92 protein-coding genes, 3 tRNA genes, 3 rRNA genes and 2 riboswitches (2 of these 100 running past the window's edge) are annotated in these 115,343 nt (G+C 70.8%); of the genes, 63 read left to right on the plus strand and 35 right to left on the minus strand.

Translation table 11 applies throughout. The features are described from left to right. Positions 1–333, plus strand: the 3' end of a protein-coding gene (locus tag AC0VXQ_RS01980; protein WP_061225410.1) for a helix-turn-helix domain-containing protein. It extends 384 nt beyond the left edge of the window; 333 of the gene's 717 nt are visible here — the last part of the coding sequence; its start codon lies beyond the left edge, outside the window; it ends in the stop codon at positions 331–333. After that, positions 330–1,064 carry a hypothetical protein gene (locus tag AC0VXQ_RS01985; RefSeq protein WP_061225411.1) on the plus strand — a complete coding sequence of 245 codons (735 nt, stop codon included), beginning with the start codon at positions 330–332 and terminating at the stop codon, positions 1,062–1,064. The genes AC0VXQ_RS01980 and AC0VXQ_RS01985 overlap by 4 nt, the downstream gene beginning before the upstream one ends. Before the next feature lie 8 nt (positions 1,065–1,072). Here AC0VXQ_RS01985 and AC0VXQ_RS01990 read toward each other — a convergent pair whose 3' ends face one another. The 4 genes from AC0VXQ_RS01990 to AC0VXQ_RS02005 all read right to left on the minus strand — a co-directional run bounded on the left by AC0VXQ_RS01990 (position 1,073) and on the right by AC0VXQ_RS02005 (position 5,089). After that, complete coding sequence (locus AC0VXQ_RS01990) at positions 1,073–1,618, minus strand: NUDIX hydrolase family protein (protein ID WP_058731748.1); 546 nt, start codon at positions 1,616–1,618, stop codon at positions 1,073–1,075. A gap of 86 nt (positions 1,619–1,704) precedes the next feature. Beyond that, the gene (locus AC0VXQ_RS01995; RefSeq protein WP_244884107.1) at positions 1,705–3,051 is read right to left on the minus strand and encodes a glycoside hydrolase family 76 protein; all 1,347 of its coding nucleotides are present in this window, start codon (positions 3,049–3,051) and stop codon (positions 1,705–1,707) included. An 11-nt stretch (positions 3,052–3,062) separates the two neighbouring features. Next, on the minus strand, positions 3,063–4,049 hold the full coding sequence (locus AC0VXQ_RS02000) for a pseudouridine synthase (RefSeq protein WP_061225412.1): 987 nt from the start codon (positions 4,047–4,049) through the stop codon (positions 3,063–3,065). After that, positions 4,049–5,089: a hypothetical protein gene (locus AC0VXQ_RS02005; RefSeq protein WP_061225413.1), complete on the minus strand. Its 1,041-nt coding sequence runs from the start codon at positions 5,087–5,089 to the stop codon at positions 4,049–4,051. Before AC0VXQ_RS02005 ends, AC0VXQ_RS02000 begins: the two co-directional genes overlap by 1 nt. A 251-nt stretch (positions 5,090–5,340) precedes the next feature. On the opposite strand from AC0VXQ_RS02005, the gene AC0VXQ_RS02010 reads away from it, so the two are divergent. Beyond that, entirely contained in the window at positions 5,341–8,505 is a 3,165-nt protein-coding gene (locus AC0VXQ_RS02010; RefSeq protein ID WP_475528923.1) for a DEAD/DEAH box helicase, read from the plus strand. 122 nt (positions 8,506–8,627) lie between these two features. On the opposite strand, the gene AC0VXQ_RS02015 is transcribed toward AC0VXQ_RS02010, so the two are convergent. Then, a complete protein-coding gene (locus tag AC0VXQ_RS02015; RefSeq protein WP_475528925.1) occupies positions 8,628–14,141 on the minus strand; it encodes an Lhr family ATP-dependent helicase in 5,514 nt (1,837 codons plus the stop codon). Positions 14,142–14,292: 151 nt separating this feature from the next. On the opposite strand from AC0VXQ_RS02015, the gene AC0VXQ_RS02020 reads away from it, so the two are divergent. Further along, a complete protein-coding gene (locus tag AC0VXQ_RS02020; RefSeq protein ID WP_061225415.1) occupies positions 14,293–14,895 on the plus strand; it encodes a malonic semialdehyde reductase in 603 nt (200 codons plus the stop codon). Between the two features lie 31 nt (positions 14,896–14,926). Here the strand turns inward: AC0VXQ_RS02020 and AC0VXQ_RS02025 are convergent, their stop codons facing one another. After that, positions 14,927–15,715 (minus strand): DUF4232 domain-containing protein, encoded by a 789-nt coding sequence (locus AC0VXQ_RS02025; RefSeq protein WP_061225416.1) that lies wholly within the window; start codon positions 15,713–15,715, stop codon positions 14,927–14,929. A 26-nt stretch (positions 15,716–15,741) separates the two neighbouring features. Continuing rightward, on the minus strand, positions 15,742–16,062 hold the full coding sequence (locus AC0VXQ_RS02030) for a 2Fe-2S iron-sulfur cluster-binding protein (RefSeq protein ID WP_061225417.1): 321 nt from the start codon (positions 16,060–16,062) through the stop codon (positions 15,742–15,744). A 287-nt stretch (positions 16,063–16,349) separates the two neighbouring features. Between AC0VXQ_RS02030 and AC0VXQ_RS02035 the strand changes: the two genes are divergently transcribed. Continuing rightward, a complete protein-coding gene (locus tag AC0VXQ_RS02035) occupies positions 16,350–17,564 on the plus strand; it encodes an NgoMIV family type II restriction endonuclease (RefSeq protein ID WP_061225418.1) in 1,215 nt (404 codons plus the stop codon). 153 nt (positions 17,565–17,717) lie between these two features. On the opposite strand, the gene AC0VXQ_RS02040 is transcribed toward AC0VXQ_RS02035, so the two are convergent. Next, a tRNA-Arg gene (locus AC0VXQ_RS02040) sits at positions 17,718–17,793 on the minus strand. Positions 17,794–18,244: 451 nt separating this feature from the next. On the opposite strand from AC0VXQ_RS02040, the gene AC0VXQ_RS02045 reads away from it, so the two are divergent. From AC0VXQ_RS02045 to AC0VXQ_RS02065, 5 genes are all read left to right on the plus strand, one after another. Continuing rightward, positions 18,245–20,101: a phosphoenolpyruvate carboxykinase (GTP) gene (locus AC0VXQ_RS02045; protein WP_061225419.1), complete on the plus strand. Its 1,857-nt coding sequence runs from the start codon at positions 18,245–18,247 to the stop codon at positions 20,099–20,101. A 146-nt stretch (positions 20,102–20,247) separates the two neighbouring features. Further along, on the plus strand, positions 20,248–20,709 hold the full coding sequence (locus AC0VXQ_RS02050) for an RrF2 family transcriptional regulator (protein ID WP_058730290.1): 462 nt from the start codon (positions 20,248–20,250) through the stop codon (positions 20,707–20,709). 265 nt (positions 20,710–20,974) lie between these two features. Then, positions 20,975–22,177 (plus strand): globin domain-containing protein, encoded by a 1,203-nt coding sequence (locus AC0VXQ_RS02055; RefSeq protein WP_058730278.1) that lies wholly within the window; start codon positions 20,975–20,977, stop codon positions 22,175–22,177. A 216-nt stretch (positions 22,178–22,393) separates the two neighbouring features. After that, positions 22,394–22,579, plus strand: a complete 186-nt coding sequence (locus tag AC0VXQ_RS02060) for a type I restriction-modification system subunit M N-terminal domain-containing protein (protein ID WP_475528932.1) — start codon at positions 22,394–22,396, stop codon at positions 22,577–22,579. Between the two features lie 74 nt (positions 22,580–22,653). After that, positions 22,654–23,235: a hypothetical protein gene (locus AC0VXQ_RS02065; RefSeq protein WP_475528934.1), complete on the plus strand. Its 582-nt coding sequence runs from the start codon at positions 22,654–22,656 to the stop codon at positions 23,233–23,235. A gap of 576 nt (positions 23,236–23,811) precedes the next feature. On the opposite strand, the gene AC0VXQ_RS02070 is transcribed toward AC0VXQ_RS02065, so the two are convergent. After that, positions 23,812–24,381, minus strand: coding sequence for a Fic family protein (locus AC0VXQ_RS02070; protein ID WP_475528937.1), 570 nt, complete (start codon positions 24,379–24,381; stop codon positions 23,812–23,814). Further along, the gene (locus tag AC0VXQ_RS02075) at positions 24,303–24,635 is read right to left on the minus strand and encodes a Fic/DOC family N-terminal domain-containing protein (protein ID WP_475528940.1); all 333 of its coding nucleotides are present in this window, start codon (positions 24,633–24,635) and stop codon (positions 24,303–24,305) included. The genes AC0VXQ_RS02070 and AC0VXQ_RS02075 overlap by 79 nt, the downstream gene beginning before the upstream one ends. 383 nt (positions 24,636–25,018) lie before the next feature. Between AC0VXQ_RS02075 and AC0VXQ_RS02080 the strand changes: the two genes are divergently transcribed. Next, positions 25,019–25,300: a type II toxin-antitoxin system Phd/YefM family antitoxin gene (locus tag AC0VXQ_RS02080; RefSeq protein WP_061225422.1), complete on the plus strand. Its 282-nt coding sequence runs from the start codon at positions 25,019–25,021 to the stop codon at positions 25,298–25,300. Next, positions 25,297–25,698 carry a type II toxin-antitoxin system VapC family toxin gene (locus AC0VXQ_RS02085; protein ID WP_244884109.1) on the plus strand — a complete coding sequence of 134 codons (402 nt, stop codon included), beginning with the start codon at positions 25,297–25,299 and terminating at the stop codon, positions 25,696–25,698. The genes AC0VXQ_RS02080 and AC0VXQ_RS02085 overlap by 4 nt, the downstream gene beginning before the upstream one ends. A gap of 167 nt (positions 25,699–25,865) precedes the next feature. On the opposite strand, the gene AC0VXQ_RS02090 is transcribed toward AC0VXQ_RS02085, so the two are convergent. Beyond that, the gene (locus AC0VXQ_RS02090) at positions 25,866–27,269 is read right to left on the minus strand and encodes a phosphomannomutase/phosphoglucomutase (protein ID WP_061225915.1); all 1,404 of its coding nucleotides are present in this window, start codon (positions 27,267–27,269) and stop codon (positions 25,866–25,868) included. A gap of 115 nt (positions 27,270–27,384) precedes the next feature. On the opposite strand from AC0VXQ_RS02090, the gene manA reads away from it, so the two are divergent. The 4 genes from manA to AC0VXQ_RS02110 are packed head-to-tail and all read left to right on the plus strand — an operon-like array spanning position 27,385 to position 31,557. Continuing rightward, positions 27,385–28,581 (plus strand): mannose-6-phosphate isomerase, class I, encoded by a 1,197-nt coding sequence (gene manA, locus AC0VXQ_RS02095; RefSeq protein ID WP_061225916.1) that lies wholly within the window; start codon positions 27,385–27,387, stop codon positions 28,579–28,581. Then, the gene (locus tag AC0VXQ_RS02100; RefSeq protein ID WP_061225917.1) at positions 28,574–29,920 is read left to right on the plus strand and encodes an AI-2E family transporter; all 1,347 of its coding nucleotides are present in this window, start codon (positions 28,574–28,576) and stop codon (positions 29,918–29,920) included. The genes manA and AC0VXQ_RS02100 overlap by 8 nt, the downstream gene beginning before the upstream one ends. Beyond that, positions 29,917–30,186 carry an ACT domain-containing protein gene (locus AC0VXQ_RS02105; RefSeq protein ID WP_061225918.1) on the plus strand — a complete coding sequence of 90 codons (270 nt, stop codon included), beginning with the start codon at positions 29,917–29,919 and terminating at the stop codon, positions 30,184–30,186. Before AC0VXQ_RS02100 ends, AC0VXQ_RS02105 begins: the two co-directional genes overlap by 4 nt. 9 nt (positions 30,187–30,195) lie before the next feature. Further along, positions 30,196–31,557: a PFL family protein gene (locus tag AC0VXQ_RS02110; protein ID WP_081101703.1), complete on the plus strand. Its 1,362-nt coding sequence runs from the start codon at positions 30,196–30,198 to the stop codon at positions 31,555–31,557. An 82-nt stretch (positions 31,558–31,639) separates the two neighbouring features. Here the strand turns inward: AC0VXQ_RS02110 and AC0VXQ_RS02115 are convergent, their stop codons facing one another. Further along, complete coding sequence (locus tag AC0VXQ_RS02115) at positions 31,640–32,788, minus strand: DNA polymerase III subunit delta' (RefSeq protein ID WP_061225919.1); 1,149 nt, start codon at positions 32,786–32,788, stop codon at positions 31,640–31,642. Continuing rightward, a complete protein-coding gene (gene tmk, locus AC0VXQ_RS02120; protein ID WP_081101704.1) occupies positions 32,785–33,507 on the minus strand; it encodes a dTMP kinase in 723 nt (240 codons plus the stop codon). The genes AC0VXQ_RS02115 and tmk overlap by 4 nt, the downstream gene beginning before the upstream one ends. A gap of 87 nt (positions 33,508–33,594) precedes the next feature. Between tmk and AC0VXQ_RS02125 the strand changes: the two genes are divergently transcribed. Beyond that, positions 33,595–33,912: a DUF2516 family protein gene (locus AC0VXQ_RS02125; RefSeq protein ID WP_099049771.1), complete on the plus strand. Its 318-nt coding sequence runs from the start codon at positions 33,595–33,597 to the stop codon at positions 33,910–33,912. An 82-nt stretch (positions 33,913–33,994) separates the two neighbouring features. Next, positions 33,995–34,735: a phosphoglyceromutase gene (locus tag AC0VXQ_RS02130; protein WP_061225920.1), complete on the plus strand. Its 741-nt coding sequence runs from the start codon at positions 33,995–33,997 to the stop codon at positions 34,733–34,735. A 146-nt stretch (positions 34,736–34,881) separates the two neighbouring features. On the opposite strand, the gene phoU is transcribed toward AC0VXQ_RS02130, so the two are convergent. Beyond that, on the minus strand, positions 34,882–35,544 hold the full coding sequence (gene phoU, locus AC0VXQ_RS02135; RefSeq protein WP_058730284.1) for a phosphate signaling complex protein PhoU: 663 nt from the start codon (positions 35,542–35,544) through the stop codon (positions 34,882–34,884). Between the two features lie 243 nt (positions 35,545–35,787). Here phoU and AC0VXQ_RS02140 point away from each other — a divergent pair, with 243 nt between their 5' ends. Further along, entirely contained in the window at positions 35,788–37,101 is a 1,314-nt protein-coding gene (locus AC0VXQ_RS02140; RefSeq protein ID WP_081046161.1) for a sensor histidine kinase, read from the plus strand. After that, positions 37,098–37,778: a response regulator transcription factor gene (locus AC0VXQ_RS02145; protein WP_058730285.1), complete on the plus strand. Its 681-nt coding sequence runs from the start codon at positions 37,098–37,100 to the stop codon at positions 37,776–37,778. The genes AC0VXQ_RS02140 and AC0VXQ_RS02145 overlap by 4 nt, the downstream gene beginning before the upstream one ends. Before the next feature lie 117 nt (positions 37,779–37,895). On the opposite strand, the gene AC0VXQ_RS02150 is transcribed toward AC0VXQ_RS02145, so the two are convergent. Next, positions 37,896–38,417, minus strand: coding sequence for a hypothetical protein (locus AC0VXQ_RS02150; protein WP_058730286.1), 522 nt, complete (start codon positions 38,415–38,417; stop codon positions 37,896–37,898). 259 nt (positions 38,418–38,676) lie between these two features. Between AC0VXQ_RS02150 and AC0VXQ_RS02155 the strand changes: the two genes are divergently transcribed. The 6 genes from AC0VXQ_RS02155 to rrf all read left to right on the plus strand — a co-directional run bounded on the left by AC0VXQ_RS02155 (position 38,677) and on the right by rrf (position 47,709). Continuing rightward, positions 38,677–39,198 (plus strand): CarD family transcriptional regulator, encoded by a 522-nt coding sequence (locus AC0VXQ_RS02155; RefSeq protein WP_058730287.1) that lies wholly within the window; start codon positions 38,677–38,679, stop codon positions 39,196–39,198. A 140-nt stretch (positions 39,199–39,338) separates the two neighbouring features. After that, entirely contained in the window at positions 39,339–40,760 is a 1,422-nt protein-coding gene (gene cysS / locus AC0VXQ_RS02160) for a cysteine--tRNA ligase (protein WP_100463839.1), read from the plus strand. A gap of 94 nt (positions 40,761–40,854) precedes the next feature. Then, positions 40,855–41,841: a 23S rRNA (guanosine(2251)-2'-O)-methyltransferase RlmB gene (rlmB, locus tag AC0VXQ_RS02165; protein WP_058730289.1), complete on the plus strand. Its 987-nt coding sequence runs from the start codon at positions 40,855–40,857 to the stop codon at positions 41,839–41,841. 527 nt (positions 41,842–42,368) lie between these two features. Next, a 16S ribosomal RNA gene (locus tag AC0VXQ_RS02170) occupies positions 42,369–43,899 on the plus strand. Positions 43,900–44,322: 423 nt separating this feature from the next. Beyond that, positions 44,323–47,416 (plus strand): 23S ribosomal RNA (locus AC0VXQ_RS02175). Positions 47,417–47,591: 175 nt separating this feature from the next. Further along, a 5S ribosomal RNA gene (rrf, locus tag AC0VXQ_RS02180) occupies positions 47,592–47,709 on the plus strand. The 16S, 23S and 5S rRNA genes sit together here, the layout of an rRNA operon. Positions 47,710–48,095: 386 nt before the next feature. On the opposite strand, the gene otsB is transcribed toward rrf, so the two are convergent. Further along, positions 48,096–50,552 carry a trehalose-phosphatase gene (gene otsB, locus AC0VXQ_RS02185; RefSeq protein WP_064724926.1) on the minus strand — a complete coding sequence of 819 codons (2,457 nt, stop codon included), beginning with the start codon at positions 50,550–50,552 and terminating at the stop codon, positions 48,096–48,098. Between the two features lie 149 nt (positions 50,553–50,701). On the opposite strand from otsB, the gene AC0VXQ_RS02190 reads away from it, so the two are divergent. The 10 genes from AC0VXQ_RS02190 (at position 50,702) to AC0VXQ_RS02235 (ending at position 62,763) form a co-directional block, all read left to right on the plus strand. Continuing rightward, the gene (locus AC0VXQ_RS02190) at positions 50,702–51,583 is read left to right on the plus strand and encodes a DsbA family protein (protein ID WP_058730431.1); all 882 of its coding nucleotides are present in this window, start codon (positions 50,702–50,704) and stop codon (positions 51,581–51,583) included. 114 nt (positions 51,584–51,697) lie between these two features. Continuing rightward, positions 51,698–51,771 (plus strand) — tRNA-Thr (locus AC0VXQ_RS02195). Positions 51,772–51,901: 130 nt separating this feature from the next. Beyond that, complete coding sequence (locus AC0VXQ_RS02200; protein WP_055684243.1) at positions 51,902–52,522, plus strand: histidine phosphatase family protein; 621 nt, start codon at positions 51,902–51,904, stop codon at positions 52,520–52,522. Between the two features lie 182 nt (positions 52,523–52,704). Continuing rightward, positions 52,705–53,496 (plus strand): DeoR/GlpR family DNA-binding transcription regulator, encoded by a 792-nt coding sequence (locus tag AC0VXQ_RS02205; RefSeq protein ID WP_055684244.1) that lies wholly within the window; start codon positions 52,705–52,707, stop codon positions 53,494–53,496. Beyond that, positions 53,493–54,455: a 1-phosphofructokinase family hexose kinase gene (locus AC0VXQ_RS02210; RefSeq protein WP_055684245.1), complete on the plus strand. Its 963-nt coding sequence runs from the start codon at positions 53,493–53,495 to the stop codon at positions 54,453–54,455. The genes AC0VXQ_RS02205 and AC0VXQ_RS02210 overlap by 4 nt, the downstream gene beginning before the upstream one ends. Before the next feature lie 76 nt (positions 54,456–54,531). Beyond that, complete coding sequence (locus tag AC0VXQ_RS02215) at positions 54,532–57,138, plus strand: PTS fructose transporter subunit IIABC (RefSeq protein WP_081046049.1); 2,607 nt, start codon at positions 54,532–54,534, stop codon at positions 57,136–57,138. A gap of 71 nt (positions 57,139–57,209) precedes the next feature. Then, positions 57,210–58,907 carry a phosphoenolpyruvate--protein phosphotransferase gene (ptsP, locus tag AC0VXQ_RS02220; protein ID WP_055684246.1) on the plus strand — a complete coding sequence of 566 codons (1,698 nt, stop codon included), beginning with the start codon at positions 57,210–57,212 and terminating at the stop codon, positions 58,905–58,907. A gap of 78 nt (positions 58,908–58,985) precedes the next feature. Beyond that, positions 58,986–59,264 carry an HPr family phosphocarrier protein gene (locus AC0VXQ_RS02225; protein ID WP_055684247.1) on the plus strand — a complete coding sequence of 93 codons (279 nt, stop codon included), beginning with the start codon at positions 58,986–58,988 and terminating at the stop codon, positions 59,262–59,264. Positions 59,265–59,475: 211 nt separating this feature from the next. After that, positions 59,476–60,591, plus strand: a complete 1,116-nt coding sequence (locus AC0VXQ_RS02230; protein WP_055684248.1) for a lipid II:glycine glycyltransferase FemX — start codon at positions 59,476–59,478, stop codon at positions 60,589–60,591. A gap of 72 nt (positions 60,592–60,663) precedes the next feature. Then, positions 60,664–62,763 carry a threonine/serine exporter family protein gene (locus AC0VXQ_RS02235; RefSeq protein WP_129357802.1) on the plus strand — a complete coding sequence of 700 codons (2,100 nt, stop codon included), beginning with the start codon at positions 60,664–60,666 and terminating at the stop codon, positions 62,761–62,763. A 62-nt stretch (positions 62,764–62,825) separates the two neighbouring features. On the opposite strand, the gene AC0VXQ_RS02240 is transcribed toward AC0VXQ_RS02235, so the two are convergent. After that, complete coding sequence (locus AC0VXQ_RS02240; RefSeq protein ID WP_129357803.1) at positions 62,826–63,509, minus strand: uracil-DNA glycosylase; 684 nt, start codon at positions 63,507–63,509, stop codon at positions 62,826–62,828. Between the two features lie 96 nt (positions 63,510–63,605). Between AC0VXQ_RS02240 and AC0VXQ_RS02245 the strand changes: the two genes are divergently transcribed. From AC0VXQ_RS02245 to AC0VXQ_RS02280, 8 genes are all read left to right on the plus strand, one after another. Next, complete coding sequence (locus AC0VXQ_RS02245) at positions 63,606–63,836, plus strand: DUF3263 domain-containing protein (RefSeq protein ID WP_055684413.1); 231 nt, start codon at positions 63,606–63,608, stop codon at positions 63,834–63,836. Beyond that, entirely contained in the window at positions 63,833–64,285 is a 453-nt protein-coding gene (locus AC0VXQ_RS02250) for a hypothetical protein (RefSeq protein WP_475528966.1), read from the plus strand. Before AC0VXQ_RS02245 ends, AC0VXQ_RS02250 begins: the two co-directional genes overlap by 4 nt. A gap of 341 nt (positions 64,286–64,626) precedes the next feature. After that, positions 64,627–66,264, plus strand: a complete 1,638-nt coding sequence (gene groL / locus AC0VXQ_RS02255; protein ID WP_055684251.1) for a chaperonin GroEL — start codon at positions 64,627–64,629, stop codon at positions 66,262–66,264. A 118-nt stretch (positions 66,265–66,382) separates the two neighbouring features. Further along, the gene (gene rlmC, locus AC0VXQ_RS02260; RefSeq protein ID WP_196825926.1) at positions 66,383–67,528 is read left to right on the plus strand and encodes a 23S rRNA (uracil(747)-C(5))-methyltransferase RlmC; all 1,146 of its coding nucleotides are present in this window, start codon (positions 66,383–66,385) and stop codon (positions 67,526–67,528) included. 79 nt (positions 67,529–67,607) lie between these two features. After that, positions 67,608–68,333 carry an isochorismatase family protein gene (locus AC0VXQ_RS02265; protein WP_100465051.1) on the plus strand — a complete coding sequence of 242 codons (726 nt, stop codon included), beginning with the start codon at positions 67,608–67,610 and terminating at the stop codon, positions 68,331–68,333. Further along, the gene (locus tag AC0VXQ_RS02270; protein WP_196825927.1) at positions 68,330–69,091 is read left to right on the plus strand and encodes an SDR family oxidoreductase; all 762 of its coding nucleotides are present in this window, start codon (positions 68,330–68,332) and stop codon (positions 69,089–69,091) included. The genes AC0VXQ_RS02265 and AC0VXQ_RS02270 overlap by 4 nt, the downstream gene beginning before the upstream one ends. Before the next feature lie 50 nt (positions 69,092–69,141). Beyond that, the gene (locus AC0VXQ_RS02275) at positions 69,142–70,281 is read left to right on the plus strand and encodes an isochorismate synthase (RefSeq protein WP_055684414.1); all 1,140 of its coding nucleotides are present in this window, start codon (positions 69,142–69,144) and stop codon (positions 70,279–70,281) included. A gap of 21 nt (positions 70,282–70,302) precedes the next feature. Continuing rightward, complete coding sequence (locus AC0VXQ_RS02280) at positions 70,303–71,397, plus strand: ribonuclease HI family protein (RefSeq protein WP_081275347.1); 1,095 nt, start codon at positions 70,303–70,305, stop codon at positions 71,395–71,397. Positions 71,398–71,523: 126 nt separating this feature from the next. Here AC0VXQ_RS02280 and AC0VXQ_RS02285 read toward each other — a convergent pair whose 3' ends face one another. The 4 genes from AC0VXQ_RS02285 to AC0VXQ_RS02300 all read right to left on the minus strand — a co-directional run bounded on the left by AC0VXQ_RS02285 (position 71,524) and on the right by AC0VXQ_RS02300 (position 74,543). Beyond that, a complete protein-coding gene (locus tag AC0VXQ_RS02285; RefSeq protein ID WP_055684255.1) occupies positions 71,524–71,814 on the minus strand; it encodes a WXG100 family type VII secretion target in 291 nt (96 codons plus the stop codon). Between the two features lie 154 nt (positions 71,815–71,968). Further along, complete coding sequence (locus tag AC0VXQ_RS02290) at positions 71,969–73,399, minus strand: sensor histidine kinase (RefSeq protein WP_196825952.1); 1,431 nt, start codon at positions 73,397–73,399, stop codon at positions 71,969–71,971. A 75-nt stretch (positions 73,400–73,474) separates the two neighbouring features. Beyond that, positions 73,475–74,182, minus strand: coding sequence for a response regulator transcription factor (locus AC0VXQ_RS02295; protein ID WP_055684257.1), 708 nt, complete (start codon positions 74,180–74,182; stop codon positions 73,475–73,477). An 88-nt stretch (positions 74,183–74,270) separates the two neighbouring features. After that, positions 74,271–74,543, minus strand: a complete 273-nt coding sequence (locus tag AC0VXQ_RS02300; RefSeq protein WP_081046051.1) for a hypothetical protein — start codon at positions 74,541–74,543, stop codon at positions 74,271–74,273. Positions 74,544–74,824: 281 nt separating this feature from the next. Between AC0VXQ_RS02300 and AC0VXQ_RS02305 the strand changes: the two genes are divergently transcribed. The 3 genes from AC0VXQ_RS02305 to AC0VXQ_RS02315 all read left to right on the plus strand — a co-directional run bounded on the left by AC0VXQ_RS02305 (position 74,825) and on the right by AC0VXQ_RS02315 (position 77,222). After that, a complete protein-coding gene (locus AC0VXQ_RS02305) occupies positions 74,825–75,205 on the plus strand; it encodes a cold-shock protein (RefSeq protein WP_058730420.1) in 381 nt (126 codons plus the stop codon). Positions 75,206–75,210: 5 nt separating this feature from the next. Next, positions 75,211–75,822 carry a DUF3027 domain-containing protein gene (locus AC0VXQ_RS02310; RefSeq protein WP_081101674.1) on the plus strand — a complete coding sequence of 204 codons (612 nt, stop codon included), beginning with the start codon at positions 75,211–75,213 and terminating at the stop codon, positions 75,820–75,822. Positions 75,823–75,923: 101 nt separating this feature from the next. Continuing rightward, a complete protein-coding gene (locus AC0VXQ_RS02315) occupies positions 75,924–77,222 on the plus strand; it encodes an MFS transporter (RefSeq protein ID WP_064724910.1) in 1,299 nt (432 codons plus the stop codon). A gap of 24 nt (positions 77,223–77,246) precedes the next feature. Here the strand turns inward: AC0VXQ_RS02315 and serC are convergent, their stop codons facing one another. Beyond that, entirely contained in the window at positions 77,247–78,371 is a 1,125-nt protein-coding gene (gene serC / locus AC0VXQ_RS02320; protein ID WP_279752046.1) for a phosphoserine transaminase, read from the minus strand. A 218-nt stretch (positions 78,372–78,589) separates the two neighbouring features. Here serC and AC0VXQ_RS02325 point away from each other — a divergent pair, with 218 nt between their 5' ends. The 5 genes from AC0VXQ_RS02325 (at position 78,590) to AC0VXQ_RS02345 (ending at position 82,667) form a co-directional block, all read left to right on the plus strand. Next, entirely contained in the window at positions 78,590–79,285 is a 696-nt protein-coding gene (locus AC0VXQ_RS02325) for an iron-dependent transcriptional repressor DtxR (RefSeq protein WP_055684261.1), read from the plus strand. 10 nt (positions 79,286–79,295) lie between these two features. Beyond that, the gene (locus AC0VXQ_RS02330; RefSeq protein WP_055684262.1) at positions 79,296–79,919 is read left to right on the plus strand and encodes a thymidine kinase; all 624 of its coding nucleotides are present in this window, start codon (positions 79,296–79,298) and stop codon (positions 79,917–79,919) included. A gap of 446 nt (positions 79,920–80,365) precedes the next feature. Beyond that, a riboswitch (cyclic di-AMP (ydaO/yuaA leader) is annotated at positions 80,366–80,517 on the plus strand. 7 nt (positions 80,518–80,524) lie between these two features. Beyond that, positions 80,525–81,106, plus strand: coding sequence for a C40 family peptidase (locus AC0VXQ_RS02335; protein ID WP_061225813.1), 582 nt, complete (start codon positions 80,525–80,527; stop codon positions 81,104–81,106). Positions 81,107–81,306: 200 nt separating this feature from the next. Continuing rightward, a complete protein-coding gene (locus AC0VXQ_RS02340; RefSeq protein ID WP_231377047.1) occupies positions 81,307–82,236 on the plus strand; it encodes a C40 family peptidase in 930 nt (309 codons plus the stop codon). A gap of 212 nt (positions 82,237–82,448) precedes the next feature. Then, positions 82,449–82,667: a hypothetical protein gene (locus tag AC0VXQ_RS02345; protein ID WP_055684265.1), complete on the plus strand. Its 219-nt coding sequence runs from the start codon at positions 82,449–82,451 to the stop codon at positions 82,665–82,667. On the opposite strand, the gene AC0VXQ_RS02350 is transcribed toward AC0VXQ_RS02345, so the two are convergent. After that, positions 82,615–83,586: a DUF4031 domain-containing protein gene (locus AC0VXQ_RS02350; RefSeq protein WP_196825928.1), complete on the minus strand. Its 972-nt coding sequence runs from the start codon at positions 83,584–83,586 to the stop codon at positions 82,615–82,617. The two genes, AC0VXQ_RS02345 and AC0VXQ_RS02350, sit on opposite strands and share 53 nt — an antisense overlap. 74 nt (positions 83,587–83,660) lie before the next feature. On the opposite strand from AC0VXQ_RS02350, the gene AC0VXQ_RS02355 reads away from it, so the two are divergent. Both AC0VXQ_RS02355 and AC0VXQ_RS02360 read left to right on the plus strand, forming a co-directional pair. Continuing rightward, positions 83,661–83,733 (plus strand) — tRNA-Arg (locus AC0VXQ_RS02355). Between the two features lie 88 nt (positions 83,734–83,821). Continuing rightward, the gene (locus AC0VXQ_RS02360; RefSeq protein WP_475528987.1) at positions 83,822–85,375 is read left to right on the plus strand and encodes a DHA2 family efflux MFS transporter permease subunit; all 1,554 of its coding nucleotides are present in this window, start codon (positions 83,822–83,824) and stop codon (positions 85,373–85,375) included. 15 nt (positions 85,376–85,390) lie between these two features. Here AC0VXQ_RS02360 and AC0VXQ_RS02365 read toward each other — a convergent pair whose 3' ends face one another. Further along, positions 85,391–85,984 (minus strand): hypothetical protein, encoded by a 594-nt coding sequence (locus tag AC0VXQ_RS02365; protein WP_475528990.1) that lies wholly within the window; start codon positions 85,982–85,984, stop codon positions 85,391–85,393. Positions 85,985–86,306: 322 nt separating this feature from the next. Between AC0VXQ_RS02365 and AC0VXQ_RS02370 the strand changes: the two genes are divergently transcribed. From AC0VXQ_RS02370 to sucD, 3 genes are all read left to right on the plus strand, one after another. After that, positions 86,307–88,922 (plus strand): UvrD-helicase domain-containing protein, encoded by a 2,616-nt coding sequence (locus AC0VXQ_RS02370; protein ID WP_279752044.1) that lies wholly within the window; start codon positions 86,307–86,309, stop codon positions 88,920–88,922. A gap of 380 nt (positions 88,923–89,302) precedes the next feature. After that, positions 89,303–90,469, plus strand: coding sequence for an ADP-forming succinate--CoA ligase subunit beta (gene sucC / locus AC0VXQ_RS02375; protein ID WP_058731405.1), 1,167 nt, complete (start codon positions 89,303–89,305; stop codon positions 90,467–90,469). A gap of 39 nt (positions 90,470–90,508) precedes the next feature. Continuing rightward, on the plus strand, positions 90,509–91,426 hold the full coding sequence (gene sucD / locus AC0VXQ_RS02380; RefSeq protein ID WP_055684271.1) for a succinate--CoA ligase subunit alpha: 918 nt from the start codon (positions 90,509–90,511) through the stop codon (positions 91,424–91,426). 583 nt (positions 91,427–92,009) lie between these two features. Here the strand turns inward: sucD and AC0VXQ_RS02385 are convergent. The 5 genes from AC0VXQ_RS02385 to AC0VXQ_RS02405 all read right to left on the minus strand — a co-directional run bounded on the left by AC0VXQ_RS02385 (position 92,010) and on the right by AC0VXQ_RS02405 (position 97,732). Continuing rightward, the gene (locus tag AC0VXQ_RS02385; protein ID WP_133143341.1) at positions 92,010–92,489 is read right to left on the minus strand and encodes a hypothetical protein; all 480 of its coding nucleotides are present in this window, start codon (positions 92,487–92,489) and stop codon (positions 92,010–92,012) included. Between the two features lie 92 nt (positions 92,490–92,581). Beyond that, the gene (locus AC0VXQ_RS02390) at positions 92,582–93,790 is read right to left on the minus strand and encodes a VIT1/CCC1 transporter family protein (protein ID WP_081046054.1); all 1,209 of its coding nucleotides are present in this window, start codon (positions 93,788–93,790) and stop codon (positions 92,582–92,584) included. Positions 93,791–94,089: 299 nt separating this feature from the next. Further along, entirely contained in the window at positions 94,090–95,331 is a 1,242-nt protein-coding gene (locus tag AC0VXQ_RS02395; RefSeq protein ID WP_242650362.1) for an MFS transporter, read from the minus strand. Positions 95,332–95,335: 4 nt separating this feature from the next. After that, positions 95,336–96,769 (minus strand): TY-Chap domain-containing protein, encoded by a 1,434-nt coding sequence (locus AC0VXQ_RS02400; protein WP_055684273.1) that lies wholly within the window; start codon positions 96,767–96,769, stop codon positions 95,336–95,338. Positions 96,770–96,898: 129 nt separating this feature from the next. Continuing rightward, entirely contained in the window at positions 96,899–97,732 is an 834-nt protein-coding gene (locus tag AC0VXQ_RS02405; protein ID WP_279752042.1) for an aldo/keto reductase, read from the minus strand. 113 nt (positions 97,733–97,845) lie between these two features. Here AC0VXQ_RS02405 and AC0VXQ_RS02410 point away from each other — a divergent pair, with 113 nt between their 5' ends. Continuing rightward, positions 97,846–99,258 (plus strand): MFS transporter, encoded by a 1,413-nt coding sequence (locus AC0VXQ_RS02410; RefSeq protein ID WP_279752040.1) that lies wholly within the window; start codon positions 97,846–97,848, stop codon positions 99,256–99,258. A 117-nt stretch (positions 99,259–99,375) separates the two neighbouring features. Here the strand turns inward: AC0VXQ_RS02410 and AC0VXQ_RS02415 are convergent, their stop codons facing one another. The 3 genes from AC0VXQ_RS02415 to betT all read right to left on the minus strand — a co-directional run bounded on the left by AC0VXQ_RS02415 (position 99,376) and on the right by betT (position 104,911). Continuing rightward, on the minus strand, positions 99,376–100,968 hold the full coding sequence (locus tag AC0VXQ_RS02415; RefSeq protein ID WP_058731406.1) for a GMC family oxidoreductase: 1,593 nt from the start codon (positions 100,966–100,968) through the stop codon (positions 99,376–99,378). A 124-nt stretch (positions 100,969–101,092) separates the two neighbouring features. Further along, on the minus strand, positions 101,093–102,568 hold the full coding sequence (locus AC0VXQ_RS02420; RefSeq protein ID WP_244884134.1) for an aldehyde dehydrogenase family protein: 1,476 nt from the start codon (positions 102,566–102,568) through the stop codon (positions 101,093–101,095). Between the two features lie 72 nt (positions 102,569–102,640). Further along, entirely contained in the window at positions 102,641–104,911 is a 2,271-nt protein-coding gene (betT, locus tag AC0VXQ_RS02425) for a choline BCCT transporter BetT (RefSeq protein WP_081047748.1), read from the minus strand. 565 nt (positions 104,912–105,476) lie between these two features. On the opposite strand from betT, the gene AC0VXQ_RS02430 reads away from it, so the two are divergent. Next, positions 105,477–106,436 (plus strand): hypothetical protein, encoded by a 960-nt coding sequence (locus tag AC0VXQ_RS02430; RefSeq protein ID WP_061225803.1) that lies wholly within the window; start codon positions 105,477–105,479, stop codon positions 106,434–106,436. A 153-nt stretch (positions 106,437–106,589) separates the two neighbouring features. On the opposite strand, the gene AC0VXQ_RS02435 is transcribed toward AC0VXQ_RS02430, so the two are convergent. Continuing rightward, a complete protein-coding gene (locus tag AC0VXQ_RS02435) occupies positions 106,590–110,507 on the minus strand; it encodes a DEAD/DEAH box helicase (protein WP_224799917.1) in 3,918 nt (1,305 codons plus the stop codon). A 101-nt stretch (positions 110,508–110,608) separates the two neighbouring features. Continuing rightward, a riboswitch (SAM riboswitch) is annotated at positions 110,609–110,740 on the plus strand. 20 nt (positions 110,741–110,760) lie between these two features. Between AC0VXQ_RS02435 and AC0VXQ_RS02440 the strand changes: the two genes are divergently transcribed. Together AC0VXQ_RS02440 and AC0VXQ_RS02445 are read left to right on the plus strand one after the other, a co-directional pair. Further along, positions 110,761–110,946 carry a hypothetical protein gene (locus AC0VXQ_RS02440; RefSeq protein ID WP_055684280.1) on the plus strand — a complete coding sequence of 62 codons (186 nt, stop codon included), beginning with the start codon at positions 110,761–110,763 and terminating at the stop codon, positions 110,944–110,946. After that, complete coding sequence (locus tag AC0VXQ_RS02445) at positions 110,943–111,410, plus strand: PIN domain-containing protein (protein ID WP_055684281.1); 468 nt, start codon at positions 110,943–110,945, stop codon at positions 111,408–111,410. Before AC0VXQ_RS02440 ends, AC0VXQ_RS02445 begins: the two co-directional genes overlap by 4 nt. Here the strand turns inward: AC0VXQ_RS02445 and AC0VXQ_RS02450 are convergent. Further along, complete coding sequence (locus AC0VXQ_RS02450; RefSeq protein WP_061225801.1) at positions 111,365–112,567, minus strand: glycosyltransferase family 4 protein; 1,203 nt, start codon at positions 112,565–112,567, stop codon at positions 111,365–111,367. The genes AC0VXQ_RS02445 and AC0VXQ_RS02450 overlap by 46 nt on opposite strands. A 157-nt stretch (positions 112,568–112,724) precedes the next feature. Here AC0VXQ_RS02450 and AC0VXQ_RS02455 point away from each other — a divergent pair, with 157 nt between their 5' ends. Then, positions 112,725–114,686, plus strand: a complete 1,962-nt coding sequence (locus AC0VXQ_RS02455; RefSeq protein WP_133143468.1) for a cell division protein PerM — start codon at positions 112,725–112,727, stop codon at positions 114,684–114,686. On the opposite strand, the gene AC0VXQ_RS02460 is transcribed toward AC0VXQ_RS02455, so the two are convergent. Beyond that, entirely contained in the window at positions 114,673–115,149 is a 477-nt protein-coding gene (locus AC0VXQ_RS02460; protein WP_055684283.1) for a hypothetical protein, read from the minus strand. The genes AC0VXQ_RS02455 and AC0VXQ_RS02460 overlap by 14 nt on opposite strands. Before the next feature lie 58 nt (positions 115,150–115,207). On the opposite strand from AC0VXQ_RS02460, the gene purN reads away from it, so the two are divergent. Further along, positions 115,208–115,343 carry the 5' end (the start) of a phosphoribosylglycinamide formyltransferase gene (purN, locus tag AC0VXQ_RS02465; protein ID WP_081046391.1) on the plus strand. It continues 428 nt past the right edge of the window, so the window shows 136 of its 564 coding nt (coding positions 1–136); it begins with the start codon at positions 115,208–115,210; its stop codon lies off the right edge, out of view.

Raw genomic sequence — 115,343 nt, forward strand, 5'->3', positions numbered from 1 at the left:
GCCCGATTGCTTCGCGCCTGGTCCCGCGGCCTGTGGCCGAAACCGGAGATCCGGTGGGTTGCCCCGGATCCGGACCTGTTGGACCGGCTCCCGTTGACCGGGGTGAGCCACCCCGGTATCCGCATGTCCGTGCCCGGTGAACTGGAAGTGCAGATGCGGAAGATTCCCACCGAATGGTCGAGGGAGCGCATGGCGGAAACCCCGGTGAAGCTGGTGATCCATCGCCGGGACGCTGCTCCTGACCTGATGACCGCTCTGGTGGATCTGGCGCATCGACCCGGCGTCCGTGAGGACCGGAGGGTCGCAGAAGTGGTGCGGAACGGGGCATCATGACCCCGAACATCGTGGTGAACGCGCCGTACCTGGTCGAACGCCAGCGCCGGGGCTGGTCCACGCTCTTCGCCCTGTACCGGGAGATGCCCTCCGGATGGACCGTCATCGGCGGGCAGATGGCCCAGCTGCATGCCTGGGAGCGTGGTGTCGCGCCCGCGCGGACCACGGAAGACATCGATGCCGGTCTGGGCTATCGGGAGGTCCCGGAGATCGGAGTGACCGCCAGCCGGTTTCTGCAGGACGCAGGGTACCGTCCGGTGCTCACCAACCCGGACGGGCCGCAGGTCCGGTGGCGCAGAGACGATACGGAGATCGATCTGCTGATCCCCGTCAATGCCGGCAGATCCAAGCACGATGTCCTCGGCCGGCGCCTGCTGGAGGGGCACGGCATCCAGCAGGCCCTCGACCGGAGCGAAGCGATCACCTTGAGAATGGTGGACGGTGAGGAGGGGATGGTGCTGCGCCCTACGCTGTACAGCAGCCTGGTCGCCAAGTGCGCGGCTCTGTCCAACACCAGCGACAGCGAATGGGACAGGCACGTGGACGACATCCTGTTCCTGGCGCAGATGCTGGATCGGAAAGAAGTGGAGGTCGGGCAGATCCGTCCTCGAGACCGGCAGCACTTCCTGCGAGCGAAGAATCGCCTGGAGAGCCAGCTTCGGGCGGGCTCACTGCACGACCCGGATGCGGTGAGGCGGATCAGCGCCCTCGCAGAAGGCGCCGTCCCTTAGCTTCCGGATCAGCACCGACCCCAGCCCATGTGCGCCAGGGCCCGGTGCACCAGGTCTCCGCCGCCGCCCTCGAACTCGGCCTGCACCTGCGCGTCCATCGCCTCCTCGGGCGTGAACCAGGTCAGTTGCAGCGCGTCCTGACGGGGCTCGCAGTCGCCCTGCACCGGGATCACGTAGCACAGGGCCACGCTGTGCTGGCGCTCATCGGTCAGCCCGGACTGTGAGGGGCTCGGGAAGTACTCCGCGACCGTGAACGGGGTCAGGGAGGCCGGCAGCTGCGGCATCGCCAGCGGCCCCAGGTCCTTCTCCAGGTGGCGCAGCAGGGCCGCGCGGATCGTCTCCCGGTAGTGCACCCGCCCGGAGACGAAGGAGCGCACCATCTCCCCGTCCTCGTTGGGCCGCAGCAGCAGCCCGACCTCCACGACGTTGCCCAACGGGTCCAGGACCACCGGGATCGCCTGGACGTAGACCATCGGCAGCTTCCGACGGGCGGCGGCCAGCTCCTCCTCGGTCAGCCAGCCGGGGACGGGATCCGGGGTGCGCACAGTGCTCATGCCTCGGTTCTATCGCACCGGGAGGGCCCGGGCCACCCCCGTCAGGCCCGGACCGGGAGGTTCGGCTACCCGCTGAACGCCGGATCTCAGCTCAGCCGGGCGGCGGCCTCCAGGATCGTCCAGGCCTGCACCTGCGAGGACAGCTGCACGGGAGCCCCGGCGGGCAGGGTCTGCGACGTCGGCCGGGAGGCGTCCGGGGAGAACACGGCCACCGGCGTGCCCCGCACCTCGGTCACATCCACCCCGTCCTCGTTCAGCGGCAGGTCCGGGTCGAACTCCCGGCGCCCGGCCCACAGCAGCTCCGCGGTGGCCAGCACCAGATCCCGGGCGGTGGCCCGCGCGGTGGAGGCCAACCGGGTGTCCCGGGCCGCCTGGGTGAGGTACCGGGCGAGGATCCCCGCGAACAGCCCCGCATCCCCGGAGCCCCGCGTGTTGAGGATCCGCACCGGGGTGCCCTCCACCTCGAGGCTCGTGGTCATCTTCTCCGCGATCAGACCGATCAGCTCCTCCGCGTGCTCCAGGTCCGCCCCCGGGGTCTCCAGCAGGGCGCCGAGCACCGTGCCCTGGTTGTAGGAGTACAGGTTGCGCTCCACCCGGTGCTCCACGGTGCCGTCCTGCTGCGCCACCAGCTTGATGCCGTCCCAGTAGCCCTGGCCCTCGGCGAACAGCCGCTCGCGCAGCCAGTCCAGCAGCCGCTGGGAGGTCTGGGCCTGCCCCGCGTGGGCCAGGGCGATCGGCGCGGTGGCCGGGGTGTTCTTGAAGTCCAGCTTCTTGGACCAGAACGCGCCCCCGCCGGTCTCGGCCGTGATGGCCCGGCGCAGCTGCGGGTACAGCGTCCGGGCGGCGTCCTGGGCCGGGGCGCTGCCCTCGCCATCGACCTTCCGGCTCAGCGCATCCAGGCGGCGCACGGCCAGGGTCAGCCAGGCCATGTCGTCGAAGAACGAGTTCACGTAGGTGCCGCCGTTGTGCCAGCGGATGCCGCGCAGCAGCCGACGCCCCCGCTGCAGCCACTCGCGGGCCAGCTCGGAGCGGTGCTCGCGGTGCGCGCGCAGCCCGGCGTCGACGATCGCGTCCAGCAGGTGCGTCTGCCACCAGTAGTTCCAGCCCAGCACCTTCGTCTTCAGCTCCTTCGGCGCGGGCGCTGCGGGCTCGCCGATCAGGGTCCCGGGGACCCCCAGCAGGCGGTGGGTGAACAGCTCGAGGACGGAGTGCGCGGCAAGCTCCGCCCGCTGGGAGGCCTCCTCGCGGGCAGAGGCGACGGAGCGCTCGCGGTGCCGGGCCGAGCGCGGGCCCTCCGACGCCGCTGATTCCCCGTCGGCTGCGGGGCCCCTGTGGGGTGCCGGTTCCCTGCCGGTCGCAGTGCGCGCGGCCCGGTCCTGCGGGGCGCCGGCGCTTCGGTTCTGCGGCGCGCGGGGGTCGGAGTTCTCGGCCACGGCGGCCTCCTTCACGGGTCGGGTGCCTCCAGCCTACGGCGGGAGCGCAGGGTCAGGGGCGCGCCGGTCACCGGATGCCGCACCCGCAGCTGACGGGCCAGCAGTGCCAGCGGGACCTCCGGGGTTCCGGCGACGTCGGTCGGTGCGGGTCCGTAGAGGGGGTCGCCGAGGATCGGGCGCCCGAGCCCGGCCAGGTGCACCCGGATCTGGTGGGTGCGTCCGGTCAGCGGCCGCGCCTCGTAGAGCCCGAGGTCGCCGTCGCGGGCGGCGAGCAGGCGCACCTCCGTCACGGAGTTGGCGGCACCGGGAATGCTGAGCACCCGCAGGGAGCCCTCCGGCTTGACCAGCCGGGAGCGCACCCGCAGGGGCGGATCGGGGGCAGCCGGCATCGCCACCGGGTCCTCCGACATGCCCTCCGCCGGCTGGGGCCTGAGCGGAGCCAGCAGCTCGTAGACCTTCTGCGCCTCCCGGGCCTCGAACTGGCGCTGCAGGGGCCCACGGGCCTCCCGGGTCTTGGCCAGCAGCAGCACCCCCGCGGTGAGCCGATCCAGCCGATGCACCGGGGAGATCAGCGCGGCCGCGGGGTCACCGTCGCGTTCCCCTTGGGCCCGCAGCAGGGTGACGACGGTCTGGCGCACGAAGCCGCCGCGTGGGGTCACGGCCAGCCCGTGGGGCTTGTCCACCGCCAGCACGTGCTCGTCCTCGTAGAGCACCGGCAGATCCGTGGGCACCGGAGGCTCGGAGGGTAGCGGACGGAAGACCCACACGTGCCCGCCGGGACGGTAGGAGGCGTCGGCGCCCAGGGGCTCGCCGTCGGGCCCGAAGACGGCCCCGCGGGCGAACAGAGCGGCGGTGTGCTCGACGTCGTGCGGCGGGAACCGGTGCGTGAGGTACGCGGCGACGGTGTCGTGGTGCTCATCGTTGGGCAGCCGGATGCGGGTGGGGGAGACGCCCGCTCGTGGTGGAACCGGGCAGACGGGACGGGATCGGCGGGCCATCACCGGGTACCGCGGGGCCGCAGCCCGGCGTCGTCCAGGGTGGCCCGCAGGATCCCGGGCAGGTCATAGTCGGTGTGCTTGACCTCCGGCAGCTCATGCCGGACGATCCCACGCCATCCGGCCCGGCGGTAGGCGCGGATCCCCTCGGCGGCTGCGGCCTGCGCGGACCACAGCGGTCCGGAGCCGTCGGGGGAGCCGTCGGCCTGCCCGATCCACCAGTGCAGGGGCAGGTGGGCGGCGGCCTCGGGCGGAGGCTGCGGGGTGGCGCGGGTGCCGCCCCCGGCGACCATGATGGCCCCGCCGCGCAGCCAGGCCGGGGCCCGGTGGGCGAGCAGGTCGAAGGTCAGGAACTCGGCGCCCCCGGAGTAGCCCATGACCCAGGTGCGGGCGGGATCGACCGGGAGGCGACGTCGGGCCAGGCGCGCGGCGACCCGCAGCACCCGTCCGTTGGCCCGGGCCCGCACCCACCAGGTGAAGCCCTCCTTGGAGTAGCGGCGGTCCGGGGTGTCCACCGCGATCAGCACCAGGTTGCGGGCGTTGGTGATGGCCCCCAGGCGCAGCATGGTCGCGCCGGTGGGCTGATGCACCCGGGATTGGGCGGGCACCCAGTAGTCCCCGTCCAGGTAGACGACGACGCCGACCGGCCGATCCCAGCGGATGCCCCGGGCGTACACGTGGTAGCGCAGGGTGCGGCCCAGCGGCAGCCGGAAGGCGTGGTGCAGGTAAAGGCCGCGGGTGGGGCGGCGGGGATCGGCTGTGGTCTGCGGCGTGGCGATGCCCGTCGGGCCGGATGCCGGACTGCCCGACGGGCGGTCGCCTGACCCGCTGGAGGCCAGGGTGGCGCCGGTTGGATCGGCCGCGGATGCGTGATCGGCGGGGCTCGTGGGACCGGGTGCGGGCGCGGCGTTGGCCGGTGTGGGGCGCCGTCGGTCGATGTGCCGGGTCAGCGCGGCGCCGACGACGCGGGAGACCGCAGGGGCGAGGCGCTCGCGCAGGACGCGCGCCGTCTCCCGGTGGATGCGCCGCAGCTGGTGGTCCACGTCGGCCCCTTCCGCGCTCGCCGATTCCGGTCGGCATCAGCCTAGCCCGCCCCGTCGGCCCCGGCTCACGGGCGGGATGCGCACGGCTCGCGGACCGGATCGTGCGAGATGCACCGGATCATCCGGCCCACGATGCACGATCCGGTCCGCGCCCGCCGGCCACGGCACCCTCGTTTCCTGACACATGCGGATAGGCTGCGGGAAGATGCCGCCCGTCGATGCGGGAGCCACCTCCGAGGAAAGCGAGGACCATGACCGAGGCGACGCCGACCACCCCCGGCCCTCTGGGACGCATGGAACTGGCCGTGGGTCTGTACGAACGGCTGATCGATCGGGATCTCGACGCCGCTCTCACGGCCGCGCCCCACCTGATACCGGTCCGCGAGCGCATCGATCCCGCTGATCTGCCCCACATCCTGGCTCGTCACCTGGGACGTCAGATCAGCGATGCTCTGCAGCAGCTGCCGGCGGATCAGCGCCGCGAATTCGCCAATCGACTTCTGCGAGTCGTTCCCGATGACACCGGGGGCGCCCAGCTGCCGCCCGAGGCGCAGCTGCTGACCCAGGTCCTCGAGGAGGATGCGCAGCCGCTGCGTCGTCCCGCGACTCCGCTGTCCGACGTCGCCCTGCTCACCAACGCCCCGGCGGATCCTTCGCTGCACGCGGAGCTTCGCACGGAGATGCTGAGCTCCGAACGGGTGGATCTGCTGTGCGCCTTCATCAAGCGCAGCGGAACGCGTCTGCTGCGCGACGGGTTTGAGGACCTGCGACGGCGCGGGGTGCCGCTGCGGGTGCTGACCACTACGTACATCGGTGCGACGGATCGACGGGCCCTGGATGAGCTGGTGCGGGAGTACGGGGCGCAGGTGAAGATCAGCTACAACGCCCGGTCCACCCGGCTGCACGCGAAGGCATGGCTGTTCCACCGCGGGACAGGCTTCCACACCGGGTACGTGGGCAGCTCCAATCTCAGCCGCGATGCCCTGCTGGACGGACTGGAGTGGAATGTCCGCATCTCGCAGACCGCGACCCCGGCCCTGATGGAGAAGTTCTCGGCCACATTCGACACCTACTGGAATGACCCGGCCTTCGAGGACTATGACCCGGACCGGGACGGCGACCGCCTGGACGCGGAGCTGATGCTGGCCTCCGGTCGAGGAAGAGCCGACGGTGCGAGCCCGCGACTGTCCGGTTTGGAAGTCCGACCGTACGGTTTCCAGCGGACCATGTTGGAGGAGCTGCGCAGCGAGAGGACGGTCCACGGCCGGCACCGCAATCTGCTGGTCGCTGCCACGGGGACGGGCAAGACCGTCATGGCCGCACTGGATTACCGGGAGCTGTCGGGTGAGGCCCGGCCTCGGCCCACGCTGCTGTTCCTCGCTCACCGGCGCGAGATCCTGGAGCAGGCGCTGAGCACGTACCGGGATGTTCTCGGCGAAGGCGCCTTCGGTGAGTTGATGGTGGATGGCCACCAACCGGTCTTCGGGGAGCACGTCTTCGCCTCGGTGCAGTCGATGGGCCGTCCGGAGCAGCTGCGGCGGTGGAACCCGGACCACTTCGACATCGTCGTGGTGGACGAGTTCCACCATGCGGAGGCCGCCACCTATCGGAGGATCCTCGATCATCTGACGCCCCGAGAGCTGCTGGGGCTCACCGCGACGCCGGAGCGCACCGATGGGGTGAACGTCGCGCAGGAGCACTTCGGCGGGCGCATCGCCAGCCAGATGCGGCTGTGGGATGCGCTGGAGCGGGACCTTCTGGTCCCCTTCCACTACTTCGGGATCTGGGATGACGTGGACCTGTCCCGTCTCTCCTTCCGGCGCGGCGAGTATGAGACCCGACAGCTGGCTTCGGTGCTGGATCACCATGATGCTCGCGCCCGGAAGGTCATCAACGCGGTCCGGGACCAGGTGACGGATCCGCGCAGGATGCGTGCGCTGGGTTTCTGCGTGTCGGTGGAGCACGCCCGCTTCATGGCCCAGTGCTTCCGCCGGGCCGGTCTGCCGGCTGTGGCGCTGTCCGGGACCTCTTCCACCTCCGAGCGCGACGACGGGTTGGCGGCTCTGCGCGCCGGGGAGATCACCTGCATCTTCGCGGTGGATCTGTTCAACGAGGGGCTGGACATCCCGGAGATCGACACGGTGCTGATGCTTCGCCCCACCCAGTCCGCGACGATCTTCCTGCAGCAGCTCGGGCGGGGGCTGCGTCGGGCGCCGGGCAAGTCGGTGCTCACGGTGCTGGATTTCGTGGGCCATCAATCGGCGCAGTTCCGCTTCGACCTGAAGCTGCGGGCGCTGACCGGGCTGTCCCGCAGCCGCCTCGTGGCAGGCATCGAGCAGGGCTTCCCGTTCCTGCCGTCCGGCAGCCAGATCATCCTGGATCGGGTGGCGCAGCAGGAGGTCCTGGCCAACGTCAGGTCGCAGCTGTCCCTGAGCACCCGCGAGCTCGTCGCCGATATCCGCCAGCACACCGATCAGACCGGTGCGGAGAGCTCCCTGCGGGCCTATCTGGAGGGATCGGGACGGACGCTGGCCGATATCTACGGCGCTTCCAGCCGCAGCATGCGCGGGGAGCAGCGACCCGCCTGCTGGTCTGCGCTGGAGGTGTGGGCTCGGCCGGATGACGCTCTCCCACCGCTGTCCGCAGAATACGATCTGCTCCGGAGGATCCGGGGGCTGACGCATGTGGATGACCCGGAGCGGATCCGCGCCTACAGACGCCTGCTGGACCCCGCTCTGGATCCCCGGGTGCGGGCGGAGGATCCCTTCGCGCCGATGCTGTACTTCTCCTTCTGGCCTCAGGGCGCCCCGGAGGGCATGACTGAGGCGCTGCAGCGGCTGGCGAGATCCGTCCACGTGAGGCGTGAGCTGCTCCAGCTGCTGGACGTGTGCGAGACCGAGACGCGCGCGCTGCCGGAGAGGCTCAACGGGCCGCTGGAGAGCAGTCCGCTGCGCAGCCATGCCCGATATTCGAGGGATGAGCTCGCCGCCGCGCTGGGATTGGGCACGCGGACGAAGGGGACCCCGGGGTCACTGGTCTCCGGAGTCCGATGGTTTCCCGAGGCGCGGGTGGACCTGCTGCTGGTGACCCTGCGCAAATCGGAGGCGCAGTTCTCCCCGAGCACCCTCTATAGGGACTATGCGGTGGATGAGTCGCTGTTCCACTGGGAGTCCCAGAGCTCCACCGCCGCGGGCAGTCCCACCGGACTCAGGTATCGGACGCATGAGCAGAGAGGGTCCCAGGTGCTGCTGTGCGTGCGGGAGGCCACCGCCGGGGATATCGGCACGGAGCCGTTCACCTGCCTGGGGACGGTGCGGTATCGGGAGCATCAGGGGGAGAAGCCCATGCGGATTCTGTGGGAGCTGGACCGTCCGATGCCCCCGGAGCTCTTGGCCCACGCCCGGGCCGTCGCCTGAGATGGGACGTGGACCGGATCGTGCATCGGGGGCCGGATCATCCGGTCCGGGGAGCACGATCCGGTCCGCGGGCGGGGTGGGCACACGATCCGGTCCGGGAGTGGCGGATCGGCCCCGCCGTCTCACCGCCGGATCCGCAGGCCCTTCGGTGTCGAGTCGAAGCCCGCGGCCATCAGGGCCTCGCGCAGCGCGGTGATGGGGTCGGGGGAGCCGTCCTCGGCCGGGGCGCCGCGCTCCAGCACGGAGACGCCGTTGACCTTCTCCACCACCAGCTTCTGCGCGGCCCCGGCCCGCACGGCGTCGGCCACCGCGGGTGCGGCCAGCTCCAGGTCGAGTACGCGAGTGGTGAAGGCCAGCAGGGTCTTGCCGCCGCGCTCCACGTACAGCACCGGGCGGCCGTCCACCAGCACCACCAGGGCCCCGGCCTTCCGGCCCGGGCGCGCCTGGGACGTCTTCGCCCCCGCCGACGCCGCGCCGTCCGGCCCCGAGACCGCGCCGTCCCGCCCCGACGCCGCGCCGCCCCCGGCAAAGGCGCCCTCAGGACCCGACCCCCGGCTCCCGCCGCTCACCCCGCGCAGCAGCGGCTCCCCGGGGATCGGATCCGGCCAGGACAGCGCCGCACCGTACGGCTGGGCGGGATCCGTGGCGGCCAGCACCAGCACCTGCGGAGTGCGCTCGGAGGCGCCGGAGGCCTCCAGCTGCTCGTCGATCTCCGCCGCGCGCAGCAGATCCACGGTGGCCGGGGCGGCGAACTGCGCGCCGCCCAGCCCCTCGATGAAGTAGCCGCGGCGGGCCTCGCCCTGATCCTCCTGGGCCGTGAGGATCTGGTACACCGCCGCGAAGCCGCCCGGGGAATCCTCCTGCTGCACCGCGCCTCGGGTCAGCACCCCGTACCGGTCCAGCATCAGCTGCGCCAGGGCGACGGCGCGCACCGTCGGCTCCAGGGGCTCCTCGGACAGGTACGAGCTCACCCGGGACCACCGCCCGGACAGCTCCCGCTCCCGCTGCGGACTCAGCGCGGACATCTCAGCCGCGCCGCCGCCGGGACCACCGCCAGCCACGCCGAGACCCCAGCCGCCGACGCCGCCGTCGGACCCGGCACCTGACCCGTCGGCCCCCAGCCCATCAGAACCCAGCCCACCGGAGCTGAGACCGGCACCGGCCCGACCGGGAGCCGCCAGCCCCGCATACCGCCCAGGACGCGCCCCCTGTGCCCGCGAGATCCGCCCGGCCCCGCGTCGACCCAGGGACCGGGAGCGGGCCGAGCCCCGGGGTCGGGCGTGCGCCGTCTTTCCGCCATCGAGGAAAGCTCGCAGCGCGGCCATCCCGTCGTTGGTCACCAGCCCGGCCCACACCAGCTCCCACAGCCCATCCCCGGCGGTCCCGAGGGACAGCCCCGCGCGGGCGGCGATGCGCGGCAGGAAATCTGCGCCCTCGCCCATCGCCGCGTACACGGTGCGGGCATCGGCGCTCAGCCGATCCAGCGGGATCGCGGGCCGCTCCGGCACGGTCAGATCCGCGGATTCGGCCAGGTGCAGACTCACCCAGCCGTCCTGCCCGGGCACGGTCCCGGCCCCGGTCCACAGCACCTGCCCCGAGGCCAGCAGCTCATCCAGCATCCGCGGGGCGTAGCCGCGCACCCGGGCCGGCAGCACCAGGGTCTCCAGGGCGGAGGCGGGCACCGCGGTCCCGGCCAGCTGGTCGATCACCGTGAGCAGCCCGTCCTCATCCGCGACCCGCGGATCCTGCTCGGCACCCCGAGCCCACACGTGCTGCCAGGCGGGCAGGAAGCGGGCGTAGGTCGCGGCGTCCACCGGCTCGATCTGCGCGCGCAGTGCGGCCAGGGAGCGGCGTCGCAGCGTGCGCAGCACCCCGGCGTCGCACCATTCCTCGCCCGGATCCCGCGGGTCCAGGCCGCGGGCCGACAGCAGCTCGGCGGGCAGGAAGCGCCCGGTCGCCACCCGCCGGTCCGCGGCCAGGCGCCGCAGCACCGTCTCGACGACGGCCCGCCCCAGCCCCAGGGCCGCCGCGGCCTGCCCGGTGGTGAAGGGGCCGTGGGTGCGGGCGTACCGGGAGACCAGATCCCCCAGCGGGTCCGTGACCGGTTCGATGAAGGCCGCCGGCACCCCCATCGGCAGGGGCACCCCCAGCCCGTCGCGCAGGCGGGCGGCGTCCTCCACGGCCGCGATCCGCTCGATCCCGCCGGTGCGCACCCGGAAGGCCCGGTGGGCCCGCACCAGCCGATCCGCCCACTCCGCGACGACGCCGAGGTCGGCCGTCTCGTTCTCCGCGGCGTCGTCCGCGCCCGCAGCGTCCTCCGCGGCACCGTCCGCGCCCAGACCGCGGCCCGACGCCGAGCCGGGTCCCGCGGCGACGGCCCCCGCGGCCTCCTCCGGGCGCAGCCGGGCCGCGGCCTCCTCGGGGCTGAGCGGGCCCAACAGGCGCAGCAGGTCCGCCAATCCCTCCGCCCCGCGCAGGCGCCGGTCCGGGGCCAGGCGCTGCAGCTGGGCCTCGGTGCGCTCGATGATCTGCGCGTCCAGCAGCTCCCGCAGCTCCTCCTGCCCCAGCAGCTGGGCCAGCAGGGAGGGGTCCAGGGACAGGGCCGCGGCCCGCCGCTCGGCCAGGGGCGCGTCCGTGTTGTAGAGGAACTGCCCGACGTACCCGAACAGCAGGGTCTTGGCGAAGGGGGAGGGCTCCGGGGTCTCCAGCTCCCGGACCGTGATCCGCCGGGCCGCGATGTGCTCGTGCAGCCGGCGCAGGGCGGGCAGGTCATAGACGTCCTGGAGGCATTCGCGCACGGTCTCCAGGATGATCGGGAAGTCCGGGTGCTTCCGGGCGACGTCCAGCAGCTGCGCGGAGCGCTGCCGCTGCTGCCACAGGGGGGTGCGCCGCCCCGGGTCCCGGCGGGGCAGCAGCAGGGCCCGCGCGGCGCACTCGCGGAAGCGGGCGGCGAACAGCGCGGAGGAGCCCACCTGCTCGGTCACGATCCGCTCGATCTCCTCCGCGTCGAAGGCGAACAGCTCCGCCCCCGGCGGGGTGTCCTCCATCGCGGGGATGCGCAGCACGATGCCGTCGTCGGCGGCCATCGCGGAGCCGTCCAGGCCCCAGCGCTGCTCGATGCGCGCCCCCACGGCCAGGGCCCACGGCCCGTGCACGGGCATCCCGTAGGGCGAGTGCAGGATCACCCGCCAGTCCCCGAGCTCGTCCCGGAACCGCTCCACCACCAGGGTCTTCTCGCTGGGCACCTGCCCCGTCGCCTCGGTCTGCTCCCGCACGTAGGCCAGGAGGTTGTCCGCCGCCCACTCGTCCAGCCCGGCCTCGCGCAGGCGCGTGCGGGCGGCGTCGTCCTGCCCCGTCTCCAGGCGGGAGGCCAGCTCCCGGGTGAATCCGCCCACGGCCTCGCCGAGGTCCACCGGGCGCCCGGGCCCGTCTCCGTGCCAGAACGGCAGCTTGCCGACCTGCCCCGGGGCGGGGGTGACGCTGACCCGGTCGTGCGTGATCTCCTCGATCCGCCAGCTCGTGGCCCCCAGGGCGATGACGTCCCCGGCGCGGGACTCATAGACCATCTCCTCGTCCAGCTCGCCCACCCGCTTGGGCCCGGTCTGCTCGTCCCCGCCGACGATGAACACCGGGTACAGGCCGCGGTCCGGGATGGTGCCGCCGGAGGTCACCGCGATCCGCTGGGCCCCGGGGCGCGGTTCCAGGACCCCGCCGTCGCGATCCCAGATCAGGCGCGGACGCAGCTCGGCGAACTCATCCGAGGGGTACTTCCCGGCCAGCAGGTCCAGTACGGCGTCGAAGGCGGAGCGGGGCAGAGCCGCGAAGGGCGCGGTGCGCCGCAGCGCCTCGAACCAGGCCTCGACGTCGATGGGCCCCAGCGCCGCGGCGGCCACCGTCTGCTGGGCGAGCACGTCCAGGGGGTTGGCGGGCACATGCAGCTTCTCGATGGCCCCGGCGCGCATCCGCTCCACGGTCACGGCGGCGTCGCGCAGGTCCCCGCGGTGCTTGGGGTAGAGCACGGCCCGGGAGGTCTCGCCCACCTGGTGCCCGGCCCGGCCCACCCGCTGCAGCCCGGAGGCCACGCTCGGCGGGGACTCCACCTGGATCACCAGGTCCACCGCGCCCATGTCGATGCCCAGCTCCAGGGAGGAGGTCGCGACGACGCAGCGCAGCGCCCCGGTCTTCAGGGCGTCCTCGATCAGCGCGCGCTGGTCCTTGGACACGGAGCCGTGGTGGGCGCGGGCCAGCTCGGGCGCCGCGGTGCCGCTGGTCAGGTGGTTCACGGCCGGCGGCGCGTAGGGCATCTCGGCTGCGGCATCGGCATCGGGTACGGGCCCGCCCGACGCCGCGGCCGAAACTGTGCCCGACGCCCCGCCCGACGACGCGGCGGCGCGGGCCTCCCCGGCGCCCATCCGCTGCTCCCGGATCCCGGCCCCGGCCGATCCGCGTCGGCCGGGGGTCTGCTCCGGGTCCAGCAGCCCGCGCTGGACCTGCCGGAAGGCGTGGACCTCGTTCAGCCGCGAGGTCAGGCGCTCGGCCAGGCCGCGGGAGTTGGCGAAGACGATGGTGGAGCGGTGCGCCTCCACGAGGTCCACGATCCGCTCCTCCACGTGCGGCCAGATGGAGGCGACCACCTCGTGCACCGGCTCCGGCGGCAGGGGCTTCGGAGCGGCGTCGTCGTGCGGCGGCCCGGCCAGCGGGGAGGCGAGGTCCAGGCCGAGGGCGTCCTCCAGTGTCGCGGTGCCGCTGGCGGCGGAGCCCCGGTCGATGCCGGTGCGCACGCGCGGCTGCTCCCGCGGCACCGGCACCGTCAGGTTGGACATGTCCGGCACGGGCACGGAGACGGTGAGGTCCCAGGTCTTGGCGGCCTCGGGGCGCACCACGGTGACGGGGGTCGTGCCGCCGAGGAAGCGGGCGACCGTCTCCACGGGCTCCACGGTGGCGGACAGGCCGATCCGCTGGGCGGGGTGGGGCAGGATCTGGTTCAGGCGCTCCAGGGTCACGGCCAGGTGGGCGCCGCGCTTGGTCCCGGCCACCGCGTGCACCTCGTCCACGATCACGGTGTGCACCAGGGTGAGGCTGGACCGCGCCTTCGAGGTGAGCATGAGATAGAGGGATTCCGGGGTGGTGATGAGGATGTCCGGCGGGTTCGACAGCAGGGCCCGACGCTCGGCGGCGGGGGTGTCCCCGGAGCGCACCCCCACCGAGATCTCCCGCAGCTCGGTGCCCTGGAAGCGCGCGGTCTGGGTGATGCCGACCAGCGGGGCGCGCAGGTTGCGCTCCACGTCCACCCCGAGGGCCTTCAGGGGCGAGATGTAGAGGACCTGGGTGGCGTTCGTCCGGCGCTTCCCGGTGCGCCCGGCATCCCCGCCGTGACGTGCGGGCGTCGCGGCTTCGGCGTCGTCCGCGCCCCCGCCCGAGGCGCCGCCCCCGCCCAGCAGCAGCCGATCCAGGGCCCAGAGGAAGGCCGCGAGGGTCTTGCCGGAGCCAGTGGGGGCGACGACGAGCGCGTGCCGACCCTGCGCGATGGCCTCCCAGGCGCCCTCCTGCGCGGCGGTGGGCGCCCCGAAGGCCCCGGCGAACCAGTCGCGGGTCGCGGGCGTGAAGCGGTCCAGGGCGTGCGGCATGGTCCCCATTGTGCCGCCCCCGACTGACAGGCCGAACGGCCATGCTGTCTGAGCAACCCCGTCGCACCCCGGAATAGCCCGGCGAAGCATAAGGTTTACACGTGAAGTGAATCCGGTGCGCGGTGATCGCCGCGCCGCCCCCCCAGCCTCAGGAGCCCCCATGACCGATGTCGCCGCCGTCGCCCAGCTGTCCGAGGAGGACCTGCACCGTCTGTTCGAGGCCCGCACCGTCAGCGCCTTCGAGGACGCCGAGGTCACCGAAGACCAGCGTCGGGCCATCTATGAGCTGACGAAGATGGGTCCCACCGCCTTCAACTCCCAGCCCCTGCGCATCGTCTGGGTGTCTCAGGGTGAGGCCCGCGACCGTCTGGTCTCCCACATGATGCCCGGCAACCAGCCCAAGACCGCGGCCGCGCCGATGACCGCGATCCTCGCCGTGGACGAGACCTGGCACCACAAATTCGATCGCTTCCTGCCGGCCCGCCCCCAGATGGGGCAGATGTACCGGGAGGATGAGGAGCTGGCGCAGGAGACCGGACGCTCCAACGCCTTCATACAGGTCGGGTACTTCGTGATGGCCGTGCGGGCCGTCGGCCTGGCCGCGGGTCCCATGACTGGGTTCGATGCCGCCGGTCTGGACGCGGATCTGCTCGCGGGTACCGGGCTGAAGTCGCTGGTGGTCGTCAACATCGGCCGCGGCAAGGACCCTGAGTACGGCAGGGGACCCCGGTACTCCTATGACGATGCCACGCTGACCCTGTGACCCTGTGACCCGCGGGTGCCGCGCGCCGCGCTCAGCCGCGGGCGTCGATGGGCCCGATGGACAGCTGCTGGACCTGCGCATCGGCGCAGGCCGGCAGGGACAGGGCGACGTCGAGGCTGCCTTCCGAGTCCGGGGCGTGCACCCGCAGCCCGGCGGCGCTGGTGCGGGAGCACTGCTGCCCGTACAGCTCCGGCTGGGTGCTGCGCAGGATCGCCTGCGCGCTGCGGCCCGGTCGCAGGCGCGTGGCCTCCCCGGTCTGCTCGCTGGCCGGGATCGCCGGCGCGCCCAGCATCGCCCCGGAGTCGTCGATGAAGGAGACCTCGGGGTATCCGGACAGCGTGCAGTCCCGGTCGGAGCTGTTGGTGAAGCGCACGGCGTAGGTCGCGGATCCGGCGGCCCCGCCGGTGGAGCTGACCTGCACGTTCAGGTCCCCGGTGGCGCACCGGCCGGAGGCTTCGGCGGTCTCCGGGGCGGCGGAGACGCTCGGCGCGGGGGCCGCGCTCAGGTGGGCGGACGCCGTCGGAGAGGCCGCCGGGGCGGGGGTCGCGCTCGCCGTCGGGGCGGACGGGGCCGCCGTCGGGGCCTGCGCGGCGGTGGTGGGGGACCCGCTCGATGACGGGGCGGCGGCCTGGGAACCGGATCCGGTGGGGGCCGCCGCGACGGTGCCGGTGGGGTGCGCGGAGGCCGTCGGTGCGGAGGCGGCGGCGGAGGATCCGGCGGAGCCGCCCGTCGCGTCCTCGGCCGAGCAGCCGCCGAGCAGCAGGCCCGCCGCGATCAGGGCGACGGCCGCGCGCCGCCGGGAGGTGAAGGGTGCGTTCATGCGGGGGAGGGGTCGGGGACGGGGGATCACATACCCGGTTTCAGGGTCACGGTCGCCCCGTCCAGGCCCTCGTGGTATTCGGTCTGGCAGGACAGCCGGGAGTACTCGGTGGCGACGTCGTCGATCATCTCCAGCAGGTCCTCCTCCTCCTCGGTGCGCTCCCCGCCGGCCGGGTAGTGCTGCGGGTCCAGGAAAGCGTGGCAGGTGGCGCAGGAGGCGTTGCCGCCGCAGGTGGCCAGCACCGGGTACTGGTTCTTGTGCAGGCACTCCAGGAGGGTCTGGTTCTCGGTCCACTCGACGTCGCGGGCCTCGCCGGCTTCGTCCACCACGGTGATGTTGATGCTCACTTGCTCTCCAGGGTCGATGCGTTCAGGCCGCGCCCGGTGCGCGTCGGTGCCTCGGGCGGGGCAGTCCGCGACGTCGGGCGTGCGGCCCGGGCCTTCCGGGCCAGTGTAGTGCGGGCCCGCGTCGCCGGAGAATCGGCTGGGTCACGGGAGAGGGCTGCCCGAGCCCGAGCGGCAGCCGGGGCTGTCTCCGGCTGAGGGCTGTGCGCCGGTACTCCGTCGGGGCACCGGGTACTGTGTGCATGGCCCCGGGAGAACACCGGGAGCCGACGGTAAGAGGAGGAGCCACCATGGCCGGCAGGCGCCGCAGGTCCACCGAGCAGACCGAGGGGCAGGAGCAGTTCCTGTTCTCCCTGGACCTCGCCGAGTTCGCCGAACCCGCCGGCGGGAACGCCGACGCACAGACCGCCGTCCAACAGCCCTCGGCCCCGCAGCGGCCGGCCGACGTCGCCCCTTCCGTGATGCCCGCGCAGGCCCCTGGTTCGGGCGTTTCGGGTCCGGAGACTTCGGGTCCGGAGGCCCCGCGCCCGGCCGACGTCGTCGGAACGGCAGCGGAGGCCGAACCCCACGAGGAGGCCATGACCCGCGCGGAGCGGGCCGCCTCTCGACGTCAGGGCCCCGAGTATCTGCTGGATAGGGCCCGGCGGGTCTTCCACCGCGCCCTGATCGACGAGCGGGTCCTGGTGACCCGTCCGGGCTCCGGGGTGCCCTCCAACGCGGACACCGGCTCGGGCTCGAGCCTGCGCTACGCCCGGGCGATCGCGGAGGGCATCGGGGCGGTGGAGGCCCACCCACGCTCCCCGGGGCATTCCGCGGGCCGCAGCTTCGAGCGGGCCGTGGCCGCGTACCTGCAGGCGGTGCTGCAGGCCCTGGACGGGATCCGGCCCGGGGAGTGGACGGTGCGCCGGCTGGGCGATCGCGGGGCCGATGGCACCATCCGGGACGCCTCGGAGATCTTCGAGCAGTACGAGCACCTGGCCGCGCTGCGCGAGATCGTGGAGGGCAGCCGGGACCTGCGGGCCGTCCTGGGGGCGGAGGCGGAGCTGCTGGCCCCCGACGTCGTCGTGATGCGCTCGCCGCTGTCCGATCGGGACCTCAACGCCGTGACCCGCCTGGTGGATCCGCTGGGCCCATTGGCCTCGGCCAGCCCCCTGCGCTCCGCGGTGCAGCCCAAGCCGCTGCTGCACGCGGTGGTCTCCTGCCGGTGGACGCTGCGCAGCGATCGGGCCCAGCAGGCCAAGGCGGAGGCGCAGCAGCTGATCCGCAACCGCCGCGGCCGGGCCCCGCACCTGGTGATGGTCACGGGCGAGCCGATGCCCTCGCGCCTGGCGGCTGTCGCCCTGGGCACGGGGGAGCTGGACTGCGTCTACCACTTCGCGCTGCACGAGCTGATGGACGCCATCGACCCCGCGGTGGATCCGGCCGGTGCGGAGCTGATGCACACGATGGTGCAGGGCCGCCGCCTGCGCGACATCTCCGACCTGCCCCTGGACCTGGCGATCTGAGCGCCCGACGTCGTCCGCCCGTCTCTGACCCGCCCTCGCCCAGAACGTGCGGTCTCGCGCCGTCGTGAGGGCCCCGCGCGGAGTGGACTGCGGCGGAATCCGCCCCGGAACGCGAAGAAGCCCCGTCACCAGGTGGTGACGGGGCTTCCGATGTGGTGCGCCCGAAGGGATTCGAACCCCCAACCTTCTGATCCGTAGTCAGATGCTCTATCCGTTGAGCTACAGGCGCCTGGTCCGCGATCACGAGCGCCGAAGCGCTCGCTCGAACCAGATACCAGCGTACACGCGCCCCCGGGTTCGCGCCAATCGCCGGGCTGTGACCTCGGTTGCAGAGCGCGATCAGAGTGCGAGCAGCTCCCACGCAGACCACCCGGGGAACCGGCCCGCTCCCACTCGCACCCCCGCGCCGGTCGTCAGGCTGACCCCGCGTGCAGAGCGTGAGAGGCCCGCACGTCCAGTGGCGTCAGGACCCACCCAGAGCCTCGACGTCGTCGCCGTGTCACGTGTGCCGCAGCCCCGGGCGTTCCGGGTTACGCTGGTCCCATCACACGGGCTCCCACCCGCGTGGCTGCGTCGTCCCCTCTCTCCGATGGATCGCTGCCGTGGCCACACCGGGAGAGCGCCGAACACAACGAAGTGCGTGATGGCCCGACGTGCGGGCCGGACCTGAAGGGAATCTCATGACTGACAACGTCGTCGGAACCAGCGGCCTGGAGCCGGCCGTGCGCGAGGCGCTGGAGAACGCGCCCACCACGCACCGGCACCTGCTGGAGTGGGTGCGGGAGGTCGCCGAGCTCACCCAGCCGCGGCAGCTGCACTGGGTGGACGGTTCCCGGCAGGAGTGGGATCGGCTGACCACCGAGCTGGTCGACGCCGGGACGTTTGTGCGCCTGGCCGAGGAGAAGTTCCCCAACTCCTTCGCCGCGTTCTCCGATCCGGAGGATGTGGCCCGGGTGGAGGAGCGCACCTACATCTGCACCGAGACCGAGGAAGGCGCGGGCCCCACCAACAACTGGATGGATCCGCAGCAGATGCGCGGGATCCTCACGGAGAAGTTCCGCGGGGCGATGCGCGGGCGGACCATGTACGTGATCCCCTTCGTCATGGGGCACCTGGATGCGGCCGAGCCCCGCTACGGGGTGGAGATCACCGATTCCGCGTACGTGGTGTGCTCGATGCGCATCATGGCGACCATCGGCTCGGAGGTCCTGGAGAAGATGACCCGGCAGGACGCGTTCTTCGTGGAGTGCCTGCACTCCGTCGGCGCGCCCCTGGCCGACGGCGAGCAGGACGTGCCGTGGCCGTGCAACCCGGAGAAGTACATCGTGCAGTTCCCGGAGAAGCGGGCCATCTGGTCCTTCGGGTCCGGGTACGGCGGCAACGCGCTGCTGGGCAAGAAGTGCTACGCCCTGCGCATCGCCTCCGCGATTGCCCACGACGAGGCGTGGCTGGCCGAGCACATGCTGATCCTGAAGGTCACGGACCCGCAGGGGGAGGTCCACTACATCTCCGGTGCCTTCCCGTCGGCCTGCGGGAAGACGAACTTCGCGATGATCCACCCGACGGTGGAGGGCTGGTCCGCGGAGATGGTCGGGGATGACATCTCCTGGATCACCTTCGATGCCGAGGGGCGCCCGCGCGTGATCAACCCGGAGGCCGGGCTGTTCGGCGTCGCCCCCGGCACCGGCTGGTCCACCAACCCCAATGCGATGCGCGCGGTGGCCGCGGGCAACACGATCTTCACCAACGTGGCGCTGACCGACGACGGCGGGGTCTGGTGGGAGGGCATGACCGACGAGGTCCCGGAGCACCTGACGGACTGGACCGGTCAGGACTGGACCCCGGATTCCGGTCGGCCGGCCGCGCACCCGAACTCCCGGTTCTGCACGCCCATCGACCAGGTGGACATGCTCGCCCCGGAGTACCACGACCCGGAGGGCGTGCCGCTGTCCGCGATCATCTTCGGCGGGCGCCGCAAGACCACGGTGCCGCTGGTCTCGGAGTCCTTCGACTGGGAGCACGGGGTGTTCCAGGGGGCGACGCTGTCCTCGGAGACCACGGCCGCGGCCAAGGGCCAGGTGGGCGTGGTGCGCCGGGATCCGATGGCGATGCTGCCGTTCATCGGCTACAACGCCGGGGACTACCTGCACCACTGGCTGGACATCGCGCAGCAGCACGGCGAGCAGAACATGCCGCGGATCTTCTACGTCAACTGGTTCCGCCGCACCCCCGACGGCGGGTTCGCGTGGCCGGGCTTCGGGGAGAACTCCCGGGTGATCCAGTGGATCGTGCAGCGGCTCAACGGCACCGGCGGCGGCCAGGAGACGCCGGTGGGCGTGGTCCCGACCCCGGAGGATCTGGACCTGGACGGGCTGGATGCCGACCCGGAGGACGTGGCCGCGGCCCTGCGGGTGGATGCCGAGGAGTGGAGGAAGGAGCTGCCCGGGATCGACGAGTGGCTGGAGAAGCTCGGGGACCACGTGCCGCCGCAGATCCGCGAGCAGCGCGAGGCCCTGGCCCGGCGCCTGGGCGCCTGAGCCGCGGCCCGACGACGGCGGCTGGCCGCTGCCGCTAGGATGGACCGCATGCCGATGACGGGGTCCGGGAATCGAGGAGTCGGTTTCCGGGCCCCGTCGTCGTGTCCGGTGCGGCGGATCAGGACCAGGGGGAGGAGGCCGCGCAGATGAAGCTGACCGCGTTCTCCGACGTCGGGCTGCGGGTGATGATGCTGCTGTCCGGGGTGCCGGAGGGCTCCAAGCTGACCACCCACGAGCTGGCCGACGGGGTGGCCACCCCCTATAACCACGTGGCCAAAGCCGTGGCGCGCCTGAGCGGGCTGGGGCTGGTGCAGGCCACCCGCGGGCGCTTCGGCGGGGTGCGGATCACCGAGGCCGGACGCCGGGAGTCCGTGGGCCACCTGCTGCGGGAGCTGGAGGGGGACCAGCCGATGGTCGAGTGTGAGGCGCCCGACGGCGAGTGCCCCCTGAACCACCTGTGCTCCCTGCGCGGGGTTCTCAACCGGGCGCGCGAGGCCTTCTACGCGGAGCTGGACGCCGTGATCATCTCCGAGCTGCCGCATTCCCGACAGATGGGCCCGGTCATGGTGCAGCTGGGCCTGCGCCCCCCGCAGGACGCCCTCGCCTGACCCTTCCCGGGGCGCGCGCGGGTTCGGGACCCTCCCGCCTCACCGCGACCCGGCGCTCTCGTTCCCACCCTTGCGCGAGACGGCGCTTTCGTTCCCAGAAAAGCCAGATTCGGGAACCGGAGCGCCGGCTCGGTGAAGCCGGTGCACCGGAGCGCCGTCTCGGTGCGCGCCGTCGGCCCCGCCCCGCAAGGGCGCCATCCCCGACATATTCAGCATCTCCCGTGCTAGTTTTGAAGGGCATCCCATCACCGGAGGAAGGAGCCCCATGCTCTCCGAGAAGTCCCGCCCCGTCGTCGAGGCGACCCTGCCCGTCATCGCCGAGCGGATCCCGCACATCACGCCGGTGTTCTACCGGGACATGTTCGCCGCCCGTCCGGACCTGATGGACGGCATGTTCTCCCGCTCCTCGCAGCTGGAGGGCACCCAGCCGCGGGCGCTGGCCGGGTCCATCGCGGTGTTCGCGCAGTGGATCGTGCAGCACCCGGATTCGTACCCGGAGGAGGTGCTCTCCCGGGTGGCCCACAAGCACGCCTCGCTGGGGCTGCGCCCGGAGGAGTACCCGACCGTGTACCGGTACCTGTTCGGGGCGATCGCGAAGGATCTGGGGGAGGCAGCCACCGAGGAGGTCGTGGCGGCGTGGACCGAGGTGTACTGGCTGATGGCCGACGCCCTGATCGCCCTGGAGAAGGGGCTCTACGCCGTGCAGGCCAATGACGTGATGCGCGCGCCGTTCCGCTTGGTGCGCCGGGTGCGGGCCGCCGACGACGTCGCGGACCTGACCTTCGAGCCGGCCGACGACACCCCTATGACCCCGGCTCAGGCCGGGCAGTACGTCTCGATCTTCTGCCGCGCCGAGGACGGTCTGCTGCAGCCGCGCCAGTTCACCCTGCTGCCCAGTGAGCCGGGGCAGCGGCGCATCGCGGTCAAGCTGGACCCGGCGGGGGAGATGACCCCGATCATCCTGGACAAGCTGACCGAGGGGGACGTCATCGAGATCTCCAACCCGTACGGGGATGTGACGCTGGGCGGTTTCGGGGACGACGGCGACGGTCCGCTGTGGCTGTTCTCGGCCGGGATCGGCGTGACCCCGATGATCGCGTTCGTCTCCGAGCTGGTGCGCCAGGGCTCCCAGCGGGAGGTGACGGTGGTGCACACCGCGCGGGATTTCGCCTCCTGGCCGCTGCGCGAGGAGCTGGCGGAGCTGGTGGCCCGCCTGCCGCACGGCCGGCTGATCTCCTGCACGACGGCGTCGGCGGAGGGAGACCACGCCGGGCGCGTGCGGGTGCCCGAGCTGGACGTGCCGGCCGACGCCGTGGCGTACCTGTGCGGGCCGCTGCCGTTCATGAAGGACGTGCGCTCGCAGCTGGTCGACGCCGGCGTGCCGGGCCAGCGCATCCGCTACGAGATCTTCGGCCCGGACCAGTGGATGCTGCACGACCAGGCCCGCGAGGAGCCGGCCGCGGCCTGAGCGGACGCCCGTCGTCCTTCTCCCTCCCGCACCGACCCGGCGCTCCCGTACCCACCCGGGCAGCGACCCGGCGTTCTCGTTCCCAGAAGCGCGATTTTCGGGAACGAGAGCGCCGGGTCGGCGAAGAGCCTGCAGGGGAGCGCCGGGGTCGGCGCGGCGGAGCCTCTACACTGGGGGAGTCCCCATGATCCCCGCCACCACCGTCGAGGTCTCATCTTGTTTAACCACGCCTCCTTCATCCGAGGTGCCGCGGACATCCTCCGCGGTACGTACAAGCAGCACGAGTACGGGGATGTGATCCTGCCGTTCACGGTGCTCTTCCGCCTCGATGCGGTGCTGGAGGCCATCCCTGATGTCCTACATCATAAGCAGACGCACGTCGGTTTGATGATGGATCTGTAATTTCTTATATTACTTCTATGTCCAGAAAGTAACCGAGCTCAAGTTGCATTTAATACGATCGGGGAGTGTTATTAGTGATTAACTGGGAAATCTTATTATCGGGATCTAACGAAAGATTTAAAAATGTTGTGAAACTTCTGATTTCAGGATATATTCTAGCGACTGTCTTGTCAGTTGTGGGTATTGGTAATTCTGGGGTTACAAACATGGCAAGCGCTGTGCAGTTTTTTAAACTTTTTGCATTAAGCGATTGGATAAGGGATACATATGAAACTCTCGGTTCCGGGTATCCAAACCTTGCTCTTTTTCTAATTCTCTTGGTTTGGGCCATCCTGTCATGCCTAACTCTCTTCGGAACGTATCGACAACAGACCCCGACGACTCTCATGTCTAATGCGGATATTTCAGCAGCTTTAGTTTTGTCCCTATGGATAGACCTCGCCTCGTCGGGAAAAATTTTGAACCTCGGATTCGTTTTAATAATTGGGACTCTTGTGTGCATTTTATTTAAGTGTGGGAAGGAGAGTTTTTTTGTGGCAATATTAGGATTCCTGGTGTCACCATTATACTTCTTGATCGCACCGTTGCTATGGTTTGCCAGTCCCGATAACCCAGATCGTGTAGACGGAGCTGTTGCGCAGCGTCCTGACGCCTGATCCGGTTGTCTACTGGACGACCTGGTCCGATGGACTCAAGGTCTAAAATCTAAAATCAAAATCTACGCGCAGGTGGCTCACGTGTGGCCTGGAGTGATAATGATGGTGTTACTATTGCACAGATTGCGAAGACTTATATAGTACATGGATGCCTTTTGTAATCAACTCTTTGCACTTGGGGTGTTCCCATGTTCCCTTTGATTCCTTCCCTTCGAGCCCTCTCTCCGTCAGCGTGAGCTAGGGTTGCAAATAATCGAGATTTTCAAATAAGCCTATCTTGAAACACTTTAAAACCCAGGCTGTCTGATTATGTTTGAAAGTATCACTTTCATGGGTCTGGATGGCCGCTTCCTGAGGATCGCTGATCAGCATTATATCGCCAAAGCCAACATGGAGCGCTCTCTGTTCAAATCTGATCCTTTGTGTCGGATTCGGGAATAAATTATTCAGTGAACTTTTCCCGTATTTTTCGCCCGGCCCGCTCCGCGAAGGCGTCGATGGCGGCCAGCACCTCGTCGCTGCGCCAGAAGGGCCCCAGCCGGTGTTCGCTCTTGGACCGCAGGATCCCGGCCTCGGTCAGCGCGCGCAGCGGCGGATACCGTCCGGCTGGCGCACTCCCAGCTCCTCGGCCGCGGTAGTGCTGGTCAGCACCGGCCTGCGGGGTAGCATGTCCAGCAGCCGCCACGCATTGGAGTTCTTCCGCGGCGTCAGCCGTTCATCCCAGCGGGCCCGGGTATCGTCGATCTCCTCCACCAGCCGCCGTCCGTTGGCAACGGCCCGCGGCGCCGCCAGGTTGAACTGGCCCACGATGGGGTCCAGATCCCCCGCCCGGTAGACATCCACCGCGGCGTGGTACCCTTCCACATCCGCGAGCAGCCCCGCGGAGACTGGTGCCGCCACGTTGCGCGTCACGTCGCGGTGGCGCGGCATCGCCTGCGCCAGGGCCCGGCCCGTGAGTCCGTTGCCGTCGGTGAACGGGTGGATCGTATCGAACTGGGCTTGGGCCAGCGCGGTTCTCACCAGCGGCGGCAGATCAGTGCGCGCGATGAACCGCACCAGATCCTCCATCAGCTCGGGGACGCTCCCGTGGTCCGGGGCCACGTAGGTGGCGCCGATGGGGGAGTCCGAGCGGGTGCCGATCCACACCGGCTCATCCCGCCATCGCCCCGGGGGGGGGTGCCGCGGCGGCACTCCATCAGCACGGCGTGCATCCGCAGGATGGTCGGCGCGGTCAGCTTCTCGGAGAGTGTCAGTGCGGCGCGCAGCGCCCTGGTGTTCGCGGCGATCTCCTCGGCGTTGCGGCTGCGCTTCACACCCAGCGCCGCGCTGAAGATCGCGCGGGCCGAGGCTGTCAGGTTCTCGATCTGCGAGGAGGAGGCCGCCTCGGAGCGCAGCAGCACCGGGGCGAAGGAGGCTTACCCGCTGTCCCAGCTCGGCGTCGAAGCGCCTCAGCTCCTGGGCCGCCTGCTCCGCCAGCTGCTGGATCGGTGCCGCCAGCACGGGGGCGCGGTCCCGGATCAGCGGCGCCACGGTCGCCCGGTACATCGAGCTGCGCGCGCCCAGGGCGCCATCCACGCCCCAGCTCGCCTGCCTGCTGGGCGTCCAACGCCGCTCCTCGAAGCCGATGCCGGGCCACCCGTCTCTGCTCATAACGCCACCTCCCGTTTTTATGAGTAACCGCAGTTACTCATAAAAACCACTGGAGTTGCCCCCCGCTCGCCCCCACTCGCCGCGCCTGCTTCGCCCCTTCCCTGGCCTGTAGCACCGGTGCTACATTCAGGGCATGGCGATCCAGGCACACGATGAGCAGAGTCTCTCACAGCGTGAGCTGCGCAACGAGTCGGCGCGCGTGCTGAGGGAGGTGGCTGAGGGGCGATCGTTCGTCATCACCAACCGTTCGACGCCGGTGGCGCGTCTGGTGCCGGTGGACGTGGAGGAGCCGCGGCTGCGCGTCAGCCGCCCGGCGCGACGCCGGGGCGGCTGGACTCTGCCAGACCGGACGCAGGGCGGCAGTGGCCGCAGCGTCGAGGAGATCCTCGATGAGCTGCGGGAGGACCGCGTGTGAGTCGGCGGCTGACGGTCTACGTGGACACCTCAGCGATGGCGACGCTTCTGCTCGGACAGGCGCGGGCTCCAGCGCTTCTGGAATGGCTCAACACCAGCGAGGTGGATCTGGTCTCCTCCGATCTTCTGGAGACGGAGCTGCGACGGGTGGGCTTCCGCGAGGACCTGCCGCAGTCTGAGGTGAGCGCGGTCCTGGACGGGGTGACCCTCTTCGGCCTCGATCGGACCGTCTTCGTGGGGGCGGGGCTGCTGCCGATGCCCTATCTTCGATCTCTGGATGCGCTGCATCTTGAGTCAGCGCTCATGCTGTCCGCAGATGCCCTGCTGACCTACGACCACCGCTTGGCTGATGCAGCGCATGCGGTCGGTCTCCGAACGGTGGCACCCGGGGAGGACTGAGCGACCCGGCGCTCCCGCACCCACCCATGCACCGACCCGGCGCGCTCGTTCCCGAAAACGCGATTTCCGGGAACGAGAGCGCCGGGTCGGTGAGGAGCCTGCACGAAAGCGCCGGGTCGGTGAAGGCGCGGAGCGGCGCGCAGGCGAAGGCGCAGGGGAGGAAAGCCCTACCCCTCCTGCCGCACCAGGCCCAGCACCCGGTCGCGCACCCGCTCCATGGTCGCGGTGTCCGGGGCCTCCACGTTCAGGCGCAGGAAGGGCTCGGTGTTGGACGGGCGCAGGTTGAACCACCAGCCCTCGGTGCGGTGGGTGAAGGTGGTCCCGTCGGAATCCTCCACCTCCACGTCCTCCCCGGCCAGGGCCGCGCGCACCCGATCCACCGCGGCGGCCTTGTCCTCGATGGTCGAGTTGATCTCCCCGGAGGCCGCGTACGGGCTGTAGGCCGCGGCCAGCTCGGACAGGGGCTTGTCCTGCCCGCCCAGGGCGGCCAGCACGTGCATCGCGGCGAGCATGCCGGTGTCCGCGTTGAAGAAGTCCTTGAAGTAGTAGTGCGCGGAGTGCTCCCCGCCGAACACCCCGTGCTCGGCGGCCATCACGGCCTTGATGAAGGAGTGGCCCACGCGGGTCTTCACCGGGCGCCCGCCCTTGGCCTCCACCAGCTCCGGCACGGCCTTGGAGGTGATCAGGTTGAAGATGATCACCGGCTGCTCGTTCCCGTCGGCCTGCGCGCGGGCGATCTCCCGCTCGGCCACCAGCGCGGCGATCGCGGAGGGGGTCACCGGCTCGCCCTTCTCGTCGATCACGAAGCAGCGGTCCGCGTCCCCGTCGAAGGCCAGGCCGATGTACGCCCCGTGCTCCACGACGGCGGCCTGCAGGTCCCGCAGGTTGGCCGGCTCCAGCGGGTTGGCCGGGTGGTTGGGGAAGGTGCCGTCCAGCTCGAAGTACAGGGGCACGATCTCCAGGGGCAGGGCCTCCAGCTTCGCATCGCCCAGCACGGCCGGGGTGGTCATCCCGCCCATGCCGTTGCCGGCGTCCACCACGACCTTCAGCTTCCGGATCCCGGACAGGTCCACCAGGTCGCGCAGGTACCGGGCGTAGTCGGCCAGGATGTCCCGCTCCTCCACGGTCCCGGTGCGCTCACCGGCGGGGACGCCGTCGTCCAGGTAGCGCTGGGCCAGGTCCCGGATCTCGTACAGCCCGGTCTCGGAGGAGACGGGCACCGCACCGGCCTTGGCCATCTTCATCCCGTTGTACTGCGCCGGGTTGTGGGAGGCGGTGAAGGTGACCCCGGGGGCGTCGAACACGCCGCAGGCGAAGTACAGCTCGTCCGTGGAGATCAGCCCGATCTTCACGACGTCGGCCCCGCGTGCGGTGGCCCCGCGGGCGAAGGCGTCCATGAACTCCGGGGAGCTGGGGCGCATGTCCCCGCCCACCAGCACGGTGGTCCCGGCCAGGTCCTGCACGTCCACGAACGCGGCGGCGGTGGCCTCCACGGTCTCGGCGGTGATGGTCTCGCCCACGATGCCGCGGACATCGTAGGCCTTGAAGGATTCGGAAAGATCAATGCTCACGGCGCCCACTCTAGCCGGTGAGCCCCCGCCCGGCCTGGAGATGCACCGGCGCGGGTGACGCCCGATGCTCCCGCCCGGTGTGGTTTCATGGGGGACCATGGGCCACCTTCATGCCATGCGCAATCCGATCCAGCACTACGCCTGGGGCACCCGGGACACGCTCGCGCAGATGCGGGGCGCCCCCGTGCCCGCCCCGGAGCCGGAGGCCGAGCTGTGGGTCGGCGCGCATCCCAAGTCCCCGTCCGTCCTGGTGCAGGACGGAGTCGAGCGCTCCCTGGCCGAGGCGGTGGAGGCCGAGCCGGATCGGTTCCTGCCCGAGGGTGCGGAGCGCTTCCCCTTCCTGTTCAAGATCCTGGCGATCGCCGCCCCGCTGTCCCTGCAGGTGCACCCCTCCCGGGAGCAGGCCGAGGCCGGCTTCGCCGCGGAGGAGGCCGCCGGGGTCCCGGTGGATGCCCCGCATCGCAATTACAGGGATCGCGGCGCCAAGCCGGAGACCGTCATCGCCGTCTCCCCGGTGCGCATCCTCACCGGCATCCGCCCGGCCGAGCAGCTGCGCGAGATCGCCGAGGCCCTGGATCTGCGGTGGCTGGCGGAGAAGGCGCAGCTGGACGCCGCCGCCCTGATCCGCGCCATCTTCGACGCCGACGACGCCGCCGCGGCCCGGGACCTGCAGGTCACGGTGGCCGCGGCCCGGGACTGGGCGGCCGAGCACCCCTTCGACCCGCACCACACCCCCGCCCACCAGGAGGCCGCCGGGGAGCGGATCACCGCCCTGGCGGACCTGGTGCTGCTGCTGGATGAGGCCTACCCGGGGGACCGGGGCATCCTCGTGGCCACGGCCATGAACCAGCTGTTCCTGGAGCCGGGCCAGTCCGCGCACACCCCCGCCGGGCAGGTGCACGCCTACGTCTCCGGCACGGCCGTGGAGATCATGGAGGCCTCCGACAACGTCATGCGCGCGGGCCTGACGCCCAAGCACGTGGACGTGGAGCAGATGCTCACCGTGCTGGTTCCGGATCAGCCGGCCCCGCCGCTGCGCGGACCCGAGGAGGCGGCCCCGGGCGTGCACCGCTACGCCACCTGGGACCCCGCGCTGAGCGTGACCCGGCTGGATCTGGACGGCCAGGAGCCGCTGAGCTTCCGCTGCGAGGGGCTTTCCGCCCTGCTGTGCACCGACGGCGAGGTCGAGGTGACCGGCCCGGACGGCGTCGTCCACCGGCTGCGCGGCACCGACTCCCTGCTGCACACCGGCACCCCGGATGACCTGGTCCTGACCGGGGCCGGCCGACTGTACTGCGCCAGCCATGTCTGAGCCGCGCCCGGCCGAGCCCGCCCAGGGCTCCACGGCGTCCGCCCAGGATCCGGAGGCAGCCGCCCAGGACCCCGAACGGACCGACTCCGCCCGCCCCATCACGCCGCACCGCAGCGACCTGGCCCCCTGGCAGGACGAGCCGCAGGCGGTGGAGGCGGACCCGGCGGCAACCCCCCGCCCGGGAGCGCCCCTGGGCGCGGTCTCCGTGCTGACCCTGGCCGGGCTCGTCGTGCTCATGGTGGGACTGCAGTACGTCGCGGACGTCTTCGGTCCGGCCTTCCTCGCCTTCTCCCTGGTCATCGCGGTGCGTCCCCTGCGGCTGTGGCTGACGGACCGGAAGGTGCCGGGCTGGATCGCCGGCGCGGGTGTGGCGGTGCTGCTGTACGCCATCCTGTTGGCCATCGTCGGGTCCATGGCCTACTCCGTGATGGCCCTGGTGGAGAAGGCCCCGGACTACGCCGGGAAGTTCCAGACCCTCTACGTGCAGCTGCGGGATCTGCTGACCCAGTGGGGCATCAACGAGACGGACCTCGGCAACTCGGTGCTGGAATACGCCCAGCCCAGCCGCATCATCACCGCCCTGACCACCGTGCTGACCGGGCTGTCCTCGGTCGGCTCGCAGCTGTTCGTGCTCGTAATGGTCGTGGCCTTCCTCATGATCGACTCCACGATCATCCAGGGCCGCCGGGGCCAGCTGCTGGCCGCCCAGCAGGGGCTGGGCCAGGCCTTCGAGGACTTCTCCCGCCGCACCTCCAAGTACTGGATCGTCAACACCGTGTTCGGTGCGATCGTCGCGGCCCTGGACTGGCTGGTGCTGCTGTGGCTGGGGGTGCCCCTGGCTTTCACGTGGGGCGTGTTCGCCTTCGTCACCAACTACATCCCCAACATCGGCTTCGTCATCGGGGTGATCCCCCCGGCGCTGCTGGGCCTGCTCGACGGCGGCCCGGCCACCGCGCTGTGGGTCATCGTCTGGTTCTCCATGATCAACTTCGTCGCCCAGGCGGTGATCCAGCCGAAGATCACCGGCGACGCCGTCGGGCTGAACACCACGGTCACGTTCCTGTCCCTGATGTTCTGGTCCGCCGTCATCGGGCCGCTCGGCGCGATCCTCGCGGTGCCGCTGACCCTGTTCTTCAAGGCCGTGCTCATCGATTCGGATCCGCGCTCGCGGTGGGTGGGCATCGCCTTCGACTCCCGCGGCCGTCCCATCGACCTGCGCGGCACGGCCCGCATGATCAACGACGACGGGCGGATCTCCCTGCGCCGGGCCTACGGCCGGGAGGCCCCGCACCCCACCGAGACCCCATCCACCCGGCAGCACACCGAGGAGCAGCCATGAAGATCATCCTGACCGTCACCGGCCCGGACCGCGTGGGCATCATCGCCGCGGTCGCCACCCGCCTGGCCGCGCTGGAGGTGAACATCCTCAACGTCTCCCAGACCCTCATGGACGGGTACTTCACCATGATCATGCAGGGCTCCTTCGACGACGCCGCCGGCTCCATCGAGGCGATCCAGGAGGACATGGCCGCGGTGCAGGAGCAGACGGGCGTGATCGTGCGCATCCAGTCCGAGGCCATCTTCGACGCGATGCACCAGCTCTAGGGGGCCCGCATGATCGACACCAACGCGAACATCCTCGAGACCATCCAGATGATCGAGGAGGACCGCCTCGACATCCGCACGGTCACGATGGGCATCTCCCTGCTGGACTGCATCGACGGGGATGGGGACACCGCCCGGCGTCGGATCTACGAGAAGATCACCACGCGCGCGGCCCGGCTGGTGCAGGTGTGCCAGGGGATCGAACGGGAGCTGGGCATCCCGATCATCAACAAGCGGGTCGCGGTCACCCCGATCGCGCTGGTGGCCGCCGCCAGCGGGGAGCAGGACCTCACCGAGTACGCCCGCACCCTGGACGCCGCGGCCAAGGCCGTGGGGGTGGACTTCATCGGCGGGTTCTCCGCCCTGGCGGACAAGGGCGCGACGCCGGCGGACCGGGCCCTGATGGCCTCGATCCCCCAGGCCCTGGCCGAGACCGACGTCGTGTGCTCCTCCGTGGACATCGGCTCCTCCCGCGCCGGGATCAACATGAACGCGGTGCGCACCATGGGCGAGGTGATCCGCGAGACCGCGGAGCTGACGGCCGATGCCCACGGCTTCGGGTGCGCCAAGCTGGTGGTCTTCGCCAACGCGGTCTCGGACAACCCGTTCATGGCCGGCGCCTTCCACGGGGTGCAGGAGGCGGACACCGTGGTCTCGGTGGGCGTGTCCGGGCCGGGGGTGGTCAAGCGGGCCCTGGAGAAGGTGCCCGGCGCCCCGCTGGATGTGGCCGCGGAGACCATCAAGAAGGCCGCGTTCAAGATCACCCGGGTGGGGCAGCTGGTCGGGTCCCTGGCCTCCCAGCGCCTGGACACGGAGTTCGGGATCGTGGACCTGTCCCTGGCGCCCACCGCGGAGGTCGGGGATTCGGTGGCCCGGGTCCTGGAGGAGCTGGGCCTGGAGACGGTCGGCACCCACGGGACGACGGCGGCTCTGGCGCTGCTCAACGACGCGATGAAGAAGGGCGGGCTGATGGCCTGCTCCCGGGTGGGCGGGCTGTCCGGGTCCTTCATCCCCGTCTCGGAGGACATCGGGATGATCGAGGCCGCCGCGGCCGGGGCGATCACCTTGGACAAGCTCGAGGCGATGACGGCGATCTGCTCGGTGGGCTTGGACATGGTGGCCGTGCCGGGGCAGACCTCCGCGGCCACGCTGTCCGCGATGATCGCCGATGAGGCTGCGATCGGGGTGATGAACCACAAGACCACCGCGGTGCGCCTGATCCCGGCGATCGGGCTGGGGGTCGGGGAGATGGTGGAGTTCGGCGGCCTGCTGGGCCGGGCCCCGGTGATGCCGGTGCACGAGGCGTCCCCGGAGGTCTTCGTCGCCCGCTCCGGGACCATCCCCTCCCCGGTGCACGGCTTCCGCAACTGAGGCCTTTCGGGGCGGGCCCGGGCCCCGCCGGCTCGGCGCCCGGCCCGCCCGCGGCGTCGGCGCTCCGACGGCCCCCGCGCCGTCAGTGCCGCAGCATCAGGGCCGCGGCCATCGCCTCGAAGGCCAGGCGCGGGTTGGCGTTGGTGGAGATCCGCCGGCGGGTCAGGGCGATGGTGTCCAGCTGCTCCAGCGTCCGCTCGGGGGAGGAGTTCAGCGCGTAGTCGGCCAGCTCCCGCTGCAGGTGCCGGTTGACCAGGGTGGAGCCGGACTCCAGCTGCAGGGTCAGCACGTCCCGGTAGAAGGTGGACAGGTCGATGAGGAAGCGATCCAGGGTGTCCACCTGGATGCGCCGGGAGCGGCGCTTCTGGTCCTCCTCCAGTCGGCGCACCGCCGCCTGGATGTTCGGCGGCAGCCGCCCAGACTCCGGGGCGCCCAGGCTGACCAGCAGCTGCGCCCGCTCGGCTTCGTTGCGCTCCTCGGCATCCGCGGCGGCCTCCGCCTCCGCGGTGGCGATCAGCCGATCCGCCGCGGCCACGGCCGCCCCGATCCCGTCCAGACCCAGCGGCAGGCGCACCACGTCCTCCCGGCGCTGGCGGGCCTGCGGATCCAGGGCCAGACGCCGGGCGATGCCCACGTGCCCCTGGGCCAGGCGGGCCGCCTGCAGCGCGGTGGTCTCCTCGACGCCGTCGCGCCGGCTGAGCAGTCGAGCCACCTCCTCGGGGGCGGGGACCTTCAGGCGCACGGGCCGGCACCGGGAGCGGATGGTCACCAGCACGTCCACCGGGCTGGGCGCGCACAGCAGCCACACGGTGTGCGGCGGCGGCTCCTCGATGGCCTTGAGCAGCACGTTGGAGGTGCGCTCGGGCATCCGGTCCGCGTCCTCCACGATGATGATCCGCCAGCGCCCGACGGCGGGCCGGTCCTGGGCGCGCACCACCAGGTCCCGGGCCTCCTCGATCTTGATCGTGAGGTTCTCGGTGGCGAAGTCCGTGACGTCGGCGTGGGAGCCGGCCATCGTGGTGCGGCAGGAGCGGCACCGCCCGCAGCCGCGCTCGCCCGGATCCTCCTGGTCGCACAGCAGGGCCGCGGCCAGGGCGCGGGCGGCGGTGGAGCGCCCGGAGCCGGGCGGGCCGGTGAACAGCCAGGCGTGGGCCGGGGCGCTCTGGGCGGCCGCCCGACGCAGCTGGGCCACGGCCGCCTCCTGGCCCACCAGCTGATCCCAGACGCTCACGCCCGAGCCTCCGGCGCAGCGGTACCGGTGAGCAGCGCACCCAGGTACGGCAGGTGCTCGCCGATCACGGCGTCGATGCGCGCGGCCACCTCGGCCACCTCGCCCCGCCCGTCCACGGCCTGACGGTTCCCGCCGCGGGCGGCCAGGGCCCGGAAAGCGTCCGCGGTGCGGGCGCGGAAGGCGTCCGGTTCGGCCTCCAGCCGGTCCGGGGCCGCACCGCGGGCGGCCAGGCGGGCCCGGGCGTCGTCGTCGGGCACCTGGAGGAACAGGGTCATATCCGGCAGCAGCTCGCGGGTGGCCCAGCGGGACAGGTCCGCGATCGTCTGCTCGCCGAGGCCGCGTCCGGCGCCCTGGTAGGCCGCGGAGGAGTCCAGGTAGCGGTCGCAGATCACCACGGCCCCGCGGGCCAGGGCCGGGCGGATGGTCTGCTGTGCGTGGGCGGCGCGGGCCGCGGCGTAGAGCAGGGCCTCCGCGCGGGCGTCCATCTCGCCGTGGTCGGGGTCCAGGAGCAGCTTGCGGACGCGCTCGCCGAGGGGGGTGCCGCCGGGTTCGCGGGTCAGCACGACGTCGGCCCCGGCGGCCTCCAGGCGCTGGGCCAGCAGCCGGGCCTGGGTGGACTTGCCGCCGCCGTCCCCGCCCTCCAGGGCCAGGAACGTCCCGGGCAGGGCCTGGTCGGCGGTGCCCGGGGCCTCAGGGTGGTAGCTCAGCGCGTCAGTCACCTGCCCAGGGTATCCGAACCCCGCCCCGCGGCCGCGGGGCGGCTGGGGACAGCCCGTGCGGCGGGGGTCTCGGCTAGGCTGTGGCACATGTTCGTGCTGCGCATCGTGATGGCCCTGGAATTCGGCATCAACCTCGCCCTGGCCCTGCTGCTGGTCGTGCTGGCGATCTACGCCTTCGTCACCGCGGTCTCCGCCCAGCCCAGCGCCTTCGAGGTCATGGGCAAGCGGACCAAGGGCTTCTGGCTGGCGCTGACCGGCGGCAGCCTGCTGGTCGCGCTGCTCTCGGCGTGGACCTCCTTCGGCGGCGGCAGCTCCTCCCTGTTCCTGCAGCTGGTAGCGGCCGTGATCGTCGGGGTGTACCTGGCGGATGTGAAGCCGGAGGTGGCCCCGCGGCGTCGGCGCTGAGAGCCGCGTCCCCACCCGGTGCGAGGCGGCGCACCCCGTGCCGGTCCTTCCCTGACCCCGCCGTCGGTGCGAGAATGGGGGCATGGCTGAGACATACAAGCTCGTGCTGCTGCGGCACGGACAGAGCGAATGGAACAAGGAGAACCTGTTCACGGGATGGGTGGATGTCCCCCTGTCCGAGCAGGGACGCGCGGAGGCGAAGAAGGGCGGCGCGCTGCTGAAGGAGCGCGACATCCTGCCCGAGGTCGTGCACACCTCGCTGCTGCGCCGGGCGATGAACACCGCGAACATCGCCCTGGATGAGGCGGACCGCCTGTGGATCCCCGTCAAGCGCAGCTGGCGCCTGAACGAGCGGCACTACGGCGCGCTGCAGGGCAAGAACAAGTCCGAGATCCGCGAGAAGTACGGCGAGGACCAGTTCATGCAGTGGCGCCGCTCCTACGACGTGCCGCCGCCGGCCATCGAGGACGACGACGAGTTCTCCCAGGCCCATGACCCCCGCTACGCGGACGTGGCCGACGCCCCCCGCACCGAGTGCCTCAAGGACGTGCTCGAGCGGATGTTGCCGTACTGGAAGGACGGCATCGTCCCGGACCTGAAGACCGGCAAGACCGTGCTGGTCGCCGCGCACGGGAACTCCCTGCGCGCGCTGGTCAAGCACCTGGACGGCATCTCGGATGAGGACATCTCCGGGCTGAACATCCCGACCGGCATCCCGCTGTACTACGAGCTGGACGAGGACCTGAAGCCCGTCAAGCCCGGCGAGTACCTGGATCCCAACGCCGAGGAGGCCATCAAGGCCGTGGCGAACCAGGGCAAGTAGCCCGTCCGCCGCACCCGGCGCCCACGGGGGAAGGGGCCCGCACCGAGTCGCTCGGTGCGGGCCCCTTCCTCCGTCTCTGCGGGGATGCTCGGTGCCCGGCCCCATCCTGAGCCGGGTCGTGCCTCCGGCCGATCGGCCGGCCGGGCTCAGGGGGCGGAGGGCAGGTCCCGCCCGGCGTCCCACTCCCCGGTGACCAGGTAGGCCACCTTCCGGGCCACCGCGACGCCGTGGTCCCCGAAGCGCTCCAGGTACCGGGAGACCAGGGCGATGTCCACGGTCGTCTCCGGGGACCAGCCGCCCTCGGCCACCGACCCGAACACGGAGGCGTGCAGCTCGTTCAGCCGGGCCTTCGCGGTGTGGATCGCGTCGGCGTCGGCCAGGTCCTGGCTCGTGAGCAGCCGGGTCACCGCCTCCACGATGCGCAGGTCCAGGTCCGCCATCTCCCGGAAGGTCCCCAGCAGGGGCTCCGGGATGACGGACTCGGGGTAGCGCAGCCGCGCGGTCTGGGACAGGTGCCGGGCCAGATCCCCCATGCGCTCCAGGGACGCGCTCATCCGCAGGGCCGCGACGATGCGGCGCAGATCCGAGGCCACCGGGGCCTGCAGGGCCAGCAGGTCGATCGCGCGCTCATCCAGCTGGGTCTGGCGCAGGTCGATCCGGGCATCATCGGAGATGACCTCCTCGGCCAGCTCGACGTCGGCCTCGAACAGGGATTCGGAGGCCCGGATCAGTGCGGCGCGCACCAGATCGGAGATCTCCACGAGGTCCTCGCCGATCTGCTGGAGCTCGGCCTGGAAGACGGTGCGCACGGTGCTCGGTCCTTTCCTGCGCCCGGGCTCTCGGTCTGCGGGGCGCTCATGGTGGGTGGGGCCGCCCCGCGGGTGCCCGACGCCGCGATGGTGCGGCGAGGGACGCGGCGGGGCGCATCGGTCTCCCATGGTGCCGGGCCGGGATGAACGGGCGGGGCGCGCGGGGATGAACGGCAGGTGAACCTCCGGTGCCGGGCGTCGTCGGAGGCCGATGGGCGCAGGCGCCCCGCTAAGCTGGTGCCCGTGAGTCCCGTAGCCATCGCCGTGCTGTGCGGTCTGATCGGCGCTGGGCTGGGCCTGCTCAGCCACGTCGCCATGCGTCGCAGCGACCGCCAGCGCTCGGATTGGGCCCTGGTGGAGGAGCCGGTCATCAGCGACGGCGCCGCGCAGGTGCTGGCCGTCGTGGGCCGGGCCTACGTGGTGGTGGACGCGGTGGACGGCGTCGTGCGCGCCTCGCAGGCCTCCTACGCCTACGGCCTGGTGCGCGGGCACGAGATCGTGCAGGAGGAGCTGGTGGAGCTGATCCGCCAGGTCCGGCGCAGCGGCGTCATCGTGGAGCGCACCGTGGAGATCTCCCGCGGCGCCTCGGGCCGCTCGGTGCTCATCCTCAACGTGCGCATCGCGCCGGTGGCCGATGAGTACATCCTGCTGCTGGCCGATGACCGCACGGAGATCACCCGGGCCCAGGCGATCCGCACGGACTTCGTCGCCAACGTCTCCCACGAGCTGAAGACGCCGGTGGGCGCGGTGCGTCTGCTCGCCGAGGCCATCGACTCCGCGGCCGGGGACGAGGAGGCCGTGCGCCACTTCACCCGCCGCCTGCACAAGGAGTCCGAGCGGCTCACGGCCCTGGTGCACGACGTCATCGAGCTCTCCCGCCTGCAGGGCACGGACGTGGTCCAGGAGGGCCGGGTGGTGGATGTGAACCGGACGGTGCGCGAGGCCGTGGACCGCAACCGGCTGCCGGCCGAGGCCAAGTCCATCTCCCTGCGCATCGGCGGCACGGCGCCGCGCCCGGTGCACGGGGACCCGGAGATGCTCATGACGGCGCTGCGCAACCTCATCGACAACGCGATCCGCTACTCCCCGGAGAACACCCGGATCGGGGTGGGGATCCGCTCCAAGGACGGCACGGTGCGCATCTCGGTCAAGGATCAGGGCCCGGGCATCCCCGAGGCGGAGCAGGATCGGATCTTCGAGCGGTTCTACCGGGTCGACGCCGCCCGCTCCCGGCAGACCGGCGGGACGGGCCTGGGACTGTCGATCGTCAAGCACGTGACGGCCCAGCACGGCGGGGAGATCAGCGTCTGGTCCACCCCCGGGCAGGGCTCCACGTTCACCATGAGCCTGCCGGAGGTGGATGAGCAGGCCCAGCGCGAGCTGGCCGAGGGCGACGGCATCCCCGCGGGTTCCCCGGCCCCGCCGGTGGAGGTGCTCACCGCCCCGGCCACCCCGGGGCGCGTGCCCGCGCCGGCCGAGACCGCAGCACGCACAGCACACGCACACGAGGTCGGTCCCGGCAGGCTCCGGGACCGGAAGGAGGAGACCGGAGCATGACGAGGATCTTGGTGGTGGAGGATGAGCAGGCCCTGAGCGAGCCGCTGGCCTTCCTGCTGGGCAGGGAGGGCTTCGAGGTGACGGTCAGCGAGGACGGCCTGGACGCCGTCGAGCGCTTCGAGCGCTCCGGGGCGGATCTGGTGCTGCTGGATCTGATGCTGCCCGGGCAGTCGGGCACCGAGGTGTGCCGCCAGCTGCGTCAGCGCTCCTCCGTGCCGATCATCATGCTCACGGCCAAGGACGCGGAGATCGACAAGGTGCTGGGTCTGGAGCTCGGCGCGGATGACTACGTGACGAAGCCGTACTCCTCCCGGGAGCTGCTGGCCCGGATCCGGGCGGTGCTGCGTCGCCGCACGGATCGGGAGGATCCGGTGGACGCGGTGGTGCAGGGTGGGCCGGTGCGCCTGGACCCGGACCGGCACGTGGTCAGCGTGCAGGGGGAGGCGGTGTCGATGCCGCTGAAGGAGTTCGAGCTGCTGGAGCTGCTGCTGCGCAACGCCGGGCGGGTGCTGACCCGCGGGCAGCTGATCGAGCGGGTCTGGGGCAGCGACTACGTCGGGGACACCAAGACCCTGGATGTGCACATCAAGCGGCTGCGCTCCAAGATCGAGCCGGACCCCTCCCACCCCCGCCACCTCGTCACGGTCCGGGGTCTGGGCTACAAGTTCGAGGACTGAGGCCGGGCCGGGCGAAGGCCGCCGATCACGACGACGGCCCCGCCTCCTGTTCTGGGCAGGCGGCGGGGCCGTTCTCGCGTGCGGGTGACGGGGGAGGGGCGCTCGGCCCCGGGGTCATCAGTGCCCGTGGCCCTCGGTGGGCTTGGCCGGCGGGGTGTAGTCGGAGCCGCCGGGGATGTACTGGCGGTACTCGTCCAGCGCGCCGTTGAGCACGGGGACGTCGGTGGTGGTGGACTGCCCGCCCACGGAGATCTTCGTGCCCTCCAGCATCTTGCCCGGCAGCACCCCGGCCGGGTCCACGAGGGTCTCGTCGTCTTCGAGGTGGACCTCGGAGTTGGCGGGCACCTCGATGCGGGCGGTGGCCTTGCCGGTGTCCACGGTGACGGTCGCCGCCCGGTCCGCGCCGTTGAGCACGGTGCCGAGCAGGCGGCCCTCGGAGTCGGCGTCGTTGGCGACGACCATGATGTTGCGCACCCGGATGTCCCCGACGTTGGCACTCACACCGTCGGAGGCGTCGTAGTGGAAGGTCGTGGGCTGCTGGTGGATGTAGCCGCAGCCGGCGGTGGCCGTGAGCACGGCCGCGGCCAGCGCCGCGGTCGCTCCGATGCGGCGGGCGCCTGAGCGGGGTGCGAACGTCACGTAGGACTCCTCGAGATGTGGTGATGCGGTGCGCCGTGTCCGTCTCGCGCCCGGGTGGGCGCGGTCGGGGGCAGGGCCTGTGCGGCCCCAGTCTAGCCCCTTGTGGCGACGATGCGTCAGCATGACACCCGCGGTGGGTATGGCCGCGTCGTGCCGCCCGGGTGCCTTCCGGTGCACCCGGGTTGCGGCCCGACCGGTCGGGATCGGTGAGCAAGCCCACGCGCGTGCTAGGATAGGCGGGCTGAAAGGGGTAGACCATATGCTTTTTGAGGTCGGCGAGACCGTCGTGTATCCGCATCACGGAGCGGCCACGATCGAGGAGATCAAGACCCGCGTGATCAAGGGCGAGGAGAAGACCTATCTGAAGCTCCAGGTGGCCCAGGGGGATCTGACGATCGAGGTCCCCGCGGACAACGTGGACATGGTCGGGGTGCGCGACGTCGTCGACGAGGAGGGCCTGGCCGAGGTCATCTCCGTGCTGCAGGCCTCCGATGTCGAGGAGGCCGCCAACTGGTCCCGGCGCTTCAAGGCCAACACGGAGAAGCTGGCCTCCGGCGACGTGCTGAAGGTCGCCGAGGTGGTGCGCGATCTGTGGCGTCGCGAGCAGGTCAAGGGCCTGTCGGCCGGGGAGAAGCGGATGCTGTCCAAGGCCCGCCAGATCCTCTCCTCGGAGGTGGCCCTGGCGCGGGACATCGACGAGGACGCCGCGGAGGCGGAGCTGGATCGGATCCTGGCCGAGGGCACCGAGGCCGCCCAGGAGGCCGAGCCGGCGAAGAAGTGACTTCCGCGGCCCCGCCGCGGAGCCGACGACGGGCGCGTCCCCCTTCCCGCGCGGAGGGGGCGCGCCCGTCGTCGTGCGCGGGTGAACCGGTGTGACCGCACGGCGCTGCCGCGCGGGGGCGCATCGGTAGACTGGGCCGGGTGAGTCTGCGTTTCTACAGCACCGATACCGCCGCCATCCGCGATTTCCAGCCCGTGCATCCGGGTGAGGCCCGGCTGTACTACTGCGGCGCGACCGTCCAGGGCGCCCCGCACATCGGCCACGTCCGCTCCGCCCTGGTCTTCGACCTGCTGCGGCGCTGGCTTCAGCACCGCGGGTACCGGGTGACCACGGTGCGCAACGTGACGGACATCGACGACAAGATCCTCGCCAACGCCGAGGCCTCCAGTGCCCCGGGCTACACGGGGGAGCACCCGGATGAGCCGTGGTGGGCGCTGGCCTACCGCTTCGAGAAGGTCTTCGCCGACGCCTACGCGGCCCTGGGCATCGACCCGCCCACCTACGAGCCGCGGGCCACCGGGCACATCCCGGAGATGCACGCGCTGATCGCCCGGCTGATCGAGCGCGGCCACGCCTACCCCGCCCTGGATGACTCCGGTGACGTCTACTTCGACGTGCGCTCCTGGCCGGATTACGGCAGCCTCACCCGCCAGCGGGTCGAGGACATGCAGGACGCCCCGGACGCGGATCCGCGCGGCAAGCGCGACCCCCGGGACTTCGCCCTGTGGAAGGGACACAAGGAGGGCGAGCCGCTGACGGCCTCCTGGGATTCCCCGTGGGGCCGAGGCCGGCCGGGCTGGCACCTGGAGTGCTCGGCGATGGCCGGGAAGTATCTGGGCGAGCGCTTCGACATCCACGGCGGCGGGCTGGACCTGCGCTTCCCGCACCACGAGAACGAGCTGGCCCAGTCCACCGCGGCCGGATACGGCTTCGCGAACTTCTGGCTGCACAACGGGCTGGTGACCTACGAGGGCGAGAAGATGTCCAAGTCCATCGGCAACACGGTCTCTCCGGCGGATATGCTCGCCGCGGCCCGACCCCTGGCGGTGCGCTACTACCTGGGTCAGGCCCATTACCGCTCCGTGCTGGACTACCGGCCGACCTCCCTGGAGGAGGCGGGCACCGCCGTCGAGCGGGTGGAGGCCTTCCTCGTCGCGGCGGGGGTCCCGGAGGCCGGCGAGGTCCCGGAGGCCTTCGGCGAGGCGATGGACGATGACCTCAACGTCCCGCAGGCCCTGGCCGTGCTGCACGAGACCGTGCGCGCGGGCAACGCCGCTCGGGCCGAGGGACGCACGCAGGATGCCGCGGCCCGCGCCCGCGAGGTGCGGGCGATGACCGACGTGCTCGGGCTGAGCCCCCTGATGAGCTTCGCCGGCTCGGCAGGCTCCGACGGGGACGCCGAGCACCGTGCCCTGGATGCCCTGGTCCGCTCGCTGGTGGATCAGCGCGCGCAGGCCCGGGCTCAGCGGGAGTGGGCGCGCGCCGATGAGCTGCGGGACCAGCTGGCCGCGGCCGGGGTCCGGGTGGAGGACGGCCCCGAGGGCTCGACCTGGAGCGTGTGAGGCTCCGGGCGGGAGCACACGCAGGACACGACGACGCGATGGGCCGGGTGGCCCTCGCCCATGCAGGACACGAAGACGCGGAGGACACCAGAAGATGGCTGAGAGCAGACGACCCGGGGCGATCCGGAAGGGCAAGAAGGGTCCGCTGAAGGGCACGGGCGGGCACGGCCGCAAGGCCCTGGAAGGCAAGGGCCCTACGCCCAAGGCGGAGGACCGGCCCTATCACAAGGCGCACAAGATGAAGCGGGCCGCGGCCAACCGCCAGGCCACCAACACCGCCCGGCGCACCTCCCAGCGGCTGGGCGGCAAGCGCACGAGCGAGGAGCTGGTGACCGGGCGCAACGCGGTCCTGGAGTCGCTGCGCGCGGGGATCCCCGCCAAGCACCTGTACGTCATGGCCAACATCGAGGCCGATGAGCGGGTCAAGGAGATCGTCGCGACCGTGACCAAGCTGGACGTGCCGGCCCTGGAGATCACCCGCAGCGAGATCGAGCGGCTCACCGAGGGCGCGGTGCATCAGGGGGTCGCCCTGCAGATCCCGCAGTACAAGTACCCCGACGCCGGGGATCTGACCCGGGCCGTCATGGCGGATTGGCAGGAGGGGCGTCTGCAGCGTCCCCCGCTGTTCGTGGCCCTGGACGGGATCACGGATCCGCGCAACCTGGGGGCGGTGATCCGCAGCGTGTCGGCCTTCGCCGGGCAGGCGGTCATCGTCCCGGAGCGCCGGGCCGCGGGTGTCACGGCCTCGGCCTGGAAGACCAGCGCCGGTGCGGCGTCGCGGATCCCGGTGGCGAAGGCGACCAACCTGACGCGGGTCATCCAGGACCTGAAGACCCAGGGCGTGTTCGTGGTCGGGCTGGACGGGGACGGCGAGGTCTCCCTGCCCGAGCTGGAGCTGGCCACGGAGCCGCTGTGCATCGTCGCCGGCTCCGAGGGCAAGGGCCTGTCGCGGCTGGTCGCGGAGAACTGCGATCAGATCGTCTCCATCCCGATCGACAGCGCGATGGAGTCCCTGAACGCCTCGATGGCGGTGGGCATCACCCTGTACGAGGTGGCCCGACGTCGGGCGGCCGCGGCCTGAGCGCAGGCGGGTGGCCGGGGGCCGCGGGAAGTGCGATGCACGTCATGCTCCTCCGGCTTGCCGGCCTCCGGTGGCCTGTGTACTGTTGACCGAGTCGCCGAGAGGCCCGGAAGGGTCCGCGGCGGCGCGGCCCACGTGGACCGCGGCACCGGCTTGCGCCGGATGATCCGATGGTCTAGAGTGGGGATCCGCTGCTTCGCACGACCACGATGTGGGAGGAAGGGGAGCAGCAGGTGAACACGGCGGAAACGCCGGGTTGACCGGCCGGGAAGACTGGACTACAGTTGATCCGGCGGCCGCGGGAGCGGGCTTCCGAAGATTCGGGAGTTGCGTTGCCGAGACAGGCTCGTTGTTTGAGAACTCAATAGTGTGCTTTGTTCACTCTGATGGTGCATACCAAGTATTTTTTGTGAATGACTGTGGTCATCATGCAGAGTGTTGGTGCAGCGTGGAGGCCACCCCGTGGCTGGTGATGCGTTGCGCTGTTCATTTATTTTGATGAGTCCAGTGTTCATGCTTTTTGTTTTTCAACGGAGAGTTTGATCCTGGCTCAGGACGAACGCTGGCGGCGTGCTTAACACATGCAAGTCGAACGCTGAAGCCTGGTGCTTGCACCGGGTGGATGAGTGGCGAACGGGTGAGTAATACGTGAGTGACCTGCCTTTGACTCTGGGATAAGCCTGGGAAACTGGGTCTAATACCGGATGCGACTACTGCCCGCATGGGCTGGTGGTGGAAAGGGTTATGTACTGGTCTTAGATGGGCTCACGGCCTATCAGCTGGTTGGTGGGGTAATGGCCTACCAAGGCGACGACGGGTAGCCGGCCTGAGAGGGTGACCGGCCACACTGGGACTGAGACACGGCCCAGACTCCTACGGGAGGCAGCAGTGGGGAATATTGCACAATGGGCGCAAGCCTGATGCAGCGACGCCGCGTGAGGGATGACGGCCTTCGGGTTGTAAACCTCTTTCAGCAGGGAAGAAGCGGAAGTGACGGTACCTGCAGAAGAAGCGCCGGCTAACTACGTGCCAGCAGCCGCGGTAATACGTAGGGCGCAAGCGTTGTCCGGAATTATTGGGCGTAAAGAGCTCGTAGGCGGCTTGTCGCGTCTGCTGTGAAAGCCCGGGGCTTAACTCCGGGTGTGCAGTGGGTACGGGCAGGCTAGAGTGCAGTAGGGGTAACTGGAATTCCTGGTGTAGCGGTGAAATGCGCAGATATCAGGAGGAACACCGATGGCGAAGGCAGGTTACTGGGCTGTTACTGACGCTGAGGAGCGAAAGCATGGGGAGCGAACAGGATTAGATACCCTGGTAGTCCATGCCGTAAACGTTGGGCACTAGGTGTGGGGGACATTCCACGTTTTCCGCGCCGTAGCTAACGCATTAAGTGCCCCGCCTGGGGAGTACGGCCGCAAGGCTAAAACTCAAAGGAATTGACGGGGGCCCGCACAAGCGGCGGAGCATGCGGATTAATTCGATGCAACGCGAAGAACCTTACCAAGGCTTGACATACACCGGATCGTTCCAGAGATGGTTCTTCCCTTTTGGGCTGGTGTACAGGTGGTGCATGGTTGTCGTCAGCTCGTGTCGTGAGATGTTGGGTTAAGTCCCGCAACGAGCGCAACCCTCGTTCTATGTTGCCAGCACGTGATGGTGGGGACTCATAGGAGACTGCCGGGGTCAACTCGGAGGAAGGTGGGGATGACGTCAAATCATCATGCCCCTTATGTCTTGGGCTTCACGCATGCTACAATGGCCGGTACAATGGGTTGCGATACTGTGAGGTGGAGCTAATCCCAAAAAGCCGGTCTCAGTTCGGATTGGGGTCTGCAACTCGACCCCATGAAGTCGGAGTCGCTAGTAATCGCAGATCAGCAACGCTGCGGTGAATACGTTCCCGGGCCTTGTACACACCGCCCGTCAAGTCACGAAAGTTGGTAACACCCGAAGCCGATGGCCTAACCCTTGTGGAGGGAGTCGTCGAAGGTGGGACTGGCGATTGGGACTAAGTCGTAACAAGGTAGCCGTACCGGAAGGTGCGGCTGGATCACCTCCTTTCTAAGGAGCTCAACTTTGGTTGGCCCTGTTCGTGCCCGAGTGTGGTGCGTGGGGTTTGCTCATGGGTGGAATGTGCGCCTGTTCTTGTCATGCTGCTGGCTTGTGTGGCTGGTGGTGTGGTGAGTGGAGTGGATGGAGCATGCTGTTGGGTTTTGAGGCAATGAGCTTCTGACCCGTGCTGGTGATGGGTTTCCTGTTGCTGGTGTGGGTTGGGGTGGTTGTCTTGGGTTTGCCTGGCTGCTGCTGGTGCTATGCGTTGTGTGTGGTGTTGGTGGTGGTGTGGGTTGTTGTTTGAGAACTATATAGTGGACGCGAGCATCAATTTTATTCTGGTATGCCGTGTCTGGTGACTGCTGGGTTTCTGGTGGTTGCTGGGTGTGGTGTATCTGCGATTGTTGAGTGTATCTGTGATTATCTGTGTGTGGCTAAGTTGTTTAGGGCGCACGGTGGATGCCTTGGCACAAGAAGCCGATGAAGGACGTGTGAATCTGCGATAAGCCTCGGGGAGTCGATAACAGGACGTTGATTCGAGGATTTCCGAATGGGGGAACCCCGCCACTTGTCAAGGGTGGTGACCTGCACCTGAATGTATAGGGTGTGTGGAGGGAACGAGGGGAAGTGAAACATCTCAGTACCCTCAGGAAGAGAAAATAACTAATGATTCTGTGAGTAGTGGCGAGCGAAAGCGGATGAGACTAAACCTGTGGTGTGTGATACCGGTGAGGGGTTGCATCATGGGGGTTGTGGGAGTGATGCGTGCCAGTTCTTACCGGCTGGTGGTGTGGTGTGTTGCGGTAGGCGAAGCGCCTGGGATGGCGTGCCGTAGAGGGTGAGAGTCCTGTAGCTGAAACCGTGGCTGCTGCATGGTGTTGTTTCCCGAGTAGCACGGGGCCCGTGAAATCTCGTGTGAATCTGCCAGGACCACCTGGTAAGTCTAAATACTTTCTTGTGACCGATAGTGGATCAGTACCGTGAGGGAATGGTGAAAAGTACCCCGGGAGGGGAGTGAAATAGTACCTGAAACCGTGTGCCTACAAGCCGTCAGAGCCTTTTGGGGTGATGGCGTGCCTTTTGAAGAATGAGCCTGCGAGTTAGTGTTCTGTCGCGAGGTTAACCCGTGTGGGGTAGTCGTAGCGAAAGCGAGTCTGAAGAGGGCGTGTGAGTGGCAGGATCTAGACCCGAAGCGGAGTGATCTACCCATGGCCAGGTTGAAGCGTGTGTAAGAGCGCGTGGAGGACCGAACCCACTTCAGTTGAAAATGGAGGGGATGAGCTGTGGGTAGGGGTGAAAGGCCAATCAAACTCTGTGATAGCTGGTTCTCCCCGAAATGCATTTAGGTGCAGCGTTGCGTGTTGCTTGCTGGAGGTAGAGCTACTGGTTGGCTGATGGGCCTTATCGGGTTACTGACGTCTGCCAAACTCCGAATGCCGGTAAGTTTTAGCGTGGCAGTGAGACAGTGGGGGATAAGCTTCATTGTCGAGAGGGAAACAGCCCAGACCATCAACTAAGGCCCCTAAGCGTGTGCTAAGTGGGAAAGGATGTGGAGTTGCTGAGACAACCAGGAGGTTGGCTTAGAAGCAGCCATCCTTGAAAGAGTGCGTAATAGCTCACTGGTCAAGTGATTCTGCGCCGACAATGTAGCGGGGCTCAAGTACACCGCCGAAGTTGTGGCAACAGCGTTTTGTTGTTGGGTAGGGGAGCGTCGTGTGGCCGGTGAAGCTGCCGTGTGAACGAGTGGTGGAGGCTATGCGAGTGAGAATGCAGGCATGAGTAGCGAATGATGCGTGAGAAACGTATCCGCCGGATGATCAAGGGTTCCAGGGTCAAGCTAATCTTCCCTGGGTTAGTCGGGGCCTAAGGCGAGGCCGTCAGGCGTAGTCGATGGATAACGGGTTGATATTCCCGTACCGACGAAGGACCGTCCATACTGAGCTGGTGATACTAACCACCCGAACCACTGTGGCCGCATTTTGTGTGGCTTCTGGTGGGGAGCGTGGGGCCTGAGCCAGGGAGGTAAGCGTGTTAACAGGTGTGACGCAGGAAGGTAGCCGGGCCACGCGGTGGTTGTCGTGGTCTAAGCATGTAGGGTGGGGTGTTGTTAAATGCGCGCCCCGTGTGCCTGAGATGTGATGGGACCCCCTTTGGTGGGGGGATTCGGTGATCCTATGCTGTCGAGAAAAGCATCGGCGTGAGGTTCTAGTTGCCCGTACCCTAAACCGACACAGGTGATCAGGTAGAGAATACTAAGGCGTTCGAGAGAATCATGGTTAAGGAACTCGGCAAAATGCCCCCGTAACTTCGGGAGAAGGGGGACCTTGAGCGTGAACCGGGCTTGCTCCGGGGAGCGTGTATGGGTCGCAGAGACCAGGGGGAAGCGACTGTTTATCAAAAACACAGGTCCGTGCGAAGTCGCAAGACGATGTATACGGACTGACTCCTGCCCGGTGCTGGAAGGTTAAGAGGACTCGTTAGGCCCTTCGGGGTCGAAGCGGAGAATTTAAGCCCCAGTAAACGGCGGTGGTAACTATAACCATCCTAAGGTAGCGAAATTCCTTGTCGGGTAAGTTCCGACCTGCACGAATGGAGTAACGACTTCCCTACTGTCTCAACCATGAACTCGGCGAAATTGCAGTACGAGTAAAGATGCTCGTTTCGCGCAGCAGGACGGAAAGACCCCGTGACCTTTACTATAGTTTGGTATTGGTGTTCGGTGTGGCTTGTGTAGGATAGGTGGGAGACTGTGAAGTCATCACGCTAGTGGTGGTGGAGTCGTTGTTGAAATACCACTCTGGTCATATTGGATGTCTAACTTCGGCCCATGATCTGGGTCAGGGACAGTGCCTGATGGGTAGTTTAACTGGGGCGGTTGCCTCCTAAAGAGTAACGGAGGCGCCCAAAGGTTCCCTCAGCCTGGTTGGCAATCAGGTGTTGAGTGTAAGTGCACAAGGGAGCTTGACTGTGAGACTGGCAGGTCGAGCAGGGACGAAAGTCGGGACTAGTGATCCGGCGGTTCATTGTGGAATGGCCGTCGCTCAACGGATAAAAGGTACCTCGGGGATAACAGGCTGATCTTGCCCAAGAGTCCATATCGACGGCATGGTTTGGCACCTCGATGTCGGCTCGTCGCATCCTGGGGCTGGAGTTGGTCCCAAGGGTTGGGCTGTTCGCCCATTAAAGCGGTACGCGAGCTGGGTTCAGAACGTCGTGAGACAGTTCGGTCCCTATCCGCTGCGTGCGTTGGAGAATTGTGGAGGCCTGTCCTTAGTACGAGAGGACCGGGACGGACGAACCTCTGGTATGTCAGTTGTACCGCCAGGTGCATGGCTGATTGGCTACGTTCGGGAGAGATAACCGCTGAAAGCATCTAAGCGGGAAGCTTGCTTCGAGATGAGTTCTCCTTGCCCTTTTGTTGGGTGTGAGGCTCCCTGTAGATGACGGGGTTGATAGGCCAGGTATGGAAGCCGGGACTGAAGACTGGTGGAGTTGACTGGTACTAATAGGCCGAAGACTTATCTACACATCATGGTGATCATGGTTGTTTGATGGTCGTGTGTTGGTGTTCGTGTTCACTGTATGGTTTTGGGATAGCAACCCGTGTGGGGTGCTGACCATGAACCCGTGACCCTTGGGGGTGTTTCCCTGGTGGGTGGGGTTGGTGGTGGGTGCCTGGATGGTGGTTGGCCCGTGTTTTTCTCGGTGGTTATGGCAAGAGGGGTACACCCGGTCCCTTTCCGAACCCGGTAGTTAAGGCTCTTAGCGCTGATGGTACTGCACCCGGTAGGTGTGTGGGAGAGTAGGTCGCCGCCGAGATTCATTTTTTGATGGTGGTGGGGGTCCCCGGTCGGGGATCCCCACCCTTTTTTTGTGCCCGCGGGATGTGCGGGGCTTGGCGGGGTCCGTGGTTGTGGGTGGTGGGGGTCCCGGTGTGGGGCCCCCTTTTTTTCGTGCCCGGAGACCCTTCCCCGCCCTTCGGGGCAGCGTGCCAGCTGGCGCGCAGCGTGAGGCGGGGCAGTCTGGCCCGTCGCTGAGCGACCCCCGGGGCCGGCGGTGGGCCTTGGCCACCACCGGCGGCGACGTCGTCGTCGGGGGTCCCGTCGCCGGAACGAGCCATGTGAAAGGGGCGGCGGATCGTGGTCGATCCGCCGCCCCTTCGTGACGTGCCGGGAGGATGCCCCCCCCGCCGTCACTCGGCTCGGTCAGTCTCGGCTGGTCGCCTCCTCCACCTGCTGCAGGGCGCGGGTGTGCTTGCGGCGCAGGTGAGCCAGACGGGCCAGCATGTGCGACATGGCCTCCGGTCCGGTGACCCGCACCCGCGCGATCGACTCGGCGCGGCCCACCTTCACCCCGAGGTCCTCGGCGCCCAGAGCGCTCAGGGCATGCTCGTCCGTGAGGTCATCCCCGGCGAACACCGCGCAGTCGGCGTCGGTGGCCTCCTTGAACAGGCGCATCGCATCGCCCTTGTCCACCTGCAGCACGGAGGACTCCACGACGTGCTGCCCCGGCGTGAGGTGCAGGCCCTCGATGCCCTTGAGAACCCGCACCGCCTCGGCCTCCGCGGCCTGGGCCAGTCCGTGATCCTCCATCGGGCGGGTGTGGAACACGACGCCGGCCGGCTTGTACTCGATATCCGAGCCCGGATACCGACTCACCAGCTCACGGATCGCCTCGGTCGCCTCCTCCAGCACGCGTCGCTGATCCTCGTCGAGGGTCAGGGCGGGGGATTCCTGTCCCGCAGCGGAGACGTCGAACTCCCCGCCGTGGGAACCCGACAGCAGCATCCGATGCTCCGGATCCGCAATCTCGCGCAGGAAGCTCATGGGTCGTCCCGAGATCAGCGCGACATAGGTGTCCGGCTGCTGGGCCAGGTCCTCCAGCGAGGTCTGCGACAGCGGCAGAGGCCGGGCGTCCTCGGGTCGGGTGGTGAACGGGGCGAGGGTCCCGTCGAAGTCCATGGCGACCAGCAGATTCTCGGCCTCGGCCACCCGCTGCAGCTCCTCCTCGATGGCCTGGTTGGGGAACGGTCCGTGGCCTCGGTCCATCACGGGAAGCGGCACCGTCGGCAGCTCGTCCGTCGTCGGGTCCGGGCCCAGACCCTCGGAGCGGATCCGGGACAGGTCATCCAGGAACCGGGTCGACCAGTCCTCGACGTCGTGGGCGAAGATCTGCTCGCGGATCGAACGCATCCGAGTCCGCCGCTCCTCCTCCGACATGTCCCGCGCATACAGCAGGGCGTCCTTGAAGCCGTCGATGTCGTGCGGGTTGATGGTGATCGCGCTGGGCAGCTGCTCCGCGGCCCCCGTGAACTCCGAGAGCACCAGGGCACCCCGATTGTCCGTGTGGGCCACCGCGTACTCCTTGGCCACGAGGTTCATCCCGTCGCGCAGCGAGGAGACGACCATGACGTCGGAGGCCAGGTACAGGGCCACCATCTCGGGGAAGGGGTAGCTGTGGTGCAGATAGCGGATAGCCGTGTGGGCCATGGTGTCGAACTGGCCGTTCAGCCGCCCCACGGTGCCCTCGATCTGCTCGCGCAGCTGGATGTAGGACTCCACCCGCTCCCGGGAGGGGCTGGCCACCTGGATCATCGCGGAGGTCTCCACGGTGAGGTCGCCGTCGTTGAGCAGCTCCCCGTAGGCCTTCAGCCGGTGCCGGATCCCCTTGGTGTAGTCCAGCCGGTCCACCCCCAGGTACACGGTCTCCGGATTGCCCAGCTCCTCCCGAATCTGCCGGGCCCGGCGCTTGGTCTCCGGACGCGAGGCCATCTCGGTGACCGCCTCCACGTCGATGGAGATGGGGTAGGAAGCCGCCCGGGTGACCCACGTGGACAGCTTCCGGTCCTTCAGCTCGCGCTTGGCCCGGCGCCGGGAGGTCACCCCCGGCAGCACGGTGGAATGGGTGCGGCGGTAGCGCTCCGACGGGGAGTCCTCATCCACCTCGTCGCGCGGGCGCTGGGAGACCTCCGCCTTCTCGCCGTCGAACTGGATGCCCAGCAGCTTCTCGCAGCAGCGCCGGAAGTTCGAGGCGTCCCCCGGGCGCTGGAAGCCCAGCAGATCCGCGCCCAGCAGCCCGGTGAGCACCTGACGGCGCCAGGGCAGCTGCGCGAAGATCTCCAGGGGCGGGAAGGGGATGTGGTCGAAGAAGCCGATGGTCAGGTCCGGGCGCAGGGTCCGCAGCATCGCGGGCACCAGCTGCAGCTGGTAGTCCTGCACCCACACGGTCGCGTTCTCGGCGGCGTTGGCCGCGGCGGCCTCGGCGAAGCGCCGGTTCACCTCCCGGTAGGTGTCCCACCAGGTGCGGTGGAACTCCGGGGGCGCGATGACGTCGTGGTACAGCGGCCAGATGGTCGCATTCGAGAAGCCCTCGTAGTAGCGGCGCACCTCGTCCTCGGACAGGGGCACGGGCACTAGATGGAAGACGTCGTGGTCGAAGGGCTCGAGGCGCTCATCGGCGGCGCCGTGCCAGCCGACCCAGGCGCCGTCGTGGGTGGACATGACGGGGGCCAGGGCGCTGACCAGCCCGCCGGGAGAGCGCCGCCAGGACGCGGCGCCGTCGTCGTCGACGACGCGGTCGACGGGCAGGCGGTTGGCGACGACGACGAAGTCGTAGGCCCCCCGCCCGGTGCCCTCAGTCGTGGATGCTGCTGGATCGGACATGTGGTTCTCCTTCGAGGTCTGCACCACAATCCTACCCGGGCAGCCCGCCCGGACAGGCGACGATGACCCGGCGGCCAGGACCCGTCCAGACGGCCCCGCTAGACTGACCTGCGATCGACGTACCCTGCGACGAAAAGCGAGTCATCACCTTGTCCCCTTCCTCCACGCAGCGCACCTCCGACGCGCGCGAGCGGGCCCGACAGATCGCGGACCGACAGGCCCGCTCCGCCAGCGCCAACCGACGCTGGCTGCAAGCCGCCGTGATCGCGGTGCTCGTCGTCATCATCGCGGTCATCGCCATCGTCTACACCCAGACGCGCAGCACCGATATCCCCGACGCCGGGGCCGTGCCCAGCAGCGCCAACCAGTACGGCGGGATCGTGCTGACCAAGGACGGCATCGTCAAGAACTCCTCCGACGAAGCCTCCCGTGATGTCAACGACCTGAAGACCTCCACGGTCTCCGCCTCCGCCTCCGACGGGCAGTCCGCCACCCTGCCCGTGGGGCTGCCCACGGCTGAGGAGGCGAAGAAGAACGGCAAGCCGGTGCGCCTGACCATGTTCCAGGACTACAACTGCATCCACTGCGCCGAGTTCGAGAAGGCCTACGGCGAGGACATCAAGAAGAAGGTCCTGGACGGGGAGATCGAGCTGGAGGTGCGCAACCTGAACTTCCTCGACGCGGAGACCACCACCGAGTACTCCTCCCGCGCCGCGGTGGCCGCCTACGCGGTCGCCGAGCAGGTGAGCACGGAGAAGTTCCTGGACTGGCAGGAGGAGATGTTCTCCCACCAGGGCGAAGGCGGGCTGAAGAACTCCGAGCTGGAGGACATCGCCTCCAAGTACGGCGCGGACATCAAGAGCGCGATGGACTCGATGGACTACCGGCCGATGGTCAACGTCACCGTCGCCGAGTCCAAGGAGAACGGCATCCAGGGCACCCCCACGGTCTACGTGGACAGCACCGAGACCCAGACGACGGACTTCTCCTCGGCCCTGGATGAGGCGATCAAGGCCAAGAAGGAATCCTGACCCGTCCGCCCTCGGAGCGCCGCCCGGCGATTGGGCGGCCCCGGGGGCACCGGGTATCCTGCTGGAGACCCGCAACCGCCCCGCGGAACCTCTCCGCCGGCGGTGCGGGTCCCCGCCTCCTTAGCTCAGCTGGCCAGAGCATCTGTCTTGTAAACAGAGGGTCGCCGGTTCGAATCCGGCAGGGGGCTCCGCGCACGCGCCGACCCGGTCAGGTGATCCCTGACCGGGTCGGCGCGTCTGCGCCGCGTGCGGCGATCGGGGAGGGGGCATCGGCAGTAGGATCGGAAGCTGTCCGCCCCACCCGTCGAAAGGATCCCCGTGGCCCCCGCCGAGCACCGCGCAGCCTCCCAGCCGATCGAGCCGTCCCTGCTCTCCGGGCGCCTGGTGCTCGTGCGCCACGGACAGACGGACTGGAACGCCGCAGGCCGGATGCAGGGCACCTCCGACATCCCCCTGAACGACACCGGGCGGGCTCAGGCCCGGGAGGCCGGGCGGCGGATCGCGGAGCTTGCCGAGAGCTGGGACCTGCTGGTCTGCTCCCCGCTGGGCCGGGCCCGGGAGACCGCCGAGATCATCGGGGAGCAGGTGGGGCTCCCTGTGGCGCAGACCGTGCCCGGGATCATCGAACGCCACTACGGCACCGCGGAGGGCCAGGTGCTGGATTATGAGGACTCGCGTCACCCGCAGGACCTCTACGAGGACGTGGAGGCCGAGGCCGAGGTCTACCGCCGCGGAGTGGCCGCCTGCCGCGAGCTGGTGCGGGCCCACCCCGGAGAGCGGATCCTGGCCGTCAGTCACGGCACCCTGATCCGCCGGGTGCTGCTGGCCACCACCCCGGGGGACTGGCGGGCCACCGTGCCCAACGCCGAGCCGCTGGAGGTGGATCTGGAGGGGCTGTTCGCCTGGGATCCCTCCTCCCTGGACGACGGCGAGGCCTGAGTCGCCGCACGGCCCGGCGGCCTCTCACCTCAGGCCCCGCCCGCTCCGCGCTTTCCCGCCTCCACGAGTGTGCGTTTGTGACCGGTTGGGTCCGTCCTCGTTGACCAAGCCAAACAAAACCACATAAAATCAAGGGAGCGCAGACGAGCCCACTGTTCGTCGCCGTCAAGGAGTGTTTCACCATGTTCGCTGAGGAACGACGGGCGGAGATCGCCAAGCTGGTCGCCACCGCGCGGCGAGTCAATGGTGCTGAACTCGCCCGGCGCTACGACGTCACCATGGAGACGGTGCGACGGGATCTGGCCGCCCTCGAGGCGGACGGGAAGCTGCGCCGGGTCCACGGCGGGGCGGTCACGGCCGAGCAGTCCACCTCCGTGGAATCCAGCATCGGCTCCCGCCAGTCCATGAACACCCCGGAGAAGCAGCGCATCGCCGCCCGGGCCTACCAGCTGCTGCGGGAATCCGACGCCGGCGCCGTCGTCCTGGACGCCGGATCCACCACCGAGATCCTCGCGGACCTCATCGCCTCCTCGGACTTCACCCTGAAGAACGGTGCAGACCGGATCATCATCACCCACGCCCTGCACATCGCCGTCAAGCTCGCCGAGGCCAGCGGCGTCGTCATCGACCTGGTCGGCGGGCAGCTGCGCAAGATGACCTGGGCCGCGGTGGGATCGCGCCCCGCCGAGCACTTCGCCAGCATCCGCCCCGACATCGCCCTGATCGGAGTCAACGGGCTGGACGAGGAGTTCGGACTGTCCACCCCGGGGCTCAACGAGGCGATCGTGAAGACCGCCATCGTCCGCTCCGCCCGCCGCGTGGTTCTGCTGTGCGATTCTGCGAAGTTCGGCCAGGAGTCCCTGGTACGCTTCGCTGGCCTGGAGGATCTGGACGCCATCATCACCGACCGGGCGCCGGAGGGCTCCCTGGCCGAGTCCCTGGAACAAGCCAACGTAGAGGTGCTCATCGCATGATCGTGACCCTGACCGCCAATCCGAGCCTGGATCGCACGGTGGAGATCCCCGCGCCCCTGGCGCGCGGGACCGTCATCCGCGCCAGCCGCTCCGTCGCCGACCCCGGCGGCAAGGGGGTGAACATCGCCCGCGCCCTGAGCGTCTCCGGCGTGCGCACCGTCGCCGTGCTGCCCGGGGACGACGGGGACCCCGTGCTGGAGGCGCTGACCGCCGCCCAGGTCCGCTACTCCAACCTGGCCACCGGAGCGCCCATCCGCACCAACGTGACCGTGGCCGAGCCGGACGGCACCACCACCAAGATCAACGCCCCCGGTGAGCCCGTGGACGACCTCGCCCAGCGCGAGCTGACGCGGCTGCTGATCCGCGAGGCCCAGGGCAGCAGCTGGCTGGTCATGGCCGGCTCCCTGCCGCCCGGGGTGCCCAGCGACTACTACGCCGTCGTCTCCCGCGCCGTGCGCGAGTCCCTGGGCGATCAGGCCCCGCGCATCGCGGTGGACACCTCCGGGGCCGCGCTGCGCGACACCCTCAACGGCCAGGACGGCCTGCCCAACCTCATCAAGCCCAACTCCGAGGAGCTGGCCGAGCTGGTGGGCCGCCCGGGGGAGTGGGAGCAGCTGGAGGCGCACCCGCAGGCCACCGCGGACACCGCCCGCGAGCTCGTGGACCGGGGGGTCGAGGCTGTGCTGGCCACCCTGGGCGCCAAGGGCGCGGTGCTGGTCACCGCGGACGGCGCCTGGCACGCCCAGCACGCCCCGATCCGCGCCCGCAGCACGGTGGGGGCCGGCGACTGCTCGCTGGCCGGGTACCTCCTGGCCCACGAGGCCGGACGCACCCCCCGCGAATGCCTCGTGCAGGCCGTTGCCCACGGCTCCGCCGCCGCCTCCCTGCCCGGCACCCAGGTGCCGACCCTGGAGGAGACCACCCCGGAGGCCGTCACCGTGACGGAACTCAGCTCGTGAGTCCGGACGGCCCCACCCCTTCGATCGCGTGCGCACCGCTCGCCGTCGTCACCACCACGTCACCAAGGAGGAGCTCATGCCAGCTCTGATCACCGCGGATCTCGTCAGCCTCGACGAGACGCTGGGCGATGACCGCTTCGACGTCATCCGGCACCTCGCAGGCCTCGTCGCCGAGGCCGGACGGGCCACGTCAGCCCAGGACCTCTACGCCGACGCGAAGGCCCGCGAGTCCAAGACCGACACCGGCATCCCCGGCGGCATCGCGATCCCGCACTGCCGCTCCGCGGCCGTGACCGAGGCCTCCCTGGCCGTCGCGCGCCTGCCCGAGGGTCGGGACTTCGGGGCCAAGGACGGCCCCGCGGACCTCGTCTTCTTCATCGCCGCCCCGGACGGGGCCGACCAGGAGCACCTGAAGCTGCTCTCGACCCTGGCCCGCTCGCTGATGAAGAAGGACTTCACCGCCGCCCTGCGCGCCGCCTCGTCCCGCGAGGAGATCGTGGACCTGGTGCAGGGCGCCCTGGACGCCCCCGGGCGCCCCGCGGCCGCCGCCGCGGCCCCGGCGAGCCCCACCCGTCCGGCCCAGGCCCCCGCGGGCATGATCGCCCCCGTCCTGGTCAGTCTCGACCAGGACCTCGGCTCGGACCGCCTCGACGTCATCCGCGAGCTGACCCGGCGGGTCGCCGCCGACGGGCGCGCCGACGACGCCGACGGGCTGTTCGCCGATGCGAAGGCCCGCGAGTCCAAGACCGACACCGGCATCCCCGGCGGCATCGCGATCCCGCACTGCCGCTCCGCCCACGTCACCCGCGCCTCCCTGGCCATGGCCCGGCCCAACCCGGCCGTGGACTTCGGCGCCAAGGACGGCCCCGCCGACCTGATCTTCCTCATCGCCGCCCCCGAAGGTGCGGACCAGGAGCACCTGAAGCTGCTGTCCACCCTCGCCCGATCCCTGATGAAGAAGGACTTCAAGGCCGCCCTGCGCGAGGCCGAGACCCCCGAGCAGATCGTGGAGATCGTCAACCGGGCCCTCGGCCTGGACGACGCCGCAGCGCAGCAGCCGACCCAGGACGCCGCCGCGCAGCAGGCCTCGGCCACCGCGGGGGCCTCCGCCGCCGGGGCTGCGGCCGCCTCGTCGGGTGCCGACGCCGCCGATGCGGAGCACCGGGCGCGGCTGGTGGCCGTGACCGCCTGCCCCACCGGCATCGCCCACACCTACATGGCCGCCGACGCGCTGAAGCAGGCCGCCGAGGAGATGGGCGTGCAGCTGGACGTGGAGACCCAGGGCTCGGCCGGCAACGAGGTCCTGGACCAGGCCACCATCGACGCCGCGGACGCCGTGATCTTCGCCGTCTCCGTGGACGTGCGCGATCGCGCGCGCTTCGCCGGCAAGCCCGTCGTCGAATCCCCCGTGAAGCGGGGCATCGACGAGCCGGTCGCCATGATCGAGGAAGCCGAGGCCGCCGCGAAGGACCCGAACGCCCGCCGCGTAGCCGGCTCCCGGGAAGAGGGATCCTCGTCCTCCTCCGGGGCCGACGCCTCCTGGGGCTCACGGATCTACAAGTCGCTGATGACCGGCGTGTCCTACATGATCCCGTTCGTCGCGGCCGGCGGCCTGATGATCGCCCTGGCCTTCCTGATGTCCTCGATCGTCGGGCACAAGTCCGAGGTCGCGGACCTCGCCCCCAGCATCCTCGGGATCCAGGACGGGGCGCTGACCGACGGCGGGGCGACCCTGTTCAACCCGGGCGAGCACGGGCTGTGGATGTACCTGGCCGCCGTGATCTTCGTGATCGGGCAGCAGGCGATCGGCCTGCTCGTGCCGGCTCTGGCCGGGTTCATCGGCTACGGCATGGCCGGGCGCCCCGGCATCGCCCCCGGCTTCGCGGCCGGCCTGGTGGCCAACATGGTGGGCGCGGGCTTCCTCGGCGGGATCGTCGGCGGCCTGCTGGCCGGCGTCGTGGCCTACGCCCTGCAGCAGCCCAAGCTGCCGCGCTGGCTGGCCGGGATGATGCCCGTGGTCATCATCCCGCTGGTGGCGACCATCGTCTCCTCCGGGCTGATGTTCCTGGTGCTGGGTCGGCCCATCGCCTGGGTCATGACCGCCCTGAACGACTTCCTGGTCTCCATGTCCGGGGCCTCGGCCCTGGTGCTCGGGCTGATCCTCGGCGCCATGATGGGCGCGGACCTGGGCGGGCCGATCAACAAGACGGCCTACCTGTTCGCCACCGCCGGACTGTCCGCCGGGACCCTGGTCTCCCAGGAGATCATGGGCGCGGTCATCGCCGCTGGCATGGCCACCCCGCTGGGCATGGCCCTGGCGACCACCCTGCGCAAGAAGTACTTCACCGAGGCGGAGATCAACAACGGCCGGGCCGCCTGGCTGCTGGGCGCCTCCTTCATCTCCGAGGGGGCCATCCCCTTCGCCGCGGCGGACCCGCTGCGCGTGATCCCCTCCTCGATCGTGGGATCGGCCGTGACCGGCGCGATCTGCATGTCCACCGGGGTGGCCTCCCAGGCCCCGCACGGCGGCATCTGGATCCTGCCCGTCGTGTCCAACCCCGGCATGTACCTGGTCGCGGTGATCGTGGGGATGCTCATCACCGCCGCGATGTACCTGCTGCTCAAGCGGATCGGGAACACCCGGACCGGGGCCGAGAAGGCCAAGGCAGCCCAGGTCGCCTAGTGTGAGCGACACCCCAGAGATCGCCGAAGACCTCGACGACGCCACCGACAACACCGAAGGACTGAGGAATCATGGATAAGCTGACCGGAGTCGGCGTCTCCGCAGGACGCGTCATCGGACCCGTGCTGCAGATGCCGGAACCCATCCGCGAGCCGGATGCCGCGAGCACCCTGACCGAAGGGGAGAGCCCCGAAGCCGCCGTCGAGCGGCTCAAGGAGGCCGCCGAGGCCGTCAAGGAGAACCTCAAGGAACGCGCCGGACGCGCCAGCGGCAACGCCGCGGCCGTGCTGAAGTCCACCGCCCTGATGGCCGGGGACAAGGCGCTGCTGAAGAACGCGGGCAAGCTCGTGACCGGCAAGGGGCTCAGCCCCGAGCGGGCCATCTGGGAGGCCGCCGGAGACTACGCCGCCCAGATGAAGGCCCTCGGCGGATACATGGCCCAGCGTGTCACCGACATCCTGGACGTGCGCTCGCGCATCGTCGCCCAGCTGACCGGCCAGCCCGCCCCGGGCATCCCCGAGTCCGAGACCGAGTTCGTGCTCGTGGCCGAGGACCTCGCCCCCGCGGACACCGCGACGCTGGACCCGGCCAAGGTCATCGCCCTGGTCACCTCCGAGGGCGGGCCCCAGGCGCACACCGCGATCCTCGCCCGCGACCTCGGTCTGCCCGCGATCGTGGCGGCCAACGGCGCCCTGGAGATCCCCAACGGCACCACCGTGTACGTGGACGCCACCGACGGCACCGTGGTGACCACCCCCGGGGAGAAGGAGTACCGGCTCGCCCAGGCCTACGCCAACCGCAAGCCGCTGCCGGAGTTCGACGGCACCGGGAAGCTGGCCGACGGCACCCAGATCCCCCTGTACTCCAACGTCGGCAACGGCAAGGCCGCCCAGACCGCGGCCGAGGCCAAGGCCGAGGGCATCGGGCTGTTCCGCACCGAGTTCGCGTTCCTGAACCGGGACGAGGAGCCCTCCGTGGAGGAGCAGACCGTCGAGTACAAGACCGTCTTCGACGCCTTCCCCGGCCGCCACATCGTGGTGCGCACCCTGGACGCCGGGGCCGACAAGCCGCTGCCGTTCCTGACCGACACCTCCGAGCCCAACCCGGCGCTGGGCGTGCGCGGGTACCGCACCGACTGGACCTCCCCGGGGGTGCTGCAGCGCCAGATCGAGGCGATCGCCGCCGCCGCGAAGGACTCCACCGCCGACGTGTGGGCCATGGCCCCGATGATCTCCACGGCCCCTGAGGCCCACGACTTCTCGGCGATGCTCGAGGAGGCCGGGCTGAAGACCCACGGCGTCATGGTCGAGACCCCCTCGGCCGCGGTGACCTCCCGGGACATCCTCCACGAGGTGGACTTCGTGTCCATGGGCACCAACGACCTCACCCAGTACACGATGGCCGCGGACCGGCTGCTCGGGCCCCTGGCCGAGCTGAACAATCCGTGGCAGCCCGGCGTGCTGCGCATGATCGATCTGACCGTGCGCGGCGCTCGCCAGGCCGAGGAGGAGACCGGGAAGGCCAAGAGCGTGTCCGTGTGCGGCGAGGCCGCCGCGGATCCGGCGCTCGCGGTGGTGCTGGTGGGCTTGGGCGTGAACGCCCTGTCCATGAACACCCGCTCGATCCCCGCCGTCGCCGCCGTGCTGAAATCCGTTACGCTGGAGAAAGCCCAGCAGATCGCGGTCCAGGTGCTGGATGCGCGGTCCGCGGAGAACGCCAAGGACGTGGCGCGGGCCGAGCTGCCCGTCCTCGATGAGCTCGGACTGTAGGTCCGTGACACATCGCGCACCCGCCGTGGCGGGTCCGCGAGCAACCGTCGATTCCTGATCGATCCAAGGAGAGAAACCATGGCAGAACGTACCGCTACCGTCGCCTCCCGCGTGGGCCTGCACGCCCGCCCCGCCGCGATCTTCGCCGAGGCCGCCGGTGACCTGCCCGTCGAGGTCACCATCGCCGCCGAGGGCGAGCCGGCCGATGAGGCCATGGACGCCTCGTCGATCCTGTCCCTGATGTCCCTGGGCGCCAAGCACGGCGACAAGGTCGTGCTGCGCGCCGAGGGCGAGGGCGCCGACGAGGCCCTGGACAGCCTCGTGAAGATCCTCGAGACGGACCACGACGCCGAGTAACCCACCGGCGCACCCCAGAGGCCCGGGACGCACCCCTCGTAGGTGGCGCGCCCCGGGCCTCTGCCGCGCCCGGGTCGACTCCCGCGCACGCCCCGAGGGGTGCGCGCACCGGCCTCGGGCGCCCCCGTAGACTGGGACACCGAAGACCCAGGGCGCCGACCGGCCTGCACCGCCGTCGAGCCGCCCGCCACCCGTGGATACCGAGGACTCCTTGAGACACTTCACCGCCCGCTTCGCCACCGCCGAGGAGATCGACTCCTGGGACGAGCACGTCACCGAGAACCCGAACGGCGGCAACCTGCTGCAGTCGGCCTCCTTCGCCGCCGTCAAGGCCCGGCACGGATGGAAGCCCGTGCACCTGGTCTATGAAGGCACCACCGAGCGCCCCGGGGCCGACGGCGGCGCCGTCGAGCAGACCGTGGCCAGCTACAACCTCGTGCTGGAGAAGCGGGTGCCCCTGCTGGGACGGCTCTGGTACATGATCAAGGGCCCGGACGTGGCCGACGTGCGGGACATCCCCGCGATCCTGGACGCCAACCGCGAGTTCGTGCGCCGCGAGGGCCTGGACGTCTTCGCGATCAAGATCGAGCCGGACATCCTGGACTCCCCGGAGCGGGCGGCCTTCCTGCACCGGGCCGGTCTGGTCAAGCAGTTCAACATCCAGCCCAACGACTCCACGGCCGTGCTGGACACGGACAAGGACGAGGAGGCCGTGCTGAAGTCCCTGCACTCCCGCGGGCGCAACGCCGTGCGCCGGGCGATCCGCGAGGGCGCCGAGGTGGAGCAGGTGGAGCTGACCGAGGAGAACATGAAGGCGATGTACGCCCTCATGGACACCGTCGGGCAGGGGCACGCGAACGTGAACCTGCGCTCCTACGAGTACTACCGCCAGTTCTGGACGACCTTCGCCGCGGCCGGCCAGGGCCGGCTGTACTTCACCTACGAGGACGGCCAGCCCTCCGTCGGCGCGTACGTGATCCGCTACGGCCGCAAGGGAACCTACAAGGACGGCGGCTCCAAGCCCCGCCGCAAGCAGTACGGGGACTCCCATCTGGTGCAGTGGCGGGCGCTGACCGACCTGATGAAGGACTACGGCATCGAGCAGTACGACTTCTGCGGGACCCCGCCGAAGGACCAGCTGAAGAACAAGGAGCACCACTACTACGGTCTGGGCCTGTTCAAGACCAGCTTCACCAAGTCCGTCATCGACTACGTGGGCGTGTGGGACCAGGTGCTGCGCCCGGTCCAGTACCGGCTGTGGGTGCGCATCGTGGAGAAGGTCATGCGCCAGATCTGGTGGCGGCGCACCCAGCAGCCCTTCTACTGATCCCCGCTTCCGGGGGACCCCGGGAGACGTGAGTGCGGGGTGGAGCCGAGCGTGCGCGGAGAAGGAGAGAGGATGCGCGAGGTGCAGGACGACGGGACGCCGCCGAAGGGCGCGTACCCCTCCTCCGGGCTGCCGGAGGAGGAGACCGCGGCTCCCGTGGACCCCTTCGGCCCGGATGCCGACGCTCAGGACCTCGCCGATCCCTTCTCCGCCGCGGACACCGACCCCGCTCCCGCGGCTCCCGCGACGCAGACGGCGCCGTCGTCCGTGCCGGGGGCGCAGTCCGGCACGGACCCGGCCCAGGGCTTCCCGCACATCCACCGCTCCCAGGTCCGCGATCAGTCGCTGGCCGACATCTGGGGGCTGGCCCCGGAGTCCGGTGAGCAGGGGACGGTCTCCGGGCCGGACGCGGCCTCGGATGCTCTCGGAGAGGGGCACGCGGGCACCGGACCGATCGGCCCCGGACCGGGGGCGGACACCGCCGGCTCCGCGGGCGGGCCCGGTGTCGGCGGCATGCTCAGCGCCGCCCGGGACGTGCCGCGGGACCTCTACAGCGACTCCCAGCCTCTGGGCCCGGACCAGACCTCGACGCCGCTGGGCGCCACCGGGACCCAGTCCGCGGGGGTCCCCCAGCCCACCGGCTCCCCGGCCGCCGGCGTCCGGAGTCCGGGAACGCCGGATGCGGGCACCCCGCCGATGGGCGCGGTCGCCCAGGCCAGCTACCCCTCTGCCACCGCGCTGCCCGTCAAGCGCCCCGCCCCCCGCTCCCTGGCCAGCGGGCTGCGGCGCATGATCCGGTCCGAGAGCCTCCCGACGGCGCCCATGCGCATCGTGCAGCGCCTGGCCAACACCCCCTTCGCCAATCCGCGGCGCAATCGGGAGCACTCCGAGGCCCGCCGGACCCTGAACTTCGCGCTGCGCCTGGCCGAGGCCATGTTCCACTTCGGCGCCGGCTCCCTCGAGGTGGAGACCGCGATCGCCGCGACCTGCGCCACCTACGGCGTCGAGGACGTGGACGTGGACATCACCAACCAGTCCGTGACCATCAACTACGTGGCCGGTTCGGGGCGCCTGAGCAGCGTCGCCCAGGACGACGCTGAGGGCACGTTCAGCCACACCGTGGTGCGGGTGGTGCGCTCGTGGTCGGACAACTACTCCGGGCTGACCGACACGCACCGGCTGGTCAAGACCATCACCGAAGGCGGGCTCTCCCGCGCGGAGGCGGAGCGGCGCCTGGACAGGATCATGTCCGAGCCCAAGCCCTTCCCCCGCTGGATGACGACGGCCGCGAACATCCTCGCGGCGTTCTTCCTGACCATCGGCATCGGCGGCACGTGGCGGGGGGCCACCTTGGCCTCGGCGACGTTCGGCGTGATCTTCATCGTCTCGGGCTGGATCTCCCGCCGCGGCATCCCCGGGTTCTTCATCTCCGTGGTGGATGCGGCGATGATCACGGCGGCCGCGCTGACAGCCTCCGGTCTGGGGCTGGACGTCTCCCCGGCGCACGTCGTCGCCTCCGGGTTGATCATGCTGCTGCCCACCCTGAGTCTGGTCTCCATGGTCCAGGACGCGATCAACGGGTTCCCGGTGACGGCCGCGGGCCGACTGGTGTCCACGGGGCTGACCTTCCTGGGCCTGATCGCGGGCCTGGCGCTGGCGATCTCGACCACATCCCTGTTCTTCGGATCGCAGAAGATCGACGTGCAGCAGGCCGTGTTCACCGGCGCCCAGCCGGCCGTGCACGTGTCCTTCATGCTGGCCGCCACGGCGATGATCGCGGTGTCCCTGCAGGTGAGGGTCCGGCACATCGTCCCGGGCGTGCTCAGCGGTGCGGCGGGTCTGGCGGCCTACTACGCCGTGTCCTCCCTGGGGATGGGCCCGCGCATGATCTCGATGATCGGTGCGGTGGGGGTGGGCTGCGTCTCCGCGTGGATCGCGGATCGGTGGACGATCCCGCAGGTGGTCATCGCGGTGCCCGGGGTGACGTTCCTGCTGCCGGGTCTGTCCATCTTCCGCGGCATGTACATGTTCACGGTGGATGTGGACCCGGTGCAGGGTCTCGTGCCGATCATCAACGCCGGGGCGACCATCCTCTCGCTGGCTGCGGCCGTCGTGCTGGGCAACTACCTCATGCGCCCGTTCATGCGCCGGGAGAGACCCGCGACGACCTGAGCCCGCCCCTCCCCGCGGCTGATGGCAGTGACGGGGAGAGCCCGCGACGACGGGGGGGCGGGTCAGCCCGGCAGGCGCCAGTCCACCGGCTGCGCGCCCTGCTTCTGCAGGGCCTCGTTGGCTCGGCTGAAGGGCCGGGACCCGAAGAAGCCGCGGGAGGCGGACAGCGGGGAGGGGTGCACGGATTCGATCTTCGGCACCTGCGGCCCCAGCTGCGCCCCGGCGCTGCGGGCATCCCGACCCCACAGGATCGCCACCAGCGGGGTGTCGCGAGAACCCAGGGCCCGGATCGCGCAGTCTGTGATCTCCTCCCAGCCTCGGTTCCGGTGCGAGCCGGCGTCCCCGGCGCGCACGGACAGGCACCGGTTCATCAGCATGACGCCCTGGCGGGACCAGGCCGACAGGTCCCCGTGCCGCGGTGCGGGCAGCCCCAGGTCCTCGCCGAGCTCCCGGTAGATGTTCACCAGGGAGCGGGGCAGGGGACGCACCTCGGGACGCACCGAGAAGGACAGGCCCATCGCGTGCCCGGGCGTCGGGTACGGGTCCTGCCCGATGATCAGCACCCGCACCGCCGCCATCGGCTCCCGGAAGGCGCGGAACACGTCCTGGGACGGCGGCAGCGTGCGGTGCCCCTGGGCGTGCTCCGTGCGCAGGAAGTCACCCATGGCGCGGATGCGCTCCTCCACCGGGGCCAGGGCCCGCGCCCAGTCCTCGGCCATGATCTCGGTCAGCGGCTGGGGGGGCATGGTCCTCCTGCGGATGGAGACGTCGGACAGCGGCGGCGCGGACGGCCGCCGCGCACCCCACCAGGCTACCGGGCGGCGCGACTAGACTGGCTCACCGTGCAGCCCCTGACCGAGACCGAACGCGCCGTGCTGGCCTTGGAGAAGCGCACCTGGCGCCGTCCCGGCTCCAAGGAGCGGGCCATCCGCCGCGAGCTGGGCATGGGCGCGGTCGAGTACCACCTGCGGCTCAACGCCCTGCTGGACGACCCCCGGGCCATCGCCGCCGAACCGGCCCTGACCCGGCGATTGAGGGAGCAGCGGGATCCGGGCGGTACCCTGGCTCCATGAGCCGCATCGCCTCCCCGCGCGGTGCCCAGCCCCGACCCGATCAGCGTGAGGACAGCATGGCCGAGACCGAGGAGTACGCCCCCGACGATTTCGACGAGGTGCCGGCCGACTCCGCGCACCGAGGGGTGTATCGCGCCGCCGCGCCCGCCAAGGCGGTCTCCCGGCGCACCACCGGCGCGGTGATCCTCGCCGGAGCCCTGGCCCTGGTGCTCGGGGCCCTGATGTTCATCTACCAGCCGCGCTCCGCGGCGCCCGAGGCCCAGAGCGAATCAACCCAGAGCGAACCGGTGGCCTCGGCCAGCGCCACCGCCTCCTCCGGGTCCTCCGCGACCGAGCAGGCCGGCGCCTCGGCGCAGGCCCGTCGGGTCGCCCAGGATCTGGGGGTCACCGCGGTGCGGGCCTCCGAGGAGTGGAGCGCGCAGGTCACCGTCGTGCTGACCCACGGCTGAGTCGGCCCGCGGGCCCCTGCGGGACTACCCGTCGAGGCGTGTCGCCGCGGCGTCCGCCCAGGGCGGAGTCCGGCGGCGAGACGTTTGCACTCTCCGAGGGCGAGTGCCAAGATTGGGGTTAGCACTCATCCCGTCCAACTGCTAAGTCGCGGCGCTCGCCGACCGAGGCGAGGCGACGTCGTGATCGGCGCCGGAGGGGATGCGGACACCTCCCTCACCGCGGTGAGCGCTCGGGGCGGGACACGGCGCGGAAGCGCCGGACCCGATCACGGGCGCGGCCGTCGCGGGCGCCGCGGTGGAGGAACTCCCCGAACCATCGTCCAGGAGGGACGCACGCCGACATGGCCAAACTGATTGCTTTCGATGAAGAGGCTCGCCGCGGGCTCGAGAAGGGCCTGAACACCCTGGCGGACGCCGTCAAGGTCACCCTGGGGCCGCGCGGGCGCAACGTCGTGCTCGAGAAGAAGTGGGGCGCTCCCACGATCACCAACGACGGCGTGTCCATCGCCAAGGAGATCGAGCTCGAGGACGCCTACGAGAAGATCGGCGCCGAGCTGGTCAAGGAGGTCGCCAAGAAGACCGACGACATCGCCGGTGACGGCACCACCACCGCGACCGTCCTCGCCCAGGCTCTGGTGCGCGAGGGACTGCGCAACGTGGCCGCCGGTGCCGATCCGCTGTCCCTGAAGCGCGGCATCGAGAAGGCCGTGGAGGCCGTGACCGCCGAGCTGCTGGGCTCCGCCAAGGAGATCGAGACCGAGGAGCAGATCGCCGCGACCGCCTCCATCTCCGCCGGTGACCCGGAGATCGGCAAGCTCATCGCCCAGGCGATGGAGAAGGTCGGCAAGGAAGGCGTCATCACCGTCGAGGAGTCCAACACCTTCGGCCTCGAGCTGGAGCTGACCGAGGGCATGCGCTTCGACAAGGGCTTCCTCTCCGGCTACTTCGTCACCGACGCGGACCGCCAGGAGGCCGTGCTCGAGGATCCCTACATCCTCATCGTCAACTCCAAGATCTCCAACGTGAAGGACCTCGTCCCCGTGCTGGAGAAGGTCATGCAGTCCGGCAAGCCGCTGCTGATCATCGCCGAGGACGTCGAGGGCGAGGCCCTGGCCCTGCTGGTGCTGAACAAGATGCGCGGGTCCATCAAGTCCGTGGCTGTGAAGGCCCCCGGCTTCGGCGACCGCCGCAAGGCCCAGCTGGCCGACATCGCGATCCTCACCGGCGGCCAGGTCATCACCGAAGAGGTCGGGCTCTCCCTGGAGACCGCGACCCTCAACGAGCTGGGCCAGGCCCGCAAGGTCGTCGTCACCAAGGACGAGACCACCATCGTGGACGGGGCCGGCGCCCAGGAGCAGATCGAGGGCCGGGTCTCCCAGATCCGCGCCGAGATCGCCAACACCGACTCCGACTACGACCGCGAGAAGCTGCAGGAGCGCCTGGCGAAGCTGGCCGGCGGCGTGGCCGTGCTCAAGGCCGGTGCCGCCACCGAGGTCGAGCTGAAGGAGCGCAAGCACCGCATCGAGGACGCCGTGCGCAACGCCAAGGCCGCGGTGGAGGAGGGCATCGTCGCCGGCGGCGGCGTCGCCCTGATCCAGGCCGGGGTCAAGGCCTTCGAGACCCTGCAGGTCACCGGGGACGAGGAGACCGGCGCGAACATCGTCAAGGTCGCTGTGGACGCCCCGCTGAAGCAGATCGCCGCCAACGCCGGGCTGGAGCCGGGCGTGGTCGCGGACAAGGTCCGCCACCTGGAGCCCGGCCACGGGCTCAACGCCGCCACCGGCGAGTACGAGGACCTGATGGCCGCGGGCATCAACGACCCGGTCAAGGTCACCCGCTCCGCCCTGCAGAACGCCGCGTCCATCGCGGGCCTGTTCCTGACCACCGAGGCCGTCGTCGCGGACAAGCCGGAGAAGAACTCCGGTGCCGACGCCGCCGCCGGCATGGACGGGATGGGCGGCATGGGCGGCATGATGTAGCCACCCGCGCACCGCGCGTCGCTTCCGGGCCCCGCTCGTCCCCTCCCCACGCGGGAGGGGTCGGGCGGGGCCCGGTCGCGTCCGCGTTCCTGACGTGGACAGTAGACTCGACCACGCCATGCACTGCGACTACTACGACGCCGGACTCTGCCGCTCCTGCACCCGCATGAACGAGCCGTATCCGGCGCAGCTGGCCGACAAGCAGGAGCGGCTGCGGCAGCTGCTGGCCCCGCACCGGCCCGAGGCGTGGCTGGAGCCGGTGCCCAGCCCGGAATCCGGGTTCCGCAACAAGGCCAAGATGGTCGTCAGCGGCACCGTCGAGCGCCCGCTGCTGGGCATCCTGGACCGGGAGGGACACGGCATCGATCTCACCGGCTGCGGCCTGTACCCGCCGCAGCTGCTGGCCGCGATGCCCGCCCTGCGCCGGATCATCGGCGAGTTCGGGCTGACCCCCTACGACGTCCCGGCCCGCCGCGGGGAGCTGAAGCACCTGCTGCTGACCATCTCCCCGGACGGTGAGCTGCTACTGCGCTTCGTCCTGCGCTCCAAGAAGCACCTCGTGCCCCTCAAGCGGGGCCTGCCCCGCATCCTGGAGCTGCTGCCCGCCGCTCGCGTGGTCTCCGTGAACATCCAGCGGGAGCACCAGGCCATCCTGGAGGGCCCCGAGGAGATCACCCTGACCGAGCAGGCCACCCTGCCGATGCGCCTGAACGGCATCCCCCTGGCCCTGCGGCCCCAGGGCTTCTTCCAGACCAACTCGCACATCGCCGCGGCGCTGTACCGCCAGGGCGCGGACTGGTTCGCCGACTCCGGGGCGGGCGGCCTCTGGGACCTGTACTGCGGCGTCGGCGGCTTCGCCCTGCACGCCGCGCGCCGGGTTCCCGGGGCGCGGGTGCTGGGCCTGGAGATCAGCGAGCAGGCGGTCGCCGCGGCGCGGACCACGGCCGCGGACCTCGGGCTGGAACGGGTGCGCTTCACCGCGGGGGACGCGACGGGCATCGCCACCGGCATCGCGGCGGGCGCCGGACGCCGGGCCCCGGAGGCGCTGGTGGTCAACCCGCCGCGCCGGGGCCTGGGGCCGGAGCTGGCCGCCTGGATCGAGGGGTCCGGCATCCCCACCGTGATCTACTCCAGCTGCCACGCCCCGAGCCTGGTCCGGGACCTGTCGGCGATGCCGTCCCTGAGCGTGCGGCGGGCGCGGCTGTTCGACATGTTCCCGCAGACCGATCACGCCGAGACCATGGTCCTGCTCAGCCGCAGGTGACCCGGCATTGACCAGGAAGTTAGGTGTGACTACGTTGGGGAGGGCTCCGCGTCGGGGCCCCGAGACACGAAGGAGCCCCATGCCCCTACCCACCATCCCCGCCTACACCCTGCCGCAGGATCGGCCCGCCGCCGCCGTCGACTGGACCGCGGACCCCACCCGCAGCGCCCTGCTGGTCCACGACATGCAGAGCTACTTCATCGACGCCTTCCAGAGCGGGGAGGACGGCGCGGAGGGCGAGGCCGGCGAGGGCTCGGCGCAGGGCGAGGCGGCCCCGGTCGGCGCGGCGCAGATCGACGTGGCGGTGGGCCGCATCGCCGCTCTGCTGGAGACCGCCCGCAAGGCGGGGATCCCCATCGTCTACACCGCTCAGCCGCCGCGGCAGGACCTGGCCGACCGGGCCCTGCTCACCGACTTCTGGGGGACCGGGCTGAGCACCGACGCCCAGGCGCGGATCATCGACGAGCTCGCCCCCGCCGAGGGGGACATCATCCTGCCCAAGTGGCGCTACTCCGCGTTCATGCGCTCGACCCTGCGCGAGCAGCTGCTGGCCCGGGGCCGGGACCAGCTGGTGATCACCGGGGTGTACGCGCACATCGGGTGCCTGGCCACCGCCCTGGACGCCTTCATGCTGGACGTCCAGGCCTTCCTCGTCGCCGACGCGCTCGCGGACTTCACCCGCGAGGACCACGTGCGGGCCCTGGACTACGCCGCCGGCCGCTGCGCCCGCGTGCAGGACACGGCCGAGATCCTGGCCTCCTGGCAGGATGCCCAAGATGAGCAGGGCCAGGGGGTCAGCCGATGAGCGCGGTCCTCGTCACCGGAGCCGCCGGCGGGATCGGCAGCCAGGTGGTCAGGCTGCTGGCCGAGGACGGGCACCACGTGTGGGCCGCGGACCGGGTCATGCCGGATCCGCAGGGCTGGCCCGACCCCGAGCGCATCACCCCGGCCGTCCTGGACGTCTCCGCCGAGCGCGACGTCGTTGACCTGCTGCGCGGGATCGAGGAGTCCGGGCAGCAGCTGACCGGGGCGGTCCACGCCGCCGGCATCGTGCACGCCGCCCCGCTGCTGGAGACCTCCGTGCGGGAGTGGGACGAGATCCTGGCCTTCAACGCCCGGGCGGTGTTCCTCGTGCTGCGTGAGAGCGCGGGCCTGATGATCCGGCAGCGTGCGCAGGACCCGGGCAACCGACGCGGGATCGTGACCATCAGCTCCAACGCCGGGCGCGTGCCGCGCACCGAGTTCGGGGCCTACGGGGCCTCCAAGGCCGCCGCGACGTCGGTGACCCGCAGCTTCGGCCTGCAGCTGGCCCGCCACGGCATCCGCTGCAACGCGGTCAGCCCCGGCACCACCCGCACCCCCATGGTCACCTCCGGCTGGGACGGCGAGGACCGCAGCGCCGTGCCCGTGGCCGGCAGTCCCGAGGACTTCCGCCTCGGCATCCCCCTGGGCCGCATCGCCGAGCCCGCGGATATCGCCGAGGTGGCCCGCTTCCTCGTCTCCGAGCGGGCCCGGCACGTGAGCCTGCAGGACGTGGTGGTCGACGGCGGGGCGACCTTCTGATGCCCGGCCTCGAGCCCGCACACTTCTCCACCACCGGATCGGAGGATCCCATGAGCCCCACCCTGCCCGCCTTCTGCATGAGCACCCCCTGGGGGCGGGTGCGCGGGGAGGACCCGCTGACCGGGTTGCCCGAGGCGCAGGCGCTGGCCGCGGCCGCCGAGCACGGCACCGCCGTGGCGGGGCTGCTGCCCTTCCATCCCGTACAAGAGCCCCTGCTGCTGGTGCCGCGCCGCTGGGAGCGCACCCCCGCGCAGGACTCCCGTCCGGGGGACCCAGAGCCGACGGCACAGGCCGCCGCCCTGCCCGCTCCCCGCGCGGTGCACGGGCTGGACAGCCCCGCCTTCCGGGAGGTGGTGGCCGCCGCCGTCGCCCGCCTGCACGACGGGCAGCTGGAGAAGATCGTCCTGTCCCGGCTGCTGCGGCTGGACTACGACGCCGCGGCCCCACTGGATCCGGCCGCCGTGCATCGCAACCTGCTCGCCCAGCACCCCCGGGCTTACGTCTTCGCCTGTCGCGACCCCCGGGCGGGGGAGGGCCAGGAGGTCGAGACCCCGTGGCATCTGGGCGCCAGCCCCGAGCTGGTCATGTCCGTGCGGGACGGGGTGTGCACCACGCACCCGCTGGCCGGCTCGGCCAGCCGCGCCGGGGCCCGCGACGCCACGGAGGACGTGCAGATCGGGGAGCAGCTGATGCGCTCGCCCAAGGATCGGGGCGAACACGCGACCGTGATCCAGGACATCGCCCGCCGCCTGGATCCGCTGTGCGAGGAGCTGGACGTGCCGGCCGCCCCCTCCCTGTTGGCCACCCCGCAGCTGTGGCACCTGGGCACCCGGATCACGGGGCGGCTGAAGCCCGGCGTCACCGCGCTGGATGCGGCCCGGGCCATCCACCCGACCCCGGCGATCTGCGGCAGCCCGCGGGACACCGCCCTGCGGATGATCGAGGAGCTGGAGCCGCACCGCCGCGGCTTCTTCGGCGGGCTGGTGGGCTGGTGCGGCCCGGACGGCGACGGCGAGTGGGCCCTGAACCTGCGCAGCGCCCGGGTGGGCGCGCGCCGGGCCGTGCTGTTCGCCGGGGCCGGCATCGTGGAGGGCTCCACCCCCGACGGCGAGCACGCGGAGACCGGGACCAAGCTCTCCACGTTCCTGGCCGCCCTGGGGCTGGATGCCCGGGCCCGCCCGGCGCGGTAGGACTCGGTAGAATCCGGACCCATGACCCCCGAGGCTTCCCCCACCCGTTCCGCATCCGCTGCCGAGACCGCCGGGGACGGACAGCCGCTGGTGGCCGCCGCGGACGGCTCCGCCCTGGGCAACCCCGGCCCGGCCGGGTGGGCCTGGTACGTGGATGAGGACACCTGGGAGGCCGGGGGCTGGCCGCACGGGACCAACAACATGGGCGAGCTCAAGGCCGTGCTGGCCCTGCTGGAGGCCACCGCGGATCGGCCGGAGCGGCCGCTGCGGATCCTGTGCGACAGCCAGTACGCGATCAACTGCATCACCCGGTGGATGCCCGGCTGGAAGCGCAACGGGTGGCGGAAGAAGGACCGCAAGCCGGTGCTGAACCGGGACCTGCTCGAGGCGCTCGACGCCGCGATGCAGGGTCGGCGCTGCGAGTTCGAGTGGGTCAAGGGCCACGCCGGGCACGCGCTGAACGAAGCCGCCGATGCCCGCGCCCGGGCCGCGGCCACCGCCTATCAGCGCGGGCGCGAACCCGAGCGCGGTCCCGGCTTCCCCTCCGGAGATCGCGCCCGGGCGGGCGCGCCCGCCTCGCAGGCGGCAGCCTCGGCGCGGGATGCCTCCGCGACGCCGGGGAGCGGACTCACCCGGTCGCAGGAAACCCGCGCCGACGCCTCGGCCGGCACCGCCGTTGTCGATGGCTCGGTCGACACCGCCGTCGCTGGCAGGACCGTGGCAGACGGGTCTGCCTCCGACGCCGACGGGACTGCCCCCGCCGCCGACCTCGACGTCGTCCGGCGCCTCGAGGCGGCCCTGGGCCGGCCGCAGCTGCACGAGGATCCGCGGGCCCTGGGGCGGCACCTGCATCCCGACCTGACCTGGGTGACCCGGCGGGGACGGGTCGCGGATCGCGAGACCGCGCTGCGCTACCCGCAGCAGGCCTTCGCCCAGGACACCGACCCGGAGCCGCTGGGCGCCCTGCGCCCGGACCCGGACTCCGTGCTGCTGATCAGTCGGGCCGCCGGGCGCCGGGGCCCCCTGCTGCGCTCCAGCCTGTGGACCCGGGCCGGGGCAGAGCAGGAGGGCCCCGGGTGGCGGCTGCTGCTGCGCCAGGACACCCCCGAGGACTGACCCGACCCGGCAGGCGGGGCCGGTGCCCGCGCGAGGCAGCGGGAGCCCGGGACCCCGAACTCGGATGAGCCTGCCCCGAGCCGGAGCACCCGTGCCCGGCGCGCCCGAGGGCAGCGCCCGTCCGGGTCAGCCGATGAACATCGCGGCGTTGGCGGCCTCCGTGTCGGCGTAGTTGACCCCGGCGTGGGACAGGGCCGTGTTGATCTCGCCGATGGACTGCTCCACCTGCGCCTGGGTGGCCCGCCAGTGGGTGAGCACCTCCTGGAAGTTCACCGACGCGGAGCCGGTCCAGGAGCTCTGCAGATCCTGCAGCGAGGCGGTCATGCCGTTGACCTCGGAGGTGATGCGCTCCATGAAGCCGCGGGCTTCGGCGGTCTTGGTGGCGATGATCTCGGAATCGACGACGAAACGGGCCATGATGGTCTCCTTCGAACGGCGCCCGGCGGAGGTTCCGCGGGGCGGGCGGTGAGCCGCCGATCGGCGTGCCCATGCCCAGGAGACTAGGCCGACAGGCTCATCTCGGAACCGTCGTGGGCCCCGCGGGACCGGGGTACTGTGGAGAACCCCGCGATCATTCCCTGATCTCCCCCGAATGGGGATCCAGGGCGGCGCCGTCGGCGTCGGTGCGCAGCTGCGGGATCCGCACGACCATGCTCGCCCCGCCGCCCGGGGTCTGCTCGACGCGCACCGTGCCGTGGTGCTGGTCCACGATCGCCGCGACGATGGCCAGGCCCAGCCCCGTCCCGCCCGTCTCCCGGGTCCGGGAGGTGTCCGCCCGGTAGAAGCGCTGGAAGACCTTCTCCGCCTCCTCGCCCTCGATGCCGGGGCCGTGGTCCACGACCTTCAGCACCGAGACGAAGCCGCCGTCGATGCCGGGCTGCACGCCCACCGCCAGCTCGATCGGGCTGCTTGCCGGGGTGTAGCGGATCGCGTTGGTCACGAGGTTCGCCAGGACCTGGCGCAGCCGGGCCTCGTCGCCGAAGACCGGGGCGGGCAGGGCCGGACCGTCCTCCAGGCCCACCACCCGCACCACCCGGTCCGGGGCGCTGGCCTCGGCGTCGTCCGCGGCGTCCTGGGCCAGCTCCATCAGATCCACCCGCTGGGACTCGCCCGGGCGGTTCTCGTCCAGGCGGGCCAGCATCAGCAGGTCCTCCACGAGACGGCCCATCCGCACGGATTCCGCCTCGATCCGGCTCATCGCCTTGGCGATGTCCTCCTCGCTCTGCAGCGCGCCGTGCCGGTACAGCTCCGAGTACCCGCGGATCGTGACGAGGGGCGTGCGCAGCTCGTGGGAGGCGTCCCCGACGAATCGGCGCATCTTCACCTCCGAGCGCTTGCGGGCGTCGAAGGCCTCCTCGATGCGGGTCAGCATCACGTTCAGGGACATGGACAGCCGCCCCAGCTCGGTGCGCGGGTTGTACCGCTCGATGCGCTGGGACAGGTCCCCGGCGGCGATCCGCGCGGCGGTGCGCTCCACCCGGGCCAGCGGCTCGAAGGCGCGGGTGACCAGCACCCACCCCAGGGCGATGGCGGCCAGCAGCGTCGCCAACCCGAAGGCCAGGGTCAGCATGCCCACCAGCGCCACGGTCTGCTCCACCCGGTTCAGGGGGGAGGCGACGATCATGGACTTGTCCGTGCCGGACAGGGAGAAGGGCTTGATCCGCCACTGCGTGCCCCCGCCCACCCCGGGCACGGTGAAGCCCTGGCCGGAGAAGCGGTCCACGGTGTCGTGGGTCCAGCCCGTGAGCACGGGGGTGGAGCCCAGGTGGGAGGTGTTCGCGGAGTCCACCACGTTGCCGTCGGCATCCAGCAGGTAGGCGGCGTACTGCGAATCCTGCGCGGAGTCCTCTCCGCCGCTGCGCTGACCCAGGGAGCGGGCCAGGGAGGAGGCGTTGGCGGACATGTCCGAATCCATCTGGGAGACCAGCTGCGCGCGCAGCGCGGAGATGGACACCAGGCCCATCACCGCGATGGCCAGGACCAGCAGCAGCCCGGTCAGCATGACCAGCTGGGTGCGCAGGGACAGCGCCCCCAGCCGGGAGTTGCGGACCCGATCGGTGACGGCGGACACGGAAGGCTAGTGCTTGGAGGTGCGCAGCAGGTAGCCCACGCCGCGCTTGGTGTGGATCAGGGCCGGCTGGGTCTTGTCGTTGTCGATCTTCCGGCGCAGGTAGGAGATGTAGGACTCCACGATGGAGGCATCCCCGTTGAAGTCGTACTCCCACACGTGGTCCAAGATCTGCGCCTTGGACAGCACCCGGTTGGGGTTGAGCATGAGGTAGCGCAGCAGCTTGAACTCGGTGGGGGACAGGTCGATCTCCCGGTCCCCGCGGAAGACCTCGTGGGCGTCGTCGTCCAGGACCAGGTCCTCCACGCGCAGCCGGGAGTCCTCCTCCTCCAGCGCCTGGGTGCGCCGCAGCACCGCGCGGATGCGGGCCACGACCTCGTCCAGGCTGAACGGCTTGGTCACGTAGTCGTCCCCGCCGACGGTCAGGCCGGTGACCTTGTCCTCGGTGTCGTCCTTGGCGGTGAGGAAGAGGATCGGGAACACCAGCCCGGTCGCGCGGATCCGGCGGGTCACGGTGAAGCCGTCCATGTCGGGGAGCATCACGTCCAGCACCGCCAGGTCCGGTGTCTCCGCGGTGGCCTTGTCCAGGGCCTCGCGTCCGTTGGAGGCGGTGACCACCTCGAATCCGGCGAAGCGCAGGGAGGTCGCCAGCAGCTCGAGGATGTTGGGCTCGTCGTCGACGACCAGGAGTTTGGCTTCAGGCTGTGTCTTCTTCACGCTGGTCAGTGTCCCGCAGGTCCCTGGGGGATTCCTGAGCGTCTCTCGGATATCCGCTGCGAGCGGCTCGGGCGGGTTCCGGGCGCTGTCAGACCCGACGACGACGCCGCACGGCCAGGACCAGCGCGGCCATCAGCAGCAGGAACGCCACGGGCAGCATCAGCAGCGGGATCTGGCTGATGACGGGCCACGGGTGGGCGCCGAAGGCCTTGGCCACCAGCATCCCGACGCCGACCAGGGCCGCCAGCACCCCGAGGATCCCGCCGGCCGCGGCGGTCACCGCGAGGGCGCGCGAGTCGGTCTCCTCCCGGCGGTCGGGGTCGGCGGAGGCGGCGGGCTGCGGTGAGGCGGAGCGGGTCATGGGCACCACGGTACCGTGCGGCGCGCGCCCCGGCCCACGGTGAACGCCCGGGACGGGGACCCTGCCGCCCTGTATGATCGACACCGATACTGACGTTTCGCGCCGCACGCCGCCCGGTCCGCCGGTCCCGCCGAAGGGACCCGCGAGGATGCACCGGTCGAGGGCGGCGGCGCGCCCCGCCCGGACGGCGCCGGGGAACCCGACGCGCCGTCGCGCCCCCGCCGGGGAGCGCCTCGGGGCCTCCCCGCGCCCCGACACCGATGCAGCGAAGGAAGCAGACCATGCCCACCGGAAAAGTGAAGTGGTACGACGAGCAGAAGGGCTTCGGGTTCGTGGCCGCCGAGGACGGCCAGGAGGTCTTCCTGCCGGCCTCCGCCCTGCCCACCGGAGCGAAGGTGCGCGCCGGGACCCGCCTGGAGTTCGGCATCGCCGAGGGTCGCCGCGGCGCCCAGGCGCTGTCCGCGCGCGTCCTGGATCGGATGCCCTCCTCGGTCAAGAACCACCGCAAGCCCGCCGAGGAGATGGCGGTGATCACCGAGGACCTGATCAAGCTGCTGGACGGGGTCTCCAACACCCTGCGGCGCGGCCGCTACCCGGATCGCGCGGTGGGGCGCAAGACCGCCTCGATCCTGCGCACCGTCGCCGACGAGCTGGACGCGTGAGCCCGATGGCCGAGCGCACCGACGCGCAGGAGAGCACACAGACACCCGAGGCCCAGCCGCTGCTGGGCGATGCCGCCAAGCCCCGGCGTCGGCGCCGCTCCACCCCCGATGAGGTGCTGGCCGCCGCCGTGGACACCGCCCGCGCCGGGATCCTGGAGATCACCGACGCCTCGACCCTCGGCGAGGGCCACGAGGTGCGCGGGGAGGAGGATCGTCTCTCCACCCACCTGTTCGAGTGCACGCTGAAGGGCTACCGCGGCTGGAGCTGGTTCGCCACGCTCTCCCGGGCCCCGCGGTCCAAGACCGCGACCGTGTGCGAGGTGGGCCTGCTGCCCGGACCCGATGCCCTGCTCTCCCCGGAGTGGGTGCCCTGGTCCGAGCGGGTGCGTCCCGAGGAGCTGGCAGCGCAGCGCAAGGCCGATCAGGGGACCGCCGCTCAGGGCGGCGCCGCGCAGGACGGCGCCGAGTCGACCGAGCAGTCGGCCGACGAGCAGGAGACCCCCGCGCAGGACGCCGCCGATGGTGAGGGCTCCGAGCAGGGCCGCCGGACCGAGGCGGGCGCCGCCGAGGCGACCTCCCAGCAGCACAGCACCGAGACCCAGACCGCCGGGCGGTGAGCCACCCCGGGTCCCCGGACCCGGGCCGAGAGGAGAGGTGAGGGCACACGAGCACCACCACAGCCGAGACCGCCGGCGGGGGCACCTTCCGCTCCCTGCGCGTGCGCAACTACCGCATCTGGTTCGCCGGGGCGCTGGTGTCCAACGTGGGCACCTGGATGCAGCGCATCGGCCAGGACTGGCTGGTGTTCAACTCCCTGTCCCACGAGGACTCCACCGCGATGGGCATCGTCACGGCCCTGCAGTTCGTGCCCCAGCTGTTCCTCGCCCCCTACGCCGGGGTGCTGGCGGACCGCCTGGACCGGCGTCGCGTGCTGTTCTGGACCCAGGGGGCTCAGGCCCTGCTGGGGCTGGGCCTGGGGCTGCTGGTGCTCTCCGGGCACGCCCAGATGTGGCACGTCTACATCTTCGCCCTGGCCCTGGGGGTGGTCACCGCCCTGGACACCCCGGTGCGCCAGACGTTCGTCTCCAACCTCGTCCCGGACCGGGACCTGCCCAACGCGGTCGCGCTGAACTCCACCTCCTTCAACGTCGCGCGCATGCTCGGTCCGGCCGTGGCCGGGGTGCTGGTGGCCGCCGTCGGGCCCGGCTGGGTGTTCCTGATCAACACGGTGACGTTCCTGGCGATGATCCTCGCGATCGCGCGCATCGACGTCGCCCGGCTGCGGCCCATGCCCCGGGTCTCCCGGGAGGACACCCGGATGCGCGAGGGCCTGGCCTACATCCGCCGCCGCCCGGACATCCTCGCGGTGATCGTGGGGGCGTTCCTGGTGGGCACCTTCGGGATGAACTCAGCGATCAACATCGCCGCGATGGCCACCAGCGAGTTCGGCTACGGGGCGGACCAGTTCGGCTTCCTCTCCTCCACGATGGCCATCGGCTCCGTGACCGGAACGCTCATGGCCGCCCGCCGGGACCGGCCTCGGCTGCGCTTCATCTTCGGCTCCGCCGGGGCCTTCGGGCTGACCTGCCTGGCGGGGGCGCTGGCCCCGAACGTCATCGTCTTCGCGGTGGTGCTGGTGCCGATGGGCCTGGCCGCGCTGACCTTCATCACCTCGGCCAACGCCTACGTGCAGGTCACCACCCGCCCCTCGATGCGCGGACGGGTGCTGAGCATCTACATGGCCGTGTTCCTCGGCGGCACGCCCATCGGGGCGCCGCTGGTGGGCCTGGTCAACGACGTCCTGGGCGCCCGCTGGGGCCTGGGCGTGGCCGTGGTGGCCGGGCTGCTGACGGCCCTGGTGGGCCTGGTCTGGTACTGGCGCTCGCAGGAGCTGCACCTGACCTTCGACCGCTCCAGGCGCGGCTTCTGGCGTGTGGAGCGCGACGAGGAGGAGCCGGAGCTGGGCCCGGCCACCCACCCGATCACCGCGGCCCTGGAGATCCAGGAACCGCGGTGACCCGGGCACATCCCGGGCGGAGTTTCAGAGGATCTGCTCGAGGATGCGATCGATGCAGGCCAGCAGCGCCTGCACATCCGCCGGCTCGATCGCGGTGAACGTCGCGATGCGCAGCTGGTTGCGTCCCAGCTTCCGGTACGGCTCCACGTCCACGACGCCGTGCGCGCGCAGGATCCCCGCGATCCTGGCGGCGTCCACGGCGTCGTCGAAGTCCACCGTGGTGATCACCGTGGAGCGGTCCTGCTCCCGGGCCACGAACGGGCGGGCCACCTCGCTGGCCTCGGCCCAGGCGTAGACCAGGTCCGAGGACTCCCGGGTGCGCGCGGCCGCCCAGGCCAGGCCACCCTGGTCGTTGATCCAGGAGATCTGCTCGGCCAGCATCACCAGTGTGGCGATCGCCGGGGTGTTGTAGGTCTGGTTCTTCCGGGAGTTGGCCACCGCGGTGCTCAGATCCAGGGAGGCCGGGGTCCAGCGCCCGGCGGCGCTGATCCGTTCGATCCGCTCGAGTGCCGCGGGGGACAGCGCGGCCACCCACAGTCCGCCGTCGGAGGCGAAGTTCTTCTGCGGGGAGAAGTAGTAGGCATCCGTGCTGGCCACCTCCGCGGCCATCCCGCCGGCGGCCGAGGTCGCGTCGATCAGCAACAGCTGGTCCGGGGTGAGGAAGTCGGGACGCCGGGTGGGGGCGGCGACTCCCGTGGAGGTCTCGTTCTGCGGCCAGGCATAGACGTCGGCCCCCTCCACCGGGCGCGGGTCCGGGCGGGTGCCGGGCTGTGCGGTGATGATCTCCGAGGCCCCCAGGTGCGGGGCGGCGTCGGTGGCGTGGGCGAACTTGGCGCCGAACTCCCCGAAGCTCAGGTGCGCGGCCCGCTCGCGGACCAGCTGGAAGGTCGCGGCGTCCCAGAAAGCGGTGGCCCCGCCGTTGCCCAGCACCACCTCGTGTCCCTCGGGCAGCTCGAACAGCTGGGTGAGTCCCTCCCGGATCTGCCCCACCAGCCGGCGCACCGGGGCCTGCCGGTGGGAGGTGCCCAGCAGGGTGCTGCCGGCGCAATCGACGGCGCGCACCTGCTCGGGGCGGACCTTGGACGGGCCCGCGCCGAAGCGTCCGTCGCGCGGGAGGATCTCGGGGGGCAGGGTCGGTTCGGCGGTCACGATGGCTCTCTTCGCTCGGGGGACGCGCCCCGAGGCCGGCCGTGGGGCCGAAGAGGGGCGACGGTGACCCTCCCCATTGTGGCCCGCCGGCCCCGGGTGCGTCCTCCCGCGGTGAAAGATGGCCGGATGCTGGACGGGGCCGAAGGGCCGACCGCTTAGGATGGACGCATCACACACACCGTCCGCCCGTCCGCAGCGCAGAAGGGACACTCGCGTCCATGTCCGACCTGATCGACACCACGGAGATGTATCTCCGCACCATCCTGGAGCTGGAGGAGGAGGGCATCACCCCGATGCGCGCGCGCATCGCCGAGCGCCTGGACCACTCCGGCCCCACCGTCTCCCAGACCGTCGCCCGGATGGAGCGCCACGGCCTGGTCCACGTGGAGAAGGACCGCTCCCTGTCGCTGACCCAGGAGGGTCGGGAGAAGGCCGTGGCCGTGATGCGCAAGCACCGGCTGGCCGAGCGGCTGCTGGCCGACGTCATCGGCCTGGACTTCGCCCACGTGCACGACGAAGCCTGCCGCTGGGAGCACGTGATGAGCGAGCGGGTGGAGCGCCGGCTCGTCGAGCTGCTGAACTCCCCCAAGTACTCCCCGTACGGCAACGCGATCCCCGGCCTGGAGGTCCTGGGGCTCAGCAGCGAGGCCAACGACCCCAAGACCGTGCCCGTGAGCATCGCCGCGCAGGACGCGGAGGAGACCGACCGGTTCACCGTGGCGCGCCTGCCGGAGACCATCCAGACCGACATCGACCTGCTGCAGCAGTTCTCCCAGGCCGGGATCCACCCCGGCGCGGTGGTGACCATCCAGCCGGTGGAGGGCGCGGTGCGGGTGCGCGCCGAGGGCCAGGATCACTCCCTGGACCTGGACGAGTCCGTGAGCACCCACCTGATCCTCAAGCGCGGAGCCTGATCCGGGACCGGTGGCCAAGCTGTACTTCCGCTACGGCGCGATGAACTCCGGCAAGTCCACCGCGCTGTTGCAGGCGGCCTTCAACTACGAGGAGCGGGGCCAGCGGGTCCTACTGGCCAAGCCCCGGGTGGACACCAAGGGGGAGGGCAGCATCGTCTCCCGGCTCGGGGTGCGGCGGGAGGTCAGCTTCCTGCTGGGCCCGCACGACGACGCCCGCGCGGTATTCGCCCACCACGCCCAGGGCCGGGACGACGGCTCGATGCTGGCCGTGGATCTGCCGCCGGTGGCGTGCCTGCTGGTGGACGAGGCGCAGTTCCTCACCCGCGCCCAGGTGGATGACCTGCTGCGCATCGCGGTGCTGGACGGGGTGCCCGTGCTGGCCTACGGCATCCGCACCGACTTCCGCACCCGCGCCTTCACCGGCTCCGCCCGGCTGCTGGAGGTCGCCCACTCCCTGGAGGAGCTGAAGACCATCTGCCGGTGCGGGCGCAAGGCCCTGTTCAACGGGCGTCGGATCGGGGAGCGGTTCGTGTTCTCCGGCCAGCAGGTGGCCATCGACGGGGCGAGCGTGTCCTACGAGTCCCTGTGCGCCGCCTGCTACCTGCGGGAGACCGGCGGGAGCCTGGGGGACTGAGCCCCGCCGCGGATCACGAAGCGGCGACGTCGGCCGATCCGTCATCGTGACCGAATCGTGATCTTCGGGGTCACCGCGTGACCCGCGACACCGTGGCGTGGGCCGTTCCGGGTCCGCGAGCCGCCCCTGTGGAGGTGAGATACCCTGCGTGAGGGAATCCACAGGTTTGTTCGCACCGGCCGCGGGGCCGCTCCCACGGCGATCGAGGACTTCTTGCGATGGTCGCGTTTCTCCTGGTCAGCACGGTTTTTCGGGGATCGCGAGCGTGGTCCGTCGTCGACGGCCCAGCCGCTCGCCGGGGCTCGCGGCGGGAACGACGGCGGCCGGTCGTGACCAAAACGTGACTTTTGGTCACGGGTGTGTGTACTCTCGTGGACGTGCCCAGCACTGGTCGAAACGGGCACCTGATGGACGGAGCGCCGAGCTCTGCCGCTGTCCATCAGTACCGAGAACGAACACTGACTTCGGCAGAGGCGGGGGACCCAATCACGGGTTCTTCCCACGCGGAAGAGCCCTCGGGGTTAAGTCGTCCATCCGGACGGCCGGGTGACTCCCATCCGAACCCGACAGCTCACCTCGCAGGCACCAGGGAGGAAGAGAACACCATGGCAAAGAGCACCGCTCGTCACCGCGCAGCCACCCAGTCCCACGCCCTGCGCAACACCGGGATCGCCGCCGCCGCCGGCGCCGTCGTCCTGGGCTCCGTGGCCCCCGCCAACGCCTACGCCGGCGCGGCCACCACCTACACCCAGCCCACCGCGTCCTCCACCCAGTACGCCGCGCAGAACACCTACACCGCGCAGAACACGGTGGACACCTCCGCCAGCACCCAGGCCACCGGCTCCCACGCCAAGATCGTGGCCGACGCCGAGGCCGGCCAGGGCGGCGCCTACGTCTGGGGCGGCAAGTCCTACAAGGCCTGGGACTGCTCCGGCTTCGTCTCCTACGTGTACAAGCAGTCCGGCATCAACCTGACCGCCTACACCCACGCGATGAAGAACGAGCTCAAGCAGACCTCCACCCCGCAGCCGGGCGACATCGTCTTCACCAACGGGTACTCCCACGTGGGCATCTACCTCGGTGATGGCAAGATGATCTCCGCGCTGAACCCGAGCCAGGGCACCCAGATCACCGCCGTCGACGGCGGCGGCATGATGCCCGTGGACGGCTACTTCACCGCCCTGTGATCGCAGCCCTTCCGGGCCGCCGCTAGATCCCGCGAGGCGCCCGACCGGCTGACGCCGCCGGGCGCCTCGCGCGCATCACCCCTCGCACCTCATCTCTTCTTCCGCGGCCATCCCTCGCCGCTGATCGAGCCGCCGCCCGCGCATCGTCGCCCGGGCCCGCGGCTCACCCTCCCTCGCTCCTCCTCCGCAGAAGGGTCCCCATGGCCTCCTCCGCCCTGCTGTCCAAGAACTCCGCCCGCGCCGCCGGCGTGCTGACCCTGTCCGGCCTGATGGTCGGCGGCATCGTCCTCGCCCAGGGCGCCGACGCCGCCCCCGAGGTCCAGAACACCGCGCAGGCCACCCCCGTGGCTTCCCTGGACGCGGTGAACACCCCGAGCCAGCATTACGTGCCGGCCAGCCTGGTCCGCCCGGCCGTGGCTCCGAAGTCCCACGAGCAGATCGCCGCCGAGCAGAAGGCCGCGGCCGAGCAGAAGGCCGCCCAGGAGACCGCCCGCCGCGAGGCCGAGGCCGCGCAGAAGAAGGCCGAGGAGCAGGCTGCGCAGCAGCGCGAAGCCGAGCAGCGCCAGGCCGACGAGCAGAAGGCTCAGGAGGAGAAGGCCGAGCAGCAGCGTCAGGAGCAGGCCCAGACCGCCCAGAAGCAGCAGGATGACGCCGCGGCCCCGGTGGTGCAGAACGCCTCCACCACCACCGCGACCGGCTCCACCCAGCGCTCCACCGGCACCTCTGCCCAGGCCCAGGCGTCCTCCGCCCCGGCTTCCTCCTCCGATGACGCCCCGGTGGCCTCCGAGGGCAGCTACAACCGCGACGCCGTCGTGAAGGCCGCCCGCGCCCAGCTGGGCCGGCACCAGGACTGCACCGCGCTGGTGACCAACTCCCTGCGCGCGGCCGGGATCAACTTCCACGGCTGGCCGAAGGACTACCTGAGCCTGGGCCACACCGTCTCGGCCTCCGAGGCCAAGCCCGGCGACATCATCTACTACGCCTCCAACGGCTTCGGCGGCTCCCACGTGGCCATCTACCTGGGCAACGGCCGCGCCATCCACGGCGGCTGGGAGGGCGGGACCACCGCCGAGTTCTCCGCCTACCTGCCCGCGGCCTCCGCTCCCGTGTTCATCCACGTGGACCGGTGAGCACCCGCCCCGCGTCCGGCACATATCCGGACGCGGGGCCCGACGCTTTCCTCCCCGGGGTCCCTCCCGCGCCCGGTGCGCGGCACGGATCCCACCCCTTCCGCCCGGGCCCGCGAGGGTCCCTGAGGCGGAGCGCGCAGCGGCTCTCGACGACCAGCGGGAGCCGCTGTCGTCGTCTTCGCCCGACGGCGGGCCCGACTACCATGAGGACCATGTCCACCCAGTTCGAACCCCCGAAGTCCCGCAGCGACCAGGAATTCCTCTACATGGCCGTCGGCATGGTGGCCGGCGCGGTGCCCGGCATCGTCATCGGGCTGCTGCTGTCCCTGAGCCTCGGCAACCCCGCCATGTGGGTCTCGATCGTCGGGGGCGTGGGCATCATCCTGGGGCTGCTGGGCTCCCGAATCCTCTACCGCCGCCGGGGCCGCTGAGCCTCGGGGCGGACCCTCCCTCCAACTCGGCCAGCTCCCGGTTCACGTTGGCTCGGGCCGCCTCCTCCCACCGCGCCCGCCCCGCGGGGGTCAGGAACACGTGGGGCCCGCCGATCAGCTCCCGCAGGATCATCGCCCGGCGGGTGCGGAACTGCCCTTCCGGCACGTGCGCGTACTCTCGGCGCACCCCCTCGACGTAGCGCCGGTAGCGCCCGAGGTCCGCGGCCAGGATCCCCAGGTCCGCGTCATGCAGCGCCGGCCACAGTGGGTCCGCCTCCGCCGAGCGGGCGTGGGCGGCCGTGGCGCGGACCAGGGCGGCCGCCCGGCGCACGGTCTCCGACGACGGCGCCCCCTCGCCCGTCGGCAGGTGCCGCGCCTCCTCCTCCAGGAGGGCGGCGCTGTCCTGCTCATCCGCTCCCGGAGCGCCCCGGTACACGGCGTCGTGGTACCAGGCGGCCAGCGCCAGCACCGTCCGATCCTTCTCCCGCTCGGGGGCCAGCGGCCCGTCGAGGCGCTCCAGGACCTCCCGCAGGTGCACCGAGTCGTGATAGGCCCGATGCTCCTCCTCCCACCGGGCCAGCAGCGCGCCGCCGTGTCCGGCCCAGGCCGGGAAGGCCCGATCCCAGGCGCGCAGCAGCCCCGCGCGGATCCGCTCCGGGCGCTCCCGGGCCGGGATACGCAGGCCGCTGGCGCGCAGGCGGCGGGTCAGCTGCGCCGCGCTGACCGGCTGAGCCCCCAGCTCGATCAGCTCCTGGCGGCGGTGGGCGGGGACGTCGTAGTGGTCCCGGTCGAAGGCCCGCGGACTGATCCCCGCGGCCGCGGCCAGTGCGTGCAGCTCGGTCAGATCCCGGTCCGAGACCAGGTGGGAGAAGACGGTGCCGTGGGCCGGCCACAACGGGGGATCGATCAGCACAGCCATGCCCACCAGTCTGGCACGCGGACCCGGAGGGGATTCCGCGGGGGAAAGGCGGGGCGGGTAGAGTGGGCATCCGCGCCCTCGTAGCTCAGGGGATAGAGCACGGCTCTCCTAAAGCCGGTGTCGGTGGTTCGAATCCACTCGGGGGCACTCTCCGCCAGCCTCTCGGCGCCCCGGTGCATCTGCGCGCCCCGGAATCCGACGCCGGATCTCCCGTTCCGCGAAGGAAGGCATCTCCGTGAGCCCAGCCAGCACCCCGCCGCGCCATCGCCGGACCCGCGGGGCCGCGGCCCCCGAGCGTGACCCGGAGACGGCGCAGGCCTGGCGGGCGCTGTGGGCCATCGTCATCGGGTTCTTCATGATCCTGGTGGACGCCACGATCGTCTCCACCGCGATGCCGGCGATCATGAGCCACCTGGACGCGGACATCAACGCCGTGGTCTGGGTGACCAGCGCCTATCTGCTGGCTTACGCGGTGCCGCTGCTGATCACCGGGCGGCTGGGGGATCGCTTCGGCCCCAAGAGGCTGTACCTGACCGGGCTCACCGTGTTCACCCTGGCCTCCCTGTGGTGCGGGTTCTCCGGGTCCATCGCCTCCCTGATCCTCGCCCGTGTCTTCCAGGGCTTGGGTGCTGCGATCATGACCCCGCAGACCATGGCCATCATCACCCGCCTGTTCCCGCCCGAGCGGCGCGGGCCTGCCCTGGGCATCTGGGGTGCGACCGCCGGCGTCGCGAATCTGGCCGGGCCCATCGCCGGCGGGCTGCTCGTGGACTCCCTGGGTTGGCAGTGGATCTTCTTCGTCAACATCCCGGTCGGGATCTTCGCGTTCTGGCGGGCCGCCCGGGCCGTGCCGTCCCTGCCCGTGCACGCGCACTCGATGGACTGGGTGGGTGTGCTGCTCAGCGCCGTCGGGATGTTCCTGCTCGTGTTCGGCATCCAGGAGGGGCACGGGTACGACTGGGGTCCGATCTGGGGGCCGGTGACGGTGCCCGAGCTGATCATCGGCGGGGCGGTGATCCTGGCGGTCTTCGTGCTGTGGCAGCGGGTGACCCCCGCCGAGCCGCTGGTGCCGCTGGGGCTGTTCCGGGACCGCAACTTCTCCGTGGGCAACGCCGTGATCACCCTCGTGGGGCTGATGATCTCCTCCTTCGCGCTGCCGCTGATGCTTTTCCTGCAGCTGGTGCGCCAGATGAGCCCGACCCAGGCCGCGCTGATGCTGGCGCCGATGGCCGTGGTCTCCGGGGTGCTGGCCCCGCTGGTCGGGCGGATCATCACCGGGCGCAACGCCCCGCTGATGGCCGTGGGCGGGCTGTTGCTCAACGGCGTCGGCCTGGTGCTGTACTGGCTGCTGATGGACCCGGACACGGCGGTGGCGCTGCTGCTGGTGCCCAGCTTCGTCATGGGGGTCGGCGGGGCGTTCATGTGGTCCCCGGTCTCCATCACCGCGACCCGGGACCTGGCTCCCGCCCGGGCCGGCGCGGGCTCCGGGGTGTTCAACACGACGCGGCAGGTCGGCTCCGTGCTGGGCTCTGCGCTGATCGCGATGATGATGCAGAACCGCCTGGCCGCGCACCTGCCGGGGGTCGGGGCGGCGTCGGGCGGTGCGGGCGCCGGTGGTGCGGGTGAGGCGGCGGCCGGTGCCGGTGGAGCGCTGCCGTCGTTCCTGCACGAGGGCTACGCCGCGGCGATGGGTCAGGCGATGCTGCTGCCGGCCGCGGCCGTGCTGGTGGGAGCGGTGCTGGCGCTGCTGTTCCGGCGCGTCTCCCCGCGCACGGCCTCCGAGGGCTGAGCCCGCGCGCCGGTGTCAGGGGGTCGGCTGCTGGCCCGGCAGCTCCCCGCGGGCGAAGGCGTCCAGCTTGGTGCGCACCAGGTGCGCCAGCATCCACGCGGCCTGGGCCAGCAGCGCCGCGGTGAGCACCCACCGGGCGATGACCAGCCCCGAGGCCAGCGCCACCGGGCCGTCGGTGGAATCGGCCAGGGCGGCGTCGATCGCGTGACCGCCGGCCAGGACCACGACGGCGAAGGCCAGGGGCACCGACCACAGCGCCCAGCGGACCGCGCGGGTGTGCACGGACTGCCCCAGCATCGCGAACCACGCCAGGGCCATGAACAGCGGCATCAGCAGACCCGAGGAGCGGTGCACCCAGCGGTAGTCCTCCCGACCCTGATCGCCCAGGGCGCTCGCGGCCGCGGCGATCTGCTCCCGGTCGAAGCCCGTGATCCGCAGCTCCGGCAGCGTCAGCCCGTAGGCGCGGCCGATGCCGGGCAGCACGAGGAAGGTCACGTAGCAGAACAGCAGCACCGCGATGGTCGTGAGCACCCCGATGATGATGCCCAGGGAGGACCCGGAGCCGGGGCGCGGGGCGAGGTCCTCGCGGCGGTAGGTGCCGGGGGCCACCGGAGTTCGGGTGCTGCTGCGGCCCGTGGGCTGGGCCGAACCGCGGGAGCGCCCCGCCGTTCCGGGGGTCCGATTCCCCTCACCGCCGGACGGGACGGCGGATGCACCGTATCTGCGCTTCTTCTGGCCTTCGGACATACCCATGCTCCCCATTATGGTGCGATGGCCGCGGTCGGCTGGCCCCGCCGCACGCCCGGACGCTTGGAGGCCCGGGGCCCGGGCACGGCGGGCGGTTTCGCGGCGGAACCCGCGTGCCGGCGTCGGGCGGGGGCGTGGATCGGCGGTTCCTTCGAAGACGTGTTCGCCTAGACTGGGAGGCGCCATGGACTTTCTGCGCGACACCTCCTTCTTCCGCCCCGACGCCTCCGCCCGGCCCGCCGAACCGGCCCCGCGAGCGGATCCGCAGGCCCTCGTGGAGGGGCTCAACGACCAGCAGCGCGAGGCCGTGGTGCATGCCGGGTCCCCGCTGCTGATCGTGGCGGGCGCCGGCTCCGGCAAGACCCGCGTGCTCACCCACCGGATCGCCTACCTGCTGGCCACCGGTCGGGCCCACGAGGGGCAGATCCTCGCGATCACCTTCACCAACAAGGCCGCCGCGGAGATGCGCGAGCGCGTCGTCGAGCTGGTGGGGGAGAAGGCACGGCGGATGACCATCTCCACCTTCCACAGCTTCTGCGTGCGGGTGCTGCGTCGGGAGGCCGCGACCCTGGGGATGAAGTCCAGCTTCTCCATCTACGACGCCGCGGACTCCCAGCGGCTGGTGGCCCTGATCGCCAAGGAGATGCAGCTGGATTCCAAGCGCTTCGCCCCCAAGGCCGTGCTCAACCGCATCTCCGCGCTGAAGAACGAGCTGGTGGACGCCGAAGCCAACGCCGCATCCGTGTCCCCTGGCGACGAGTGGAATCACACGATCGCGCGGATCTACAGCGAGTACACCCGTCGGCTGCGGGCCGCGGACGCCCTGGATTTCGACGACCTCATCTCCCAGACCGTCTTCCTGCTGCGTGCCTTCCCGCAGGTCGCGGAGTTCTACCGCCGCCGCTACCGGCACATCCTGGTGGACGAGTACCAGGACACCAACCACGCGCAGTACGCCCTGGTGCGGGAGCTGGTGGGGGCCGACGCCGCGGCGTCGTCGGGCGGGTCGTCGAACGGTGCGGTCGCAGGGAAGGCGAGCCCGTACCCGGAGGCCGCGGGCCCGGCGGAGCTGACCGTGGTGGGGGATTCGGATCAGTCCATCTACGCCTTCCGCGGGGCGGACATCCGCAACATCACGGACTTCGAGCGGGATTACCCGAACGCCCGCACCATCCTGCTGGAGCAGAACTACCGCTCCACCCAGACCATCCTCTCCGCGGCGAACGCGGTGATCGAGCGCAACCCGCAGCGTCGCCCGAAGAAGCTGTGGACGGCCTCCGGGGACGGGGAGCCGATCGTCGGCTACGTCGCGGAGAACGAGCACGCCGAGGCGCGGTTCATTGCCGAGGAGATCGACCGGCTGCGCGATGAGGAGGGCATCGCCGCCGGGGATGTGGCGGTGTTCTACCGGACCAACGCCCAGTCCCGCTCCCTGGAGGAGATCCTGATGCGGGTGGGTCTGCCGTACCGGGTGGTCGGCGGGACCCGCTTCTACGAGCGCAAGGAGATCAAGGACGCCCTGGCGTACCTGCGCGCCCTGCTCAACCCGGACGACGACATCACGGTGCGCCGCATCCTCAACGAGCCCAAGCGCGGCATCGGCGCCCGCTCGGAGGGGGCCATCGCCAATCTGGCGCAGCAGGAGCGGATCTCGTTCTTCGCCGCGGCCCGCCGGGCCGAGGAGGCCCCGGGGCTGGGTTCGGCCGGGGCGAAGAAGATCCTGGCGTTCGTGTCCATGATGGATGATCTGGCGCAGATCGCGGCCACCGAGTCCCCGGCCACCTGCCTGGAGGCGGTGCTGGAGCAGAGCGGGTACCTGGAGGCGCTGCGCACCTCGGAGGACCCGCAGGACGAGTCCCGGGTGGAGAACCTCAACGAGCTGGTGGCCGTGGTCCGGGAGTTCCAGGCGGAGGATCCCGACGCCGGGCTGGCCGAGTTCCTGGAGCACGTGGCCCTGGTGGCCGACGCCGACCAGATCCCCAACCGCCCCCGCGCGCAGGCCGCCGACGAGGACGGGGAGGGCGGGGTCTCCGCGGCCCAGGTGGCCCGCGAGGTGGCCGAGGCCCGCGAGCAGGGTGTGGTCACGCTGATGACCCTGCACACCGCGAAGGGCCTGGAGTTTCCGGTGGTGTTCCTCACCGGGATGGAGCACGGGCTGTTCCCCCACCAGCGGGCCCTGACCGATGAGGCGGAGATGTCCGAGGAGCGGCGCCTGGCCTACGTGGGGCTGACCCGGGCGATGCGCCGGCTGTACCTGACGCGCGCGGAGTCCCGCTCCATGTGGGGCCAGTCCCAGTTCAACCCGCCCTCGCCGTTCCTGGAGGAGATCCCGGAGGAGCTCGTGGAGTGGAAGCGGCTGGGCTCGATGCGCGCCGGCTGGGGCTCCCCGGTGCACGGGGCCGGCGGGTTCGGTTCGGGGTTCGGGTCTGGTGGATTCGGTGGGCGCTCGCGGGGCGGCTCGTGGGCGGAGTCCTCGTCTTGGGGCGGGCGCGGGTCCGGCCCGACGTCGTCGTCTTCCGCCCGGCGTCGACCCGCCCCGGCCAGCGCTGATGCCGGGTTCTCCGGGGACATCGACGGCTCCCCGGCCCTGGGCTCCCGCGCCACGAAGGCCTCCCGGGTGCAGCAGGGTAAGGAGATCCCGACGCTGCGCGTGGGTCAGTCCGTGCAGCACAAGACTTTCGGCCGCGGGAAGGTGATCGCCCTGGAGGGCTCCGGAGACAAGACGGTCGCGAAGGTGCGCTTCGGCGCGGAGGAGAAGCGGCTGCTGCTGCGCTACGCGCCCATCGAACCCCTGGACTAGCCCCGGGCATCGTCCCGGGGTCCGTGCTCCCCCCCCTGATCCTCACCGACCCGGCGCATTCGTTCCCATAGACGCCGATCTTGGGAACGGATGCGCCGTCTCGCGTGGGTGGGGTGGGGCGTTTGGGAACGGACGCGCCGCCTCACCTGCGGGGAGGAGGCGTTTGGGTACGGGAGCGCCGGGTCGCGAGCGGGCGGAGGGGGAGGGGCCCCACCCCCAGGTTAGGGGCGTCACGGTCGGGTGGGATAGGCTCACTGTGGGGAGCCCCGTGACGCCCGCCGCATCCGTGCGGGCCCGGCGCGAGAGCTCCACGACAGATCAAGCCGGGCGCCCGGTTCCGCGGTTCCCGGCACGACTTCGAGGAAGAAGGACACAGACCCGTGGACCTGTTCGAATACCAGGCGCGCGACCTCTTCGAGAAGCACGGGGTGCCCGTGCTGCAGGGGATCGTCGCCGAGACTCCCGAAGAAGCTCAGGCCGCCGCCGAGAAGATCGGCGGCGTCACCGTCGTCAAGGCCCAGGTCAAGGTGGGCGGACGCGGCAAGGCCGGCGGCGTGAAGGTCGCCAAGACCCCGGAGGAGGCCCGCGAGTACGCCTCCCAGATCCTGGGGATGGACATCAAGGGCCACACCGTCAAGCGCGTGATGATCGCCCAGGGCGCGGACATCGCCGAGGAGTACTACTTCTCCGTGCTGCTGGACCGGGCCAACCGCACCTACCTGGCCATGTGCTCCGTGGAGGGCGGCATGGAGATCGAGCAGCTGGCCGCCGAGCGCCCCGAGGCGCTGGCCCGCGTCGAGGTGGACCCGGCCGCAGGCCTCACCCAGGAGAAGGCCCTGGAGATCGTGTCCACCGCCGGGTTCCCGGAGGAGCTGCGCGAGAAGGTCGCCGCCGTCATCGTGAAGCTCGGTGAGGTCTACGCCGCCGAGGACGCGACCCTGGTGGAGGTCAACCCGCTGGTGAAGACCGGCGACGGTCAGATCCTGGCCCTGGACGGCAAGGTCTCCCTGGATGACAACGCCGAGTTCCGCCACGAGGACCACGCTGCTCTGGAGGACAAGGCCGCCGCGGATCCGCTGGAGGCCAAGGCCAAGGAGAACGACCTCAACTACGTCAAGCTGGACGGGGAGGTCGGCATCATCGGCAACGGCGCCGGGCTGGTCATGTCCACCCTGGACGTCGTCGCCTACGCCGGGGAGAACCACGGCGATGTGAAGCCGGCGAACTTCCTGGACATCGGCGGCGGCGCCTCCGCGGAGGTCATGGCCAACGGCCTGGACGTGATCCTGAACGACGCCCAGGTGAAGTCCGTGTTCGTGAACGTGTTCGGCGGGATCACCGCGTGCGACGCCGTCGCCAACGGCATCGTGAAGGCCCTGGAGATCCTGGGCGATCAGGCGACCAAGCCGCTGGTGGTGCGCCTGGACGGGAACAACGTGGAGGAGGGCCGCCGCATCCTGGATGAGGCGAACCACCCGCTGGTCACCCAGGCCAAGACCATGGACGAGGGCGCCGACAAGGCCGCCGAGCTGGCCCACCAGGCCTGAGCACTCGCCGAAGCACTTCCAGGTAACGAGAAGGAAAACATGTCTATCTTCGTGAACAAGGACTCCAAGGTCATCGTTCAGGGCATCACCGGCGGCGAGGGCACCAAGCACACCGCGCGGATGCTGGCGGCCGGCACACAGGTGGTCGGCGGCGTGAACGCCCGCAAGGCCGGGACCACGGTGTCCCACAAGACCAAGGACGGCGCCGACGTCGAGCTGCCCGTGTTCGGCACCGTCAAGGAGGCGGTGGCCGAGACCGGGGCGGACGTCTCGATCGTGTTCGTGCCGCCGGCCTTCACCAAGGACGCCGTGATCGAGGCGATCGACGCCGAGGTCCCGCTGGTCGTGGTGATCACCGAGGGCATCCCCGTGCAGGATTCCGCGGAGTTCTGGGCGCACGCCAAGGCCAACGCCGGGGCGGACGGGAAGCCGAAGACCCGCATCATCGGGCCGAACTGCCCCGGGATCATCACCCCGGAGGAGTGCCTGGTGGGCATCACCCCGGCGAACATCACGGGCAAGGGGAAGATCGGGCTGGTCTCCAAGTCCGGCACCCTGACCTACCAGATGATGTTCGAGCTGCGGGACATCGGGTTCACCACCGCGATCGGCATCGGCGGGGACCCGGTCATCGGGACCACGCACATCGACGCCCTGGAGGCCTTCGAGGCGGACCCGGAGACCGAGGCGATCGTGATGATCGGCGAGATCGGCGGGGACGCGGAGGAGCGCGCCGCGGAGTACATCAAGGAGCACGTGACCAAGCCGGTGGTCGGCTACGTCGCGGGCTTCACCGCCCCGGAGGGCAAGACCATGGGCCACGCTGGCGCCATCGTGTCCGGTTCCTCCGGCACCGCGGAAGCCAAGAAGGAGGCCCTGGAGGCCGCGGGCGTGAAGGTCGGCAAGACCCCGTCCCAGGCCGCCGAGCTGATGCGGGAGATCTTCGCCGGCAAGTAGGCGAGAGCCTCCCTCCAGCACGACGACGCCGAGCCGTCATCCGCGTGGGTTCTCAGCCCGTCTGAGACCACGTGGATGACGGCTCGGCGTTCTCCGTGCCCGTGGATCGCGCCGAACCGTCGCTGGCGTGCGTTCTGGGAGCCCGACAAGCCACGTAGATGACGGTTTGGGTGGTGGAAAGCGGAAGGCCCCGCACCGCGGGATGCGATGCGGGGCCTTCCGCTGAAAGAGATGCCAGTCAGCAGACCGGAGGGTGACTATACTGGCCGGACGTCCCCATATTGGAGACTGCAACGCACCGACCACCAGGGTAGATGGTAGAGGTGCTGTTGATCGTCCCGCTCTCCGCGCATTCCCTGCGCGTGGAGGAACCGTTGAGCGTAAAGCGTGTCTCCGGGTAGCAGGTCTGGGATCCGCTCTTACTGAGGTAGATCAGAGGTGTGCGGCCCGTCCCGTTGGTGGCAACGGGCATTCGCTGTGGAACCTTCCAAGATAGAGAACCCGATGCAGGCTTAACCTGCTGACCGGACGAGCGCATATTCACTGTAACGGTGGTCTTGGGAGCGATTTCAGAGTCAGTCGTTCACTTGACACCGATCTCACAGTTCATAGTATTCTGCAGATCACTCGCTGGCGCATCCCGATTAAAGGTTACGGTCATGGTGAATGCAGTAGCTGAAGTCCCGCTTGAGGGCGAGATGGTAGTGCTGGCGAGACCCCCACTGGTCTGGCCGGACGTGGGGTACATCTGAGGAACCTCCATTGTCTGTCCACCAGAGAGGGTGAATGCGAAGGTGAATACCGTGCCCTTGGGGATGCACCCACCCGGGGCATCTGATCCAAAGGTGAAGTAAACGTCATGCTGAGCCGCGAGGGGCCGATAACCGTCTCCGGTGAAGATCTTGCAGACACTGGCATGTGCTTGGTCCTGGCTGGCGGCCATGGCCGGGACGGCGGAGGCGGCGGCCACGACGGGCACGGACCAGGCGGCGCCCTTGGCGAGCTGGCGGCGAGAGACAGAGGTGGTCTCGTATTCCCCCAAAGGAAACGAGTAGATCATCATGGGTCACGGGTGTGGCTGCCGCCGCGGCACCCGGCGAGGACGACGGGCGCCGTCATGCGGGCACTGCAGGGCCCAGGATAGCAAGGGATCCGCTACCCACCAACGGTCGTCCCGAACAGCAGGCCCAGCAGATACGTGGCCAACGCCGCACCGTAGCCGATCCCCAGCTGCCGCAGACCCCGCTTCGCCGGGGACGCCCCGGACAGCAGACCCACCACGCCACCCGTACCCAGCAGGGCCACCCCCACCAGGACCAGGGACAACACCATCGCCCACACCCCCGTCATCCCCAGCAGGTACGGCAGGATCGGGATCACCGCACCCGAGGCGAAGAAGCAGAAGCTCGACGCCGCCGCACCCAGATCCGTGCCCAACACCACATTCTCCGCGGACTCCTCCTCCGCGTCATCCCGATGGGACAGGGACGGATCGCAGTCGCAGTCGAAGTGTCCGAACCGCTCCAGCGCCCGATGCCTGGCCGCCTCCTCGGACATCCCCCGAGCCCGATAGATCAGCTCCAGCTCGTTCTCGTCGATGTCCAGATCATCCGCCACCCGCAGCGTCACCTGCGTCGGACGGGAAGCATCCAGCAGCTCCCGCTGAGACCGCACCGACACGAACTCCCCGGCCCCCATGGACAGGCCCCCCGCCAGCAGCCCCGCTAACCCGGAGAACAGCACCATCTGCGAGCTCGCCCCCGACGCGCCGATCCCCATGATCAGCGAGACATTCGAGACCAGGCCGTCATTGGCACCGAACACCGCCGCCCGGAAGTTCCCGGACAGCTTCTCCCTCCCATTCGTGGCCAGCGCCCGGATGATCTCCTCATGGACCGCCTCATCCGCGGCCATCGCATCCGTGGCATCCGGGTCCTCCGCATACGGGGAACGCCCCTCCGCCCGCTGCGCCAGCGCCAGCACGAACACCGAGCCGAAGCGCCGGGCCAGGAACTGCAGGAACGCCGAACCCACCGACGGACGCGGCATCGGCTCGGCATGCTCACCGAGCATCTGCACCCAGTGCTCCCGATGCCGGCCCTCCGCCTCGGCCACCTGCTCCAGGATCTCCGCCTCCCGGCCCGTGGCGTGCCGGGCCAGGCCGCGGTACAGGTTCGCCTCCGCGATCTCATCCGCCAGATACCGCCGCCACCGCCGGATCTGCGCCTTCGACGGCTCGCCCACCGCGTGATGCGCGTACCTCGCCGGATCGGCAGGGTCCGCGGGGTCGCCGACAGGATGGGGGAGCGGCGTCGGCTCCTGCGCGGAGTGGGGGAGGGGCTGCTGGGAATCGGTGCGGTCCATGGCGGTCTCGCCTTCCGGGCCGGGCGACGACCCCGGACGACGGCGCACACGCACCGGACGGCGGGGGAGGACACGGCCCTGAACGAGGCCCGGGCACACCCCGCGGGGGTGCGGCACGGGCCGGGATCGGTCAGTGGGACGAAGGTCTCGCTCGCCCGCACCCCGCGCGCACGGCACGAGGTGACGGGTGGGGCACCGGGACCTGAACACCGGATCCAGTGTGTCGACGCACCGCCACCGCCGCGGACACCGCGGCGGATGGGAACTACTCCCCTTCGTCGATGAGCCAGTCTAACGGCTCACCCCGCCCGGCGCACCAGCGTCCGATGCAGCACCGGGCAGGCCACCGCAGAACCCACCACCAGCAGCCCCGCGCAGAACAGGCCCGTGGCCAGCCACCCGCCGGCCGCATAGAAGAACCCGCCGACCCAGCCCACCAGCGCGGAACCCGCATAGTAGAAGACGTTGTACAGGGCCGTGCCCTGGGCCTTCGCCACACCGGCCTCCAGACCGGCCCACCCCGAGGCCACCGAATGCGCCGCGAAGAACCCCATGGTCAGCAGCACCAGCCCCACCACGATCAGCCACAGCGGCCGCGTCAGCGTCAGCCCGATCCCCACCAGCATCACCGCCACGCACGCGCCCACCACGTGCAGCCGTCCGAAGCGGGCGCTGAACCGCGCGGCCGTCGTCGAAGCGAACGTCCCGGACAGGTACGCCAGGAACAGCAGGGCGATCACGCTCGGAGACAGCAGATACGGCGGGGCCTCCAGGGTGAAGCCCACGTAGTTGTACACCGTGACGAACGCGCCCATCAGGATGAACGCCAGCAGGAACAGGCTCAGCATCGCCGGATTGCGCAGCTGCAGCCCGATCCGATGGGCCGTCTCCCGCAGCGCCCCCTTCGGCGGCACCGCCACGAACCGGCGGGCCCGGGGCACCAGCACGATGAACGCGACCGCGGCGACCCCCGCCAGCGCGGACACCGTCATGACCGCGACCCGCCAGCTGCCCGTCACCTCCGCCATCGGCCCCGAGATCAGCCGGCCGGCCAACCCGCCCAGTGAGGTCCCCGCCACGTACAGACCCGTCGCGGCCCCGGCGTGCAGCGCGTGCGTCTCCTCGCTGATGTAGGACACCGCCAAGGCCGCCATCCCCGCCAGGGCCGCGCCCTGCGCCAGGCGCAGCACCAGCACCGACCCGAAATGCGGGATCCACGGGATCACCAGCCCCAGCACCGTCGCCGAGACCACCGCGATCTCCATCGCGCGCACCTTGCCCCACCGATCCGCCAGGTACGTCCACGGCAGGGCGAACAGGGCCAGCCCCAAGGTGCCCGCCGAGACCATCAGCGCCGCCGACGCCGCATCCACCCCCAAGTCCCGGGCGATCGACGGCAGCACCGCCTGCGGCGAATACAGCTGCGCGAAGGTGGCGAGCCCCGCGCAGAACATCGCGATCAGCATCCGCGTGAACTCCGGGGAACCCCGACGGTGCCCCTCCGGTCGCGGGACGGGTCCGGTCAGCGGGGCGGAGCTCACCCGATCATCTCCTGAGGTCTGTCTCGGCTCTCTGCTCACCCTCAGCGTAGACCGCCCCCGAACCCCACCGGAAGCTGTACGGATCCGAGCAGTCCCGCCCGTGGCGCAGCCCATCCACCAGGGTCCGGGCCGCCGCCTCCGGCTCCAGGCGCCCCTGGCGCCAATGCGGCTGGGACTCGTCCGGGGCCGTCCACCCCGTGCGCTGCAGATGCGCGTCGTCGATCGGCCACACGATCGCCGGCAGGAACCGCTCCGAGACCAGTGTCACCTCCACCCCCGCAGGTCCCGTGAAGGCCTGCGCGAACGGCGCCTCGTCCAGGTTGTTGCCCGTCTCGTACTCCACCGTCAGGAAGTGGTTCCACGGCAGATCCCGCACCGCCTGGGCGATCTCCCCGACCAGCTCCTCCCACGCCGCCTCGGCGTCCGCTTCGGAGGTCTCACCCGGCTCCGCGCGCAGATGCCCGACGACGCCGATGCCCCGATCCGTCCAGCTGCTCACACTCCACGCCGCACGCCCTCCCGAGGGGGAGACCACCGGGGTGGGCTGCGTCCACGGCCCCACCCAGTGCTCCTCGTACCGGGGATCCGCCTGAGCCGGATCGCTGGAGTTGATCAGCTCCCGCCCGTGCGCGATCGCCTGAGACCAGGAGCCGAACTGGTGGCGCACCGTCGCCAGATTCGGCCGCGGCACCCGCGAGCGGGAGCCGCTGGCCGCCCATCGCCCATACAGCAGCGCGTGCGGAATCCGATCCGTGCGGATGCAGAACGTGAAGAAATCCGCCATCGCGCTGCGGAAGCGCGCCTCCGTGTAATCCGGGATCAGGTCCGTGCCGTCCGCGGCGTAGCGCTCCTCCGGGGACATGCCCACCGCCAGCAGCGCCCGCGTCCAGGAGCCCTCACCGATGCGCTCGCGGATCAGCGCATCCGAGACCGGCCAGCGGCCGTCCTTCGCCGCGGACAGCTCCCGCAGATACTCCGGGATGTCCCGCAGGAACCCCCGGTACTCCTCCTGGGTGAGGGTGGTGCGCGGATACTCGGCGAGGAAGCGGTTGCTGGCCGCCAGCCGAGACAGGATGTGCGCCGCGGCCTCATCGGAGATCCCGTGCAGGTTCATGAACGCGGACATCTCCTGGAAGATCGCCCGCTCCAGCAGGGTCACGGCGTACTCCGGGTCCTCCCCGAGGTCGAACAGATCATTGACCGCCAGCAGCAGGGAACAGGAGATCACCACCCCGCCCAGCGGATCCTCCCGCCGCAGCTCGCTGCGCCAGCTCATCTCCGCCAGCGCCCGATCCAGCAGCTCATGATCCATCTCCGGGTGCACCGTGAGCATTCGGGAGCGGGCCTCCCGGCGGGTCCACTCGACGTCGTTCAGACGCTCCAGCAGCGGGCCGTAGCGGGCGCGGAACTCGCGGTACACGGCGTCGTCATGCTCCACAGTGCAGGCCTTTCGGTGATGCGCGAGACCGCCCCGCGTCGGTGTCTCGAGCGTATGCTCGCCGATGCTGGGCGGCCAAGGGATGGGGCGGATGTTACCGCCGGGGTCAGGATGCGGTCGGAGGGGGGCTCAGACCCCCTGCGCGGGATCGTTGCCCAGACGCCCGTCCTCGCGGGTCAGGCCGTTGATGGCCTGCACATCCTCGTCGTCCAGGCGCACGTCCAGGGCGCCGTAGTTCTCCGTGATCCGCTCCGGGGTCACGGACTTGGGGATCACGATGTTGCCCAGGGCCAGGTGCCAGGCGATCACGACCTGCCCGGCGGTGGCCCCGTGCTTCTCGGCGATGTCGGTGATGACCTTCTCCTTCAGGACCTCGCCGCCCTGGCCCAGCGGGGACCAGGCCTCGGTGCGGATGCCCAGCTCCTCGTCGACCGCGCGCATCTTCTCCTGGTTGAAGTGCGGGTGCAGCTCGATCTGGTGCACGGCCGGGGCCACCCCGGTCTCCCGCACGATCTCGCGCAGCTGCTCCTCCGGGAAGTTGGACACGCCGATGGAGCGGACCTTGCCCTGCTTCTGCAGCTCGATCAGCGCCTTCCAGGACTCCAGGTAGGTGCCCTGCTGCGGCTGGGCCCAGTGGATCAGGTACAGGTCCACCGGCTTGCCCAGATCCAGGCGCTTGGCGGAGGCCTCGTAGGCCTGCAGGGCCTTGTCGTAGCCCTGGTCGTCATTCCACAGCTTGGTGGTCACCCACACGTCCTGCGCATCCACGTCCGAGGCCTTCAGGCCGCGGCCCACGCCCTCCTCGTTGCCGTAGATCTTCGCGGTGTCGATGTGGCGGAACCCGGCCTCCAGGGCCAGCTGGACCGCCTTCTCCGCGGTCTCGTCCTCGACCTGCCACACGCCGTAACCCAGCTGGGGGATGGCGTTGCCGTCGTTCAGGGAGATGAGAGGTGCTTCCGTCATGGGGATTCCCTGCCTTTCGAACCGTTGACGTCGTACCCCTCCAGCATGCCCCCGGCCCCGGGGCGCACGGTACCCGCGGGTCCCGGATTCAGCCCTCGGCTAGGCTTTCCCGTGTGCCCCGCCTCATGATGGACCTCACGCCCCTGCGCCAGCACCCGGATTTCCGGCGGCTGTGGCTGGGCACCGCCTTCTCCGTGCTGGGCTTCCAGGTCTCCGCGATGGCCGTGTCCCTGCAGATCTTCCGCATCACCGGCTCCACCTTCGCCGTGGGCGCTGTGGGCCTGGTCTCCGTGCTCCCGCTGATCTTCGGCGGGCTGTGGGGCGGGGTCCTGGCCGACACCCGGGACCGACGCCGCGTGGCCCTGGCCGCGTCGCTGGGCCTGTGGGTGCTCACCGGGCTCATCGCCGCGCAGGCGTTCCTGCGCCTGGACAGCATCGCCGTGCTCTACGGGCTGATCGCCCTGCAGTCCCTGCTGCACCCCATCAACCAGGCCGCGCGCGGGGCCATCATCCCCAACATCGTCGGGCTGAAGAGGCTGCCGGCGGCCAACGCCCTGAACATGTCCGCCAGCACCGTCGCCCTGACCCTGGGCCCCATGCTCGGCGGCTTCCTGGTCGCCGCCGTCGGCTACGGCTGGACGTACCTGGTGGACGTGGGCACCTTCACCGTGGGGCTGTGGGCCCTGTACCGGCTGCCCCCGCAGGTCCCGCAGCAGGCGGAGGGGGAGGAGCAGCCCACCCGGGGCCTGTCCTCCGTGGTGGAGGGGCTGCGCTTCGTGCGCAGCTCACCCGTGGTCGCGATGACCTTCATGCTGGACCTGTGCGCCATGATCACCCTGTTCCCGCAGGCCCTGTTCCCCGCGATGGCGCTGGTGGTGGTCGGCGGCAGCGAGGCCGTGGCCGGGCTGCTGTCCGGGACCATGACGCTGGGCGCCTTCCTGGGCACCGTGCTGTCCGGGCGGGCCGTGCGGGTGCGGGCTCAGGGCCGGGCCCTGACCTGGACCTACGCGGGCTGGACCGCGGGGATGCTGTGGGCGGGCCTGGCCATGTGGTGGGTCCAGGCCGGGACCGAACGGGGCTCCGCGGCCGCCTGGACCGGGCTGATCCTGGCCCTGATCGGCCTGATGGTCGCCGGGGCCGTGGACTCCGTGGGCAGCATCTACCGCTCTACGATCCTGCAGGTGGCCGCCCCGGACACCATGCGCGGGCGCCTGCAGGGTCTGTTCATCGTCACCGTCAACGGCGGGCCGCGGCTGGGCTCCGGCGTGATGGGCGCGGCCGGCCAGTGGGCCGGTCCCGGCCTGGCCCTGGTGGGTGGGGCGGTGGCCTGCGGCCTCGGGGTGGCCGGGCTGAGCAGGCGCTTCCCCCAGCTGCTGGCCTACCGCGCCCCGGACCCGGCGCTGACCGCCGCCCTGCCCGCCGTCGAGCCGCTGCCGCCCGTCCGGCACGACACCACCGAGATCCCCCAAGTGCCCCCGGCCGACCCGGACCCGGGGGCCGAGCCCGGGCCGACGCGCCCGGAGTAGTGCCTGCGCTGCGCACGACGGCGGCCCCGCCGCGCTGCCACACGGCGACGGCCCCGCCGCGCGGGGCGCGACGGGGCCGTCGATGGGGCGTCGGGTCGGGCCGACGGGCGGTGAGGCTCAGGCGTCCTCGGTGATCAGCTCCGCGGCGCGCTCGCCGATCATGAAGCAGGTGATGTTCGGGTTCACCGCAGTGATCTCCGGCATCACGGAGGCGTCCGCGACCCGCAGGCCGGACACTCCCTTGACCCGCAGCCGGGCATCCAGCGGGGAGTCGACGTCGTCATCCGCGCCCATGCGCACCGTGCCCACCGGGTGGTACACGGTGTTGTGGGTCTTCGCGACGTACTCGGCGATCTCCTCATCCGTCTGCACGTCCTCGCCCGGGAACAGTTCGCGGCCCTTCCACTCGGCCAGGGCCGGCTGGGAGGCGATCTCGCGGGCCTTGCGGATGCCCGCGACCATGATCGCCATGTCGTAGCCCTCATCGTCGGTGAAGTACTTCGGATCGAACTTCGGCTTGTCCCGGAAGTCCAGGGAGCGCAGGCGCACCGTGCCGCGGGAGCGGGCGTGCGGGACGTTCGGGGTCAGGCAGAACACGTTATCCGCCGTCGGGTACCCCTGGCGCAGGGTGTGCATGTCGAAGTTCACCGAGCCGTAGTGCATCATGAAGTTCGGCCGACCCGGGAACTCATCCTCGAAGGGCACGTCCAGCTCCGTGAAGATCCCGAGCTCCCACCACTGGGTGGAATCCTGGACCATCGGCTTCTTCGCCTCCCACTGGATCACCGCCTCCGGGTGATCCTGCAGGTGGGAGCCGACGCCGGGGGAATCCACCAGCACGTCCACGCCCACCTCGCGCAGGTGCTCGGCCGGGCCGATCCCGGAGAGCATCAGCAGCTTCGGGGAGTCGATCGCCCCCGCCGAGAGCACGACCTCCCTGCGCGCCCGGATGGTCTTGGCCACCGCGAACGCGTTGTCCACCACCTCCACGCCCACGGCGCGCTTGTCCTCATCGAACAGGACCCGCTTGACCTGGGTGTCCGTGATCAGGTGGAAGTTCTCCCGGTCCCGGATCGGGTGGATGTAGGACACCGACGAGGAGGCGCGGGTGCCGTCGGCCTGCCGGTTGATCTGGAAGAAGCTCGCCCCGTTGGTCACGGTCTTCCCGGAGTTGAACCGTCCCCGGGGGATGCCGGCCTGCTCGCAGGCGTCCAGCACCGCGACCCCGCACGGATCCGAAGCCGGGACGTTCATCAGGTGCACCGGACCGGAATCGCCGTGGTGCTCCCCACCCTCGGTGCCGGCGTCCTCATTGGTCTCCAGCTGGCGGAACAGGCGGAAACCGGTCTCCGCGTTCCAGCCGGTCGCGCCGAAGCGGCGCTCCCAGTCATCCAGATCCTCGGCCGGGGCCCAGAAGGCGATACAGGAGTTGTGCGAGGAGCACCCGCCCATGACCTTCGCCCGGGCCATGCGCATGAAGGAGTTGCCGTGCTCCTGCTCCTCCACCGGGTAGTCCCAGTCGTAGCCGGACTCCAGCAGCTCCATCCAGCGGTTCAGCTGCAGGACCTCGTCGATCCCGGCGTCATCCGGGCCCGCCTCGATCAGCGCGACCTGCGCCTGCGGGTTCTTCTCCGACAGCCGGGCCGCCGCGGCCGCGCCGGACGAACCTCCGCCGACGATGATGTAGTCGAAAACCTGCTCTTCAGCCATGGATCCTCCTGTGGTTGGGGGGGTCGGTGGGGGAGCCGCTCGGTGCGCTCGCCGCCTCTCTGATCTCGATGCCGGCTCGCGGGTGCGCCTCTCCTCGTGGCGGGGCGCACCCGCCGCCGTGGGGTTACTTCCGGTCCTGGAACCAGCCGGTCACGGCCGGGGCGGTGTTCTGGTAGATGTGCTTGGTCTCCACATACTCGCCCAGACCCGCCAGGCCCAGCTCGCGGCCGATGCCGGACTGCTTCATGCCGCCCCACTCGGCCTGCGGCAGGTACGGGTGGAAGTCGTTGATCCAGATGGTGCCGTGGCGCAGCTTGGCCGCGACCCGCTCGGCCTTCCCGGCGTCGGAGGTCCACACGGCCCCGGCCAGGCCGTAGATCGTGTCATTGGCGATGGCCACCGCCTCGGCCTCATCCCGGAAGGTCTCCACGGTGACCACCGGCCCGAAGGCCTCCTCGGTCACCGCGTTGGACCCGCGGGCCACGTCCGCGATCACGGTGGGCTCGTAGAACCAGCCCTTCGACAGCTCACCCTCGGTGGCGCGCTTTCCGCCGCACAGGATGCTCGCGCCCTCCTCGCGGGCCTTGTCCACGTAGGCGGTGACCTTCTGCAGGTGCGCCTCGGAGATCAGGGCGCCGGTCTCGGCGTCGTCGTCGAAGGGACCGCCCAGGCGGATGTCCTTCGCCCGGCGCACCAGCTCGTCCGTGAACCGCTGGGCGATGGACTCCTCGACGACGATGCGCGCGCCGGCCGAGCAGACCTGCCCGGAGTGCACGAACGCGCCGTTCAGGGCGTTGTCCACCGCGGCGTCGAAGTCCGCGTCGGCGAAGATCACGTTGGGGTTCTTCCCGCCCAGCTCCAGGGCCACCTTCTTCACGGTGGCCGCCGCGGACTCGGCGATCTTCCGGCCGGTGACCAGGCCGCCGGTGAAGGAGACCAGGTCCACGTCCGGGTGGGTGGACAGCGGCGCCCCGGCCTCGGCCCCGGCGCCCAGCACCAGGTTGGCCACCCCGGCCGGCAGCCCCAGCTTGTCCAGCACATCCATCAGCAGGATCGCGGTGTGCGGGGTCAGCTCCGCGGGCTTGAGCACGAAGGTGTTGCCCGCGGCCAGCGCCGGGGCCACCTTCCAGGCCACCTGCAGCAGCGGGTAGTTCCACGGGGTGATCATCCCGCACACGCCCACCGGCTCGTGCACCACCTTGGAGGCCACGGACGGGTCCCCGGCGTCGACCACGCGCCCGGCGTCCTGCCCGGCGATCTTCCCGAAGTACTGGAAGCAGGCGGCGATGTCGTCCATGTCGTAGCCGGACTCCACCAGGCGCTTGCCGGTGTCCAGGGACTCGGCGCGGGCGAACTCGTCCTTGCGCTCGCGCAGCTGCGCGGCCACGGCCAGCAGGAAGTCCCCGCGCTCCGGGGCGCTCACGTCCCAGGCGTTCTCGTCGAAGGCCCGCCGCGCCGCGGCGATCGCCTTCTCGGTGTCCTTTGCGGTGGCCTCCGCGACGACGCCGACCTCGGTGCCGTCCGCGGGGCAGGTGATGGTGCGGGTCCCGCCGTCCTCAGCCGGGACCCAGGCTCCGTCGATGTACAGCGTGCTGCTCACACTCAGTCCTTCCTCGACGCCGGTGCGACGCGGCGCCTGCTCGAATCCGGTCACAGTCATGCTCCGGTGGTGTCAACGCGCGGTGCGGTCGGATTCTTCCGGGGTGTGGTTGGGGTCACCGGCAGAGGAGTCCTCCTCCGGGTCCTGGAAGTCCACGGTCCAGTCCATGGCGCCGGTGGGGGCGCCGGTGATCACGGTGGCCCCGGCGTCGTCCTGGGTGGGGGTGGACAGGCGGATGAACTCCAGGTGCCGCTCATGGTTGTCCAGCACGTCGTGGATCAGCTGCTCCTTCGTGAAGCCGTACACGTCGTATCCGCGCGAACCGGTCTGGGAGAACGGCTCCAGCCGGTAGTAGGAGTCCTCCGACTGCGGCGAGACCAGCAGGTACGACGGCGTCGGGCAGGCCACCGGGTAGATCTGGTACAGGAAGTCCCGCTCCCCGTCCAGGTGCTCCACCAGGCTCACATACGGCAGATCCGTGACGGGATCGTGCCCGTGCTCCACCGCGGCCTGCACGTGCTCCTCGCGCAGCGCCTGGCAGACCTCCTCCAGCGCGGGCTCCGCCGTCTGGGAGAGGTAGCGGCGGGTCGCGGCCTGGCCCGGGTAGGACACCGAGCGGACCAGGCGCTGGCGCCAGTTCCGGGTGTGCTCGGTCGGCTGGATCGCGGCGGCACGGTTGGCGGCGCGCACCCCCGCCCGGGCGGCCTCCTGGGAGTCCATCGCGGCCCGCTCCACCCGCAGCGCCTTCCACAGCCCGTACATCACCAGGTACATCACGATCGCGAAGGGCAGGCCGAACACGATCGTCGCCGACTGCAGGGTCGGGATCCCGCCGACCACCATCATCGCCAGGGTCAGCAGACCGGTGGCGATCGCCCAGAAGATGCGCATCCACTTGGGCCCGTCCTTCGTCGGGTCCTCGATGGTCGAGGCGAAGTTGGACATCACCAGGGCCCCGGAGTCCGCGCTGGTCACGTAGAACAGCAGCCCGGTGAAGGTCGCCACGGCCGCCGCTGCGGTGGCCCCCGGGTACTGGGCCAGCAGATCGTAGAAGGCCCGCTCCGGGGTGCCCATCAGGGTCTGGCCGAAGTCGGTGTCCCCGTCCTGGTCGATGATCCCCAGGGCCGAGTTCCCGAAGATGGAGATCCAGGTCAGGATGAACACGAACGGGATGGTCATGGTGCCCACCACGAACTGGCGGATGGTGCGCCCGCGGGAGATCCGCGCCAGGAACAGCCCCACGAACGGGGACCACGCGACCCACCAGGCCCAGAAGAACAGGGTCCAGGAGTTCATCCACTCCTCGGGGTGGTCATAGGCCATCGTGTCCATGGTCATCCCTGGGAACTGGGAGAGGTAGTCGCCCACGTTCATGACCAGCGCGTTGAGCAGGAAGTCCGTGTCCCCGAGGAACAGCACGTACAGCATCAGCGCGACGGCGAGGAAGATGTTCAGCTCGGACAGCCGCCGGATGCCCTTGTCCACCCCGGACACCGCCGAGGCGATCGCCAGGACCACGGAGACCGCGATCAGCCCGGCCTGGACCCCCACGGAGTTGGGCACCCCGAACAGGAACTGCAGCCCGTAGTTGATCTGCACGACGCCGATGCCCAGCGAGGTGGCCACCCCGAAGATCGTGCCCAGCAGCGCCGAGATGTCCACGGCGTCGCCGGCCGCGCCCTTGATCCGCTTGCCGATGATCGGGTACAGGGCCGAGCGGATGGACAGCGGCAGGTTGAACCGGTACGCGAAGTAGCCGAAGGCCATGCCCATCAGGGAGTACATGCCCCAGCCGGTCAGTCCGTAGTGGAACAGGGTCCACACGACCGCCTGCCGGGCGGCCTCTGCGGACTCGGTGCCGCCGGAGGGTTGCGTGTAGTACTGGGTGACCGGCTCCAGCACGGAGTAGAACATCAGGTCCGCCCCGATGCCGGCGGCGAAGAGCATGGCCGCCCACGAGAACAGGGAGAACTGCGGGCGGGAATGGTCCGGGCCCAGGCGCACCGAGCCCTGCTTGGAGAACGCGACGATCGCGATGAACGCCAGGACCACGGTGCCGGTGAGGATGTAGAACCAGCCGAAGTGCCGGGAGACCCACCCGACGACGGCGCCGATCACCTCACCCATCGACTCCGGATCGGCCAGACCCCAGATGGAGATGATCAGCACGCCGATGGCGGCCCCGCCGAAGACTCGCCAGTTCACCCGGGCGGGCGCGTGCTGGTGCGGCACGCTGTCGGTGATGGTGGGTGGTTCGGCGGGGGTGGTTCTGGTGGCGCCGGTGTTGGGTGCGGCGGCGTCGTCGCGGGATGTGTGCTCGGAGGTTCCGTCGGAGGAGGCCATGGGTTCCTGGGGTCGGGAGCGAGGGGGTGCGCACCGGCCGGTGGCGGTGCGGGCAGGGCCGGGGCGGGTCGAGCGGCGCGGGATCCGCCCCGGACAGCGCAGATGACCAGCGCCTCAGTCCATCAGCACGCTGATCATCGATCGATGATCCAGGCTAACCCATCCGCCCCGATCCGCCCACCCCACCCGACGATGGGCGGGGGTGCTGTGCCGCTGAGGTGCAACCGTTGGGTGCTGAGGTGCGGCTTTCGTGTTGAGGTGTGGGGTTGGTGCTGAGGTGCGGCACGTCGTGCAGCATCTCAGCACGAACCTGGTATCTCAGCACAAACCCGGTATCTCAGCGGGTGCGGGTCCGGTGTGGGCGGTGATCGGCGAGGGGCCTCGGGTGCAGGGGAGGGCGCGCGGGCGGCGTCGGGTGCGAGGAGGTTTCCGGATCTGTGGATGAGGCGAGTGGATGTGGGGGACTGTCCTCGAAAAGGGGCCGGGAAGCGCGGACGGGCGGCGTCGTCGGCGAGCTGGAACGGCAAGCTGAACCCGTGGCGAGCTGGAACGGCAAGCTGAACCCGTGAACACCGTCCCAGACCTCCACCACCGCGAGCTGCTGACCCCCGAGCAGGTGCGTCGGCTCGGCCATCCCGACCCGCGTCCCAGCCGGGGTGGCGGCAGCGAATGGACGCGCGTTCTGCGCGGCTGCTACATCCAGCGCCGCCGGTGGGAGGAACTCACCGAACGGCAGAAGTGCCTCGGCGTGCACCTGGCGTACCTGGCGCGGGCGAGGACGCCGTTCGTCTTCTCGCACACCTCGGCCGCCCTGTTCCGCGACCTCTCCCTGCTCCACCTGCCGGACGCCGTCCACATCAGCGCCGAGCAGCGGATCGCCTGCGCGGACCCCCGGGTGCGGGTCCACCGGGCGCCGGGGATCCTCGAACATCGCCGCCTCCTCGAGCTGCGCCTCCCGGTCACCGACGCCGAGCGCACCCTCCTGGACTGCGCGACCGGCCTGCCCTTCGACGACGCCGTCGTCATCGCCGACCAGATCCTGAAGGGCGACGTCTCCCGCCGGGATGTGCTCAGCCTGCTCGACGAGGGCCCCCGCCGACGCGGCTCGGTCACGGCCCGACGCGTCTTCGCCTTCGCCGACGCGCGCTCCGAGTCCGTCTTGGAGAGCCTCGGCCGGATCCGCCTGCAGCGCATGGCCGTGCCGATGCCGCAGCCGCAGGTCCTCGTGCGGACGCATCGGGGCCGGAAGTACTTGGACTTCGGCTGGCCGCACCTGCGCTTCGGGTTGGAGCTGGATGGCAAGACCAAGTACTTCCGTGATGGCGACGCCGGAGAGGCGATCTATCAGGAGCGGCAGCGTCAGCTGGCCATCGAGGAAGCCGGCTGGGTGATCCTGCGCGCGAACTGGGCGGACGTGGTCGGGCACCCGGAGCAACTGGAGATGCGCCTGGTGCAGGCCCTCGAGCAGCGCGCCCGCCAGCTCGGGGTCCCCGTGTTCCCGCCGCCGATGCTGGCCGGTCTGTGAGGTGCGGGTTTCGTGTTGAGATGCGCTGTTCGTGCTGAGATGCGCCCCGCCGTGCAGCATCTCAGCACGAATGGCGCATCTCGGAACGAAACTCGCACCGGAAGCCGGCCCCACGGTGCGGGGTGGGGGCGAACGGAAGCCGCCCGCGCCGGCTCAGCCGCCGAGCAGCTCGCGGATCTCCTCGGCGCGCAGGGAGCGGGAGAACAGCTCGCCGTCGTCCATCACGGCGTCGAACAGGGCGGCCTTGGAGTCCTTCAGGTCCATGACCTTCTCCTCGATCGTCCCCTCGGAGACCAGCCGGTACACCATGACCCGACGCCGCTGCCCGATCCGGTGCGCCCGGTCCACCGCCTGAGCCTCCGCCGCCGGATTCCACCAGGGGTCCATCAGGAAGCAGTAGTCCGCCTCCGTGAGGTTCAGCCCGAAGCCACCGGCCTTCAGGCTGATGAGGAACACCGGGGCCTCGCCCTCCTCGAAGGCCCGCAGCACCGCCGCCCGATCCCGGGTGGACCCGTCCAGGTACACGTGCCCGATCCCCGCCGCCTCCAGGGCCTCGGCGATCTGGTGCAGGAAGGTCGTGAACTGGCTGAACACCAGGGCCCGGTGCCCATCGGCGATGATCTCCGGCAGCTGCTCCGTCAGCCACGTCAGCTTGGCGGACTCGACCCCCGCGTGCGCCTCATCCACCAGGGAGGCGGACAGGGCCAGGCGGCGCAGCATGGTCAGGGACTGGAAGATCGTGAACCGGTTCCGGTCCATGTCCTGCAGCAGCCCCAGGATCTTCTGCCGCTCCCGCTGCAGCCGGGTCTCGTAGATCCGACGGTGCTCCGGGGTCAGGGCGATGTCCACCCGGTGCTCCTGCTTCTCCGGCAGATCCGCGGCCACCAGCTCCTTGGAGCGGCGCAGCATCAGCGGGCGGATCCGGCGCCGCAGCCGCGGCAGCGCCTGCAGGTCCTCCCCGGAGGAGATCGGCTTGGCGTACATGTCCCGGAAGTCCCGGGCGGAGGGGAACAGCCCCGGGGCGACGATCGAGAACATCGCCCACAGCTCCATGAGGTCGTTCTCCATCGGCGTGCCCGTGACCACCAGCTTGAACGGCACCGGCAGATCCCTGGCGATCCGGTGGGCCTTGGTCCGCGGGTTCTTCAGGAACTGGGCCTCGTCCAGCACCAGTCCGCTCAGCCCCAGGTCCGCGTACTCCTCCGCGTCCAGGCGCAGCAGCGCATAGGAGGTCACGACGACGTCGGCCCCGGCGGCCCGCTCCGGCACCGAGCTCTTGGCCTTGGCGCTGGAGGAGGTGAGCACCGCGCAGCTCAGGTGCGGGGCGAAGCGCTCGATCTCCCGGGCCCAGTTGGGGGCCACAGAGGTCGGGGCGACGACGAGGAAGCGCGGCCGCGCCCCGCCTTCCGCCGCCGCGGCGTCGTGCAGCTCGAAGGCGCGGCAGATCATCGCGAGGGTCTGGACCGTCTTGCCCAGGCCCATGTCATCGGCGAGGATCCCGCCGAGGCCGTGCTCGCGCAGGAAGCTCAGCCACCGGTAGCCCTCCTCCTGGTACGGGCGCAGCCGGGCGCGCAGGCCCCGCGGCAGCGGCTGCGCAGGGATCTCCTCCAGACGCAGCAGGGCCTCCACGGATTCCCGCCAGGTCCGGGTCACCTCGGTGTCCGCGGCGAGCTCCTCCAGGTCCTCCCACAGCCCCGCCTGGTGCCGGGAGATGCGCAGCGGCGTCTCCGGGTCCGCCATCTGCCGGGCCTCCCCGATCAGCTCCCGCAGCCGCAGGAATTCGGGCCGGTCCAGCCGGAAGTAGCTGCCGTCCCCGAGCATCAGGTGCTTCTGCCCGGCGTCCAGGGCGCGGAAGACGTCGGCGAAGGGCACGTACCACTGCCCGGCCCGGATGGTCACGCCCAGGCCGAACCAGTCGCGATCCCCGGTGGACTCCACGGAGACCGTGATCGTCGGGTCCTCGTCCAGAGCCCGGAACTGCGGCACCTCCCCGGTGAGCTCCACGTCCACCCCGTCCAGGTCGCGGGCGGCCGGGATGATCCGCTGGACCAGATCCCGGGTCTGCCAGCCGCTGGTGCGCCCGGCCTCCAGCGGGGTCTCGGGCAGCGCCCGACGCAGCCGGGTGAGCACGTCCTGCTCCGTCTCCGCATCCCGCAGCTCCCGATGCGGGTCCGGGCTGGCCACCGCGACCGGCACCCGGGTGCGGGCCACCTTCTGCCCCTCCCACTGGACGGGCGCCTGCGGGTAGGACCAGTGCCAGTCGTATCGGGCCGGGGCGATCCTCTCCGAGGCGCGCGGATCCGCGGTGCGCGCCGCGCCCTGCTCCGGGGTGGGCTGGGCGTGCGGATCCTCCTCGAAGCGCACGCTCAGCACCAGGCGCGGCTCGAGCACCTGCGGCAGGGACTCGGCGACCTCCGGGTCCGCGGCCACCGGCAGGCGCCGGGCCAGCTGCGGGTAGAAGCCCTCCGCGAAGTCCAGGACCTCCTCGCGCGGCACCGTCATGGGACCGGAGGCGCTCAGGGAGGTGGCCAGCGGGGTCGGGGGTGCTGCCAGCGGGAGGAACAGCAGCTCCGTCTCCTCCACGACCCACTGCTCTTGCGGGACCTGCGCGGCCAGCTGCGGCAGCGGGGACGGGCGGATCGCGGACCACGCCCCGGAGCGGCGGGCCTCCTGCTCGTAGGCGCGGTGCAGCGCCCCGCCCAGGGCCACGTAGGCCTGGGGCCGGTGGGCCGGGCCCAGGGGGAACAGTCCGTCGGTCGGCACCCGCCAGGCCTCCGGGGCGGCGTCGTCCTCCGCCTCCTCCGGGGAGCGGGGCACCAGCAGGGCGGGGATCAGCCGCAGGGCGCCGTCCTCGGCGTCGGCCACGTGCAGTCCGAGCCGGGCCTCCGGGGCCAGGCCTACCGAGACGGCACGCCCGTCCACCACGATGGCGATGCCGAGGTCCGCGGCCCGGTCCAGCAGGTCCCACAGCAGCGGGGAGGCCACCGGGTCCAGCTGCATGGTGTCGTGGGTGGAGGCGTAGGGGTTCTGATCCGGGGAGAGCACGGCGCCCAGCTCCCGAAACCAGGCCTCGTGCTCGCTGAGCAGCTGCGTGCCGCCCGGGGGGCCGGTGAACTGGGACCAGGTCAGCCCGCCCTTGATCCACCGGCCGCGGGTGCCCAGCATCAGCGGCCGGGCGCTGAGCCGGATCGGCGCGGGGGTCGCGGCATCGCCTCGACCCAGGCCGTAGCGGGTCGGGACCTCCAGGTGCAGGTCCAGGGCGCCGGGGGAGCGGGTCACGCGCGACCGCAGGTCCATGCTCTGGGACTGCAGCGCGCGGGCGACGTGGCGGCGCCAGGAATCGCGCACCTGCGGGGCGTCCGCGCGCGCCGCGAAGGGGCCCGCGCCCGGGTCCTGCGTCTCGACGACGTCGTCGCCGCCCCGGGCGGCGCCGGGTGCGCCGCCATTCGATGATGATGCCGATGCCGGGGCAGGCGATACGGCGGGCGACGCGGCCGGGGCCCCGGTGCCGCCGTCGATGCCGCCGATGGCCGCGCGCAGCCGCTGGATGGTCGCGGCCCGATCCTCGGCCCCGGACCCCGCCTGCGAGTCCCGCCGCGCGGAGGCCGAGCCGGAGGCGTCGGGGCCGGGGAGGCCGGGCGCCGAGCCGGCGTCGGTCGCCGATGAACGGGCCGCCGCGGAACCGGTTGCCGCGAAATGCTCCGTCTCGGTGCCGGCCGTCGAGCGCACGGGGAGGTTCTCCGCGGGCTCGGCCCAGCCGCCCTCGTGGAACCAGCCCAGCAGGGCCGCGACCACGTGCTTGCAGCCGGTGCGCACCGGGCAGGAGCAGAAGGACTGGAACGGCGCGGCATGCGGGACGCGGGTGCGGGGGAAGACCACCGACTGGGAATAGGGCCGGGTGGAGCCCCCGGCGACCCGGCTGGTGAAGGTCAGCTCCGCGGCGTCGTAGTGGGCCTGGAGCACCTGGCCCGCCCGGTAGTAGCGCTCGCCCCGCGCGAAGGCGTTGTGGCCGACGGCGTGCAGGATCTGCGCCACGGTCACCGGGATCTGCTCGGCGGGGTAGGAGGGCATGGGATCCAATCTAGTCGGCGCTCGGCGCGGCCGACGGGACCGGGAAGAGGCGTGAAGAAGGGTCTTGGCAGGCCCGCCCGGGCGGGTTATGCTGGTGCCAGCTTCAAGAGACTCAACTGCCAAGCTCCGACTCGGTTGAGCGCCAACCCCATGTTCAAGGGTGGCTCGGATGACGAAGCGGCCCGTATTCGCCGCCACGGCGGCATGTTGACCGGTACGGGCAAGAGCACCGAAAGGATGCGCTCTCCGCGCGATGGCCATGACCGTCACCTCTCCCACCCGCCTCGACTTCTCCGCCGCTGTTCCCGCCCGCGGGGGATACCGGGCCATGAGCATCACCGACTACGCCCGGGTGGACTCCGCCCGCAGCGAGTTCCTGAACTTCCTCCTGGCCACCAGCAGCGGCAGCGCCTCCGCGGCCGCCGACCGGGCGGCATGAGCCGGCCCGGTACGGGCCTGCTGCTGGATTCCGGGATCCTCGCGCAGCTGCGCGGAAGCGCCCCGGACCGGGCCGTCGTCGCGTTCCTGCGGCGCCGGGCCCACCGCGTCCTCTACGTCTCCGTGCTCAGCCTAGGGGAGCTGGCCGCCCGCTTCCCCGGCCCGGAGACGGATCGCTGGCTGGATGAGCTGGCCGAGCGGTTCCGCGGCCACCTGCTGCCCGTGGACGATGCCGTCGCCCGGGCGTGGGCCGCCCGCCCCCTGCCCGCCGGGCCGGCCGGGCTGCGTAGCGTAGCCGACGACGAGGAGCCGAGCGAGGCCCCGGGGGAGACCGCCGGTCCCGAGGACGGCGTGCACGGGCTGCTGGCGGCCACCGCCCGCGTGCACGGGCTCACCGTGGTCTCCGCGCAGGCCGCCGCCTACCGCGCCTGGGGTGTGGAGGCCCTGGACCCCGCGGAGGACTGAACCCTTCCGGCCGCCCACCGGCGCAGACCGTCCGCCCGGTGGAACTGCCGCGCCAGCGCGTAGTGCTCCAGCAGCCGGTCCGTCAGCGCGGACCAGGACCTCGGCGTCATCGCCTCCCGCCCGGCGACGGCGAACTGCGCCCGCAGGCCCGGGTCCTCCAACCGCTGCACGTGCTCGCGCAGCCGGTCCAGGTGTCCCGGCGGGTAGAGCGGCCCCGTGCGCCCGTGCTCGACGATGTCCGCCGGCCCGCCGCAGCCCACGGCCACCACCGGGGTGCCTGCGGCCATCGCCTCCTGCAGGGTCTGCCCGAAGGTCTCCGACTCCCCGGGGTGGGTGAACACGTCCAGCTCCGCCACGGTGCGCGCCAGCTCCTCGCCCTCCAGGCGCCCGAGGAAGCTGGCCCGGTGCAGGGTGTGCTCCAGGCGCGCCCGCTCCGGGCCGTCCCCGACCACCACCAGGCGCACCCCGGGCAGGGACTGCAGCACTCGCAGATCCTCCACCTGCTTCTCCGGGGCCAGCCGACCGACGTAGCCGACCAGCAGCTCCTCCGGACCCGCCCCGATCCGCGCCCGCAGCGCCCCCTCGGCCCGTTCAGGGCGGAACAGGGCCGTGTCCACTCCGCGTCCCCAGCGCAGGATCCGGGGCACCCCCAGGTCCCGCAGGTAGTCCTCGGAGGCCCTGGAGGGGGTCAAGGTCAGATCCGCCTGCCCGTGGATCGCGGCCAGCCGCCGGTCCGCTGCGCGGGCCAGCCAGGGCAGGCGATAGCGGCGGGCGTAGGCGGAGACGTCGGTCTGGTACACCGCCGCGCACGGGATGCCCAGGTCCCGGGCCGCGGTGACCGCCCGGGCGCCCAGCAGGAACGGGGAGGATGCGTGCACGATGTCCGGGTGGTGCCGGGCGATCAGGCGCCGCACTGGGGCGACGGGTCCAGGGGCCACGCGCAGCCCCGGGTAGCCGGCCACCGGCAGGGAGGGCACCCGCAGGCAGACGGCGCCGGGCACGGGGTGCTGCGGCGTCTGCTCCCCGGGTCCGGTCTCCGGGGCCAGGATGGAGACCTCGTGCCCGCGCTGGATCAGCTGCTCCGCGCTGCGCAGCACGGAGGTGGTCACCCCGGACAGGTGGGGCAGGAACGATTCGGCGGCGATCATGATCCTCATGGGTCCAGTGCACCACCGGTCTGCGCCCCGCGGGATGCGGGCCGGTGACGCTGCGGGGAACGGAGCGTGAACCCTCACGGGGAGCCCGCGGCTCGGCGTGGGATGATGAACAGCGATGATGACCCCGCGCCGTTTCTCCCTTCCCCGGACGCTGCCCATGCCGCTGTGGCTGCAGGGCGCCGTCGAGATCCTCGTTGCCGCCCTGGCGGGTCTGGCCGTCGTGGCCGTGCTGCTGCTGATCGGCTGGTTCTCCCTGGACGGACCCGGCGGCCTGCCCGCGCTGGCCGCGGCGATCGGGCAGGTGTGGCTGGGCGCGCACGGCGTCGGACTGCAGCTGGACGTGCCGGCCACCGGGCGGGCCGCGGGACTGACGGGTACCGCGCATCTGCTGCCCCTGGGGCTCACGCTGGTGCTGCTGCTGATCGCTCGGCGCGCCGGGGCCCGCCTGGCCCGGGCCTCCTGGGAGGGCGAGTTCTGGAAGCCGGTGCTCGGCGGGCTGGTGGCCTACGCCGGGGTCGGTGCGGCGGTGGCCGTGCTGACCGGCACGACGACGCTGCGCGCCCCCGTGCTCGCCTCGGCCCTGGTGCCGCTGTGGGTGCCGCTGCTGGGCATGGTGTGGGGCGGGCACCGGGAGTCCGGCTCCTGGCTGCGGCTGATCGGGCTCGCCCCAGAGGGGCTGGCCCAGCGCTACAGCCAGTACACCCGGTGGGCGGGGGCCTACGCGCTGTCCGTGCTGCGGGCCGCCGGCGTGGGTCTGATCGGCCTGGTGGCAGGCGGGGCCCTGCTGACCGGGATCAGCGTCTTCGCGCACTGGCAGGGGATCATCGCGGCCTACCAGGCCCTGCACGCCGGGCTCACCGGGGATCTGACCCTGTTCCTGCTGCAGCTGGCGCTGCTGCCCAACCTCATCCTCTGCGCCACGGCCTGGTCCGTGGGGGCGGGCTTCAGCCTGGGGGAGGGGACGCTGTTCTCCCCGGCGGTCGCCGACGGACCGGCGCTGCCCGCCCTCCCGGTGTTCGCGGCGATGCCCACCGCCACCGGCCCCTACTCCTTCGCGGTGCTGGTGCTGCCGGTGCTGGCCGGGGCGCTGGCCGCGTGGTGGTTCCTGCGCGCCGGGGAGGATCACGTGGATGACTGGTTCTCCCTGCGCATCGGCTCCCGCGTGCTCGGTGCGATCCTGTCCGGGGCGGTGTTCGCCGTCGTCCTGGGGGCGCTGACCGGGGCTGGTGCGACGCTGCTGGTCGTGCTCGCCCGCGGGGGGCTGGGGGCTGGGCCCTTCGCCGTCGTGGGTCCCCACCCGGGGGCGATGTTCTGCTGGAGTGCGGTGACCGTGGCGATCGGCGCGGTGATCGGGCGGGTGGTGTCCCCCTGGTTCGAGCGCGATGCCGCCCGGGGCGGACAGGGCGCGGCCCCCGCACGGAAGCGGACCCGGCGCGCTTCCCGCCGGAATCGCTCTCCGCAGGCCGCGGGGGCCGAGGCCGTGGCGAACCGGAAGGTGGAGACCTCCGGCGAGAACGCCGTGAGCACCGAGGGTCCGAGCGGGCAGCAGACGGGCGCGGAACCGACGAGCGGGGTGCGGACGAGCGACGCCGCGGGCGACGACGGGGCGCGAGACGACGCCGCATCGGAACGGGACGAGGAGCAGGACTCCGCGGGGACCGACTCCGCGGGAGAGCGCCCCGCGGGGAAGCCGGACCGGGCCGAGCCCGGGTCCGAGCAGCGGCCCGAGCCCCGGTCCGAGCAGGAGTCTGAGCGGGGGCTCAGCGCCCTGCAGCGCCTGCGTCGCGCGGCGCCCGGGGCCGCGGGGCACGAGGCGAAGCGCCCGGTGAAGCCCGAGGTCGAGTCCACCGAGCAGAAGCCGGCCGAGGTCGATGCGGCGGAGGAGCTGTTCATCCCGCAGTGGCGCTCCGGCGCCGGGGCCCAGACGCCCTGGTCCGCCGCGAAGGGGGACGATAAGCCCAACGCTAAGGCCCAGGCCCCGGAGGCCGACGAGTCCGAGCGCCCGGAAGAGCATCAGGAGGAGCTCGAGCAGGCGGAAGAACGTGAGGTGCAGAGGGAGCGCGAGGAGCCGCGCGTGGTGGTGCGTCGGCCGCGTCGGCGTCGCCTCAGCGGCCGGTGAGGGTCCGCTCGATCCCGTCCGTGAGGCGCTCCTGGCACTGCCCGGAGGAGGAGATGGTCAGGCTCGTGCGCACGCACTCCCGGTAGTCCTCGGCCGCGCCCCACAGCAGGAGGTTCGCGGCCATGCTCACCGCGAACCACAGGACCAGCGCGAGGGACAGGCTGGTCAGCACGTAGGAGAAGGGGCGGGCGCCGACCCGCTTCAGCGCCACCAGGGTCATGATGCAGGCGACGGCGGCACCCAGGAAGGCCAGCCCGGCCCCGGCCAGGGCCCACCCGCCCCAGGAGCGTCCCGCGAAGGTGCTCAGGCAGAACCCGATGACCGCCAGGAGCAGACCCGCCCGTGAGCGGTACAGGAGGGACTCGGCCGCGCGCGCCCGCTCGTCCTCTCCCAGGGGCCTGCCCGGACGCCGGGGCGGCTGCTGGGTGGGCTGAGGGTCCTGAGGCGGAGGGGCGGCAGACATGCCCACCAGGCTACCCGCTGGCCCGCGCGCCCTGTCGCGCCTCGGTAGGGTGGGAGCCATGCGCATCGTGGTCATGGTCTCCGGCTCCGGCACCAATCTGCAGTCCGTCCTGGACGCCGTCGCCCGCGGCGAGCTGCCGGTGCAGGTGGCCGCCGTCGGCGCGGATCAGGAGTGCCGGGGGCTGGAGCGCGCCC

This window comes from Rothia sp. QJM3NY_36 (assembly GCF_056173115.1).

Bases quoted from the DNA above. Each gene is read 5' to 3' on its own strand.
- AC0VXQ_RS02300 (WP_081046051.1), bottom strand. From the start codon at position 74,543: ATGACCCGCTCCGCCTCACCGCAGCCCGCCGCCTCCGCCGACCCCGAC.
- AC0VXQ_RS02450 (WP_061225801.1), bottom strand. From the start codon at position 112,567: ATGAGGATCATGATCGCCGCCGAATCGTTCCTGCCCCACCTGTCCGGG.
- AC0VXQ_RS02010 (WP_475528923.1), top strand. From the start codon at position 5,341: ATGACCGAGGCGACGCCGACCACCCCCGGCCCTCTGGGACGCATGGAA.
- AC0VXQ_RS02290 (WP_196825952.1), bottom strand. From the start codon at position 73,399: ATGCTGACCGGGCTGCTGCTGGTCCTGGCCATCGCGGTGATGGGCCTG.
- AC0VXQ_RS02110 (WP_081101703.1), top strand. From the start codon at position 30,196: ATGATCGACACCAACGCGAACATCCTCGAGACCATCCAGATGATCGAG.
- AC0VXQ_RS02370 (WP_279752044.1), top strand. From the start codon at position 86,307: ATGGACTTTCTGCGCGACACCTCCTTCTTCCGCCCCGACGCCTCCGCC.
- AC0VXQ_RS02350 (WP_196825928.1), bottom strand. From the start codon at position 83,586: ATGGCTGTGCTGATCGATCCCCCGTTGTGGCCGGCCCACGGCACCGTC.
- AC0VXQ_RS02020 (WP_061225415.1), top strand. From the start codon at position 14,293: ATGACCGATGTCGCCGCCGTCGCCCAGCTGTCCGAGGAGGACCTGCAC.
- AC0VXQ_RS02225 (WP_055684247.1), top strand. From the start codon at position 58,986: ATGGCAGAACGTACCGCTACCGTCGCCTCCCGCGTGGGCCTGCACGCC.
- AC0VXQ_RS02340 (WP_231377047.1), top strand. From the start codon at position 81,307: ATGGCCTCCTCCGCCCTGCTGTCCAAGAACTCCGCCCGCGCCGCCGGC.
- AC0VXQ_RS02055 (WP_058730278.1), top strand. From the start codon at position 20,975: ATGCTCTCCGAGAAGTCCCGCCCCGTCGTCGAGGCGACCCTGCCCGTC.
- groL (WP_055684251.1), top strand. From the start codon at position 64,627: ATGGCCAAACTGATTGCTTTCGATGAAGAGGCTCGCCGCGGGCTCGAG.
- AC0VXQ_RS02015 (WP_475528925.1), bottom strand. From the start codon at position 14,141: ATGGGGACCATGCCGCACGCCCTGGACCGCTTCACGCCCGCGACCCGC.
- AC0VXQ_RS02325 (WP_055684261.1), top strand. From the start codon at position 78,590: ATGTCCGACCTGATCGACACCACGGAGATGTATCTCCGCACCATCCTG.
- AC0VXQ_RS02125 (WP_099049771.1), top strand. From the start codon at position 33,595: ATGTTCGTGCTGCGCATCGTGATGGCCCTGGAATTCGGCATCAACCTC.
- AC0VXQ_RS02415 (WP_058731406.1), bottom strand. From the start codon at position 100,968: ATGGCTGAAGAGCAGGTTTTCGACTACATCATCGTCGGCGGAGGTTCG.
- AC0VXQ_RS02310 (WP_081101674.1), top strand. From the start codon at position 75,211: ATGGCCGAGCGCACCGACGCGCAGGAGAGCACACAGACACCCGAGGCC.
- AC0VXQ_RS02205 (WP_055684244.1), top strand. From the start codon at position 52,705: ATGTTCGCTGAGGAACGACGGGCGGAGATCGCCAAGCTGGTCGCCACC.
- AC0VXQ_RS02445 (WP_055684281.1), top strand. From the start codon at position 110,943: ATGAGCCGGCCCGGTACGGGCCTGCTGCTGGATTCCGGGATCCTCGCG.
- manA (WP_061225916.1), top strand. From the start codon at position 27,385: ATGCGCAATCCGATCCAGCACTACGCCTGGGGCACCCGGGACACGCTC.
- AC0VXQ_RS02280 (WP_081275347.1), top strand. From the start codon at position 70,303: ATGACCCCCGAGGCTTCCCCCACCCGTTCCGCATCCGCTGCCGAGACC.
- AC0VXQ_RS02145 (WP_058730285.1), top strand. From the start codon at position 37,098: ATGACGAGGATCTTGGTGGTGGAGGATGAGCAGGCCCTGAGCGAGCCG.
- AC0VXQ_RS02270 (WP_196825927.1), top strand. From the start codon at position 68,330: ATGAGCGCGGTCCTCGTCACCGGAGCCGCCGGCGGGATCGGCAGCCAG.
- AC0VXQ_RS01990 (WP_058731748.1), bottom strand. From the start codon at position 1,618: ATGAGCACTGTGCGCACCCCGGATCCCGTCCCCGGCTGGCTGACCGAG.
- AC0VXQ_RS02405 (WP_279752042.1), bottom strand. From the start codon at position 97,732: ATGACGGAAGCACCTCTCATCTCCCTGAACGACGGCAACGCCATCCCC.
- AC0VXQ_RS02080 (WP_061225422.1), top strand. From the start codon at position 25,019: ATGGCGATCCAGGCACACGATGAGCAGAGTCTCTCACAGCGTGAGCTG.
- otsB (WP_064724926.1), bottom strand. From the start codon at position 50,552: ATGTCCGATCCAGCAGCATCCACGACTGAGGGCACCGGGCGGGGGGCC.
- sucD (WP_055684271.1), top strand. From the start codon at position 90,509: ATGTCTATCTTCGTGAACAAGGACTCCAAGGTCATCGTTCAGGGCATC.
- AC0VXQ_RS02215 (WP_081046049.1), top strand. From the start codon at position 54,532: ATGCCAGCTCTGATCACCGCGGATCTCGTCAGCCTCGACGAGACGCTG.
- AC0VXQ_RS02155 (WP_058730287.1), top strand. From the start codon at position 38,677: ATGCTTTTTGAGGTCGGCGAGACCGTCGTGTATCCGCATCACGGAGCG.
- AC0VXQ_RS02435 (WP_224799917.1), bottom strand. From the start codon at position 110,507: ATGCCCTCCTACCCCGCCGAGCAGATCCCGGTGACCGTGGCGCAGATC.
- AC0VXQ_RS02210 (WP_055684245.1), top strand. From the start codon at position 53,493: ATGATCGTGACCCTGACCGCCAATCCGAGCCTGGATCGCACGGTGGAG.
- AC0VXQ_RS02385 (WP_133143341.1), bottom strand. From the start codon at position 92,489: ATGATGATCTACTCGTTTCCTTTGGGGGAATACGAGACCACCTCTGTC.
- AC0VXQ_RS01985 (WP_061225411.1), top strand. From the start codon at position 330: ATGACCCCGAACATCGTGGTGAACGCGCCGTACCTGGTCGAACGCCAG.
- AC0VXQ_RS02130 (WP_061225920.1), top strand. From the start codon at position 33,995: ATGGCTGAGACATACAAGCTCGTGCTGCTGCGGCACGGACAGAGCGAA.
- AC0VXQ_RS02035 (WP_061225418.1), top strand. From the start codon at position 16,350: ATGGCCGGCAGGCGCCGCAGGTCCACCGAGCAGACCGAGGGGCAGGAG.
- AC0VXQ_RS02235 (WP_129357802.1), top strand. From the start codon at position 60,664: ATGCGCGAGGTGCAGGACGACGGGACGCCGCCGAAGGGCGCGTACCCC.
- AC0VXQ_RS02250 (WP_475528966.1), top strand. From the start codon at position 63,833: ATGAGCCGCATCGCCTCCCCGCGCGGTGCCCAGCCCCGACCCGATCAG.
- AC0VXQ_RS02275 (WP_055684414.1), top strand. From the start codon at position 69,142: ATGAGCCCCACCCTGCCCGCCTTCTGCATGAGCACCCCCTGGGGGCGG.
- AC0VXQ_RS02240 (WP_129357803.1), bottom strand. From the start codon at position 63,509: ATGCCCCCCCAGCCGCTGACCGAGATCATGGCCGAGGACTGGGCGCGG.
- AC0VXQ_RS02265 (WP_100465051.1), top strand. From the start codon at position 67,608: ATGCCCCTACCCACCATCCCCGCCTACACCCTGCCGCAGGATCGGCCC.
- AC0VXQ_RS02345 (WP_055684265.1), top strand. From the start codon at position 82,449: ATGTCCACCCAGTTCGAACCCCCGAAGTCCCGCAGCGACCAGGAATTC.
- AC0VXQ_RS02000 (WP_061225412.1), bottom strand. From the start codon at position 4,049: ATGGCCCGCCGATCCCGTCCCGTCTGCCCGGTTCCACCACGAGCGGGC.
- AC0VXQ_RS02050 (WP_058730290.1), top strand. From the start codon at position 20,248: ATGAAGCTGACCGCGTTCTCCGACGTCGGGCTGCGGGTGATGATGCTG.
- AC0VXQ_RS02305 (WP_058730420.1), top strand. From the start codon at position 74,825: ATGCCCACCGGAAAAGTGAAGTGGTACGACGAGCAGAAGGGCTTCGGG.
- ptsP (WP_055684246.1), top strand. From the start codon at position 57,210: ATGGATAAGCTGACCGGAGTCGGCGTCTCCGCAGGACGCGTCATCGGA.
- rlmB (WP_058730289.1), top strand. From the start codon at position 40,855: ATGGCTGAGAGCAGACGACCCGGGGCGATCCGGAAGGGCAAGAAGGGT.
- AC0VXQ_RS02105 (WP_061225918.1), top strand. From the start codon at position 29,917: ATGAAGATCATCCTGACCGTCACCGGCCCGGACCGCGTGGGCATCATC.
- rlmC (WP_196825926.1), top strand. From the start codon at position 66,383: ATGCACTGCGACTACTACGACGCCGGACTCTGCCGCTCCTGCACCCGC.
- AC0VXQ_RS02025 (WP_061225416.1), bottom strand. From the start codon at position 15,715: ATGAACGCACCCTTCACCTCCCGGCGGCGCGCGGCCGTCGCCCTGATC.
- AC0VXQ_RS02390 (WP_081046054.1), bottom strand. From the start codon at position 93,790: ATGGACCGCACCGATTCCCAGCAGCCCCTCCCCCACTCCGCGCAGGAG.
- AC0VXQ_RS02460 (WP_055684283.1), bottom strand. From the start codon at position 115,149: ATGTCTGCCGCCCCTCCGCCTCAGGACCCTCAGCCCACCCAGCAGCCG.
- AC0VXQ_RS02335 (WP_061225813.1), top strand. From the start codon at position 80,525: ATGGCAAAGAGCACCGCTCGTCACCGCGCAGCCACCCAGTCCCACGCC.
- betT (WP_081047748.1), bottom strand. From the start codon at position 104,911: ATGGCCTCCTCCGACGGAACCTCCGAGCACACATCCCGCGACGACGCC.
- AC0VXQ_RS02100 (WP_061225917.1), top strand. From the start codon at position 28,574: ATGTCTGAGCCGCGCCCGGCCGAGCCCGCCCAGGGCTCCACGGCGTCC.
- AC0VXQ_RS02455 (WP_133143468.1), top strand. From the start codon at position 112,725: ATGCCGCTGTGGCTGCAGGGCGCCGTCGAGATCCTCGTTGCCGCCCTG.
- AC0VXQ_RS02045 (WP_061225419.1), top strand. From the start codon at position 18,245: ATGACTGACAACGTCGTCGGAACCAGCGGCCTGGAGCCGGCCGTGCGC.
- AC0VXQ_RS02440 (WP_055684280.1), top strand. From the start codon at position 110,761: ATGGCCATGACCGTCACCTCTCCCACCCGCCTCGACTTCTCCGCCGCT.
- AC0VXQ_RS02285 (WP_055684255.1), bottom strand. From the start codon at position 71,814: ATGGCCCGTTTCGTCGTCGATTCCGAGATCATCGCCACCAAGACCGCC.